Origin of the sequence: Desulfofarcimen acetoxidans DSM 771 (genome assembly GCF_000024205.1) — a bacterium.
GTDB classification, from domain to species: domain Bacteria; phylum Bacillota; class Desulfotomaculia; order Desulfotomaculales; family Desulfofarciminaceae; genus Desulfofarcimen; species Desulfofarcimen acetoxidans.
This window is the reverse complement of record NC_013216.1, coordinates 3,402,069-3,517,411: the sequence shown is the minus strand read 5'-3', so window position 1 is coordinate 3,517,411 and position 115,343 is coordinate 3,402,069. Positions and strand designations below refer to the sequence as shown.

At 43.5% G+C, this 115,343-nt stretch carries 110 protein-coding genes and 1 other annotated feature (2 of these 111 cut by a window edge); of the genes, 86 read left to right on the top strand and 24 right to left on the bottom strand.

Annotated features, from left to right (window positions below):
• The 11 genes from obgE to DTOX_RS16005 all read left to right on the top strand — a co-directional run.
• Positions 1-1,010, top strand: the 3' portion of a protein-coding gene (obgE, locus tag DTOX_RS16055; protein WP_042316005.1) for a GTPase ObgE. Its footprint begins 259 nt before the window's first position; the window shows 1,010 of its 1,269 coding nt (coding positions 260-1,269); its start codon lies beyond the left edge, outside the window; it ends in the stop codon at positions 1,008-1,010.
• Positions 1,011-1,089: 79 nt separating this feature from the next.
• Entirely contained in the window at positions 1,090-2,217 is a 1,128-nt protein-coding gene (gene proB, locus DTOX_RS16050; protein ID WP_042316002.1) for a glutamate 5-kinase, read from the top strand.
• Positions 2,218-2,357: 140 nt separating this feature from the next.
• A complete protein-coding gene (nadD, locus tag DTOX_RS16045; protein WP_015758731.1) occupies positions 2,358-2,960 on the top strand; it encodes a nicotinate-nucleotide adenylyltransferase in 603 nt (200 codons plus the stop codon).
• Positions 2,961-3,148: 188 nt separating this feature from the next.
• Complete coding sequence (locus DTOX_RS16040; RefSeq protein ID WP_015758730.1) at positions 3,149-3,397, top strand: RNA recognition motif domain-containing protein; 249 nt, start codon at positions 3,149-3,151, stop codon at positions 3,395-3,397.
• A 199-nt stretch (positions 3,398-3,596) separates the two neighbouring features.
• Positions 3,597-4,178 carry a bis(5'-nucleosyl)-tetraphosphatase (symmetrical) YqeK gene (gene yqeK / locus DTOX_RS16035; protein WP_015758729.1) on the top strand — a complete coding sequence of 194 codons (582 nt, stop codon included), beginning with the start codon at positions 3,597-3,599 and terminating at the stop codon, positions 4,176-4,178.
• 61 nt (positions 4,179-4,239) lie between these two features.
• Positions 4,240-4,587, top strand: a complete 348-nt coding sequence (rsfS, locus tag DTOX_RS16030) for a ribosome silencing factor (protein ID WP_015758728.1) — start codon at positions 4,240-4,242, stop codon at positions 4,585-4,587.
• 90 nt (positions 4,588-4,677) lie between these two features.
• Positions 4,678-4,879: a binding site (T-box leader), on the top strand.
• 129 nt (positions 4,880-5,008) lie between these two features.
• Entirely contained in the window at positions 5,009-7,495 is a 2,487-nt protein-coding gene (gene leuS / locus DTOX_RS16025; protein WP_015758727.1) for a leucine--tRNA ligase, read from the top strand.
• 46 nt (positions 7,496-7,541) lie between these two features.
• The gene (locus DTOX_RS16020; protein ID WP_157862989.1) at positions 7,542-8,288 is read left to right on the top strand and encodes a DUF421 domain-containing protein; all 747 of its coding nucleotides are present in this window, start codon (positions 7,542-7,544) and stop codon (positions 8,286-8,288) included.
• Positions 8,289-8,430: 142 nt separating this feature from the next.
• The gene (locus DTOX_RS16015) at positions 8,431-9,075 is read left to right on the top strand and encodes a ComEA family DNA-binding protein (protein WP_015758725.1); all 645 of its coding nucleotides are present in this window, start codon (positions 8,431-8,433) and stop codon (positions 9,073-9,075) included.
• 47 nt (positions 9,076-9,122) lie between these two features.
• Positions 9,123-11,492, top strand: a complete 2,370-nt coding sequence (locus DTOX_RS16010) for a DNA internalization-related competence protein ComEC/Rec2 (RefSeq protein WP_015758724.1) — start codon at positions 9,123-9,125, stop codon at positions 11,490-11,492.
• A 255-nt stretch (positions 11,493-11,747) separates the two neighbouring features.
• Positions 11,748-14,696, top strand: a complete 2,949-nt coding sequence (locus tag DTOX_RS16005; protein ID WP_015758723.1) for a tetratricopeptide repeat protein — start codon at positions 11,748-11,750, stop codon at positions 14,694-14,696.
• A gap of 773 nt (positions 14,697-15,469) precedes the next feature.
• Here the strand turns inward: DTOX_RS16005 and DTOX_RS16000 are convergent.
• The 9 genes from DTOX_RS16000 to DTOX_RS15960 form a co-directional block, all read right to left on the bottom strand.
• Positions 15,470-16,606 carry an ATP-binding protein gene (locus DTOX_RS16000; RefSeq protein WP_052292964.1) on the bottom strand — a complete coding sequence of 379 codons (1,137 nt, stop codon included), beginning with the start codon at positions 16,604-16,606 and terminating at the stop codon, positions 15,470-15,472.
• 113 nt (positions 16,607-16,719) lie between these two features.
• Positions 16,720-18,480 carry an IS1634 family transposase gene (locus tag DTOX_RS15995; protein WP_015756162.1) on the bottom strand — a complete coding sequence of 587 codons (1,761 nt, stop codon included), beginning with the start codon at positions 18,478-18,480 and terminating at the stop codon, positions 16,720-16,722.
• 93 nt (positions 18,481-18,573) lie between these two features.
• A complete protein-coding gene (locus tag DTOX_RS15990; protein WP_042315999.1) occupies positions 18,574-18,861 on the bottom strand; it encodes an AlbA family DNA-binding domain-containing protein in 288 nt (95 codons plus the stop codon).
• A gap of 13 nt (positions 18,862-18,874) precedes the next feature.
• Positions 18,875-19,717: a DNA adenine methylase gene (locus DTOX_RS15985; protein WP_015758722.1), complete on the bottom strand. Its 843-nt coding sequence runs from the start codon at positions 19,715-19,717 to the stop codon at positions 18,875-18,877.
• Between the two features lies 1 nt (position 19,718).
• Entirely contained in the window at positions 19,719-24,944 is a 5,226-nt protein-coding gene (locus DTOX_RS15980) for a DEAD/DEAH box helicase (RefSeq protein ID WP_015758721.1), read from the bottom strand.
• Positions 24,937-25,953 carry a hypothetical protein gene (locus DTOX_RS15975; RefSeq protein ID WP_015758720.1) on the bottom strand — a complete coding sequence of 339 codons (1,017 nt, stop codon included), beginning with the start codon at positions 25,951-25,953 and terminating at the stop codon, positions 24,937-24,939. Before DTOX_RS15975 ends, DTOX_RS15980 begins: the two co-directional genes overlap by 8 nt.
• Positions 25,953-27,539: a hypothetical protein gene (locus DTOX_RS15970; RefSeq protein WP_015758719.1), complete on the bottom strand. Its 1,587-nt coding sequence runs from the start codon at positions 27,537-27,539 to the stop codon at positions 25,953-25,955. The genes DTOX_RS15975 and DTOX_RS15970 overlap by 1 nt, the downstream gene beginning before the upstream one ends.
• Positions 27,536-28,978, bottom strand: a complete 1,443-nt coding sequence (locus DTOX_RS15965) for a hypothetical protein (protein ID WP_015758718.1) — start codon at positions 28,976-28,978, stop codon at positions 27,536-27,538. The genes DTOX_RS15970 and DTOX_RS15965 overlap by 4 nt, the downstream gene beginning before the upstream one ends.
• Positions 28,979-29,229: 251 nt before the next feature.
• The gene (locus tag DTOX_RS15960) at positions 29,230-29,448 is read right to left on the bottom strand and encodes a helix-turn-helix domain-containing protein (protein ID WP_015758717.1); all 219 of its coding nucleotides are present in this window, start codon (positions 29,446-29,448) and stop codon (positions 29,230-29,232) included.
• 384 nt (positions 29,449-29,832) lie between these two features.
• On the opposite strand from DTOX_RS15960, the gene DTOX_RS15955 reads away from it, so the two are divergent.
• Both DTOX_RS15955 and DTOX_RS15950 read left to right on the top strand, forming a co-directional pair.
• Complete coding sequence (locus DTOX_RS15955) at positions 29,833-30,579, top strand: metallophosphoesterase family protein (protein ID WP_015758716.1); 747 nt, start codon at positions 29,833-29,835, stop codon at positions 30,577-30,579.
• 754 nt (positions 30,580-31,333) lie between these two features.
• Complete coding sequence (locus DTOX_RS15950) at positions 31,334-31,684, top strand: reverse transcriptase family protein (RefSeq protein ID WP_174260366.1); 351 nt, start codon at positions 31,334-31,336, stop codon at positions 31,682-31,684.
• Here DTOX_RS15950 and DTOX_RS15945 read toward each other — a convergent pair.
• On the bottom strand, positions 31,662-33,344 hold the full coding sequence (locus DTOX_RS15945) for a recombinase family protein (protein WP_242652449.1): 1,683 nt from the start codon (positions 33,342-33,344) through the stop codon (positions 31,662-31,664). The genes DTOX_RS15950 and DTOX_RS15945 overlap by 23 nt on opposite strands.
• Before the next feature lie 135 nt (positions 33,345-33,479).
• On the opposite strand from DTOX_RS15945, the gene DTOX_RS15940 reads away from it, so the two are divergent.
• The 5 genes from DTOX_RS15940 to DTOX_RS15925 all read left to right on the top strand — a co-directional run bounded on the left by DTOX_RS15940 (position 33,480) and on the right by DTOX_RS15925 (position 36,561).
• Positions 33,480-33,926: a hypothetical protein gene (locus DTOX_RS15940; RefSeq protein ID WP_015758714.1), complete on the top strand. Its 447-nt coding sequence runs from the start codon at positions 33,480-33,482 to the stop codon at positions 33,924-33,926.
• Entirely contained in the window at positions 33,910-34,173 is a 264-nt protein-coding gene (locus DTOX_RS24510; RefSeq protein WP_015758713.1) for a ribbon-helix-helix domain-containing protein, read from the top strand. The genes DTOX_RS15940 and DTOX_RS24510 overlap by 17 nt, the downstream gene beginning before the upstream one ends.
• Positions 34,174-34,344: a hypothetical protein gene (locus DTOX_RS24505; RefSeq protein ID WP_015758712.1), complete on the top strand. Its 171-nt coding sequence runs from the start codon at positions 34,174-34,176 to the stop codon at positions 34,342-34,344.
• 23 nt (positions 34,345-34,367) lie between these two features.
• Positions 34,368-34,781, top strand: a complete 414-nt coding sequence (locus tag DTOX_RS15930; RefSeq protein WP_015758711.1) for a hypothetical protein — start codon at positions 34,368-34,370, stop codon at positions 34,779-34,781.
• Between the two features lie 115 nt (positions 34,782-34,896).
• Positions 34,897-36,561 (top strand): recombinase family protein, encoded by a 1,665-nt coding sequence (locus tag DTOX_RS15925; protein ID WP_015758710.1) that lies wholly within the window; start codon positions 34,897-34,899, stop codon positions 36,559-36,561.
• Between the two features lie 96 nt (positions 36,562-36,657).
• On the opposite strand, the gene DTOX_RS15920 is transcribed toward DTOX_RS15925, so the two are convergent.
• The 3 genes from DTOX_RS15920 to DTOX_RS15910 form a co-directional block, all read right to left on the bottom strand.
• The gene (locus DTOX_RS15920; protein WP_015758709.1) at positions 36,658-38,016 is read right to left on the bottom strand and encodes a PFL family protein; all 1,359 of its coding nucleotides are present in this window, start codon (positions 38,014-38,016) and stop codon (positions 36,658-36,660) included.
• Between the two features lie 10 nt (positions 38,017-38,026).
• Positions 38,027-38,326, bottom strand: a complete 300-nt coding sequence (locus tag DTOX_RS15915; protein ID WP_015758708.1) for an ACT domain-containing protein — start codon at positions 38,324-38,326, stop codon at positions 38,027-38,029.
• Positions 38,327-38,443: 117 nt separating this feature from the next.
• Complete coding sequence (locus tag DTOX_RS15910; RefSeq protein ID WP_015758707.1) at positions 38,444-38,680, bottom strand: putative Se/S carrier protein; 237 nt, start codon at positions 38,678-38,680, stop codon at positions 38,444-38,446.
• Positions 38,681-39,413: 733 nt separating this feature from the next.
• Between DTOX_RS15910 and DTOX_RS24940 the strand changes: the two genes are divergently transcribed.
• The 19 genes from DTOX_RS24940 (at position 39,414) to DTOX_RS21645 (ending at position 56,126) form a co-directional block, all read left to right on the top strand.
• The gene (locus tag DTOX_RS24940; protein ID WP_042315521.1) at positions 39,414-39,941 is read left to right on the top strand and encodes an IS630 family transposase; all 528 of its coding nucleotides are present in this window, start codon (positions 39,414-39,416) and stop codon (positions 39,939-39,941) included.
• Between the two features lie 19 nt (positions 39,942-39,960).
• Positions 39,961-40,464: an IS630 family transposase gene (locus DTOX_RS24935; protein ID WP_242652418.1), complete on the top strand. Its 504-nt coding sequence runs from the start codon at positions 39,961-39,963 to the stop codon at positions 40,462-40,464.
• Positions 40,465-40,517: 53 nt separating this feature from the next.
• The gene (locus DTOX_RS15895; RefSeq protein ID WP_015758706.1) at positions 40,518-41,189 is read left to right on the top strand and encodes a response regulator transcription factor; all 672 of its coding nucleotides are present in this window, start codon (positions 40,518-40,520) and stop codon (positions 41,187-41,189) included.
• A gap of 155 nt (positions 41,190-41,344) precedes the next feature.
• Entirely contained in the window at positions 41,345-41,803 is a 459-nt protein-coding gene (locus DTOX_RS15890) for a helix-turn-helix domain-containing protein (protein ID WP_015758705.1), read from the top strand.
• 46 nt (positions 41,804-41,849) lie between these two features.
• Positions 41,850-42,335, top strand: coding sequence for a hypothetical protein (locus tag DTOX_RS15885; RefSeq protein ID WP_015758704.1), 486 nt, complete (start codon positions 41,850-41,852; stop codon positions 42,333-42,335).
• A gap of 287 nt (positions 42,336-42,622) precedes the next feature.
• Positions 42,623-43,297, top strand: a complete 675-nt coding sequence (locus tag DTOX_RS23940; RefSeq protein ID WP_015758703.1) for a response regulator transcription factor — start codon at positions 42,623-42,625, stop codon at positions 43,295-43,297.
• A 45-nt stretch (positions 43,298-43,342) separates the two neighbouring features.
• Positions 43,343-44,293 (top strand): phosphoenolpyruvate carboxykinase (ATP), encoded by a 951-nt coding sequence (locus DTOX_RS15875; RefSeq protein WP_015758702.1) that lies wholly within the window; start codon positions 43,343-43,345, stop codon positions 44,291-44,293.
• 29 nt (positions 44,294-44,322) lie between these two features.
• Positions 44,323-44,619 (top strand): lasso peptide biosynthesis PqqD family chaperone, encoded by a 297-nt coding sequence (locus DTOX_RS15870; RefSeq protein WP_015758701.1) that lies wholly within the window; start codon positions 44,323-44,325, stop codon positions 44,617-44,619.
• 31 nt (positions 44,620-44,650) lie between these two features.
• Positions 44,651-45,052 (top strand): lasso peptide biosynthesis B2 protein, encoded by a 402-nt coding sequence (locus tag DTOX_RS15865; RefSeq protein ID WP_242652448.1) that lies wholly within the window; start codon positions 44,651-44,653, stop codon positions 45,050-45,052.
• Positions 45,053-45,074: 22 nt separating this feature from the next.
• Complete coding sequence (locus DTOX_RS23145) at positions 45,075-45,227, top strand: hypothetical protein (protein ID WP_015758699.1); 153 nt, start codon at positions 45,075-45,077, stop codon at positions 45,225-45,227.
• A gap of 82 nt (positions 45,228-45,309) precedes the next feature.
• On the top strand, positions 45,310-47,274 hold the full coding sequence (locus DTOX_RS15860; RefSeq protein ID WP_015758698.1) for an asparagine synthase-related protein: 1,965 nt from the start codon (positions 45,310-45,312) through the stop codon (positions 47,272-47,274).
• A 4-nt stretch (positions 47,275-47,278) separates the two neighbouring features.
• Positions 47,279-48,466, top strand: coding sequence for a nucleotidyltransferase domain-containing protein (locus DTOX_RS15855; RefSeq protein ID WP_042315982.1), 1,188 nt, complete (start codon positions 47,279-47,281; stop codon positions 48,464-48,466).
• 4 nt (positions 48,467-48,470) lie between these two features.
• Complete coding sequence (locus tag DTOX_RS15850; RefSeq protein ID WP_015758696.1) at positions 48,471-50,255, top strand: ABC transporter ATP-binding protein; 1,785 nt, start codon at positions 48,471-48,473, stop codon at positions 50,253-50,255.
• 290 nt (positions 50,256-50,545) lie between these two features.
• Complete coding sequence (locus tag DTOX_RS15845; protein WP_015758695.1) at positions 50,546-51,217, top strand: YveK family protein; 672 nt, start codon at positions 50,546-50,548, stop codon at positions 51,215-51,217.
• Between the two features lie 92 nt (positions 51,218-51,309).
• The gene (locus tag DTOX_RS15840) at positions 51,310-51,975 is read left to right on the top strand and encodes a CpsD/CapB family tyrosine-protein kinase (RefSeq protein ID WP_015758694.1); all 666 of its coding nucleotides are present in this window, start codon (positions 51,310-51,312) and stop codon (positions 51,973-51,975) included.
• A gap of 113 nt (positions 51,976-52,088) precedes the next feature.
• Positions 52,089-52,724, top strand: a complete 636-nt coding sequence (locus DTOX_RS15835; RefSeq protein WP_015758693.1) for an S-layer homology domain-containing protein — start codon at positions 52,089-52,091, stop codon at positions 52,722-52,724.
• A 322-nt stretch (positions 52,725-53,046) separates the two neighbouring features.
• Entirely contained in the window at positions 53,047-53,373 is a 327-nt protein-coding gene (locus DTOX_RS15830; protein ID WP_015758692.1) for an MTH1187 family thiamine-binding protein, read from the top strand.
• Entirely contained in the window at positions 53,373-54,509 is a 1,137-nt protein-coding gene (gene holA / locus DTOX_RS15825; protein WP_015758691.1) for a DNA polymerase III subunit delta, read from the top strand. The genes DTOX_RS15830 and holA overlap by 1 nt, the downstream gene beginning before the upstream one ends.
• A gap of 30 nt (positions 54,510-54,539) precedes the next feature.
• Complete coding sequence (locus DTOX_RS21645; protein WP_015758690.1) at positions 54,540-56,126, top strand: methyl-accepting chemotaxis protein; 1,587 nt, start codon at positions 54,540-54,542, stop codon at positions 56,124-56,126.
• A gap of 627 nt (positions 56,127-56,753) precedes the next feature.
• Here DTOX_RS21645 and DTOX_RS15810 read toward each other — a convergent pair.
• Positions 56,754-57,188 (bottom strand): HIRAN domain-containing protein, encoded by a 435-nt coding sequence (locus DTOX_RS15810; RefSeq protein ID WP_015758689.1) that lies wholly within the window; start codon positions 57,186-57,188, stop codon positions 56,754-56,756.
• Positions 57,189-57,332: 144 nt separating this feature from the next.
• Here DTOX_RS15810 and DTOX_RS15805 point away from each other — a divergent pair, with 144 nt between their 5' ends.
• Positions 57,333-57,545 carry a helix-turn-helix domain-containing protein gene (locus DTOX_RS15805; protein ID WP_015758688.1) on the top strand — a complete coding sequence of 71 codons (213 nt, stop codon included), beginning with the start codon at positions 57,333-57,335 and terminating at the stop codon, positions 57,543-57,545.
• 43 nt (positions 57,546-57,588) lie between these two features.
• Complete coding sequence (locus DTOX_RS15800) at positions 57,589-59,097, top strand: Fic family protein (RefSeq protein WP_015758687.1); 1,509 nt, start codon at positions 57,589-57,591, stop codon at positions 59,095-59,097.
• Between the two features lie 646 nt (positions 59,098-59,743).
• Here the strand turns inward: DTOX_RS15800 and rpsT are convergent.
• On the bottom strand, positions 59,744-60,010 hold the full coding sequence (gene rpsT / locus DTOX_RS15795; RefSeq protein ID WP_015758686.1) for a 30S ribosomal protein S20: 267 nt from the start codon (positions 60,008-60,010) through the stop codon (positions 59,744-59,746).
• A gap of 127 nt (positions 60,011-60,137) precedes the next feature.
• Here rpsT and DTOX_RS15790 point away from each other — a divergent pair, with 127 nt between their 5' ends.
• From DTOX_RS15790 to DTOX_RS24920, 17 genes are all read left to right on the top strand, one after another.
• On the top strand, positions 60,138-60,476 hold the full coding sequence (locus tag DTOX_RS15790; protein WP_015758685.1) for a phage holin family protein: 339 nt from the start codon (positions 60,138-60,140) through the stop codon (positions 60,474-60,476).
• Positions 60,477-60,788: 312 nt separating this feature from the next.
• On the top strand, positions 60,789-62,474 hold the full coding sequence (locus tag DTOX_RS15785) for a GspE/PulE family protein (RefSeq protein ID WP_015758684.1): 1,686 nt from the start codon (positions 60,789-60,791) through the stop codon (positions 62,472-62,474).
• Positions 62,474-63,556 carry a type IV pilus twitching motility protein PilT gene (locus tag DTOX_RS15780; RefSeq protein ID WP_015758683.1) on the top strand — a complete coding sequence of 361 codons (1,083 nt, stop codon included), beginning with the start codon at positions 62,474-62,476 and terminating at the stop codon, positions 63,554-63,556. The genes DTOX_RS15785 and DTOX_RS15780 overlap by 1 nt, the downstream gene beginning before the upstream one ends.
• Entirely contained in the window at positions 63,510-64,808 is a 1,299-nt protein-coding gene (locus tag DTOX_RS15775) for a type II secretion system F family protein (RefSeq protein WP_340139997.1), read from the top strand. The genes DTOX_RS15780 and DTOX_RS15775 overlap by 47 nt, the downstream gene beginning before the upstream one ends.
• Positions 64,809-64,813: 5 nt before the next feature.
• Positions 64,814-65,533, top strand: a complete 720-nt coding sequence (locus tag DTOX_RS15770) for a sigma-70 family RNA polymerase sigma factor (RefSeq protein WP_015758681.1) — start codon at positions 64,814-64,816, stop codon at positions 65,531-65,533.
• A 19-nt stretch (positions 65,534-65,552) separates the two neighbouring features.
• Positions 65,553-66,605: a type IV pilus biogenesis protein PilM gene (pilM, locus tag DTOX_RS15765; protein WP_015758680.1), complete on the top strand. Its 1,053-nt coding sequence runs from the start codon at positions 65,553-65,555 to the stop codon at positions 66,603-66,605.
• A 1-nt stretch (position 66,606) separates the two neighbouring features.
• Positions 66,607-67,329: a PilN domain-containing protein gene (locus DTOX_RS15760; protein ID WP_015758679.1), complete on the top strand. Its 723-nt coding sequence runs from the start codon at positions 66,607-66,609 to the stop codon at positions 67,327-67,329.
• Positions 67,319-67,852 carry a type IV pilus inner membrane component PilO gene (locus DTOX_RS15755; protein WP_015758678.1) on the top strand — a complete coding sequence of 178 codons (534 nt, stop codon included), beginning with the start codon at positions 67,319-67,321 and terminating at the stop codon, positions 67,850-67,852. Before DTOX_RS15760 ends, DTOX_RS15755 begins: the two co-directional genes overlap by 11 nt.
• Before the next feature lie 29 nt (positions 67,853-67,881).
• On the top strand, positions 67,882-68,472 hold the full coding sequence (locus tag DTOX_RS15750) for a hypothetical protein (protein ID WP_015758677.1): 591 nt from the start codon (positions 67,882-67,884) through the stop codon (positions 68,470-68,472).
• Positions 68,462-69,781, top strand: a complete 1,320-nt coding sequence (locus tag DTOX_RS15745) for a type IV pilus secretin PilQ (RefSeq protein ID WP_015758676.1) — start codon at positions 68,462-68,464, stop codon at positions 69,779-69,781. The genes DTOX_RS15750 and DTOX_RS15745 overlap by 11 nt, the downstream gene beginning before the upstream one ends.
• A 116-nt stretch (positions 69,782-69,897) precedes the next feature.
• Positions 69,898-70,287 carry a competence type IV pilus major pilin ComGC gene (locus DTOX_RS24930; protein WP_278184595.1) on the top strand — a complete coding sequence of 130 codons (390 nt, stop codon included), beginning with the start codon at positions 69,898-69,900 and terminating at the stop codon, positions 70,285-70,287.
• A gap of 1,179 nt (positions 70,288-71,466) precedes the next feature.
• Positions 71,467-73,008 carry a DUF7305 domain-containing protein gene (locus DTOX_RS15735; protein ID WP_015758674.1) on the top strand — a complete coding sequence of 514 codons (1,542 nt, stop codon included), beginning with the start codon at positions 71,467-71,469 and terminating at the stop codon, positions 73,006-73,008.
• Positions 73,009-73,046: 38 nt separating this feature from the next.
• Entirely contained in the window at positions 73,047-73,484 is a 438-nt protein-coding gene (locus DTOX_RS15730; protein WP_015758673.1) for a prepilin-type N-terminal cleavage/methylation domain-containing protein, read from the top strand.
• 1 nt (position 73,485) lies between these two features.
• Complete coding sequence (locus DTOX_RS15725; protein ID WP_015758672.1) at positions 73,486-75,099, top strand: InlB B-repeat-containing protein; 1,614 nt, start codon at positions 73,486-73,488, stop codon at positions 75,097-75,099.
• Positions 75,100-75,175: 76 nt separating this feature from the next.
• The gene (locus DTOX_RS15720; protein WP_015758671.1) at positions 75,176-76,246 is read left to right on the top strand and encodes a type IV pilus twitching motility protein PilT; all 1,071 of its coding nucleotides are present in this window, start codon (positions 75,176-75,178) and stop codon (positions 76,244-76,246) included.
• Between the two features lie 491 nt (positions 76,247-76,737).
• Positions 76,738-77,232: a type IV pilus twitching motility protein PilT gene (locus tag DTOX_RS24925; protein ID WP_278184560.1), complete on the top strand. Its 495-nt coding sequence runs from the start codon at positions 76,738-76,740 to the stop codon at positions 77,230-77,232.
• 29 nt (positions 77,233-77,261) lie between these two features.
• A complete protein-coding gene (locus DTOX_RS24920) occupies positions 77,262-77,753 on the top strand; it encodes a type IV pilus twitching motility protein PilT (RefSeq protein WP_278184559.1) in 492 nt (163 codons plus the stop codon).
• A 146-nt stretch (positions 77,754-77,899) separates the two neighbouring features.
• Here DTOX_RS24920 and DTOX_RS15710 read toward each other — a convergent pair whose 3' ends face one another.
• Positions 77,900-78,151: an AbrB/MazE/SpoVT family DNA-binding domain-containing protein gene (locus DTOX_RS15710; RefSeq protein ID WP_015758670.1), complete on the bottom strand. Its 252-nt coding sequence runs from the start codon at positions 78,149-78,151 to the stop codon at positions 77,900-77,902.
• Between DTOX_RS15710 and DTOX_RS25430 the strand changes: the two genes are divergently transcribed.
• Positions 78,072-78,320 carry a toxin-antitoxin system HicB family antitoxin gene (locus DTOX_RS25430; protein ID WP_157862987.1) on the top strand — a complete coding sequence of 83 codons (249 nt, stop codon included), beginning with the start codon at positions 78,072-78,074 and terminating at the stop codon, positions 78,318-78,320. The genes DTOX_RS15710 and DTOX_RS25430 overlap by 80 nt on opposite strands.
• A gap of 271 nt (positions 78,321-78,591) precedes the next feature.
• Here the strand turns inward: DTOX_RS25430 and DTOX_RS15705 are convergent, their stop codons facing one another.
• Together DTOX_RS15705 and DTOX_RS15700 are read right to left on the bottom strand one after the other, a co-directional pair.
• Positions 78,592-79,809, bottom strand: a complete 1,218-nt coding sequence (locus tag DTOX_RS15705; RefSeq protein WP_015758669.1) for a cation:proton antiporter — start codon at positions 79,807-79,809, stop codon at positions 78,592-78,594.
• Between the two features lie 2 nt (positions 79,810-79,811).
• A complete protein-coding gene (locus DTOX_RS15700; RefSeq protein WP_015758668.1) occupies positions 79,812-80,306 on the bottom strand; it encodes a cation:proton antiporter regulatory subunit in 495 nt (164 codons plus the stop codon).
• A gap of 414 nt (positions 80,307-80,720) precedes the next feature.
• Between DTOX_RS15700 and DTOX_RS25425 the strand changes: the two genes are divergently transcribed.
• On the top strand, positions 80,721-80,843 hold the full coding sequence (locus tag DTOX_RS25425; protein ID WP_157862985.1) for a helix-turn-helix domain-containing protein: 123 nt from the start codon (positions 80,721-80,723) through the stop codon (positions 80,841-80,843).
• A gap of 45 nt (positions 80,844-80,888) precedes the next feature.
• Here the strand turns inward: DTOX_RS25425 and DTOX_RS15695 are convergent, their stop codons facing one another.
• From DTOX_RS15695 to DTOX_RS15680, 4 genes are all read right to left on the bottom strand, one after another.
• A complete protein-coding gene (locus tag DTOX_RS15695) occupies positions 80,889-81,149 on the bottom strand; it encodes an aspartyl-phosphate phosphatase Spo0E family protein (RefSeq protein ID WP_015758667.1) in 261 nt (86 codons plus the stop codon).
• Positions 81,150-81,483: 334 nt separating this feature from the next.
• Positions 81,484-82,674: a VanW family protein gene (locus tag DTOX_RS15690; protein WP_157862983.1), complete on the bottom strand. Its 1,191-nt coding sequence runs from the start codon at positions 82,672-82,674 to the stop codon at positions 81,484-81,486.
• A gap of 169 nt (positions 82,675-82,843) precedes the next feature.
• Positions 82,844-83,596 (bottom strand): PRC-barrel domain-containing protein, encoded by a 753-nt coding sequence (locus DTOX_RS15685; protein WP_015758665.1) that lies wholly within the window; start codon positions 83,594-83,596, stop codon positions 82,844-82,846.
• A gap of 30 nt (positions 83,597-83,626) precedes the next feature.
• Positions 83,627-84,691, bottom strand: a complete 1,065-nt coding sequence (locus DTOX_RS15680; RefSeq protein WP_015758664.1) for a hypothetical protein — start codon at positions 84,689-84,691, stop codon at positions 83,627-83,629.
• Positions 84,692-85,017: 326 nt separating this feature from the next.
• On the opposite strand from DTOX_RS15680, the gene DTOX_RS15675 reads away from it, so the two are divergent.
• Positions 85,018-86,109, top strand: a complete 1,092-nt coding sequence (locus tag DTOX_RS15675) for an HD-GYP domain-containing protein (RefSeq protein ID WP_242652629.1) — start codon at positions 85,018-85,020, stop codon at positions 86,107-86,109.
• Positions 86,110-86,161: 52 nt separating this feature from the next.
• Here the strand turns inward: DTOX_RS15675 and DTOX_RS15670 are convergent, their stop codons facing one another.
• Positions 86,162-87,061 (bottom strand): copper amine oxidase N-terminal domain-containing protein, encoded by a 900-nt coding sequence (locus DTOX_RS15670; protein ID WP_015758662.1) that lies wholly within the window; start codon positions 87,059-87,061, stop codon positions 86,162-86,164.
• Positions 87,062-87,259: 198 nt separating this feature from the next.
• On the opposite strand from DTOX_RS15670, the gene spoIIP reads away from it, so the two are divergent.
• Complete coding sequence (spoIIP, locus tag DTOX_RS15665; protein WP_052292963.1) at positions 87,260-88,294, top strand: stage II sporulation protein P; 1,035 nt, start codon at positions 87,260-87,262, stop codon at positions 88,292-88,294.
• 123 nt (positions 88,295-88,417) lie between these two features.
• Here spoIIP and DTOX_RS21635 read toward each other — a convergent pair whose 3' ends face one another.
• Positions 88,418-88,876, bottom strand: a complete 459-nt coding sequence (locus tag DTOX_RS21635) for a hypothetical protein (protein ID WP_015758660.1) — start codon at positions 88,874-88,876, stop codon at positions 88,418-88,420.
• Between the two features lie 219 nt (positions 88,877-89,095).
• Between DTOX_RS21635 and DTOX_RS15655 the strand changes: the two genes are divergently transcribed.
• From DTOX_RS15655 to DTOX_RS15530, 26 genes are all read left to right on the top strand, one after another.
• The gene (locus tag DTOX_RS15655) at positions 89,096-89,608 is read left to right on the top strand and encodes a hypothetical protein (protein WP_015758659.1); all 513 of its coding nucleotides are present in this window, start codon (positions 89,096-89,098) and stop codon (positions 89,606-89,608) included.
• 50 nt (positions 89,609-89,658) lie between these two features.
• Positions 89,659-91,467, top strand: a complete 1,809-nt coding sequence (gene lepA, locus DTOX_RS15650) for a translation elongation factor 4 (RefSeq protein ID WP_015758658.1) — start codon at positions 89,659-89,661, stop codon at positions 91,465-91,467.
• 115 nt (positions 91,468-91,582) lie between these two features.
• Positions 91,583-92,881: a radical SAM family heme chaperone HemW gene (hemW, locus tag DTOX_RS15645; RefSeq protein ID WP_015758657.1), complete on the top strand. Its 1,299-nt coding sequence runs from the start codon at positions 91,583-91,585 to the stop codon at positions 92,879-92,881.
• 121 nt (positions 92,882-93,002) lie between these two features.
• Positions 93,003-94,040: a heat-inducible transcriptional repressor HrcA gene (gene hrcA, locus DTOX_RS15640; protein WP_015758656.1), complete on the top strand. Its 1,038-nt coding sequence runs from the start codon at positions 93,003-93,005 to the stop codon at positions 94,038-94,040.
• Between the two features lie 21 nt (positions 94,041-94,061).
• Complete coding sequence (locus tag DTOX_RS15635) at positions 94,062-95,639, top strand: TCP-1/cpn60 chaperonin family protein (protein WP_015758655.1); 1,578 nt, start codon at positions 94,062-94,064, stop codon at positions 95,637-95,639.
• A gap of 2 nt (positions 95,640-95,641) precedes the next feature.
• Positions 95,642-96,256, top strand: a complete 615-nt coding sequence (gene grpE, locus DTOX_RS15630) for a nucleotide exchange factor GrpE (RefSeq protein ID WP_015758654.1) — start codon at positions 95,642-95,644, stop codon at positions 96,254-96,256.
• A 38-nt stretch (positions 96,257-96,294) separates the two neighbouring features.
• On the top strand, positions 96,295-98,136 hold the full coding sequence (dnaK, locus tag DTOX_RS15625; protein WP_015758653.1) for a molecular chaperone DnaK: 1,842 nt from the start codon (positions 96,295-96,297) through the stop codon (positions 98,134-98,136).
• Positions 98,137-98,331: 195 nt separating this feature from the next.
• Positions 98,332-99,456, top strand: a complete 1,125-nt coding sequence (gene dnaJ, locus DTOX_RS15620; protein WP_015758652.1) for a molecular chaperone DnaJ — start codon at positions 98,332-98,334, stop codon at positions 99,454-99,456.
• Positions 99,457-99,481: 25 nt separating this feature from the next.
• On the top strand, positions 99,482-100,414 hold the full coding sequence (gene prmA, locus DTOX_RS15615; RefSeq protein WP_042315964.1) for a 50S ribosomal protein L11 methyltransferase: 933 nt from the start codon (positions 99,482-99,484) through the stop codon (positions 100,412-100,414).
• Between the two features lie 98 nt (positions 100,415-100,512).
• On the top strand, positions 100,513-101,286 hold the full coding sequence (locus DTOX_RS15610; RefSeq protein ID WP_015758650.1) for a 16S rRNA (uracil(1498)-N(3))-methyltransferase: 774 nt from the start codon (positions 100,513-100,515) through the stop codon (positions 101,284-101,286).
• Between the two features lie 434 nt (positions 101,287-101,720).
• Positions 101,721-103,028, top strand: coding sequence for a tRNA (N(6)-L-threonylcarbamoyladenosine(37)-C(2))-methylthiotransferase MtaB (mtaB, locus tag DTOX_RS15605; protein ID WP_015758649.1), 1,308 nt, complete (start codon positions 101,721-101,723; stop codon positions 103,026-103,028).
• Positions 103,029-103,238: 210 nt separating this feature from the next.
• Positions 103,239-103,583, top strand: a complete 345-nt coding sequence (locus DTOX_RS15600) for a histidine triad nucleotide-binding protein (protein WP_015758648.1) — start codon at positions 103,239-103,241, stop codon at positions 103,581-103,583.
• A gap of 107 nt (positions 103,584-103,690) precedes the next feature.
• Positions 103,691-103,888, top strand: a complete 198-nt coding sequence (rpsU, locus tag DTOX_RS15595) for a 30S ribosomal protein S21 (protein WP_015758647.1) — start codon at positions 103,691-103,693, stop codon at positions 103,886-103,888.
• Between the two features lie 713 nt (positions 103,889-104,601).
• Positions 104,602-105,300, top strand: coding sequence for a 30S ribosomal protein S2 (gene rpsB / locus DTOX_RS15590; RefSeq protein WP_042317343.1), 699 nt, complete (start codon positions 104,602-104,604; stop codon positions 105,298-105,300).
• 178 nt (positions 105,301-105,478) lie between these two features.
• Positions 105,479-106,129: a translation elongation factor Ts gene (gene tsf / locus DTOX_RS15585; RefSeq protein WP_015758645.1), complete on the top strand. Its 651-nt coding sequence runs from the start codon at positions 105,479-105,481 to the stop codon at positions 106,127-106,129.
• A gap of 87 nt (positions 106,130-106,216) precedes the next feature.
• Positions 106,217-106,945 (top strand): UMP kinase, encoded by a 729-nt coding sequence (pyrH, locus tag DTOX_RS15580; RefSeq protein WP_015758644.1) that lies wholly within the window; start codon positions 106,217-106,219, stop codon positions 106,943-106,945.
• Positions 106,938-107,495, top strand: a complete 558-nt coding sequence (gene frr, locus DTOX_RS15575) for a ribosome recycling factor (protein WP_015758643.1) — start codon at positions 106,938-106,940, stop codon at positions 107,493-107,495. The genes pyrH and frr overlap by 8 nt, the downstream gene beginning before the upstream one ends.
• Before the next feature lie 5 nt (positions 107,496-107,500).
• Complete coding sequence (locus DTOX_RS15570; protein ID WP_042315960.1) at positions 107,501-107,728, top strand: hypothetical protein; 228 nt, start codon at positions 107,501-107,503, stop codon at positions 107,726-107,728.
• Between the two features lie 2 nt (positions 107,729-107,730).
• Entirely contained in the window at positions 107,731-107,898 is a 168-nt protein-coding gene (locus DTOX_RS15565) for a DUF362 domain-containing protein (protein ID WP_015758642.1), read from the top strand.
• A gap of 105 nt (positions 107,899-108,003) precedes the next feature.
• On the top strand, positions 108,004-108,804 hold the full coding sequence (locus tag DTOX_RS15560; RefSeq protein ID WP_015758641.1) for an isoprenyl transferase: 801 nt from the start codon (positions 108,004-108,006) through the stop codon (positions 108,802-108,804).
• Positions 108,805-108,816: 12 nt separating this feature from the next.
• Entirely contained in the window at positions 108,817-109,605 is a 789-nt protein-coding gene (locus tag DTOX_RS15555) for a phosphatidate cytidylyltransferase (protein ID WP_015758640.1), read from the top strand.
• Between the two features lie 10 nt (positions 109,606-109,615).
• On the top strand, positions 109,616-110,704 hold the full coding sequence (ytvI, locus tag DTOX_RS15550; protein WP_015758639.1) for a sporulation integral membrane protein YtvI: 1,089 nt from the start codon (positions 109,616-109,618) through the stop codon (positions 110,702-110,704).
• A gap of 16 nt (positions 110,705-110,720) precedes the next feature.
• Positions 110,721-111,881 carry a 1-deoxy-D-xylulose-5-phosphate reductoisomerase gene (locus DTOX_RS15545; RefSeq protein ID WP_015758638.1) on the top strand — a complete coding sequence of 387 codons (1,161 nt, stop codon included), beginning with the start codon at positions 110,721-110,723 and terminating at the stop codon, positions 111,879-111,881.
• A 24-nt stretch (positions 111,882-111,905) separates the two neighbouring features.
• A complete protein-coding gene (gene rseP / locus DTOX_RS15540) occupies positions 111,906-112,931 on the top strand; it encodes an RIP metalloprotease RseP (protein WP_015758637.1) in 1,026 nt (341 codons plus the stop codon).
• Between the two features lie 15 nt (positions 112,932-112,946).
• Positions 112,947-114,008, top strand: a complete 1,062-nt coding sequence (ispG, locus tag DTOX_RS15535) for a flavodoxin-dependent (E)-4-hydroxy-3-methylbut-2-enyl-diphosphate synthase (RefSeq protein WP_015758636.1) — start codon at positions 112,947-112,949, stop codon at positions 114,006-114,008.
• A gap of 22 nt (positions 114,009-114,030) precedes the next feature.
• Positions 114,031-115,343, top strand: the 5' portion of a protein-coding gene (locus tag DTOX_RS15530) for a proline--tRNA ligase (RefSeq protein WP_015758635.1). It continues 406 nt past the right edge of the window; the window shows 1,313 of its 1,719 coding nt (coding positions 1-1,313); it begins with the start codon at positions 114,031-114,033; its stop codon lies off the right edge, out of view.

Here is a 115,343-nt window from a genome sequence, read left to right as displayed (position 1 = left end):
TACGTGTGCCTGTCGGTACGGTAATATATAACGCCGACACTATGGAGCTTGTGGCTGATGTTGTGGAACATGGCCAGAAAGTTGTGGTGGCCAGAGGCGGTCGTGGCGGACGAGGCAACGCCCGTTTTGCTACGCCCAATAACAAGGTCCCCACTGCTTATGAAAAGGGTGAGCCGGGCCAGGAGCGTTGGCTCAGGCTGGAATTGAAATTGCTGGCCGATGTCGGCCTGGCGGGTTTTCCCAATGCCGGAAAATCTACTGTCATATCGAGAGTTTCCGCAGCCAAGCCTAAAATTGCCGATTACCCTTTCACCACCCTGGTGCCCAATTTAGGGGTCGTACGGGTTAGAGAGGGAGAAAGTTTTGTCATGGCCGATATTCCCGGACTAATTGAGGGAGCCCATACAGGTTTAGGACTGGGACATGAATTTCTGCGACATCTTGAGCGCACTAGACTGATTATCCATGTTCTGGATATGTCGGGCTCCGAGGGCAGAGATCCCTTGGAGGACTTTAGGATTATTAACAGAGAATTGAGATTGTATAATGAAAAGCTTGCCCGTCGTCCCCAGCTGGTGGCAGCCAATAAAATGGATCTGCCTGATGCTGCAAAAAACCTCGATGCCTTTAAAGACGCCTTCAGCGGTAGTTATGAAATATTTCCTATTTCCGCAGTAACCGGAGAGGGCCTGGATCGATTAGTTTATCGGGTGGCGGAAATGCTCCCGGCCATTCCCAGAGAAGTGCTGCACCAAGCGGAAGAGGAAAAAACCTTCCGTTTTGAAAACAGGGACCGTTTTGAAATCATCCGGGAAGACGGCATGTTTGTGGTGACAGGCCAGGAAATTGAGCGGCATGTGGCTATGACTGACATGGAAAATGAAGACGCAGTGACCAGGCTGCAGCAGATTATGAGCCTGATGGGATTGGATAAGGCTCTGCGGCAGGCAGGGGCTAAAGAGGGAGATGAAGTTAAAATCGGAAATCTAGTCTTCGATTTTTCAGATTAAGCATTATAAATGCTGAGTACAAATTAGCTGTGAAATATGCTATACTGTTTTTCAGCAGGCTAAAAATGCGGGTGAGACAATGAAATTGAAGAACAGGGATTTTTCCCGTGTTAAGCGGTTAGTGGTCAAGGTTGGTTCCAGTTCACTGGCCCATGCTACCGGGAAATTAAATTTATATCAATTTGAGCAATTGGCTGTCCAGTTGGCTGATTTACATAATCAAGGCAAGGAAATTCTGCTGGTGACCTCCGGGGCAGTGGGGGCCGGCCTGGGCAAGCTGGGCTTGCGCCGGAGACCCAAGACCATGCCGGAGAAGCAAGCTGCTGCGGCGGTTGGCCAGGGCGTGCTGATGCAGATGTATGAGAAATTTTTTGCCGAATACGGGGTTACGGTAGGTCAGGTTTTGTTAAGCCGTGAAGATTTTTCTGATCGCCGTAGATTTCTCAATGCGCGTAATACCATGTATGCTTTGCTCGGTATGGGAGTTATCCCGATTATTAATGAAAATGATACCGTTTCCATAGAGGAAATAAGGCTGGGTGACAATGACACCCTGTCGGCTCTGGTTACCGGTCTGGTGGATGCGGAGCTGTTGGTGCTGCTTTCCGATATTGACGGTGTTTATACAGCGGATCCCAGAAAAGACCCTGCCGCCGTTATTATCAGTGAAATCGACGAAATCAATGAGCAGGTGGAGAGCCTGGCCGGCGGGGCCGGTTCGGGTTTGGGTACCGGAGGCATGACTACCAAGCTGCAGGCAGCCAAAATCGCTATGCGCTCCGGCGCGGCCATGGTCATAGCCAGGGCGGCCGAAAAGAATATAATTCGGCGCGTCGTGACCGGCGAACCTCTGGGTACCGTATTCTGTCCGGGCAACAAGCTGGACAATAAGAAACATTGGATTATGTACAGTTCAGCCGTGCAGGGTAAAATATCAATTGACGAGGGAGCGTCCCGCGCTCTGGTAAAAAACGGTAAAAGCCTTTTGCCTTCCGGTGTGGTCAAAGTGGAAGGTGTTTTCGAGATGGGCAATACGGTATGCATCAGCGGGCCTGACGGCAGGCAGATTGCCCGTGGCATTACCAATTATGCGGCTGAAGAATTAAAAAAAATAATGGGCAAAAAAACCTCAGAAATCGCCGTTGTGCTTGGCAGTAAGGACTATGATGAGGTAATACATAGGAATAACCTGGTGCTGGATTGTTAGAGAGCTGTTATTATATGCGGAGTCCGGTTTTGGTGCAGCATATGGAAAACCTGTATTGAATTATAAGTATGTGCAGGGCGATGATGCGGGAATTGCAAGTCAGAGACATTTTTTATACTGAAAGGAACGGTTGAAACAAATTGAAAGCACTGGGTATTATGGGTGGCACCTTTGACCCTATTCACTACGGACACCTGGTCGCAGCCGAAGGAGTGCGACACGAGTTCAAACTGGACAAGGTCATATTTGTCCCTTCCGGCAGGCCGCCGCACAAAGCTGACAACAGAATAACCGGTCCTACTCATCGCCTGGCCATGACCGAACTGGCTACCGCTTCAAACCCTTATTTTGAAGTATCCTCGCTGGAGGTAAACAGACCCGGTCTTTCTTACACTATCGATACGGTTTTAGACTTCCGTTCCATGTACGAACCGTCAGAGCTATATTTCATAACCGGCGGCGATGCTTTGCTGGAAATATTAACCTGGAAAGATGTGGACATGCTTTTTTCCCTGTGCAAATTTATCGGAGTTACACGTCCCGGTTATAGTTTTGATAATTTAGGTGAAAAAATACCGGGCCTTTCGGCAGACTACATAAACAAAATTCATATTATGGAGGTTCCGGCCCTGGCCATATCTTCTACCGATATACGCGGGCGGATCAGGAGCGGGCGCCCCATCAAGTATCTTTTGCCGGAAACAGTGGAGCATTACATCAGCAGCTGCCGTTTATACAGATAAGCTCTTCTGTTTTGCAAGCCGGTTTGGCGGCATGTTTTTTTGTTTCAAACTGCTTTTTATATAAATGGCCTCTGCCGGTAAATTGCTTTTGCAAATAAGTTGCCAAATATTGTACTTTTCTATTTGAATTTGACCACAACCAATTGCAAATAATAAGCACAAGTTTTACTGGAAAAGAGGTGATATATTTGGCCCGTACACTGTATATAGGCAATCTGCCCTGGTCTACAAAAGCAGAGGATTTAGAAGAAGCTTTTTCAAAATATGGTGACGTAATAAACGCTCGCGTAATAAGCGACCGGGAAACCGGGCGTTCCCGTGGTTTTGGCTTCGTAGAGGTCAATGATGAGGATGTGGAAAAGTTTATAGCGGCTATGAATGGAACAGATCTAGGCGGTAGAGTTATATCTGTCAATGAAGCCAAGGCGAGGGAATAAGCACGCAATTAAAGAGCCTCCGTATCCTTCGGGACCAGGAGGTTTTTTCTTGCAGCGCTCTTGTGGAATATAATGGATATGGGCGGGGGGTATAAATAGTCGTTGTGATGCGCTAAGCAGATGGCATACTTGGTTTGAGTCAGCAATATATTAAGACAATGCTTGTTTAGTTAATGGTGCATCTACCGGCTTATTTCATATGGAAAAGACAATCATTAAAAAGTTATCCGGCATGGTCAACGGGTTCCGGCTGCAGCACAGCCTGGCGGTAAGAGACATTGCCGTGGAAATGGCGCGCTGCTTTGGGGCAGACGGGCAAAAAGCTAATCTGGCTGCCCTGCTGCATGATTGTGCCAGGGATTTCAGCCCTGCCCGGCTGCTTTCAAAAGCCAGGGCAGCCGGCATAAATGTTACTGAAGTGGATGAAATGCTGCCGGAATTGCTGCATGCCCCGGTAGGCGCGCTGTTGGTTCAAGAGGAATTTGGCATAACTGACCCTGAAATAATTCAGGCAGTCAGCTGCCATACTGTAGGTGCGGTTAAAATGACTGTTTTGGATAAAATTATTTTTATAGCAGACTTGATTGAACCCAGCAGGAAAGGCGACTTAGATAAAGTCAGGCAACTGGCCTATACCGATCTGGAGGAAGCTTTGCTGGCCGCTTTTGATTTTACCCTGCAATTTATTATTAAAACCGGTTCAGTAATTGACTGCCGGACTGTTCAGGCAAGAAACGAAGTTTTAAGACAAAAAACACCTTTTTTGAAGAGGAAATTTTGAACTTTTGCAGAATATAAACAATATTATAAGGAAAGAATTGTAATAAAAAGGAGGCTTGATTTTGGTACTGAATCCACAGGAATTAACAGATCTGATCATCGACGCTTGTGAAGATAAGAAAGCCTATGGTGTTACTGTGCTGGACATTAGTGAAATATCAACAATCGCAGACTATTTTGTCATCTGCAGCGGCCGTTCTAAACCTCATGTTCAGGCTATTGTGGAAAATATCCAGGAAAAGCTGGGGGAGCGGCAAGCAGAAATAAAGCGAGTGGAAGGTTTTAAAGAAGCCACCTGGGTATTGATAGATTGCGGTGATGTAGTGGTGCATGTCTTTCAAGAGACTGAGCGTCAATTTTATAATTTGGAACGCCTGTGGGGTGATGCCAGGGTAGTAGGACTTCCTTAAATTAGACAGGTGTTGACAAATAAATAACCTTTGCCTATAATGTACTTTGAGTTAAGCTGTATAATTCTTGAAGTATAAAACTAACCATATATAATAACCAGGACAAGGAAAATTAAGCAGGTAAACTGTTCAGAGAGCCGCCGGTAGGTGCAAGGCGGTCAGCACAACTGCCCAACTCACCTTCGAGTTGCCCGGCATAAAAAATCGGGCCGGTTTTCGACCGTTATCAGAATTAAGTGGGTATATTTTACCAATTAGGGTGGTACCGCGGGAGATGCCTCTCGTCCCTTTTCGGGATGAGAGGTTTTTATATGCCTAAATAGCTTTGTGTATGATAATGTTTTGCTTCAAAGAATCATGAGCTGATGCTTTAACCTTCACAAATTACTTTAACAATGCTTGATTTTAAGGAGGATCGTTAATGAACGAGCGATACAACTTTGAGGAAATTGAGTCCAAGTGGCAGAAAATATGGGCCGGGAACGACCAGTATGCCACGGCTGACTTTTCGGAACGTCCCGAATATTATTGTCTGGAAATGTTCCCCTATCCATCGGGCAACTTGCATATGGGCCATGTGCGCAACTACTCCATTGGTGATGTGGTGGCCCGTTTTAAGTCCATGCGCGGCTTTGATGTCCTGCACCCTATGGGCTGGGATGCTTTCGGGCTGCCGGCGGAGAACGCGGCCATCAAGCACGGCAACATGCACCCGGCTGATTGGACCTTTGCCAATATTGACAACATGCGGACGCAGTTAAAGCAGCTGGGCCTCAGCTATGACTGGAACCGTGAGGTGGCTACCTGTCATCCCGGCTATTACAAGTGGACACAGTGGCTTTTCCTGCAATTATACCATCATAATCTGGCATATAAAAAATATGCCGCCGTTAACTGGTGTCCTTCCTGTGCTACCGTGCTGGCTAACGAACAGGTAAAAGAAGACGGCTGTGAGAGGTGCGGCACAACGGTAGAAAAGAAAAACCTGGACCAGTGGTTTTTCAAAATTACCGACTATGCCGAGCGGCTGCTGGCAGATCTGGACAAGCTGCCGGGCTGGCCGGAAAAAGTTAAAATCATGCAAAGAAACTGGATCGGCCGCAGCGAAGGGGCGGAGCTTACCTTTCAGGTGAAAGACAGCCAGGAAAGCATCACCGTCTATACCACCAGGCCCGATACGGTTTTCGGGGTCAGCTGCATGGTGCTGGCGCCTGAACACCCGCTGGTGGAAAAGCTCATCGCGGGGACAGAGCAGGAGCGGCAAGTCAAAGACTTTGTGGCAAAGATGCGCGCTTTGAGCGATGCGGACCGCACTTCCGACGAGGCGGAAAAAATCGGTGTCTTGACCGGGGCCTGCTGCATTAACCCCTTTAACGGTGATCAAGTGCCCATTATGGTAGCCAACTATGTTTTGCTGGAATACGGCACCGGCTGCGTTATGGGCGTACCGGCACACGACCAGAGAGACTTTGAGTTTGCCGCCAAGTACAAGCTGCCGGTAAAAGTAGTTATTCAGCCGGCGGGTGAGAGCCTGGATCCTGCCAAAATGCAGCGGGCCTATGTAGATGAAGGCTTTCTGGTGAATTCCGGGCAGTTTGACGGAATGGGCAGCTCCGACGCTATCCGGGCCATCACTGCTTTTGCTGAAGAAAAGGGCATAGGCAGCGGCAAGGTCAATTTCCGATTGCGTGACTGGCTGATTTCCCGCCAGCGCTACTGGGGAGTGCCTATCCCCATTATCTATTGTGAGCAGTGCGGCAATGTACCGGTACCGGAAAAGGATTTACCGGTAATGCTGCCTTATGACGTGCAGTTTAAGCCGGCCGGGCGTTCTCCCCTGGCAGACCGCGAGGAATTTGTCCACACAGTTTGCCCGTCCTGCGGCGGTCCGGCCCGGCGGGAAACCGACACTATGGATACCTTTGTCTGCTCTTCCTGGTATTTTTACCGTTATACCAGCCCCCGGGACGAAGCGCGGGCCTGGGATAAGGCCAAAGCAGATCGCTGGATGCCGGTGGATCAGTATATCGGAGGTGTGGAGCACGCCATACTTCATTTGCTCTATGCCAGGTTCTTTGCCAAGGTTTTTTATGACTTAAAGCTGATCAGTGCGGAGGAGCCTTTTGAAAACCTGCTCACTCAGGGCATGGTCTTAAAGGAAGGCGCAAAAATGTCCAAATCCAAGGGCAATGTAGTCAGTCCCGAGGAAATTATTAAGCGCTACGGTGCGGACACAGCCAGGCTGTTTATTCTGTTTGCCGCCCCGCCGGAAAGAGACCTGGAGTGGAGCGACCAGGGCGTGGAAGGCAGCTACCGTTTCTTAAACCGTGTCTGGCGTCTGGTCACGCCGCTGGCCGCGGATTTGCTCAAGGCCCCGGTCAAGCCGGAAGGTGAGGTAAGCGGCGTGCATAAAGAAATGCGCCGGTTGAGCCACTACACCATAAAAAAGGTGACAGAGGACATAGAAGAGCGCTTCAACTTCAACACCGCTGTCAGCGCCATTATGGAACTGGTTAACGGTCTCTATCATTACCGCGACAAGCTGGCGGAACCGGACCGCGATCCGGCCGTGATGAGAGAAGCCATAGAGGCCCTGCTGGTGCTGCTGTCTCCTTTTGCACCACATTTGGCCGAGGAACTATGGTCAGGCATCGGCCACAAAGACAGCGTACACGCACAGCCCTGGCCGGTTTACGAACCGGAAGCACTGGTGGAAGATGAAATTGAGATAGTGGTGCAAATAAACGGCAAGGTAAGAGACCGCCTCTCCGTGCCGGCCAACCTGAGTGCCGCGTCAATGCAGGAATATGTCCTGCAGCAGCCCAAAATTATCTCCTTAACAGCCGGCAAAGAGGTTAAAAAAATCATTCCTGTACCGGGCAAATTGGTGAATATAGTGGTGAAGTAAATCATAAAACAACCTGATGCCGTGCATGATAAAACCGGTGATACTTATGGAAATATTACATCATGTTTATCGCACGGTGCTGATCTACTTCATAGTGCTTATTGTCATTCGCCTGATGGGTAAGCGGGAAGTAGGTCAGCTAAGTCCCTTTGATTTTGTTGTAGCCATCATCATAGCCGAGCTGGCGGCTATACCTATGCAATCTACCGGCGTCCCTTTATGGCACGGTATAGTGCCGCTGGTAACCCTGGGCCTTTTGGAGGTCTTGATTTCCCTGGTCACCTTCAACAGCCCGGTTTTGAGAAAAATTTTAAACGGCGAGCCTCAGATAATTATCGAAAACGGTAAACTGTGCAAGGATGAAATGAGAAAAGCCAGGTACAGCCTGGACGACCTTCTCTCCCAGTTGAGGGATAAGGGGATTGCCAATATCAGTGACGTAGAGTTTGCCATGCTGGAAACCTGCGGCAAGTTAAGTGTCATTCCCAAATCACAGAAGAGGCCGGTTACACCGGGGGATCTGCAAATACCTACGGATTACGAGGGACTTCCTACCGTGATAGTTATGGACGGGGCCATTCAAAGACGGAACTTAAAGCGCATCAGTCTGGATGAAGAGTGGGCGGCGGAAAGGCTGCAAGAAGCGGGCATTAATCCCAGCAAAGTTTTTTTTGCCACACTGGGCACAGACGGCCGGTTAAATATTGTCAAAGATGAGGATGACATTGGCAATAATGTCACTGAAAAGAATGATAGCGAAGTACAAACGGTAAGCACACATACCGGAAATTAAACAAACAGGCAGTGAAAAAATAAGTGTAAAATATATAAAAAATAGCAGAAAAAAGCAGGATATTTGTCTCTATTTATAGAATAATTTTGACAAACGGAGCAACTTGATTTTTCTATCATGGTTTGGCAAGGGGTAGAGACAAGTGAAGCAGTTTGAGAAGAAGCACCAGTTGGCCCTGCTGGTTGTTATCAGCATCCTTCTCTTTGGGGGCGGCTACAAATATGCCCAGTTGAAAAACAGCAGCCCGGCAGCCGGAGAAGTTCTGCAAAAGCAATCCGGAGACCAGGCAGCTAAAAATCAAGAAGTTGTAGTTCATGTCACAGGTGCCGTAACCAATCCCGGCCTCTATCATTTTTCCGCCGGAGCCAGGGTGAATGACGCGGTTCAGCGAGCAAAACCACTGGCCGAAGCAGATTTAAATGCCATCAACCTGGCCGAGTTGCTGGTAGACAGCAAACCGGTTAAAGTTCCTTTCCAGGCGGTTCCGGGCCAAGCAGCAGGCAATGAGACAGGTGCGGCCCAGGCTGACCGCTCAGCTGCCGGGGTAAAAGAAACTTCCGGAACGGTTCAGTCCGTTGGGTCTGCTCAGTCAGCCAGGGTCAATATTAATACAGCCGGAGAGGCCGAGCTTGACAGCCTTCCCGGTATCGGGCCAACCATGGCCGGGAGAATTATAGAGTATCGTCAGGCCAGTGGCTCCTTTCAAACAGTTGAGGACTTGAAAAATGTGTCAGGCATAGGAGAAAAGAAATTCGCGGCCTTAAAAGATCTGATTACCGTTAATTAATGAGAAAATAGATATTATGAACTTATTTTAACTGCAGGTACGAAACGATGGACAAGCCGTTGGTTTTAATCACATTAATCTATATAACAGGCATCTTAGCAGGCGTTATGATACAGGCGCCTGCTTATTTGCTGTTAGGAGCAGCCTCCCTCTTATTTATACTTGGCCTGGCCGGCTATTTAATGAACTGGCGGCATAACGGCAAGCTAATTTTACTGGTCTTCTTCTGCCTGGGCTTTTATTTTTGCCGTCTTTCCGTAGAGAGTATAGATACTCCCTTGAATAATTTTGCCGGGCACTATGTTGTGCTGACAGGAACAGTCGTGCAGGAAGCCGACCGGCGTGAGGACAGGGTAAACTATGTCCTCAAGTCGCATAGTGCCAGGCTGGGCAGCCGGGAAAATCATTCAGCCGCGCTGGTCCTGGTAACTGTCTGGCAGCCCGGATACCTTTACGGCTACGGTGATGTTTTAACAGTCAAAGGAAAGCTCGGCTTGCCGGAGCAGCCGGGCAATCCGGGTGCCTTTAATTACAGAGAATATCTGGCCAGGCAGGGGATTGGCCTGGTGATGACAGTCAATGGCGAGCAAAACGTGGCTTACTCGGGCACAGGGGAGAGCAGCCGTTTAGTGGCTTTTGCCCTGTCTGTCAAGAAAAAGCTGCTTTTGGTTGTGGACAAGACCTTTTCAGCCGAACAGGCCGCACTGGTGAAAGGCATCTTGTTTGGCAGCTGCGGGCAGATCAACGCGGAAGTTACGGAAGCCTTTCAACAGACAGGGTTAATTCATATTTTAAGTGTTTCCGGCCTGCATGTGGGTTTTGTATTGCTGGCGGTGTTGGCCCTGGCCTCGGCCTTTAAGCTGCCTTTACGGTACAACCTGCCCGTCGCTTCTTTTATTCTCATCTTTTATGCCGTACTGACCGGTATGAGTCCCCCGGTTATAAGAGCTGTGGTTATGGCTTTGCTTCTCCTTTCTGCCCGTTACCTGGGGCGGCAGAGAGACTGGGCGGTTGCCCTTTGCCTGGCGGCACTGCTTAATCTGCTCTATAAGCCGTTAAATCTTTTCAATCCCGGATTTCAGCTTTCTTTTTTGGCTACCTGGGGTATCTTCTATCTGGTTCCGGCCATAGTTGCCTTTTTGCAGCAAAAATTGGGAATAAGTAAAAGGATGGCAGCGGTGCTGGCTGTTCCTCTGGCCGCTGAAGCGGTTACCCTGCCGCCGGTGGCATTGCATTTTAACCTTATAGCACTGGTTGCACCCCTGGCTAATGTTGTTTGTGTTCCTCTTGTGGGTGCAATCACTTTGTTTTCAGCCCTGGGTACAACAGCCGGGTTGCTGTCTCTAAGCCTGACTCAATTTATCAATATTACTACAGCTTGTCTCCTGGATATCTTTCTCTGGCTGGTGAAACTTTTTCAGCACCTTCCCGGTGCCTTTGTACATACAGCCGCCCCGCCGGTTTGGGCAATTATTCTCTGGTACCTGCTGGTTATATTGTCAGTTAATAAAGAATGGCGGGGCTGGTTGGGCCGTAGATTGCCTGATCGTATGCTAAGGCCGGCCGGTGTACTTCTCTTTGTTGCCACCATGCTTAGTTTTTCTTCCGGCCTTCATCCCGCAAATCTTGACGGCCGGTTGGCAGTGCATTTTATTGATGTGGGACAGGGAGACAGCATATTGCTGCAGACGCCGGCCGGAAAAAATATTCTGGTGGACTGCGGTGGGCATAAAGGAGAACTGGCAAGCGGCACAGGTGTGGGTGATAAAGTAGTGCTGCCCTACCTGCGCCGCCTGGGGGTGCAGAAACTGGATTTGCTTGTATTAACCCACTATCACGAAGATCATATGGGAGGAGCGGCAGCCGTGATCAGGAACCTGCCGGTGGCTTTGCTGCTGGTCCCCCCGCAGGACAAGCCACCGGGTGCGGAGTTCAGCGGGCTGACAGAACAGATTAAGGGGGCCGGGATCGACATGAGAACGGCTGTTGCCGGTGACTGTCTGAATTTAGACCCAGGGCTGGAGATTGATGTTTTGAGCCCTCCCCGTGATATGAACGGCGAGAACAATGATTCCCTGGTGCTGCGTGTTTCTTTTGGCCGGGAGGATTTTTTACTGACCGGGGATATTGAAAAGGAAGCCCAGGACTTCCTGCTGCAGCAAAGATATAATCTGGCCTGCGAAGTATTAAAGGTGCCGCATCACGGCAGCAAGTACTTTTTGCCGGAGTTTCTGGAGAAGGTGAAACCTTTGGCTGCAGTTATTACCGTGGGAAAGAATAATTTCGGTCACCCGTCCTTGGAAACCCTGAAACTTTTACAGGAGGTGGGAGCGGCTGTTTATCGCACGGATAGAGACGGCGCGGTAATTTTCAGGACTGATGGAAACAGTATAAGAGTTGAGACAGGCAGGAAGTGAGCCAAAGTAATCATATTAATTGAATATCAAGCATCATATCATTTTTTTATACCAAAGTCCGGGATTATAAAATTTCAGCTTTTTTAGCAGGGAAAAATGCCGCTCGGGGAGAAGTAAATCAATGTTTTGCCGGGCCGGAAAGTATTAAATACAGCAAATCTTAACCAATAGATAAAGATAGACGGTTGATAAGCAAAACATATTTTCTTATTAAAAAAAGTGCCGGTTAGACTTTATTTTATAGGGGCGGGGCAAATGGCAGGAATCGTTCGGGAGGCAGCAGTTGCAGTTATAGTTGTAATTGCTGTATTAGCTGCAATCATTTACTGCGGCAGGATGAGGCAGAAAAAATGCTATACAGTAATTTGGAAAAAACCGGGGGCGGTGGCGCCGGAAAAGGTAATGTGCTGCTATGCCTTGCCTGAGTACGGTTACAACGAATACTATCAGGAAAGAGAGTCTGATGAAAAAATTAAAGAAATGCTGGCAACCGGGGAGCATGTTTTAATTACCGGCATAACCCTCTCGGGCAAATCCAGGTCTATATATCAGGCACTGGCTGCACTGGGGAGAGGCTATGATGTTCTTATCCCCCGCCTGGTGGATTGGCCCGGTGTCAGAGTACCCTGGCATTTTTGTTTCTGGAGAAAAAAGATTGTTGTATTTGATGATATAAATGAATTTTTGAAAAAACAGAATTTTATCTGTCTTTTTCGCGAACTGTTGAAGAGGAAGGCCATTATTCTGGCCTCCTGCCGCTCCGGTACAGATTATGATGGGTTCTATGAGAAAATTAACAGAGAGTTGGCTGTTTTTGCCGGGCATGTGCATATAGCCGATATATCCTGGGAAGCCGCGGAAAGACTTGCCGCCATGACTCGCAGGGAAGTCCCGCATGGTTTTGACGGGAGCGCCGGGGCCATCTTTCTGCGCGTTCATGAAACAGGCGCGCTCTGTAAAAGCTGCGGCGAACAGGAGAAGAATATCATGGCGTCCCTGCGCTGTCTTTATCTTGCCGGTGTTTATAAAAAGCGGGAAATATTTTCGACGGACAGGGTTAAGCAGGTCTGCTGCAAGAAATATGAGGTTGACTGCACTGCTTATGATTGGGATAAATATTTGAGCAGCCTGCAAAAGAAAGGTTTTCTGAGAGTTTTAAAAAACCGGCAGCTTTGGGCTGTCAAAACTTATTTAGAGCATTCAGTGGGGGATGCCGCGGCAAATCTTGACGGCCCGGTGGCCCGTGACCAGTTTTTAATTGATAATTTTTATGATCTCATGGATATTTTTAACGAGGATTTTATTGCCTTGTTCAGTCTGGGCAAGCAGGCTTATTACAGAGGCATGTCCAGCCAGCGCGAAGTCCAATATATGATGATTGCGGTGGCTGCTTTTGAGCAGGCTCTCCGGCTGGAGGCGGCCGGCGCAGAAGATTATGCCGCTCTGCAGTTCAATCTGGCCTCCGCTTACAGTTCTATAGCCGGGAAAGATGAAGATGAAGAGGAGAAAGCCGAGGCCTGCCGGCAGGCTGTCAAAGCTTATGAGGAAGCCTTGAGTGTCAAAATAAACTGCCTTTGCCTTTTTGATTTTGCCCGGATCAATTACGAACTGGGCAACTGCTACAGCATTCTGGCGGTCAGGGACAATAAATCCCATAACTCTAAAAAGGCTGTACAGGCTTACCGGGCTGCCTTGAAGGTCTATACCGCAAAGCGTTTTCCTGAGGAATTTGCCCGCACGCAAAACAAACTGGGTTTGGCTTTCAGTCTTTGGGCTGAGGTGGAGGATAAAGCCGGAAATTGTGATAGGGCCATAGAATCCTTTAAAAAAGCACTGGAGATGCAAGCTGCTCAACCTGAGACAGAGCGGGCTTCCGCACAGAATAATCTCGGTGCCGCTTATACTATGCTGGCTGAGTCCAGAGACAGGCGGGACAACTGCTTGCGGGCTATTCAGGCGCACGAGCAGGCTTTTAAGGTTTTCGTAAAAGACGAGTACCCAATGGAGTATGCCTGCACACTGGCCGCAATAGGAAGAGCATATTACACGCTGTCCTGGGCGGAGAATAAAACGGAGAATTGCTTAAAGGCTGTCAAGGCCTATGAAGAAGCTATTGAATACAGAACGGCCGCCCTTTTTCCGGTGCAATATGCCTCTATTTTGAACAATATCGGAAAGGCCCACTGTGCATTGGCCGAAGCAGAGGAAAATGGGGAAAAACAGATAAAGTACTTGAAAAAAGCCATCGGTGTTTATTGCGATTCATTAAATTACCGTACTTTCAGGAACTATCCGGTGGAGTACGCTGTTACGCAGAATAATACCGGCAGTGCTTACAGGCTGTTGGCCGCCCTGGAACAAAGAAAAGAGAACTCCCTGCTGGCAATTGCCGCACATGAAGAAGCCCTGAAAGTTTTTTCTCCGGGCAACCTGCCCATACAATATGCAGGTACGCTGGTAAAGCTGGGAAAAGCCCATGTCTCTCTGGCTGTGGAGGCGGATAAGGCCAGGCATTGCACGCGGGCCATAAATTATTGCCGGGAGGCGCTGGATTATTATGACCGGCAGATGTATTCCGTTGAACATGCTTTAACCTGCTTTAGTATGGGGGATGCTTATCTATTGTTATCTGAGGCGGAAGACGAAGAAGAAAATTTAAAGAGAGCCGTTCAGGCATATGAGCAGGCTTTCAAAAAAAGCAAGCGCCTGGATTTGCCTCTGGATTACGGGGATGCTCTGCACAAGCTGGCTGACACCTTCAGCAAGCTGGCCGAGTTGGCAAATAAAGAGGATAATTTAAAGAAAACTTGCCAGGTTTATGAGGAGGCTTTGAAGTATTTCCCTATTGAAAGTTCCGCCGGGCAGTTTGCGGCTATACAGATTAAGCTCGGGCATAATTATAATTTGTTGGCTGAATTGGCTGACCGGGAGCAGAACAGCAGAAACGCTGTCAAAGCTTTTAGGGAGGCGCTCAGGGTGTATAAGCGTGACATTTATCCGGTGCAGTATGCTTCTACCTGTAATAAGCTGGGCAATGCTTATACTGTGCTGGGACGGCTGGAGAACAGTGCTGCGAACTACAATAATGCTGCTGTTTCCTACCGGAATGCGATGACGGTTTTTACTAAGGAGGCCTTTCCGGAGGTTTACCAGGTGGTGGAGAGGAATCTTTACCGGGTGCTGCATATGGCGGATAACTCTTAGCCTGTATTAAGCCGTGCTTATTCATGTTGGCAACTTACTGTACAGCAACCGGGTGGTTAAGCTTCTTAAGTTCCTTAAGCTCCTTAAGCTCTGTGTTAACAGGTTTAATTGCGTCGTTGCAAATAAGACGGGTGCGCTATGATTATCCCCTCTTCGTTTAGGGCTGCGCGCAGGACGGCTCTAAGACCTGCTTTGGACCGGACTAAGAGCCCCTCGATGTGCGCGTTTGGTTTCTCTGTTTTGCGGATGGTTTGTTCGCGGGTTGTTGGTAGCTTTTAGCGTCTGTTAGTGTGCACTGCCGGGGCTCTAAGTCCGGTTACCCAAAGCAGGTCTAAGAGCCGTTAGCCTGCGCTCCGCCATGCACTACGCTGGGATAATCATAGCACACCCTACTCTGGTCGGTTGTCAGGAGGGGGCTTGTGTTTTGGCTGGCCTGTTATGATTAAGCTATATCTTGGTAGACTTAAAAAAATAAGGCGGGTAAAGGCACGGTTTAATAGGGAAACTTGTTGAACCATACCCCAAACCGATACGGAAATGAAAGAGATAGGCGTTGTCCCGCAAGGGATAATGCCTATCTCTTTCATTCTTATTAGCTATAAATCACTTTCAAAGGTATGCTATATGTGCAGATACACTACATGGCAAAAGCTCCATATCGGAAAATATGCTATTATAATAGATACCTCACCTTGTCAACACCGATAAAAGAGAACGCTAATTCTGCGAAATGAATACAGAGTTCACTTTCAGACAGGGGCATTTCCGATTTTCTATTTTACAATCTCCCAATAGCCAGATCTGTCAGACCCGACGCGCCGAATGACATCTGTATCACGAAGCCGTTTTAATTCACGGGCAACTGTACGTACTGACAAGCTTGTCTCGTCAGCCAACCGCTTCTGTGTGATTTTCGGGTTGGCGAGAATGGTGTTTAAGATTTTCTCGGTATTTTTTTCTACGCCATTTTCTATGCCACTATCAGTGCCAGTTGGCATAGATACTTTGCCGAAATTCAAATTTTTTAAAGTTACGACAAACGACTGTTCCGTGGAACGGAACAAAGGCACGACATCTTCAGGGTACTGATCAATTATTTTACGCAAACCGCTTCCGCGACGCTCCATTAGTTTTAGACGGCTGAAAAGGTCGCAGATGATAGGGTTTCTGCGGATTGACGGAATATCGTCAATGTTCAAGTCTTGAATTCGTTTGCCGTCAGGCATCCCGCCGGGCGAAACTATCTCAAGGCGGTCGTCGTACATATCGACGTGGATTTCGCTACCCTGAATCATATAGTTACGGTGGACAAGTGCGTTAACCAGAGCCTCGTGAACAGCCTCAGACGGATAGTCGGGCATTTCAATTCTGCCGGTGCCGGTCTTTTTCCATTTGACGGACGAGTTGTGACGTACGAATTTCAGAGCGTCCGAAAGCAGGGAAATAACATTACTCTGAAATTCATCATTGTCGAGAGCATCAACATAAAGCCCGCCCTTTTTCAGTCCGTTCCAACGGGTGCAGAATACCCTCGACTGGTAAATCGGACATTGGTCGGCAAAAAGCGCACCGACATAAGTCAGCGTATCGTCGCCCATCAACATTCCGAAAGAGAGGTAGTCCCTCGGCTTATCAATGGCAAATCCCGTCTTTTGCTTGTACGTAGCCTCAAACAACGTATAACTGTAATCTGAAAACTGATACTTCGTTTCAACGGCGTCAAAGGTCTGGTGAAGGCCTTTCAGGAGCAATTCATTAAGAACAGCGGCAGGCGCTTGTGCGGATTCGTTTCCGATGCGATAATAGGCAATCTTTGTGCCATCACCAGTGTAGTAATATGGCGTGTTTGCCCCGCCAGAAATCTGTACACGGAGAATTTGCTTGCCGTCGAAACAAAGCGGTTCAAGCACTATATTTTTGATGGCAGGCTCGATTCTTACCTTTATACCTTAGTTTGGCGTAAGATTTTTCCAAATGCAGTCGTAGCAAGGGCTAAGGTACTCTTAAAAAAATGCGTTCGCTACTACAGCCAATTTTCGGCCTTTTGTAAAATGTTTTTAACATGCTTTACGTCCACAATTGATTCACATCCAAGCGCTTTTAATATTTGTTGTTGCTTTTCGGAGACCTTTGTGATATTTAAGTGTGTCTTTGCCTCCGATTTATCAAAGACCCAGCGATTAGCCTTGCACTCAGCTAATAAGGCTAAAACCGTCTCAGTTGAATTGGAAATTCCGTGCTCCTTAAGTTGGAGCTCAATATCATTTCTCAGAAAATAGGCTAGCATGCAAACAGCAACATGGGCCCTTACTCTTTTCTCCCTGGTTAAATAAATTGGACGTAATTCAAGATGTGATTTTATCTCCCTAAAGGCTTCTTCAATTTTATTTTTCCGTCGATACCACTGTACTATTTCCTGAGCAGATATACGCTCTTGGGTAATATTGGAGATAAAACATGTGATTCCATACAAACGTTGTTCTTTCTGCAAAGCAGTGTTGTCAATAGTATCTGAAAGCTGAAATGATTCAACAGTACGAGATTTACCAGTTTTAGTTGTAACGGTACGAGAACAGGGCGTAATCTGAACGGACAAATATTTATGAACATGAAACCGTTTCGAGATTTTGCTGATTTCTCGCTCAAGAGTGTCACGATTTCTTGATTTTTTGGCTTGTTTCAAATCCCCATTTTTTTTGATTAGCCACCTATTAATTTGTTCTACCTTATTTCTTTGTATTTGGTGCTCATCAAGAAAACGTGCCACGTCAAAAGTTATAATGTATCGCCGATTATCATCTTCAAATTCTCGGTAATACAATATGTCATCATCTATTGGTTGAAATTCCTGCATCGCCAAGACTTGTTCCCAGTCCTCCGGCATAGGAGGGGTTGGCAATGCTGTTTCGAAAAATGATAATACGTTAATCTCGTCCCTGTCCATTGCCGAAACATAATCCCAATTTGTTTTCTCTAATGTTTTAAGGTTATCAGCAGATACCATACCTCGGTCAAAAACCATGGTGCAGTGTTGTATGGGAAAACAAGTCTTGACGTTTTGGATTAAGTCGCAAACTGTGGAAACATCCTGAGTATTACCCTCCAGCAACTTCCAATAAAAAGGGTAACCATCCGGGGTAATCATCAAAGCAATAACAATTTGTTCGCAATCGGGACGGTGATCCCGCGAGTAGCCAAACTTAGTAAGTACGCAGCGACTTCCTGTTACATATGTAGAGGTAATATCATAAAAAAACACATCCAGGCTATTTGGTCGCTTTTCTTGAATTTTACGAAACATATATGACTGTAGCTCGGTTTCTCGCTGGCATAGTCGGTCTAGTTCTCGAAAGATATCAAATGCATTCATTGACAATGGATCTGTATCTATATAGGCAGGCAGTACTGTTTTGGTCATCCACTCCTGCACATTGCATTTCGCAACCGGGTCAATACAACGGTTAATTACCATACCTGTAACCCAGCGGTCATCCTGAAAGAACTCGTGAAACTGCCATTGTTGCCAGATATGAACCAGAACAGCTACATCTAAATATGCTCCATGCTTTGTGACAACAATATCATCAGATTTGGCCACAACAAGATCTTGGTTAGAGTGGGCATTAAGCGTTAAGCGTAACCGATCGGCTGCTTCATCATCAAGAGGGCCAATTGCAAAAATTAAGCGGTGTTTAACTTTACCGTTGTCTCTAAATGATTCGACTATACTATAATGGGAGTATTTTTTCCCTTTGACTGTCTTAACGGATTTCTTGAGAAACATCGTAGCCTCCAATTTGTTCGCGACTACTATAATTCTATCAGAAATCCAGTATATATCAAGGTTTTATTGGTGTATTCATAAAAATATTCGCTACTACATTTTTATTATTAGTGCCGTGTAAGCCTTGATATAGCTGGGGTTGGAAAATATTTGCGCCAAAGTCCGGTTTATAAGTTCGCTGACTTGTTCTGCGGCTTTCTGGGCGTTATCCAATCCGATTGCAACACCGTTGTCGGACACACCGAAGTATATACTACCTCCCACGCCATTGGCGAATGCGCTTACGGTCTTCAGCCATCCGCGTGGCTTATTAGCCTCAACAGCAGACTTGAATTCATATTCGGTTGCTTCTGCAATGAGAAGCTTATTTAGTGTTGTCATAATTGATATCCTCCTACCACTTGAATCTATCAATCGGTAGATTCGTTATCACTATCTCTTTGCCTTGTAGACTACCGCCGACGTTGTGAGTAATCCCGTATTCCTCCATATGGAAACGGCGGTACAAATCCCTCACTAAAAGACAGTCGTCATAGGTGATTATCCACGGGAACTCTGCATCCAAGTGCTTAACAATCACTCGTTGAAGATTAAGATGGTCTCCTTCGGTAAAGAAATTCGTGTAAAGTTGGCTACCCTTTATCACATAGGGAGGGTCGATATTCAGAAACATCCGGGCTTTCATTTTCATCAGGTTCATTTTGATTAAATATCCGGCGTCCTTGTTGTACAACTTAATTTTACTCTTAAGTTTGGCGATAGTTTCTATTTTGCTACTGATATCCGCCTTGTTGAAACGGCAATCAACTTTATACGTCCCTGTTTGTGCTAACCCTCCAATGGGTCCGCCCTTTATGACCCCTGAGAAGTTGACACGATTCAGAAACAGTGTTGCAAAACCATCGCTCAACGTATCCGCATCTGTGTCTCGGTAGTTTAGCTTTTGTCTCTCGCGCTCTTCAATCGTTATTGGTGTGTCCGAAATCAACCTAAGCAAGTTGTCTGTGTCATTAAGCACGGAGTACCAAAAGTGATAGATATGAGAATCATAATCATTAAGGATAGCCGCTTTCACTACGCCTTCACATAGCAAACTAATGCCTATACCAAAACCTCCGGCAAAAGGCTCGACATATGTTCTGCCCTCATAGCCGTTGGCAACGATTAGGTTTCTAACTTTTTCATAAATTTTTGATTTACCGCCCGGATAACGAAGCGGTGAAAGCGATTTAGCCATATTATCCCTCACTCACCAGATTTCTATATGTCATAAATGCATTAGGTAGCCAATCCGTTAGATCGTATGGATTGAGGTACATTTTGCTTCGTGTACTGTCGGGTTTCTTCCGCATAGCAGGGATAACTTCAAATGCGAGTGGCGGTACTCCGCCGTCCTCGGTTATCAGTTTCAGCAATGGTTGAAAATATTCATTTTGTTCGCTAACTTCGTAGTCATCGGGCAACTGTCCAAATTGTGCGTAATCAAGTAATTGCAAGCCAAGATGTCGGTCGAACAATTGATGATTTCGCTGATTCCAATAATTATCCAAGCAGTTCTTACAGGAACGTGAACATTCGCACCCAGTCAGTATAATGCGCGCCCGTTCAAGTACCTCGTCCAAAATCGAGCCAATAAGCGATGAATACCCAGCACCACTTGTCAGATTATCATAGAAAAACATTTCCATGTGCGAGTTACCGTCTCCCTTGATTCTCGGACGCCACCCCCCGCTGATTTCGTTATAGTCAATATCCAAAACGAGTGAGACGGCCTTTTTAACTGCCTCGTGCAAAGTAGTTACAGCCGCACGAAGGATGCTTTTCTCTTCAGCACTGCGGTTTCCCACCAACTTTGTTGAATCGTAAGATATATCGAGCATAAACATATCCGTAAGAAACTCATATCCGAGATAAATGCCGTGGGCAACGGTTCCTTCATGTCGGCAGAGTGGGTGGTTATCGTGATAAGGCTGAGAAAACGAATACGTCGCGCCTTCCTTTGCGTCAGTTACCTCCGCTCCTCCGCATTTTTTGCAAATATTGAATCCGTTTTTACTCTTCCCCATATTAACGGTCAGCACTTTGCGGTCGGGCAAATTGGCGAAACGGATTTTACTCTGCCCAAAGCTGTCCATCCTCGTATCCTCAGGGACATAAGAATAGTACGGGGCTTCGGCATAGGTGTATTGCTCGTCCTCATCCTCGAACTTTACTTCATCGCCCTTTACAGGGGAGAACCCCCAAGGACGCAGCATTTTGTTTTTCACAATCTCCGAGCCACAGTACGGGCATTGAGATAGGCTTGCATCTTCCTGAAGCCCAAACCAATTACACTCGGAGCAGATAAAGATGTCTTTGTAGTAGTCAGTGTTCTTGAAGTAAAACTCTGCATGATTGGTTTCAAACCCACGGGGACGAGGGTTTGCGTAAATCCCACCGCTCTTAAATATTTTCTTATCGATGGTCACGAAGCGGCCGGGGGCATATTCGCTAAGAGCCACGGCTATGTCACGTTCGGGTGCATACTGAATATCCCTTGGCGAATTTTTGCCGCGCTCGGATTCCTTTTCAACGAAGAACCTTACAACATTCTTTGGGAACGAGTAAGACGGAATAAAGCCTTCGCGGTAAAAAATATCAAACGCAGGCGTTTCTTTATCATTATTTATATACTCGTCACGCTTGCCCTCTGCTAAAACAAGCCCGCATATTTCTTGGAAATGCTCTATTGTTTTAGCCGTTGACAGCCCTGAGTTTTTAGAAAATTGCTCTGCAAACTCAATAAAGTTTTCACCATATAATTCGCAGAATTTAATAATCCCTGTATCAACAATCCCATCAAATTGGGTTCTCATAGCTTCCGTGGACATAAACCCGTTTAGTGTCAGCATATTTACATGGCGTTGTTTAATTTTTGGATTGCTGCGGTCTATCCACGGCTTACGCGGTGCTCCGGAAATCATTTCATCAGGGTGCTGGAAGTAGTGGCTGTCGTGCGTACCTCCAGAGGCGTAAGTCACGATAGTTGATATCCCTGCATTCTTACGTCCAGCACGTCCTGCTCGTTGCTGATAGTTCTCCCTCATGGGCGGGATATTACGAAGCCCGATCGCAGTCAAAGAGCCGATATCAATACCAACTTCCATCGTTGTTGTGCAACTGAGAACATCAATCGCATCTTCGCCGTGTTCTCCAGCGTTTATGTCTTGGAAGCGCATTTCATATTTTTCCGTGCGACTCCATGTGTCGCTACGAATCTCTTTGTGTGAAAGCTGTGCCGTATGCTCTTCGGTATCAATCGTGTGAATGCTTTCTATCTTTTTAAGTGCATTTAGAACAGGTATGCGCCAGAAGTCAAAGCGTGACAATTCCTCCTCGCCAATGGAAACTAAATCGGACGAATCAAAGCAAGCGCCACAATAGTCACCAATTTTAAACGGAGACAACTTTCCGCATTTCACGCACCGATACCATACAAAATCCTCGCTTGCCAGCTCGATTTTAACCGCACTCAATTTAATATAGTAGCGATTGGCAGATGAAGAGGCAAAGAATAGGTCGCGCACTTTGTCTAATATTTTCCTGGTTGTTATGGCATCGTGGCACAATACTTCCTGAATTCGCTGAAGCAGTCCTTTATCCAATGCTGTTAAAAAGTCGAAGCTCAGTCCAAAATTAGAGCTCTTGCTCCGCCCGGGTAGCCCTTTTCGCACATCGTCTTGAATGGTTTCTCCCAAGGCTGCGCTGTCATCCATCACTTCCCAGAACATCAGAACCAGCAATTGGTAAAGCTTAGCTTTATCGATACTGATATCATCGTCTTCTAAGTATTCCATACAAAGATCCAGAACTGTAGATAATGGTGCTAAAAAACCTATTCCAATATCCTTGAATGAACGAGGACTTTCAGTAAAGAAAGTTAAAAGTTGTTCATAGTAATTGTCTGGTAATGCACCGTAATCACCAAGCAAGGAGGAATAGTTAATTGTTCGTCCACGTTTTTCTGCGTTTGCTTTAGATTTGGCAAATTTTCGCTTATCACCATCGAATTTGTCTTTGCTTGTTCCGCTAAAGAAAGTAAGGTTATTCTGATTGCACGCATCCAGAAACGCAGGGTACAAATCAGCCAAGGAGTGTTCTTTACCATCCACCTCTAACAATAGTGAAGCGAGCATTACAGCCTGCCGAAACGCATCTGCGTCAGAAGATTTTGAAAGGTCTAATGCGAGTTTTGCCGCATTTTGGCGCGAATCGGAGAACAGTAATACCTTTTTACCTTGGTTAATAAGGCCTGACTTTGGTGGTTGAAGCTCGAATTGAGACTTAGTCAGGTTGTAAAACGGTATATTCCCTTTGGTTGACAAGTCGACGGGTTTTTTTAACGGCATCGGCTTTTTACATTTTGGGCATACACCAAAGTTAAAAGGCATTCCTTTCGCATCTGTCTTTTTACCTTTTTCACTTTTATTGTAGTAGACAACATCAAGCAAAGTTTCCTCATCCTGCAGGGTCAGATACAGTTTACCTGTGAATGGGTCAAGGGAGCCAATCTTATCATTCTTCCCGCACTGATATTGTTTTGGGACGACGTAAAGCAATGTTTCTTGCAAAGAATTAACATCCCCATCCAAACCCTTTTTCGGGAAGACGTACCAGTATGGCTGACCCTCGTTTTTTTGAACAAATGCTCGAATATATAACGCTCCACATTTTATGTGATTGAAGAGTTCGTATATCTTGCCTCCGCACTCGCACTTATCCTTCGGAATAGAGATGATTTTCCCAAGCGGCAATTTTTCACTTTCTGATTGTTTCGCACGGGTGCATTTAGGGTTCGAGCAGGTATAAAGCCCCTGCAAGCCACGAAGAAACATATGAAGCCTGACAGGGAACAGAATATTACCGCCTTTCGCGGCCAGTGAAACCAATACTAACAAGGCATCAAGCGCCTTTTCGGAAGTAGCTACATTCCCAAAGATAACTTCTTTTATTTCGCTATATGATTTCGCACCATCACGGCAGAGTCTATTCAGCTTTACGAAAGCCTCATACTTCGGAAGATTGTCGTATAGCCACTCTTGTGCGCTATCCTGGCTAATGTCAGACGGCAAGGTCGTCTTAAATACGGAAGATGCAAAAGCGGCAATCCGCTTAGTGATTGCTTCTCCTTGGACTTGGTCGGAATCTATCGAGGCTAATGCTTCTATATCCGTTCTTATTTCCTGTTCGTCAGGAATCTCCTCTTTTGAGCCAAAGAGGAACTCACAAGAAGAAGCAACTTTTCCAGTTAGTCCGGTATAAAAACCGTTAATTGCAGTCTGCTCGTTCTGGGGCATACTCGCAGTTGTCAGGATGAACTGAACCTTTTCTGAGGAAATTCCTAGACGGTAGAACAGCCTTTCTAGCAGGAGCGCAATTTCCCCTCCGGCAGAGCCACGGTACATATGCGCCTCATCAAGAACAATAAGCAGTTTGTTCTCATCCGAGGTCTCAAGCCACTCCTTTGTTTTATCCCAAATGTTAGCTTCACGCTGACGCATAAGCATATACTCTAACATTGAGTAGTTGGTAATAAGAATGTCAGGCGGACAATTCTGCATCTCAAAGCGCGTAATGAACTCGGCATCATATGGTGACGGTCTGTGGATGTTCTTTTCAAGATTCTCAATAAAGACACGAAGTCCGTCTTCCCCAAACCGCGCAGGATATTTGCTGATGCTTTTAAGTCCTTTGATATTATTCGTTTGCCTTCTTTGAGTGTAGGCATCGGCAGTTTCGTCAATTAGGTAGTTCTCTCGGAAAGTTATCGCCAGTTCTTGGCTACTTGCTTTTTTTGCATCACCAGAGTACGGAGTTCTGCCTGTGTACATACCGAAATGAGGTATCCGTGATGCGTGGGTATCGCGCGTAAATATATATTTGAAGTCCGGGCTACCGATAATTTTTCTGAAACGAGCCAGTTGGTCTGAAACCAGTGAATTCATTGGGTAAATGATAAGTGTGCGAACCGCTTCGTTCTTAAAGATCGCAGGATGATTCTTTGCTTCATCGAAACACTTTGCAATAATCGGCCAAAGGAAGCACTCAGTCTTACCAGAGCCAGTACCGGTCGAAACAAACAGGTCTCGTCCAGCAAGGAAATATTCCAGTGCCTTTACCTGATGCTCAAACGGGTCGGAGAAAATGCCGAGGCCTTTGGCTACCAATTTGAACAACGACTCTTTTACTCCTTGCTTGATTCGGGAAGAGTTTTGAATTCCGTCCTGTATTTTCTTGTAAGAAGCAGCGGTTTCAATATACGGCTCGCGGGCGATGTTCGTGTACTCAGAACACAACTCGCCGAGAAGATCGTCGACATAAAGCAATAGAGTTTCGCTGTTTGCCAAGTAGTCGGACTTGATGTAGTTCTTCAGCCTATCCCGAATAGCCTGATAATACTCCTGTACCCCGTTAGGATTATGCATTTGGTTGCCCTCCCTTAATTTCTATCCCAATGTCTGCAAGCGCATCAGTTACGCTTGCAAGCAAGTCGTTTCTTATAATAAAGTTCACTTTGTCAAATGCATTGCGTTCCGGCCACGACAAAAGTAACAGCAGGTAGTATTCGCGATTCGGCAAGTGCCCTGCTATGTGAATTTTAGAATACAACTCATCAAGTTTCGTGATGGTTGCCTTCAGAGGATTGTCGTAATGGAATTTAAGAGCAAAGTACAGTCTCCTGTATTCATACGATGTAAAAACATCGCTTTGCTGTTCAACCGGTTCATCGGCGAACTGTATATCGTCATTTACTTTCATTATCCGATAGAACGGACCTGTTTCGGTTTTCCTCGCCACAGTACAATCTGTTTCAGGTTTTTTACCCCATGACATAGACGGTACATTATTCGACTTGGGATTGAAAAATTCCAACTCGGATAAATCAATGTCCCTTTGGTAAAAATCAATTGGGTCAAACCGCGAGTTGAAGTACGCCTCGCCCGGCAGAGAATCTCTTACGAGAAAATCCTTCAAAACAACCAAGTAGTCTGTAGGGTTCGTAAACACCCCAAGTCCGTTAACTTCGCAATGTTCACAGGGTAGCCCAAAGAATAAAAACTTATCGCCTACCCGAATAGTTCTGCCATAGTTTGCGATTCGGTTGTGGTTGTCACTATTGGTCAATAAGTATCCTGTTTCCTCATAAGCCCTTCGGACGCTGACCAAAAAAGATATCTGCTGATTACTGGAGTCAATGAATCTATCGGTTATGTACGGAAACAGTTCGGTGAACCGTGATAAAAGGTTATTAAGCACAATGGTTTGGTTGTGCTTCGTAGTACCAACGGCTCCTCCTGTCGTATTCATCGCCGTGCTTAGACACCATTGCCCCAACGCTGAATAGCAGAGGCGATAAACGAAAGATTCATCTGACTCATTGTGATAACGGGGAATATTCATATCGTTTGCCATCGTTTTCAGCAGATCATTCATCACGCGAACCACCTCCTGAACAAATTCTTATAAAGACATCTGCCGCTATCACCCGCATATTTAACCAATCGCTCGGAGACATTAAAGGGAGCAATTTTAAGAACATCCGTACAGTATGGCAAGACATCAAACGCCAACAGACGGCAAAAGCTTAACTCGTCAGCAACGAGGGAACTCTTATATGCGGACAAAGCACCCTGCACCCCAAATTCCTCAAGCATTTCTTTTAAGGCGACAGTCCAACGAACATCTGGTACAATTGAAGTAACTACTTTTTCTACTTCATCCACAACAGATGGGTCTTCTGTCAGTTCTGTGTCGCCTGTAAAAGCCTCAACGCGATTTAGGTTTAGATAGTGGCAATACCGCATTAACTCGTCTGGAACGAAGCAGAGTGTGTGATCATAAGCAATAGTCAAGAAAATTATCTTATCTCTGTGCCTATCACAAATGGTTATGAGCGTAGTTTCATTGTAGTTCCCAATGAAGTTGTCTAAGCAGACTATACGCTTGTCCTGCGACAAAAAACCGTCTATTAATTTTTCTGTGACATCATCGTCGAATGCTAAAGTTGTAACTACAGAAGTCTTTACAAGCGTGTTTGAAACGCATTTCATTAAGGACAATCCGGTGCTTCTGCTGATAATAATCGGTTTTCCTTGAAACAATATCTCGCTCAGGTAGTCTTTGAGCAACGGATAATAGTCCGAATTTGCTGGCACACCGATGTTTTCAAAATTGTATCCCAAATAATCCCTAAACTCATCGAGGTCTTTAGGACATTTAGGTTTTTGAGCGGTATCTTGCCGATATTTCTCCGTTTCCTGTTGCTTGGCGATTTCTACTCTGATTTTTTTCTCAAGCTGCTGTTGTTCCTTTCTTGCAACAGACAATGCAGCCTTCAGTTGTTGTATGTAATCCTCCCGTTCTTGCGCTTTTTGCTTCAGACTTCCAATTGTTTGTTCGTGCGAGGCGATAACTCCTTTGCTTTTTTCAAGGTCTGCATTAGTGCGTTTAAGTGTCTTAATTTCGTCTAAGCGCTCACTCAGCTTTTGGCTCATTTTGCTTTGTTCGGTCTGAACACGCTCAAGTTCCGCTTCCAAACGACTGACTTCGGTTGTTTTTGTGTCTAGTTTGGATTTAGTGCGTTCGCATTCTGTGTTGGCATCTTTAATAAACCTGATGCTTGCGCTGAGCATAGAAAGAAATTCCCCCGTATACTCCTCACCCGTCAACTTGAAGTATAACCCAATATTGTCCACAAAGAAACAATGAGGCAAAGTTTGAAGTAATGCAGATTCCTTACTTTCGCCTTCTTCGGTCTTTTCATTAATAGCCGCGCCAATCTCATCAAGCCACCGGCTGATGTGCTTCTCAATAAATGATGAGATAAAGTGCTGGTTGCGGTTTCGGAACAAAATACCGCTAACCTGCTCTTGACTTTTTAGGCTTGTAGCTCGAAATCCCGGCATAACTTTCGCAAAATCTTTTGGATAATACTTGAAATATCCCACAGAGTCTTGGAGAGGGATAACTGAACAAATATAGCGGATTTCGTCCTCGGTCATCGTGGGAAGGTAGTTCATATCCGCCCCTCCTCAATGAAGTATTTTGCCGCAGAGTTAATTAGTCCTGTCTTCTCGCAGGTTTCGATGTAATGAAAAGCGGTCTGGCTAAGGTAAAGCGACTTGAAATCATCCCAGTTGAGCGTTTCGGTCCTTTTATAATGTATAAGAGCATCTCGGAGCAATGATTCTCCAGACATCGTAATTTGTTCTAACGGAGCAACTATCCCATCCAAATACCCATTCGTATAATGTCTAACTTCGCTATCAGGAGTCATCTGGACAGTTACACCCTTGTTCAACGGCAAAACTCCAGAACGATTGAACATAAAGGACGCATCGTCAGTAACACGGTAGTTCTTTTCAGCCCTTCGAGCCACAGGTAAGTTGATGTATGCATCTGTTTCTTGCTCACATGTTTCAAGCATCAGTTCTGCGTTCTTCTTATAAACTTTGATTCTGGGATTAACGGCAACCTTTGAAACCCCATCAGTAATCCTCGTAATGTCCTCTGAATGGACATTGATATTGCCATGTGCCTGCAGCTCGAATGTTGAATAAAGATACGCCGCATCTGCATTAATTAGTGATATATCCTCTGAAAGGATTGCTGGCGGCCAAAGCAATGTCAGCGTTTCAGCGGCTTCCAACTGATAACCCCAAGAGGATAATAATGAGTCAATTTGTGCTGTTTTTGCAGTTATGGTCAGAACCTTTCCTATAAATTTTCTCCCCATCGTCTCAAATTCGAAAGTGTTTTCGACCTTTATTTCGCTTGGCAAACAAACATCTACTGGCGACCAATGCGGGCTCTGACTTTGAAAAACTATGAAGTAAGGGATATTCGTATAAAGAACGGAACTGCGAACTAATTTGGCTCGATAGCCACCATCACCCACTTGCATTTTAAAGAAAGTCGCTGCGTTGTTTGCGACGTTGTTGAACACCTCATATTTTCTCTTGATGCCATTTAGCGTGTTTGACAAAAAATAGTTGCAAGAGAATTTATCGAGAGGAATCAGTCTCTGAGTATCAATGGAAAAGTTTCTCCCATTTATTCGCAATATGTAGAACGGCTGCGCTTGAGATGCAACTCTCAACTCGAAAATGGTAGAAAGCTGTTCATAGGCAGATATCTCATCTTCGCTAAACCTCAAGCCAAGATAAAACATCTTTGTATTACTGTCGAAGTAAAATTCAGCTCTTTCATTTTTGCTCTTCCTCGAACGGGCGTCCGTGCTAAATGCCCCGTATTGACCAAGATAATATTCGCACTCAACATCACTATTTCCACTCCGATGCCGGAAATGTGGAACCATACTGGTGCTATCCACTGCGGACAGGCGAACTTCTTCTCCGCAATGTGCGCACTCATAACGATACGGTTCAAAGCTACCAGCTTTGGCAGCTAAGCCTGCAGACACTTCTGATAACAGAAATGTATCGTATGCTTTTCGCATTTCACAACGCTCCTTTCAGTAGAATGATGTTTCTATGTCAATATCGCTTAGGTAGATTCGCTCTTTTCGTCTTACGCATCAGCCGCCGTCCCGGATCGCAACCACTCATCAACCTCGGGAATCTTGAATCGCCACTGCCGTCCGAGTTTGTGTGCAGGTATACCTTTTTTTGGGCGCTTTGATATACTGCAGGATGGTTCACGACTGACGTTGAGATATTTCTCAAGCCTGAGTTATTATCCTTACAGTGCTCATGATTTTTTCTGTCCGTCAGGAATGATTTCCATGATATCGCCAATATCGCACTGCAGAGCTGCGCATATTTTCATAAGTACGGTCGTTGTTACAGGCTCATCATGCCCAAGCTTTGTAATAAGGCTGGAACTGATACCTGCGGCAGCCTGTAACTCTTTCTTTTTCATTTTTTTGTCGATAAGCAGCTTCCAGAGCTTGTTATAACTTACAGCCACGCCATTCACCTCATCACTATATTCATGACACACTTTTTATAATTGTATCACAAATGACGCTTTAAAAACATCTCTAACCACATAAATAAATGAAATATCACTTTTTTGTGGTATTTCTGATAGCTATCTCTGAAAGGATCTCTGAAAGGCTGTGGTAATGTCTTTGCTGAAAGGAGATGGTCAAATGAAAAAGCAAATTGCTATCGGAATAGGCATTATCGCCTATGTCGCGAATGTATGCCGCCGTGTGGACTCGAAATTCCGAGGATGAGGTAATACCCGTCACACAGAAAAAACCACCGTTTTCACTATAAGGGTTCATATTGATTTATGGTATAATCAAAAATGGAAAACAATCCTTTGAAGTCAAAGCGAGGTGACAGGATGATCTTTGCAACCGGAGATACACATGGTGATTTCACACGCTTCAGTATGGATATTTTCCCGGAGCAGAAGGAAATGACAAAAGATGATTTTGTCATTGTCTGCGGAGACTTCGGCATCTGGGACAATTCCAAACGCGAGCGCTACTGGCTGAAGTGGCTGGATGAAAAACAGTTCACCACGCTGTTTGTGGACGGCAATCATGAAAACTATGATCTGCTTGCAAGCTACCCGGTTTCCGACTGGCACGGAGGAAAAGTACAGCGTATCGGAGATTCTGTCATTCATCTGATACGGGGACAGGCCTATGAGATTTGCGGTAAACACTTTTTTACCATGGGCGGAGCATCCTCCCATGACATAAAGGACGGAATACTGGAGCCGGATGCACCGGACTTTATAAAGCAGAGAAAAAAGTTGAATGCACAGGGCGCCATATACCGTGTCAATCATGTTTCATGGTGGAAAGAAGAACTCCCCTGCGACGCGGAATATGAGACAGCAGTCAACAACTTGGAGCGCTGCCACTGGAAGACAGATTACATCATTACACACTGCTGCCCGACCAGTATTGCCAATATCCTTGGTAATGGAGAATACCAGCCGGATCGCCTGACCGACTTCTTTGAAACCATTAAAAACCGCTGTGATTATGGCTACTGGATTTTCGGGCACTATCATGAAAACAGGGTCATAGAGAAAAAATTCGTTTTGCTGTATGAGCAAATTGTACTGATTGAAGAATGAGTGTGTGATAACACAGATTTTAAAAGAGTCCGTGTTTTTGCTGAGAAAGTGCTGCCTCTTTCATAAATTTCACTATCTAACGTCACATGTCAAAGCATCCCTCATCCATGAATCGGGGAAAATCGGAATCATGCTTCAAAGCCGAAAAAACCTCTATGGCTGTACGCCCCTGTGGACGATTTTAAGGCCGCAGGTATAAAGAATGACGGCAACGGACATGGTTTTAATAAGCGCTTCAGGAGCAAACCATAGATTCGGTGCGGCCGGGCAAGGTCGTGTATTTTAACGGGTGGAAATCCCGTCTGGTAAGACTCTAGCCAAGTCACCAGTAGCGAGTCTTGGACTCGATGGAGTAATTCATAGAGTTAAGCGTAGACAGGTAGGTAGTAGGCCTGAATGTGATTGAGCCCCGTAATGGGCAAACGGGAAGGTTGACGGTTTCGAAACTCCGGAAAACTATATCTTGGTACGCGATATGGCGAGTGTATTGAGACTTCCTCGGGGTCTAAGAGCCAGGCATGCTATACAATGATAACACGGAAACCCGGGAGACCCTATGTGTTCTTCTGCTTAGGAGTATGACCTACAAGCGATATAAAGTGAGGAAGTCAAATGGCGCGTAGGGAGTCGGATCACTGCATATTGTACCGATGACACAGGGTAATGCCTATCGAGGGAAGGCAGTGACATGATATTGGCTTTGACAAGGACACACTTGTCACACACAGAGGTGAAAAAAAAGGTGATAACAAAATTGGCAAAGATAGCTGACGTTGCTAAAGCTAAGCCAAAAGAACAATTCACGTCTTTGGCGCATCTTATTAATGAGGAATTGCTGGAGATTTGCCATCATGAGATGGATCCAAACAAGGCATCTGGTATTGACCGAGTTATGAAGGAGAAATATGGAGAGAGTTTATCAAATAAACTTCAAGACTTGGTAGTACAAATGAAGCAACATTCGTATCATCCACAGCCAGTAAAGCGAGTCTATATACCTAAAACTGGAACAAAGGATCTGAGGCCTCTAGGGATACCCATGGTTTATTCATACTGCACTCCTCCTCAAACACGTTTTGGAATTAAAGAATTCGTTTGGATTTGAATACCCACTCAGACAACAACTTTTCGGTATCCTCGTCAACTAAAATATTCCATGGCCAGCCAGGTGCAAATTTTGTACCTCTAAGCAGGCCTTTGTCTAACAGATAATATAGCACGTGCTTACTGACGCCGAAACGTTCAGCAACTTCCTTTACAGTAAAGCCATCACCTTTACCAGGTCCCGGAATTTGATAACGATAACGAAGCCATTTAATTGATGGAGTAGTGAATAATCTATTTTCAGGTGTACGATAACCATTATTATTAAGATATTGGGCAATCTGCGCATCAGTGAGTTTTTGTGCCAAACCATTGATTAATTCAACCGTAGCCTCTTTATGTTTACGCCGGATGGTTATCGGCAAAGGTTTGGTAATATTGATGGACTCACAATAATTACTGCGCCAGCGAATCCCTACAGTTATATTACTTTCACGTGGTTGACTTATCACAGTAATGTCTTCGATTAAAATACGGACAATTCTTTTTTTCTCTTTAATATGGGTTGTCTGAGACATCCATAAAGAGGGCAGATTTTGAGCCAAAGCAAGTATTTCTTCCCTATCATTAGCAGTCGGACGCCAAATTCGATTAGAACGATGACGATCATAATCCTCTTGAAGGCTTTTAAAATCAGCTAACTTTTCATTCCATTTAGATTCTAAACTTCGTACCACCAGGCGGTTCTCCGGTTCAGCAAGATTATACTGTCGCTCAGCACGATCAACCTCATACTGAGCCCGCTCCAGAGACAAATGCCAACTCTTTTCAACATCATCTTCCTCCAGTAAAGCCTCATCCAAGGCAAAAAGAGCAAGTTCCAACCGAGCCGGTTGCAAAGCCTCCATAATTTTAGCCTCAACAGCTTGATCCAATAACTCAGAACGGATAATAGAACAAGTTACCGCACGACCGTTTTCCCAATGACGACGGCATTCATATTTGGGTTCAATACCGCCGTTGCCGGTATACCGTACCGTCATGCGCCTGCCACATGTGCCACAAAAAACCAGACCTTGCAATAAAGCCAATCCTTCACGTGCCGGGCCACTTACTTCAGCATTGGTTCGGTTTTTTGCCAACCTGTCTAAATTCTCCTCATACTGTGCCCAAGTGATATATCCCGGGTGGTGATCAAAAATTTTTACCTCCCATTGCTCCTGAGGCAAGCGAACAACATGGGAAGACAACATACCGTCAGCATCCAGCTTTTTACGATATTTGTAACGGCCAAATACATAAGTTCCGGTATAAGAAGGATTGTATAGAATACCTAAAACCCTGCCATGATTCAACTCACCCCAGACAAGTTTACCTGCCCAGGCACCTCCGTAAGCCCTCTTAGGAAAACGAAGACCGTTTTGAGCAAAAGACTTAACCACTCCGTAAGCGCTTCCGGTTGATTGAAAGAGTGAAAACACAGTTTGTACGGCAGTTCTTACCTCTTCGTCCGGATCCATAACAATATCCCCGTTCTTATCGTGACAATAGCCAACTGGCAGAGGAAAGCGCAATTCTCCTTTATGAGCTTTATTTTTCTTGCCTCCCAGCAAACGGTCGCGTAAAAAATGAAGTTCCGCCTCACTCATAGTTCCTTTAAAGCCAGCGCCACTTACATCGCCCCGCAATGCGGGTCGCGACAAGGGGTTACGGGATTTCATAGAAGGTGCACCTGAGCCCCCTATATTACCGGCTGAGGCGACGTACAAAACGTCCATCAGCCGAAAAACCGCCGATATTCAGCCACTATGACGGAAGTCCCATATGGAATTTTTAGAGAAAACGGAGGTAATTACATGAAAGAGAACAAGAAAGAAAAAGTCCCAATCTGGATGTATCCCGACATGGTAAAGCGGGCAGACGCCGCCTATCCGCTGCATGATATCTCAAGCCGGAGCGAGTTTGTCTGCAAGGCAGTGGAGTTCTATCTTGGCTTTTTGCAGTCGGAATCGAGCCAGGAATACGTTAACAAGACGACGCTATCGTTCCTTGAGAATCAGATGGGTAAGCTCGAAGCCCGCATCTGCCGTCAGCTTTTCCGGATGTGCGTGGAGTATTCCCTGATGGCAAATGTCACCCCCGGTCAGGTAAAAGGCATGACCGATGAGCTGATGGAAAAGCTCAGAAAAAAATGTGTTGCTGACGTAAAGAGTACCATCGGTAACATCCGCTACGACAGGATATATGCTTTCCATCAAGGTATTCTCTGGAGGGAGGAAGCGCTTCATGAGCCGGGAGATTGAAAAAATCACAGTGTCGCTGCGGACCGAAACGCTCCGAATGGCGGACGAAAATCATGAGCGATTCGGGTTTGAAAACCGCTCAGACTTCATAAACGCGGCAATCCATGAGTACGTCAGCCGCGATATGCTGCGAGAGTTCGGCAGCGAGATTGCTGAGGTGTATTCAAAAATACAGCACAGCGAAATACGAAATCTGGAGGAACACCTCGCCAAGTTGTCATATAAAATCGCAGTTGAGATGGCGTAGATGAATCTGTTTCTGACGTCGATTATGGAGGTTCCGTACCTCAATACGCAGAAGCTTCGGGGCAAAGCCGTAAGCATGGTAAACAACAGCAGAGGCTATGTTCCTCTAAGAGAGGCAATTAAAAACAGAACGGAGATTCGTTATATGGGGGACAGGGATGATGAGGATTAAACAATTTACAGGAGGTGTTAACCATGAAACCACAGCAGGAATGTTTTTACGCATATTTGTTTTCTGAGACGATTATTCTCGTTCCCAAGGGGCATCCGTATACGCCGGAATTCGACTTGGTCACAAAGGAACTAGGCGGAGAAAAGGTGCGGGTATGGCGCCGAAAGGTTGAGGACGAGTACAAGCACTACTTACAAACCGGCATTGGCGGCAGCTATGAAACAGCCGGAATCATCGATACCGCGCTTGAAGATAAGCTGATTCCGCTGTTTGAGGATACAGAATTAATCGAGTGGTCAGACAGCATCTGCCTTGAACGGCATATGGAGATAGCCGGAAAGAAGTTCGCCATCAAGTCAGTTTTCCCCAAAACCGCCGCCTCATTACCAACGGACAAGCTCCTCACCTTGACCGATAAGGAGCAGGAAAACAGATGAATTTCTTTCTGGAATTCAGTAGACTTCTGGCAAACTCTTCGGTATGCTTGGAATTGCGGAGCAATCCGCAACCCCAGCATTCCGTATCGGTTTGCCAAATGAAAAGGAGGTAATTATGATACAGGCTAACCTAAAATATACAATACTCTATGGCAGACTTAGTCAGGAGGACGAGCGTGACGGCGAGTCCAACAGCATACAGAACCAGAGGCTGATGCTGGAGAAGTATGCCACCGACAACGGATTTGAGAATATTCTCTTCCTCTCTGACGATGGCTACAGTGGCACAAACTTTAACAGGCCTGCATGGAAAGAACTGATGAATCTGGTGGAAAACAACGAAGTGGCGACGATAATCGTCAAGGGCATGTCCCGGCTCGGCAGAGATTATTTACTGGTCGGACAGTACACCGAGATGATATTTCCAAGCTGCGGAGTCCGCTTCATCGCCGTCAGCAACAACGTGGACAGCCTTTACGGTGACAACGACTTCACTCCATTCGTGAACCTTTTTAACGATTTCTACGCTAAAGATACCAGCCGGAAAATCCGATCGGTCGTTAAATCGAAAGCAGAACGAGGTGAGCGTGTGGCAACCAGAGCGCCTTACGGCTACAAGAAAGACGAAAATAATCCCAAAAGTAAAATTGTTCCCGATGAGGATGTTACACCCATTGTTCAACGGATTTTCAGCCTCTGTGTCGAAGGGAAAGGTCCTACACAGATTGCCAATCAGCTTAACAAAGAGCAGGTGTACTCGCCCGGTTACTATTACTACATCAAGACCGGCATCATTCTGACCAATGTGGATGTAACCAGACCATACGCATGGAGCAGCGCATGCATTGCCGACATTCTGGAAAATGAGGTCTATCTCGGACATACCATCAATCTGCAGTACACAACGCTGTCCTACAAAAATAAGAAGCGTATTGAGCGCCCCAAGTCAGAGCATCTGCGCTTTGAAAACACGCATGAGCCGCTGATTACGAAAGAAATCTGGGATATCGTTCAGGACATCCGTGAGCACAAGAAGCGCAGGACAAACATGGAAGAACAGGATATGTTCTCTGGTCTGGTAAGGTGCATCGACTGCGGAGAGGTCATGACACTGCATCGGGCGCACACCATAGCCGCTGTAAAAAACAATTTCATGTGCTCCACCTACCGGAAACGCGGTAAGGAAAAATGCAGCTCTCACTACCTTCGGGAAATCCATCTGGCAGCAATCGTGCTGGATGACTTACTGAGAGTAACCCACTTCGCACGGCAGCAGGAGGCGTTATTTATCCAGTACATCAACAGAAAAAACAATGCCGAAACCCGACGTGAGATTGAACGGCTCCAAAGAGAACTGGTATTAATGCGCCGGAGGCACACAGAGCTCAGCACCTTGTTCAAACGGTTATATGAGGACAATGTACTTGGTAAGGTGACCAACGAGCAGTTCAGAATGCTGTCCGGAGATTACAACGCAGAACAAAAAAGCCTGAAGGAAAGCATCCCTCAGACTGCGGAACGGATTGAAGAACTGCAGACCTCCATCTCCAACGTCACCCGATTTATCGATAAGGTGAAACGGTACACCGAGATAAATGAGCTAAGCGGTGAACTGCTTAATGTATTCATCGAGAAGATTGAGGTCGGTGAGAGAGCAGAACGATACTCCAGGACGGCGGAGCAGGAAATTGTTATCCACTACCGCGACATCGGCGTCGTCGGCGCTTTCGCAGAAGAAGCCGAGAAAATAGCCGAACAGCAGCAAAGGCAGACAGCTTGATCTGCTGTCTGCCTCACCCAATACCCACGGTTCATAAAATGTCCCTATGGATATGCGCCTAATCCCACCTTATTTTTTTTAGTTTTAGATATCAGTTTAATTTCTCAGACTCTGTATGGGTGCCGGTATGCGGCCGCCGCGGCGTACGAAGAGGGAGGAGGAGAAGGGGTTGACCGGCATGACCGGGGCCCGGCCCAGTAAGCCTCCGAATTCCACGTAGTCGCCGACCTTTTTGCCGGGGGCGGGGATGATTCTTACGGCGGTGGTTTTCTGGTTGGAGATGCCTATGGCTGCTTCATCGGCGATAATGCCGGCGATGGTTTCGGCTGTGGTGTCTCCGGGTACGGCTATCATATCCAGACCTACTGAGCAAACGCAGGTCATGGCTTCCAGTTTGTCCAGGCTGAGTGCTTTGTCTTCTACGGCCCGGATCATGCCTGCATCTTCACTGACCGGGATGAAAGCGCCGGACATGCCTCCTACGTAGGAGGACGCCATGGCTCCGCCTTTTTTCACTGCATCATTGAGCAGGGCCAGTGCCGCTGTGGTGCCGTGAGTGCCGCATCTTTCCAGGCCCATTGCTTCCAGTATTTCCGCTACGCTGTCTCCTACTGCCGGGGTGGGGGCCAGGGAGAGATCCACGATGCCAAAGGGCACGTTTAGTATTTTGGCGGCCCTGCGCCCTACCAGTTCACCCATCCGGGTGATTTTAAAAGAGGTCTTTTTGATTATTTCGGCCAACTCGCCAAAATTAACGTTGCCGGCTTTTTCCACGGCGTATTTGACTACACCGGGGCCGCTGACTCCTACGTTGATGACCGCTTCCGGTTCGCCGACTCCGTGGAAGGAACCGGCCATGAAGGGGTTGTCCTCAGGTACGTTGGCAAACACGACCAGCTTGGCACAGCCCAGGCCGTCTTTGTCGGCGGTTTTCTCTGCGGTTTGTTTGATGATCTGGCCCATCTGGCAGACGGCGTCCATGTTGATGCCTGACTTGGTAGTAGCCAGGTTGACGGAGGAACAAACTCTTTCTGTTACGGACAGAGCTTCCGGTATGGACTCCAGGAGTATTTTATCGCCTTTGGTAAATCCTTTGTGCACCAGGGCTGAGAAGCCCCCGATAAAATTAACTCCTACTGTGCCGGCAGCTTTTTCCATGACTTCGGCAAAGCCTACATAATCTTCCGCTGTGCTGCTCTCTGCCACCATGGAGATGGGGGTAACGGAGATTCTTTTGTTTACGATGGGTATACCGTAGTTGTTTTCAATGTCTTCGCCTGCTTTGACCAGGTTGGCAGCCAGGCGGGTGATTTTATCGTAAATTTTTTGTTGGGCGGCTTTAGGGTTGGGGTCAGCGCAATCCCTCAGGCTGATGCCCATGGTGATGGTGCGTATGTCCAAATGTTCTTCCTGCACCATTAGAATGGTTTCCATAACTTCCTGTATTGTTAGCATTATTATCCCCCTATATGCGATGCATAAAACGGAAGGCGTCTTCGTGCATGGCGTCAATACGCATTCCCAGTTCTTCACCCAATGCGGCAAGTTTTGCTTTCAATGTGTTTAGGTTGATTTTGCTCTGCTTCATGTCCGCTACCATGATCATGGTGAAGAATTCTCTTAGTGTTGTTTGGCTGATATCAAGTATGTTGATATTGTTTTCAGCCAGTATGCCGGATACGCCGGCGATAATTCCTACACGATCCGCTCCCAGCACGGTTACTATGACACGCTGGTTCTCATCGGTTTTAGCCGGATTTGTCACGCTGGTTCTCTCCTTTTATTTGAATAACTTAAAGTTTTCGCCGTTAAGTTGCAACTTCCTGCTTCAATATAGTTGTGCCTATTATTTTGTAATATTATGAATTGTTTTACAACATGTCTACCGGTTTTTCGGCAGCAGGTAGATACCGTCTGTCTGTACCTCGTAGTCTTCAAGCAATTGCTTGAAGATTTTTTCTTCTGACGGGTTAAAACGAACGGAAATACCGCAGGAGGTTGTGATGCTGCGCGGTGTGGGTACTATGGTAAAGACTGCGCCGTGTTTTTGCAGCAGCTTCTCGGTTCTTATAGCTTCGTGGGTTGAAGGAAAAACTATGTAGCCGTATTGTTCCGGCATAGGGAAAAACCAGCTCCTTCAGTCAAAATGATATTACTTAAGCCAAGAGTTATTTTATCATAATAATTAGTAAATGAAATTATATTTCGACAATATATAAAAAATAATTAGAAAATATAACAGAAAAATTTAAATTAATTTAATTATGAAAGGAAATTGTCTGAATGTTTATCTATACATAATTTTATTATTATTGTATAATAATACCTAAAATCGCGCATTTTTTATACCTACAGGAAGAAATATTATAAATACCGAAAAAGTAATTTTTTGCATTTTTCGTTTCATTAAACACAGCAGTTTATGACATATTATACCATAGAAGAAATATATTAGACAAGTAATCAACAAATGAATTGTTAATTTAATTATAATGTATTCCCCGAATATATTAATACATTTATCGTGGTGCAAGAATTTTTTAGGTCATTACTTCTGACTATTGGGAGTAAGTTGATTTATGAGAAGGAAGAACAAAAGATTTAGTTTAACTGAAAAGCAAGAGAAGATTTTTCAAAAATAGCTAATGGATAGAAAAGTGAAGCGCGGATGGTTTTTCACTCAAATAATATACTATTACTGGCAGCAGATTTTTTAATATGCAAGCAAAATGTTCTGTAGTATAAGTAAATATATTTAGATTGTATTTATATAGAAACGATTAATAAAGTAATGGTAATTTTTACTCCTATCCTGTAAAATAGAATCAAGTGTGGGGAGGGGTATTATTACCATGAGGAAATTGCATTTAAACAATCCACAAAATTTAACCATTGAGGATTTGAATAAGATAAAAAGAGAAACACCATATAAACTAAGATGCAGAGTTCAAGCTGTCATTCTTGTCATGAAAGGGAGACAAGCAAAGCAGATTGCCGAATATCTTGATATAAGTGAACAAACCATAAGAAAATACGTTGCTTACTTTAATGAAGGTGGAGTTGAAAAACTGCTTCATGTATCAAAAAAACCGGGAAGACCGCCAAGGCTAACCAATGAACAAAAAGAAGAGGTCAAAGAGGTACTGAAAAAATCACCATCAGAGGTTGGTTTTAGTACCCATACTACTTGGAATTGTAAAACCCTCGCTGCTTACATTCATGATACATACGGCATTAAATATACATCAGATGGTGTTTGGCGCATGCTTCTTAAGATGGATTTTCGTTATAATCGTCCCACTTATGTATTAGCCAAAGCTGATCCGGAAAAGCAAAAAGCTTTTCAAGATGAGCTGGAAGAGTTAAAAAAATCTCACTGAATGTGAAATACTCCTATATGTGGATGCATCTCACATTAGGGACTATCAAGGTTTACAACGAGCATGGTTCCCAAAAGGTGAGCAAAAAAAGATTAAGACCTATGGACACCATGCAAAAGTTACATTATACGGTGCTTTAAACTACTATACGGGTAAAGTTTTTTGTGTAAATTATGACAAAATCAATGCAGAAAAATTCAAAGATTTTCTTAAAAAATTGGTATCACATTTTTTAAAAGATGACATTTCTAAAATTTACATTGTTCTTGATAATGCAAGAGTTCATCATGCAAAATTACTTAAAGACTTTTTAGACGAGCATAAGGATCATCTGTTTTTGAAATTTCTTCCACCCTACTCACCCAATCTGAATTGCATAGAAGAGTTATGGAAATGGTTAAAAAATACAGCTATTTATAATCGCTTTCATAAAAATGCTTCAGAAATTCAAAAATCTGTTGACTCGTTTTTAGAGGAAATCAAATGCTGTTCGGAAGATGTGAAAAAGAGACTTTGCGTTTAATTTATAACGATATTTATTATTTCGGTTCTATATAGTTCAGGGGGAATATTGCCTTGGATATAATCAGAATTTTAATAGTAGCTGAAGATATTTCGTCAAGACGCGGTTTAGTATCTATTTTTTCTTTGGAAAGCATGTTTGATATGTTAGGTGGTTATTCCATTGATGAAGCGATAAATAAATTAGTCTTGTTACAACCTGATGTAGTACTAATTAACATAGTAGGTGATATATCAATATATATGTTGTTGATAAAAAAGATTAAAAGCGAGTGTCCATATAGTTTGGTATTATCAATAATAGATAATAAAAAGTCGGAAGAAATCGCAAAAGTATTGAATCAAGGTTTAGATGGTTATATACCTAAGGGAGTTTTGAGTGGATATTTGGTTAAAATAGTAGAGCTCTCCTGTTATACGGGTCTTTTTTGTCTCCCCGGATTTGTAAAAAATATGGTTTCATTTAACAGTTCTAAAAAAAATAATATACATAAAATGAAAAATAGTGTAGTAGAGAGTTGTGAAAACCTATCCAAGCGAGAAATGGAAATACTGAAACTGATGTCTCAAAATCATTCAAACACTGAAATAGCCGGTATGTTGTACATAAGTCTACCTACAGTGAAGACTCACGTCAGCAATATACTGCGTAAGTTAGGCCAGCAAAATAGAGCTCAAGCTATATTATATTCTATAGCAACTGGCCTAATAAATAATTCTTTATAATTATAACATAGTGAAGTGTTTAATTATGAAGTTGTAATAACAAATTCATCCTTTTGGTTGATTGTTGGAAAATAAAAAATAATATATATTTCTAACAAATAAAGCCTCTATTATAGGGGCTTTTGTTTTTTAATTATTTATAAGGAGAAAATATTATGATAAAAATGAGACTTATAGTTATTAAAAATAATATTGTTACACGTGAAGGAATATCATTAATTTTAGATTCTATTGAAAATATTGAAATTGTGGGATGTGAAGGTGCCGATGTACTAGAGGAAGCCGTCAAATTACAGCCGGACTTTCTTATTTATGAAATATTTTCAATTAATCATATTGAAGAGTTTGAATACGACATATTAATTAAACTAAAAAAATTATGTAGTTGGACAAAAATAATAATAGTTTCAGAACAACCAATTAATCAAGAAATACAAAAAGAGTTTTTATACATTTGTGATGGTTACCTTCAACATCCGATATTACCAAGGTTTTTATTGAAAGCGTTACAGTTAATTTGTTACTCAGGACATTTCTTCTTTCTTGGTTCTTTAAAGAATATAGTGAAGGAAATACAAGAAGATAAAAAAGATATATTTCTGCTAAAATCCTAAACTGTTTCAAAATGAAAAATATTAAAATTGGTGGTGCTGTTAAATATTGAAAGATAAAATAATTAAAAATGCAGTGATGAGAGACGTTTTCGTTAAGTATCAAAAGGAGATTAATAATTTTGATAATAACAATTATTTTGAAAAACAATTTATTTACGATACTAATAAAAAGAGTACATATGAATTTTTAGCGCATAATGAGCAAAAATCAATCTCATCGGAAGTATTTAATGCATTCATAATAATTATAAATTCATTTTTGCTAGAAGAAGCAAAGTATATTTGTGATATATTAGAAAACGGTAATAATCTTGATTTTTATGATCCTGAAAAAACTGCTCTGAAAATACTAGAGACCATATATATGTTGTCAAGAGAAAATAAGTGTTATATGGAGGAACTTAGGGTTGCAGTGATATTAAGTTTTGTTAATGCTACTAACTTTTTAGGTTGCAAACTGCCAAATACTCTTTATAAAAGTCTTGAAATAGTTTTGCATAATATTAATAAAAAACTAAATGAGTTGTATTGAGGAATACAAGATTTTTTATAATACCAGGGAGATAGTCATACCCTGGTATTATAAATTATATGCAAGCTATTGGTTAAGTATGTATTTTATATTACGAGAGGATTAAAATTGTTAAATATAGATTAGTCATTTTATTTTATAACTAATATCAGGTATGAGTTTTCACTAATATTAATCATACCTGTGGATAATACATGCTTTATGGCCTTTATGGTATTATATCAAAAGATTATATTGTCTTCTAAACTTAGTATTAGAATTATATGTGTGGGAAGGTGTATAGATAAATGGGTAATATTCGTATAGCTATAATGAGTGAAAATCCTTATTCTAGAAATTGCCTGTCAGCTATTTTTTCTTCGGAAAGCGCTTTTAACGTGCTGGGTAGTTTTCCATTAGCGGAGATAAATGATAAAGCCAGTTTTTTTCAACCAGATGTTATATTATTTGATGTATTTGATGATGAAAAAAAATACATCGAAGAGATTAAGCAGTTAAAAAATAATTGTGCTTTTACATTAGTATTTGCCTTACTGGAAAAAAAGCATTGTGAGAGTATATATGAAGAGATGCTTAAATACGTGGATAGTTGTATACAAAAAGGAATTACAAGGGGTTGTTTAGTAAAAGCTGTTGAATTGGCCTGTATTGCCGGATTGTTTTACATACCTGCTTCCTTAAAAAAAATGATTTCATTTATTGAAACTGATGAAGAATTAACAAATAACTATGTTATGAAAGGTAATCTTGCCAATGGTAATACCTTAACTCGCAGGGAAATGGAAATATTGCAGTTAATAGCTATAAGCCTTTCTAACCGAGAGATTGCCAAAAGGCTATTTATCAGTGAACCAACAGTAAAAACCCATGTTAGTAATATTTTACGTAAACTTGGACAACAAAATAGATCCCAGGCCATAGTTTACTCTTATAAAAACGGTTTAATAACTAACTGCATCTAAATAAGCAGAATCCATTTATTGTGGCGCATCAGGAGGGTATATGGTATGTTACTGAATAACTGCAATAGTGATAAATTCTTTTATACAGCTTTTGGCCTTTACATAATGTCAGATTTTTTATTGCCAGAGCTTTTACCTGCTTCTATTTGTACACCTGATATTTGTATTAGTTATGGTAAAGTTCCTATCAATATTTTAAACCCTGTTGAGAAAACTGACACCTATCAAGTTGCAAAAAACCAATTTCTTTTTCAAGTTCAGGGTATAGGCCGTTATTACGTTACAAATGGAAACCGTATCGTTGTTAATCCTGCTAAGCGGACTGAAGAGCATATTGTACGCCTCTTTCTATTAGGCACTTCTTTTGGAGCTTTGCTTCTGCAGAGAGGAATTTTGCCTATACATGGTAGTGCTGTAGTTATCAATGGATGCGGTGTAATTTTTACAGGGGCATCAGGTGCAGGTAAATCTACACTATTAGCTGCCTTCAGACAACGTGGTTATTCTTTTTTAACAGATGACGTGGCGGCGGTGACACTAAAATCCGATGGTGCTGCATTGGTGCAATCCGCCTACCCACAGCAGAAACTGTGGCGGGACAGTGCAGAAGAAATAGGGCTTGATACTGCACAACTGGCACCGGTTTATAATGGGATTGAGAAGAAAAAATATAGTATTCCTGTACATAATGGCTTCATCCAATCGCCTGTTTCACTGGTTGCTGTATACGAACTTAGAGCGGAAAGTTGCCGTGATGTGACACTTAAGCCACTTTGGGGTATGGATAAACTGGCAGTGTTATTGAAACACACTTACCGTTGCTGGCTAATTAAAGGGCTAGGGTTAATGGAGGTTTATTTTAAACTATGTATAGCTGTAGCAAGACAGGTAAGTGTTTCCCGTCTGACCAGACCTGAAGGGCTGTTTTCTCTGGAGGAACAGGTACGTTTAATAAATCAGGACATAGCTGATTGCTCGCTTGCAGCGCATTTATAATACTAAAAACAGAAAGAGGTTTGTGAGATATGGGGTTGCAAATCGGACTGGGTAGTACTATAGCTAAGGCTAAAGGATTGGTAGTCGCAGGTATGAACGGGGAAAAATATATGCTAAATATTGAAAAAGGAGAGATATATGGACTAAATAGTATCGGCAGCAGTATATGGCTTTTGCTGGAGCAGCCCAATACAGTGCAAGAGTTAGTGACAGCGCTGATAAAAGAATACGATGTGGATGAAGGAAATTGTCAGCGTGATGTATTGTCTTTTGTAAGTAGACTCTATAATAAAGGACTTGTTGATATTGCTCAAACGGTTAAATAAATTCTTGGCTTTGCCATATAAGGAACAGTTTTTGTTTATAGAAGCTTTTTTACTGACAGGTGTTGTGCGATTGTTTATCTTGCTGTTGCCTTTTAGATGGTTTTCTCCTGTTCTCGGGAAACATATGGGAGAATCGCCAGTTGAGGAAGATGTTATTATGCTCGAAGCAGCCAGAAGAGTTGGTTGGTTAGTTGAAACGGTGAGTTTCTTTACTCCTTGGGAAAGCAAGTGTCTGGTTCAGGCGGTAGTAGGTAAAATAATACTTCGACAGCAAGGCATAGCTAATACGCTTTACCTCGGAGTACGTAGGGATGAAGGAAATAGTTTAGTGGCTCATGCCTGGTTAAGATGTGGTGAGACGATAGTAACCGGTGGATATGGTAGGGAACGGTTTGTTGTAGTAGGTAAATTTGCTGATTATATAAAAATTTAGATGACTCAAAGGGGGTTTTATAATGGAAAAATTGATACAAAGTAAAAAACAGCCATGGTCTGAGCCTCAAGTTACCGAGATTAATGTTAAAAACACGGAAGATCATATAGTGTATAAAGTTAATGGCGGTAGTGATTGTATGTATGACACCGAACATACTGATCATGTCTCATAAATTGAGGGAAATACCAACTAAAATGCTAATTATTTGTATTATTAGTTGTGTTATTTATAATTAAAAATGGCGGTAAAAAGCTATGAGCGCTATATGCGGCATTTACTATTATGATGACAGACGGATTTCACCTGAAACTGGAGCGGCAATGATGCGTAAATTAGGTATTAATCATGCAGACGCTGTAGGTACCTGGCAAGATGGACAGGTATTTTTGGGATGCCATATACAGTGTATCACTCTCGAGTCGCACCGGGAAATATTACCATATCATGATGGACTGAGTGGTTTAACTATTACTGCGGATGCTATCATTGATAACCGAACCGACTTATTTGATAAGTTAGGTATCAACTATTCCCACCGGGAGGGTATGCCGGACAGTACGTTAATTTTACTGGCCTATCGGAAATGGGGGGTGGATTGTCCGAAATACCTTTTAGGCGATTTTGCTTTTGCCATATGGGACGAAAACCGGCGGGAATTGTTCTGTGTTGTGGACCCTACCGGGACAAGGGCATTTTATTATTATCAGTCGGCGGAGCTATTTGTTTTTTCCACACTACTTAAGCCGCTGTTTGTTTTGCCTGAGGTTACAAGAGAGCGTAATGAGATCTGGATTGCCGATTTTCTGGCTGACCCATCAGTAAAACATCAACTGGATCCAGAACTGACTTTATATAAGAACGTTTTTCTCTTGCCTGCCGGGCATACGCTTAGGATATGGCCTGACGGGGTAATGAAGCGGACTTACTGGGAGGCTGAACGGCAGCCTGAACTAAAATTGAAGTCAGATGGTGAATATGAAGAGGCTTTCCGGCAAGTTCTCGGAGAAGCGGTTCAATGTCGTTTACGCTGTGCTCGTCCTGTAGGGGTGATGATGAGCGGGGGGCTGGATTCTACCTCGGTGGCTTGTATGGCTGCCCGGAAGCTTAACGAAACCGGACATCGAATTCAGGCATTTACTTCGGTTCCAATAAAAGATTACCGCGACTGGCTGCCTGCTTCATGGCTGGCTGACGAAACACCTTATATTGAAGCTATAAAAGAACATTTCGAAAATATTGATGCAAATTACTGTCGTTTTGATGATAAACATTCATTAAGTGATACGAAACAGGCATTTGCAATGTTGGAACAACCCTATAAAATTTTAGAGAATTTATTTTGGATTGACGGTATCTTAGCTGCCGCAAAAGAACGAAATATAGGTGTAGTTTTACATGGTTCTGCCGGTAACGTTACTATTTCTTGGGGCTACATTCAACCCTATTTACAATCCCTGTTTCGGGCAGGGCAGTGGTGCTGTTTATTCCGTGAAAGTTGGGCCTATGCCAGATGCCAGCGGAATCCGCTAAGGGCTTTGTTAGGATTGTATAAAGCACTGATGCCTTATAAAATACAAAAAAAATATGATCAGCTTAAAAACCGCTCTCAATTTATTAATTGGCAATATTTATTATCACCTATTAACCGGGATTTTGCTTACCGTACCGCTGTACAAGAGCGGTTAGAACGGATTGAGAAGGTTAAGTTAAATATAAACAAATCGGACTCATACGAATTGCGCAGAAAATTTTTAAGTCCGGAAGTTTTTAGTCACATGGGTGTTATCTCCACTAAACTGTCGTTAAAATATGGAGTAGCCTGGCGTGATCCAACTATGGACAAGCGAGTTATCGAGTTCTGTCTCAGTGTGCCGGATAACCAGTTTGCACGGGGGGATAAAAGCCGGTTTTTATTGCGTCGTGCGATGGAGGGAATTTTACCCGACAAAGTTAGGCTGAACAGAACAGTAAGAGGAAAACAGAGCGCCGACTTGACTCAGCGTCTGCAACCTTGTTGGCCTCAGCTGATCGCTGAGATAAAAAAAATTGGGGACCGGGAATCTGAACGTATATATCTGGATATTTTAAAAATTCGTGAAGAACTAACTAAATTTACTACCTTAAGTGATGAGTCACCGGATAACACCAGCTTGCGTATGCTTCTCCGAAGTTTAATTTTTAGCCGGTTTCTAAAATATGAAGAAAGTACGATGGGGTGATACTATGTTAGACAATCCTTTTAAGAAAATTCCCCATGAGCTTTCATTGATGCTTGCAAGTATCAGTAGTGATACAACCAAAACTGAAATGCTATTGAATAAACCAACTGACTGGCAATTCTTTGCCCATCTGGCAGTTCACCATCGTGTATACCCCATAGTCTATAAAACACTCAGCCAATTAAATAACCCGGTTGTACCTGGAAATGTTCTCTGTCTTTTGAGGCAGAAATGCCGGGAGAATACTATTAAGGCACTGAGCATGACCGGGGAAACGGTTAGAATTGTAAAGTGTTTAGAAAATCACGGCATACCTTGTCTTGTATTAAAGGGCGTGCCCCTGGCTTTGCGTTTGTATGGTGACATATATCTTAGACCGTCTAAGGATATCGATATACTGGTCCATCCAGATCTATTGGAAAAAGCTCAAGCAATATTAGAGAATGAAGGCTACTACAGAATAGATACGAAGAATTTGACAACCCGTCAGCTTGAGATATATTCAAAAGCTTCACCCAACTCTTTTCATTTTAGTTACTGGCACAGCAGTAAGGAGATTAATTTGGAGCTTCACATAAAGCCTATTGATCGCGGATATGTACTATCTCTGCCGATTGAGGGCAACGTTAATAGAATTGGGATAGCTGGTAACCCTTTGCCAGTGCTTTTAGACGAGGAGTGGTTATTGTATCTAATACTGCATGGGGCTAAGCATGCCTGGTTTCGTTTACGTTGGCTTAATGATATTGTAAAGTTTTTGCAGCAAGAAAAGATTGATTGGAATAATATTATGGATTTGGTGAGAAAAACAAATATGCAGACTACATTTCACCAGTCGTTAATAATGGCTAACCTCCTTATGGATCTGCCTGTGCCGCCCATTTTATTAACAACTGTAGCTAAGGATCGATATGCATGGAAGATGGCCTGTAATGCGATGAACTTGTGTCTGATAGCAGTTGATAATGAAATTAGTAAAACTAATAGTTATACCAACAGGCAACTTCTTTACGATTTTCAAATTCATAATAGTTGGAAAAGCAGGTATAAATTTTTAATGCGGTTAATTGGGCCTAATATAAGAGATATCAAGCTTATAGCTTTACCTGATAAACTGTATGTATTGTACTATATCATACGCCCTTTTACATTTTTAAGTCGTCGTTTGCAAAAGTTGAGAACAAGGAATTAGCACTATGGATATGCTTTTGTTATATATCAAGGATTTATATAATTTATCGAGAATTAGGTTTGTTGTAAATGTGCTGCTAATGATTGCGCTGGGGATGCTGGAAGGTATAGGAGTATTAATGATTATACCGTTATTAGTTGTGTCCGGCATCATTCCCGGTATAGAAGCAACCAGTGGAATGACTTCTGTGATAAGAGGTATTTGTCAAAACATGTGTGTGACATTAAGCCTTCCGGTTGTATTGTTGTTGTATCTAAGTGTTATTTGGGTGCAAAGCTGGCTGAAGCGTTATCAATCCTTAGTTAATTTTGATCTCCAGCAATCATTTGGAGTATTATTATCTGCCAGGCTGTATCGTGCTGTGGTTTATGCTGATTGGCAGCTTATAATATCCAGGACAAAATCGGATATTACCAATATAATAATTTCAGAACTAATGCGTGTTTATGTTGGGCTAAACTATTTTTTACAGATAACAACTACGGTTCTAACCACTTTAATACAGGTTGTTATTTGTGTTTTGATAGCCCCAGTTCTAACTTGTTTTGTGCTGGCCGGTGCTATAGTTTTATTTATATTCTTTCAGAACTTCGTTAAAGAATCCCGAAAGATGGGTCAAAATATATCTGACTTAAACAGAAATTTATTATTTGACCTTACAGAAAACCTAAACGGCTTAAAAGAAATTAAAAGCCATGGTATTGAGTTGGTCCAAATAAATAACTTTATCAAGATTCGTGATATGATGAAGCAAAACCTTAGTGAATTTAGTCAAATTCAGACTCGGACTGATATGTTGTACAAAGTTGGTTCAGCGGTATTTATTAGTTTATTCCTGTTCAGTGCCATTGAGATATTTAAGCTCAACCCACAGGAGTTTATTGTGATTTCAGTAATTTCTGCCCGCCTCTGGCCCAGACTTTCTTCCTTTCAGATGGGACTGCAGAATATCAACAATACACTTCCTGCTTTTCGAGCCGCAAGGGAATTGGAAAATCAATGTCTTGCCGCCGGGGAAAGGCTACCAGAAAATGAGGCATCAAAGAAGATCGATTTGTATCACGGGGTGCAATTTCGTAATGTTTCCTTTTACTATGATTCCTCCTCTATAAACTACTCTTTAAATGAGTTAAATCTTTTTCTTCCTGCTGGTAGGACTATTGCTTTCGTTGGTGTTTCAGGTGCAGGTAAAAGTACTGTGGTGGATTTGTTGATAGGATTACTGAAACCGAAAGAGGGAAATATTTTAATTGACGGTAAGCCATTGCTGGAGAATTTGCTCCAATGGAGAAATTCTATTGGATATGTACCCCAGGATGCTTTTTTATTTAATACCAGTATTAGGGACAATATGTTGTGTTTTTGTCCGGATGCTTCCGAGAATGAAATTTGGAATGCTTTACGGTTAGCCTCTGTCGATTTCTTTGTCAACGGTTTGCAGGATGGCCTTGATACTTTAGTAGGAGACAGAGGTATTCGACTGTCTGGTGGTGAGCGGCAGCGTATTGTTTTGGCGAGAGCTCTATTACGAAAGCCGACAGTTTTAATCTTAGATGAAGCCACCAGTTCTCTGGATTTAGAAAATGAAAAACGTATTCAAGAAGCTATTGATGGTTTACAGGGTAAGATGACTATTGTGGTTATCGCTCATCGTATTTCCACTATTAAAAATGTTGACCGGATATTTGTATTGGAGCAGGGGCGAGTCATAGAACAAGGAAATTATAGATTATTGATGGAAAACAAGGAGAGCCGTTTTTATTCTTTGGCGTGTACAAATCAAATTTAATTGTTATCAAAATGTATGATAGCTCACCTAATGCACATGAAGGTGGGTTAATTTATTTAGTTATCAGCAAATTCGTCATACATTTTGATTAAAAGACTAATCATATGGTGCGAATTTCATACTATAGTATCATTCCTATGCAGGATGATGTTAAAAATTATATATGTTATTATTCAACTACTAAAATGATATTGGGGGGTCTAATATTATATGAAGTTGATTTTATGAAATAGCATCTGAAAAATTAAGTTTGTACAGTCATAAACGGCAAGCTAACAGGAGGTTTTTGTGTGGAACTAGAAATAAAGGATATTATTAGGATATTGAAAAAGGGGAAACTATTATTGTTAATACTGCCCTTTATCGCGGTGCTTACCAGCGGTATTATAAGTTATTATTTCTTAACGCCGGTATATAGTGCGACAGCGACAATATTGGTTAACAACAAAAGTCAAAGGATTATGGGTGGACTCGATTATCAAGACATTATGCTGTCTACTGAATTGGCAAAGACATATAGTAAGATTGCTGTTAGCAGAACTGTGGCTGAAAAAGTACTCCAAGTTGAAAAACTAGATATAACCCCGGATCAATTTATTGGCAAAGTTAGTGTTCAGCCTGTTAAGGAGAGCCAGTTAATAAATATAACTGTTGTAGATCCAAATCCCAATACAGCCGCTCATTTGGCTAATATTACTAGTAGGGTTTTTGTGGAAATAATTGTTGATATCATGGAACTTAATACTAATGGTGCAAAAGTAATAGATATAGCAATACCATCAAATTCGCCCATTAAGCCAAATGAAAAACTTAATATATTAATTGCAGGTTTATTAAGCTTGATGATTGCGATTGGTATTCTCTTATTGCGTGAGTTTATAGATCAAACCGTCAAATCAAATGAAGACATAGAAAGATACTTTGGTTTGCCGGTTTATGGTAATATACCGAAAATCAAATAATTTAGCAAAAGAAGAGTTTTATCTAAATCTATCTATCCTTAAGTATTAGCTGCTTTATGCGAATAATATTGTTGAATGAAAGGAGTTATTTCATGTTTAGCAATAAACTGATAACAATCAATAATCCTAAATCACCAATAGCTGAAGCTTACCGAATATTGCGTACAAATATTCATTTTTCTGTGTTAAATAAGCCTCTTAAGACTCTATTAATAACAAGTGCCGGGTGCGGTGAAGGAAAAACTCTTACTGTAGCTAATCTTGGCGTAGCCTTTGCTCAAGCTGGAGAAAAAGCTGTATTATTAGATTGTGATTTTCGAAAGCCCGGTCTGCATACGGTATTTGGTCAATCCAATAACAAGGGATTAGTAGATATCATTTTAGGGAGACTCCCATTGGATCTTGGATTGAAAAATGTGGGAATAGATGGATTAAAGCTAATCACCACTGGATCTGTTCCTCCTAATCCGGTTGAACTGATAAGTTCTAATAGAACAAAGGAATTTATTTCTGATTTGGCTGAAATGTTCGATATAGTATTGATTGATACACCACCGGTGGCTCCATTAACTGATGCTGCTTTAATGGCATCTAATATGGATGGGGTCCTTTTGGTAGTGGCTCAGAGTAAGTCTAAAATTGCGATGGTTCAAAAGTCTAAGGAATTACTTCTTAATGTAAATGCCCGAATTATTGCAACTGTTTTGAACATGACTGATGATCCGGGGGAAGATTACCGTTACTATAATTATGGCTAAGAGAACTGCAATATGTCAAAGGATTATAATAAAATAGCTGATTGTGGCTAGTGTACAGTGTGGGAAAGTGTTGCTGCTTTGATATATCGGTTAATGTCTGAGGAGTGTTGATAATGAAAAAAATGCTTCAACTATATTTTTCTATAGCTTGTATTGGTATAATAATTGGTATTGTAATTGCAACGCACGGCTCTATGGTTGCTATTGGCAAGAATAAGACAAAAACTAACGAACATAACTATGATTACTATGGACACTGGGCTGAGAAATATATTGAGGAAGCAATGGTAATGGGTGTTGTTAATGGATATCCGGACGGTAGTTTCAAGCCTGATGAACCAGTTACTCGAGCGGTTTTTGCGGTTATGCTTAGTAAGATCATTAATAACATTGAAAAAAAAGAAAATCAGGTTCCATTAAATAAATTCAATGATTATGACGATATTCCCGTATGGGCAAGGATCGGGCTTCAAAAAGCGATAGACTATAATTTTTTATATGCTTATCCAGATAATACTATACGTCCTATGGAACTGTTAAATCAAAGCGATATTTATAAAATAATCCCTAAGGAAAAGATTCCTAAAGAGATATTTAAGAATAGCACTGATGCTGTCGTAACGAGAGCCGAGGCTTGTGTAATTATTTCTACCTTCAGGTTTTCGAAATTATATACTAAGATACCAGTTGCCACTTCTGTCAGTAAAGAAGACGCATCAGACAGAATAGTATATATTCGGGTACCTTAGATACCCATTAATTTCTCCACCATGTGTGGTGTTTTTTTATGCCGATGGGGTAGTTCTGGGAAGTATGAGAATTTGCAAGCCATTTTGTTATGACAATTATAGTATGCGTATGGTCTCCGCCTGTAAAGGCCCCTGCCTGAAACCTCTTATCATAAGGATAGATTTTCTTAGAGGCTTATCCCAAAATATTAATATTAGGGTATAAATCAATACATATATTTTGCTTTTTAGAGTTTAGTATCTCAACGTTAACTTGTCCTGTTTCTGTTATTGCCTATTTATCCTGCTGTATATATAATAAAAGAAAATTTGTTAGGGGTGAATGAAATTGGCTGTTGTAGAAGTTAGTATTGTACCTCTGGGAACCGGTTCTCCCGGTGTAAGCGCTTATGTAGCCAGGTGTCTGGAAGTGCTGTGTGGGGAAAAGGAGGTAGTTTATCAGCTGACCCCTATGGGCACTATTATCGAAGGAGAACTGGACGCGGTTTTGTCCGTAGTGCGCCGTATGCATGAAGAGCCGTTTAATTCAGGTGTGGAGCGAGTGGTAACCAGTATCCGTATTGATGACAGGCGTGATCAAGCCCTGACCATGCAGGGAAAAATGGCTTCAGTGAAAAACAAACTTGACTTGATCGACAGCAGCAAATAATGGAGTATTTTAAAAAGCTTTTGCATGGCTTGAAGAATGGGGAAATAAAGCCGGTATATCTTTTGTACGGGCAAGAAGTTTATCTGCTTAACGAGGCAATAAAAAATTTTAAAAAAATTGTGTTAAATGAGGAGACCGGTGATTTCAATTTTGACCTGATAAACGGTGAAGAAACAACTCCCGAAGATATAGTCAGCCTGGCGCAAAATTTGCCCTTTATGGCTGAAAAGCGCCTGGTGGTGGTTAAGGACTTTCCTGCTTTTAACGCGCCTAAAAATAAGGCGCCTGAGCAGGAAGCAGCAGGTGAAGAGGAGCAAGCCGCCGGGGAGAAGGAGAATATTTCTGTTGACGGTAAGGGAAAGCGGGCTAAATCAAAATCGACTGCAGACGATGCGTCAAGGTATAAAGCTTTATTGCAATACATAGAAAAACCGTCTTCCGACACCTGTTTGCTGTTTACCTTTTCCGGCAGTGTGGATAAACGTAAAAAACTGGTGCAGGCTATCAATAAGACAGGAGAAGTTATTGACTTTGTTCTGCTGAAAAAGCAGGACTTGCGCAAATGGCTGCTGCAGCAGGCTAAGAAAGCAGGTAAAACATTTCAACCGGAAGCTCTGGAGCTATTTCTGACCGGTGTTAAAAATGATCTTTATCGTATCTCTGCTGAGGTTAAAAAGCTGTTCAACTACACTGACGACAGGGCGATCATAACCAAGGAAGACATAGAGCAAGTAGTGATTTCCCAGATAGATTTAAGTATTTTTGCCGTTGCCGATGCTATCGGTGAAAAGCGCTGTTCGGATGCTCTGCGGGGAATCAGAGATCTGCTTCTTTATCGTGAACCGCCGCAAAAAATACTGGTTATGATTTACAGACAGTTTCGCCTGTTATTTCAGTATAAAGCTTTGCAGGAGGAGGGTGACTCCCAGTCAGAAATACAGGCTAAAATGAAACTCCATCCCTATGTTGCGGGAAAAATTGCTAGACAGGCCAAGAACTTCAGTATTGAAGAGTTATACAAGGCCATGTATGACCTGTCAGAAATTGACGCAGCCACGAAAAGCGGGCAGGCAGAGTTCTGCCCGGCTATAGAAATGATGTTAATCAAAGTGTGCAGTGAGAAGTTGCCGCTTTAAAAAATAATCGGATGAAGGAGATGGTTATTTGTGTTAAACAAAATACTGGCAAATATAAAGATCACCACAAAGATTTACCTGTCTTTTGGATTGGCTTTATTAATATTATGCTCCTTCGCTATTATATCTATAGCAGAATTTAATAAGATTTCCAATGATGCAATTGGTTTGCAAAAAAATGAACTGCCCAGGTACTATAATTCCATGAAGCTTGCTACTATGCTAAATGAGCAAGTCATGAATATAAGGGCTTACATGCTTTACCGGGATGAGAAATTTGCCAGCCAGTTTCAGGACATTAGCAAACAATCTTCTGTTCTGGAGAAAGAGGTTTATGAGCTCAGCCGTCAGCAAAAAAATAAAGATATCTTATCCGCTATAATGTCACACCAGGACAGGTATACAGCAATATGTACAGAGCAGATTATACCCCTGGTCAGAGCCGGTAATATAGAAGGGGCAGTACAGGCCGGCAATACTGTAATAAATGATTACCAGGAGATACAGAGACTGCTGGCGGAATATACCGCCGGTAAAGACGGAGATATTAATAAGGTGGTGGATGATACTCTGGCTGACAGCAGGCAGGCCAGAAATCTCATACTGGTTTTACTGGTTATAGCTTCTGTTTTGTCTGTAATTATCGGATATCTCCTGATTATTTCCATCACTAAGCCGATAAAAGAAGTTATTGAGGAAATGTATAAAATGGGTGAAGAGCATGATTTAAGAGAAAGATATCTTGTGGAAGGTGTTCAGGATGAAATAGGCAGCTTAAGAAGAACCTTTAATCATATGCTTGTGAATAGAAGAAGGATGATCACAGAGATAAAGGATTCTTCCACCACCCTGGCTGCTCAAAGCGAGCAGTTGTCTGCCAGCTCGGAGCAGGTGACTTCTGCCGTTCAGGAAGTCGTTGCTACCATTAATCAGTTAGCTATGACAACAGACAGTCAGAGTGTCAACACCAGTCAGGTTAACCAACTGGCTTTAGGAATGTCGGAAATGGCCAAACAGGGCAGCCAGGCGGTGGAAAATACGCTGCAGAAAATGAATCTGATAAACGGCAAGGTTGTGGAAAGCACAACAGTTATCAGCGACTTGGATAAGCGTTCTCATGAGATAGGGCAGATATTAGAGGTGATAACCAATATTGCCGACCAGACCAACCTGCTGGCCTTAAATGCTGCCATTGAAGCAGCCAGGGCCGGTGAAGCAGGCAGAGGTTTTGCCGTGGTGGCTGAGGAAGTGCGCAAGCTGGCGGAACAATCGGCAGGCGCCACAAAGGATATAGCCAGTATAGTCAAAGAAATAAAAGGTCAAACCAGGCTGGCCGTTGATTCCATGGATCAGGTCACGGGTGTGGTGGAGGACGGGGTAAAAGTGTCAGCTGAAACCAGTAGCATATTGTCCAAAATAATTGGAGAAATTGAACGTGTCACGGTAATGGTAGGAGAAATATCCCAGGCTGCGGAGAATAATTCGGATATGACACAGAATCTGGCTTCAGCCAGCCAGGAAACAAATGCTAATATTGAGCAGGTATCCGCCTCGGCGCAGCACTTAACTGAAATGGCTGAAAGATTAAGAGAGATGACGGCTGTATACAAATTGTAGAATATAAAATGCAACAGTATGCATTTTATATTTTTTAAGCAGAAAGTTAAGCTTGCAACCAATTTTTATAATCCCAAGGCAGTGTAAATAAAGGTCTAATAGGTATGGTGTCCCCCAGTAAAAAGAGGGGGACATTCTTAATTTTCAAGTAACTACATAACGAGGAATCGTTTAACCGGTTCATTTATAAGGCTTTTAGCAAATATTAAGTCGTTGAAGGACTTGTTATGTGTTACCGGGAATCCGGGTTATATGACTTGTAGTCAGTGCCTTTTTGCATGAGTTTGCCGGTATTTCTATTATCGTAGAGAGTGCTTATATTAATACTTTTATTGGCGAACCGTTTAAGTCTTGATATTACTGAGTTTTTCAAACCGCTTTTCGCCGGCAAAATTGCATTTGCAAAATATAAAACCACCCTCTGGAGTGTATACGCGAGTTTGGTATAGTTAGCGTAAGATTGATATGGCCTGTCCTGCCTGGGTTATAGGGGGTTTTTCCCAAACTTTAGGAACAGGCATTTACATAACCAACTTTCATGACTTATAATTGCAATAGTCTTTTAAAAGACTGGGGTATGGGGAGGGTTAACCGGGAACTGGGGAGCATTTGGTTAACCCTCTTTAATTACGCTACCAGTGCAAAACTTATATTTGCTCCAAAATTTCTAAACCGGTTCTTTCCGGTCCCGCCAGTGATGCTTTCCAGTCTGGCAGTAACCTTCACGCCCTTGTCCGGCAGCGGAGCTATAACCTGAGCATGCTCCTTTTTCAGATAACCCAACTGATAACTGCCTTTACCTATCACTTCAACAACAATTGCTACTGCATTAAGATCTGCCTCGTTGTTTAAATCCCCCACCAGGTTTATTGTGATTTCATCCGGACTGTAGTTTCTTAACCGGGCCAGTGCCTTTTGCCGGTTGCCGAAGGTTACGCCTCTTACCTTTGTGTAGAATTTGCCCTGTTTAACCATTTGCCAGTCTGTTTTTAATGCTTGGCTGCGGCTCATGCCCTGGGTGTAGTGTAAGCGGTTTGCTATGGTCATTACAGTTGTTTTCATGTTATCGCCCTCATAGACATTATATTCAAGATATTGTAGATATTATGCAATATCACATATATGGCGTCAATAGATTGTTGTAATATTTCTTTGACTTGTTGTAGAAATTATTTTATACTATATAGGAATAGGGGGGATACTATCGTGGCTTTTTCATTTAACCCGCTCTGGAAATTGCTTATTGATAAAGGAATGACAAGGGAAGAATTACGTAGTAATTTGGGTTTATCACCATCAACAATGGCAAAGATGAGTAAAGGGGAATATGTATCATTAGAGGTGTTACATAGAATGTGCAGTTATTTTAACTGCCAACCGGGAGATTTGTTTGAATATGTGCAGGATGAAGGGAACTAATAACCAATATACACTTTTTAACCGATATTTAGGGGGCAATAAAATGGAGGAAAGCATAGTAACAGTTTGGAGACCAATTAACTTTAATGAAAAATGGCTTAAATGCTCTATCTCTAAACTATTAAATATTTTGCCATCATGGGAAGGTAAACGAGAACAATTAAAAAAAGATACTCAAGAATATCAAAAATTTCTTAACCGCCTTAAAAGACAACACGCTATAGAAACTGGAATAATTGAAAGGTTGTATGATTTAAAAGAAGGTATAACTGAGACTTTCATCAAGGAAGGATTTAAAGAAATATATCTTCAACATGGAGATACAAATATACCACAAAGAAAGTTAATGGATTATTTACATGATAATTTTGAAGCAATAGATTTTGTATTTGATGTAGTAAAAAACAATAGAATGATCACTAAAAGCTTCATATTAGAATTACATCAATTAATAACAACACACCAAGATTATATTGAGGCAATTGACACCTTAGGTAATATCATTTCAGTAAAATTATTAAAGGGTGTATTTAAAAAACATGATAATAATCCAAGGAGAAGTGACGGTTCAGTCTATTTGTATTGTCCTCCTATTCAGGTAGAGTCCGAGATTGACAAACTTTTAAGTATTTATAATGAAATGGAAAATAAAAACAATACACATCCAGTTATCCTAGCTGCTTGGTTCCATCATTCTTTTGTACAAATACATCCATTTCAAGATGGGAACGGAAGAATGGCTCGACTCTTGGCTAGTTTAATATTAATTAAGCATAATTTATTTCCTTTAATAGTAAATCGCAAAGAAAAAAAGATATATATCGAAAGTCTCGAATTAGCAGATACAGGTGAGTACCAGCCATTAGTTGATTTATTCTGCGATATTCAAATCAGAAATATACAGTTTTCCTTAAACTGGAAAACCAGTTATGAAAATTCATCTTATAATGAAATAGTTAAACATTTTTCTCAAAAAATATTAGATTGGAAACTTCAATCTAGAGAAAATAGGCAATCATTAATTGATAAAAACCGTAATAATATTTTTGTTTATACTGAAAATGTACTCAATAGCATTTCGTTAGATCTTCAAAGACAAGTGAATAAATTAATAAATATATCCTTGCAAAAAAGTTATCCAGGGGATTATAAAGATTACTATTTTACGCATCAAATTATTGAATATGCTAAACAACATGACTATTATTTTAATAGATCCTTCCCAAGAGGATGGTTTAAAATATTATTTATTCTTTCTGAAAGTAGAAGTTATCAATTAGTTATTACTATTCATCATTATGGTTATGATGATTCTACCATAGCTATTGGAGCAATCTTAGAATTTATTGAATCGAAACCAAGTAAGAAGGGAAATAAGGGATCTGTAAGAAAAAGCAGTAACAATAAAATTATTACTGCTCTACCACTTGAGATTAAACCGTTAACTATTTCGGCTGAAATTGAGATTGCAGATTTAGAAGCAAACATAAAATTATTTCTAGAGGATACTATTACAATAACATTAGCTCGTGTAGCTAATGAGGTTTATTAAGTTTTACTTGATGGAAAGTATTCATTCAAAGGTGGGATAAGGTAAGACATTGCCGCATCTTGCCCGGATGACAAGGAAAAGATGCTGGGATTACGATTGGGTTATAGAGTTCGATATTCGAAAACTGTTTGACAACATTGACCACGAATTATTTTGGCAACTTTTGTCCCAGCATGATGAAAAATGAACTTTCGAGTTTAAATCTCACACTAGTCAGGTGGGCAATGAGAACGCGCAAGAGTTTAAAACGCAAGCCAGCAAGGGCACTTGACTGGCTGGGTACTTGTGCTAAGACAAGACCTAATTTATTTGTTCACTGGGAAATGGGCATCAGGCCTACGGTATGATAACAAGAGCCGGATGAGGGGAGACTCTCACGTCCGGTTCCGTGAGCAGGTGGGAGTGAGACTCCCCTGCTTGACTCGACCCTCTTTGTATGAGTTTGCCACCAATCTGCCACCATTTCGCTGGCAAAAGTGTATTTGCAAAATATAAAACCACCCTCTGGGTGGTTGTTAAATTTACTCTAGGAAATTATGCTTATTACGGATCTGTGGATAAGTTAGAGTCGGTACTTCATAGTTTCCAATGAGCACGATGCCTTTGGCTGCAAGAAAGTCGCTTAAAGCGCGACCTTCTTGCCGGATTAACCGGCCATGCGATTAAACTGCTTGGTCAGACGTGATTTCTTGCGAGCGGCCTTATTTTTATGTAGAACACCCTTGCTGGCTGCTTTATCGAGCAAAACAAGCGCTCTCCTTAAAACAGTCTGAACCTCTTCCGGAGTGGATTTGGCCAGGGCATCTTCAAATCTTCTGATAGCAGTCTTAATCTGAGATTTTACGATGTTATTGCGTAAAGTACGCGCACGAATAGTCTTTACTCTTTTTGCTGCCGATTTGATGTTTGGCATATTCTTCACCTCCCAATAGGCAATATTTTACCACGTAAAAAAGGAAATTGCAAGCATCCTGTTTGTATATCATTTATAATTTTGGTCAAAGATATTAACGCACATTAAAAAGTTAGGAGGTGATTATATGCAGTGGGCTGGAGTCATTATAAGATTTGTTGTTTCTGCACTTGTATTAATGATAGTTAGCTGGCTCTCTCCCGGTTTTGTAGTCAAAGGAGGTATCGTCGGCGCTTTGATTGCTGCTGCTGTAATAGCAGTGTTAGGTTATGTAGCTGAAACTTTATTGGGTGATAAAGTTTCTCCCCAGAGCAGGGGATTGGTTGGTTTTGTTACCGCGGTTGTAATAATTTATTTAGCCCAATTCATTATTCCGTCACTTTTAAGCGTAACTCTACTGGGTGCAATAATTTCAGCGTTTATAATAGGTTTAATAGATGCCTTTGTTCCTACAATGCTGCGATAGCCAAAAGCTAAAAACCCTGTCAATATTGACAGGGTTTTGTATGTGCTGCTTCCTGCTCTACCTATTATTTTTACAGAATAATCTTCTTTATAAATTTATTCTCGTTTAAAAGTATATCTATATTTAAAAATAAAATAATTTTCCCAATAAAATTATCGATTTATAAAATATGGAATATGATATATCATAATAATTTCATATTTTATATCCTAAAAGCTCTTTTATAAATGAAATTACTCTCTTTCTATGATCCTTTTAATATGATAAAATGAATTTGTGTTTCTTAACAGTAATAATACCGAGGTGCCGTAATTGAAGTCAAAACACATGCATAATTTCCTGGGTACGATTCTGGTTCAGAAAGGAATTATTACTCAGGAACAACTGGAAGACGCGTTAAAAAACCAAAGCGAAATGAAGGGTAAGAAAGGTCTGATTGGCAAAACTTTGGTGCGATTGGGTTACTGCACGGAGGATGATATTGCCAGGGTAATAGCCGAGCGCAGCGGTATACCATATATTTCTTTGGAAACATACCAGATAGATCCGGCGGCGGTAACTGTTTTGTCAATAGATAATATTAACCGTTACAAAGCTTTGCCTGTGTCCTTTGCTGACGATAAACTGGTGGTGGCTATGAACCACCCCAATGACATTATGAGTATTGATGACCTGCGCATGTTAACCGGCTATGATATTAAACCTGTAATGACTTCCGACACTGAACTGGAGGCAACCATAGAGAAGTACAGCCGGGAAAGCCTGGATGTTGAGCAAGAAGATGATGATGTTGATGCCTACAACGATCTGGCAAATGAATCAGTGGATGATGCGGATAGGCCTGCTATTCAGCTTGCCAATATGATCTTATCCCAGGCTCTGAGTGCCAGAGCAAGTGATATACATATAGAGCCTTACGAGAAAAACTCCCGGGTGCGTTTTCGCATAGACGGTGTGCTGCACGACATCATGCAGGTGCCCCGTAAGATGCATGCCACATTGACTTCACGGATTAAAGTGATGGCTAATATGGATATTGCCGACCGGCGTGTTCCTCAGGATGGGCGGATATCTCTGAAAATTGAAGGACGGTCAGTGGATTTACGGGTGGCCACCCTGCCTACCGCTTATGGGGAACGTTTGACACTGCGTCTTCTGGAGCGCTCGGGGACGATGATAACTCTGGAACAGCTTGGTATAAGAGAGAGCGTGCTGGAAAAATATTTGGCCACGGTTAAATATCCCTATGGCTTGATTCTGGTAACAGGACCCACCGGCAGCGGCAAAACCACTTCCCTGTATGCCAGTTTAGCTACTATAGATACGACAGCAAAAAATGTCATTACAGTAGAGGATCCTGTGGAGTATCGTATTGAAGGGGTAAGTCAAATACCGATTAACACCAAAGTCGGACTTACTTTTGAGACGGGACTACGCTCCATTTTACGCAACGACCCGGACATTATCATGGTGGGTGAAATCCGGGATAAGCAAACGGCCCGTATAGCTACCGAATCGGCCTTGACAGGTCACCTTGTTCTCTCCACACTGCATACAAACGATGCTCCCGGTGCAATCAGCAGATTGATTGAAATGGGAATAGAGCCTTTCTTAATAGTATCCTCGCTGACCTGTGTACTGGCACAGCGGCTGGCAAGGGTTTTGTGTTCCCATTGCAAGGAATCTTATAAATTATCCCGCAAGGAATTAATGAATATAGAAGATTTTCCTTTGTCAGAGCAGGAAGAAGAGATCTCTCTTTACAGGCCGCGAGGCTGTATACGCTGCAGCAATACCGGTTACCGGGGGCGTGTGGGTATTTTTGAAGTGCTTTTTGCAACGGAAAAAATCCAGCAGCTGACCCTGGAAAAAAGATCGACCAGGGAAATAAGAGAGGTGGCTCTGTCCGAAGGAATGACTTCACTGCGCCGGGACGGTTTGCAAAAGGTGAAGCAGGGAATAACTTCCCTGGAAGAAGTAATGAGGGTGGTTATATAATGGATGAGCAAAAAGCGGTTGATGTGAATGAGATATTAAAAAAAATGGTGCAAATGGACGGTTCAGACCTGCACCTGACAGCCGGTATGCCTCCGGTGGTGCGGGTCTACGGTGAGCTTTTGCGTATGGATTATCCCAAGCTGATGCCAAGGGATATAGAGGATCTGGTTTATCCGGTTTTGCTGCCCGGTCAAAGGGAACAGCTGGAAAAAGAATGGGAATTGGATTTCTCTTATTCGGTGCCGGGTGTCAGCCGTTTTCGGGGAAATATTATGTGGCAGAGAGGTTCCCTGGCGGTTAATTTCCGGGCGGTAGCCATAAATATTCCTGATATGAAGGACCTGAACCTGCCTCCGGCAGTCAGGGGTTTATCCCAGCTGCCCAGAGGACTGGTGCTGGTTACCGGGCCTACGGGAAGCGGCAAGTCAACAACCCTGGCTTCCATTATTAAACTGATTAACGAAGAGCAGTCCTTAAATATTGTTACTATCGAAAATCCCATAGAATTTTTGCACAGCCACAAAAAATCTATTATCAAGCAGAGAGAAGTGGGGACAGACACTTTTTCCTTTGCCAGTGCTCTGAGGCATGTACTGCGGCATGATCCGGATGTGATACTGGTGGGAGAGATGAGAGATATGGAGAGTATATCCATTGCCCTTACCGCCGCCGAGACAGGGCACCTGGTATATTCCACCCTGCATACGCAGACGGCCCCTTTGGCCCTGCACCGTATTATTGATGTTTTTCCCGACAGCGCCCGCAATCAGATTCGTCAGCAGCTGGCCGATTCTCTGCAGGCTGTTTTGGCCCAGCAGTTAATCCACCGGGCCGACGGCAAGGGAAGGGTGGTTGCGGTAGAGTTATTGCTGAGCACGCCGGCTGTGAGAAACCTGATCAGAGAGGGCAAAGAGCACCAGCTTTATACGGTTATGCAGACTTCACGCAACACAGGCATGCAGACCATGGATCAGGCTCTGGCTGAACTTTTCTTAAGCGGAAAAATTACGCGGGATATGGCCCTGGAGCACTGTGTTGACCGGGTTGAGCTGGAGCGTGTGCTGCGGCGGGGCCAGTATTGAGCGTGTATTTGTAGATAACCCTGCAAGGGAGAGAATCAAAATGCCTTTATACGCATACCAGGCTCTGGATAAGACGGGTAGCGAGCTGACCGGCAAAATGGAGGGTGAGCACGATTTTGCAGTGGTATCCCGCCTGAAAAAAATGGGTTATGTCGTGCTTGAGGTTAAAGAGATAAAGGAATCTTTTTTGAGAAATGCTCTGCAAAAGAGAGGCAAGGTTAAAATCGGCCAGTTAAGTTTTTTCAGCAGGCAGCTGTCAGCCATGCTCACGGCCGGTATTCCGCTGACCCGGGGTTTGTACACACTGAGCGAGCAGTCGGAGAATCCCGTGCTGGCGCGGGCAGCCGGGGAAATGGCTCACGCCGTGGAGGGCGGCATGAGTTTTTCCGCCGCCATGAGCGCGCATCAGGATATATTTTCTAAAATGTATGTGGATATGATTAAGGCCGGTGAAGTCGGCGGTATGATGGAAGAGATGCTGAACAGGTTGTCAATGCAGCTGGAAAGAGAAAAAATTTTGCGTGACAATATAAAGTCAGCCACTTTTTATCCGATCATAATTATAATGTTTGCCGGTTTGGTTATTTTGTGCATGATGTTTTTTATCGTACCTATATTTGAGGGTTTTATCCCGCAGGGAGTAGCACCTCCCTTGCCTACCAGGATTATTTTTGGTTTCAGTCACTCCCTGCGCAGTTACAGCCTGTTGTATATGCTGGGAATAATAGTTCTTTTTATCGGTATACGCGCCTACGTCAGGAGTGAAGCGGGTAAGGATTTCTTTGACCGTTTTAAGTATCGTCTGCCTGTTTTCGGGGATTTGTTTAAAAAAGTTACTGTGGCACGGTTTTCCCGCACTTTATCTACTTTGATGTCCGGGGGTGTCTCGGTGATGCAGGCCCTGGAGGCAGCCGGGCCGGCTTCCGGCAGCAAAAGGGTGGTGGAAATTGTCAAAGAGGTGGAAGAGGGGATACAGCAGGGTCAGAGCATGGCTATCCCTATAGGCAAAAGCGGTTTTTTCCCACCCATGCTGACCAATATGATAGCTGTGGGAGAGGAAACGGGGGAATTGACTAATCTATTGACCAGGGTAGCTGATTTTTATGAGGAAGAAGTCTCTACTATAACCAAAGGCCTCACATCTATGCTGGAACCGGTTGTTCTAATTGTAGTTGGCGGGATTATCGGTGCCATTGTAATAGCTCTTTACCTGCCAATTTTTTCTGCTGTTTCATCTTCTATTGGGAGGTAAAACCTGTGGGTGATTTCGTACCGGGGCAGCCGGGCGGTGCAGTTGATTTAAATCAAGCTTTTCAAGAATACCTGGTTGTAAAAGATGAAGAGCGCTTGCGGCAGGTGATGATGTCCGGCAGCAGGCTGGTGCGCCATTTTGCCAAGCTCTATGCTTCCGGCCGCCAGACAGAAGATCTTATGCAGTCAGGTTATGAGGGCTTGCTGAAGGCTCTTGGCCGTTTTGATTCTAGCCGGGGGGTTCTTTTCAGCACCTATGCCGCCCACTGCATCATGGGTGAAATAAGGCATCATATCCGCAAAGAAGCTTCTTACGCTTGTCCCGCTGCTGTGGCCGAACTGCAGGCTCGTATTAACCGTTTTGTTGATGATTACATGAAGGAAAACGGGCAAATTCCCTCCCTCAGTCAAATTGCAGAGTTTGTCAATGTTTGTGAGGAGGGTGTGGTTCAGGCCATGCGGGCCGGTTTTGTTTCCCTGGACGAAATCGAGTTGCATAAAATTCAAAGTCTCAAATATGAAAGCTTTTGTCTGCCTATTGAGGATCGTATTGTTCTGGAGCAGGCATTGTATAAACTGACAGAACTGCAGCAAAGAGTCATTCATCTTTTATTTTACAAAGACATGACCCAGACCGAGGCGGCTAGCCAGTTAGGCATCAGCCAGCGCAGCGTGTCGAGAATTTTACGCAAGAGTTTAAATCTTTTGTCCAGGATTTTATCTTAAGCGGGAGTTGACTTTAGGCATGGGATTTTTTTTGAAATCAACGGATGCTGTAGGACTGGAATTTGATACGGGGGTTATACGTTTTGTCAAATTAAAAGGTTCCGCACCGCCGTTTACTCTGGTGGGGGCCGGGCAGATTGAGATACCTGACAATGCCGTTGCAGAGGGTATTGTTGAGGATGTGCCCGCTGTCGCCGGTGCTCTGGAGGAGCTATGGAATAAATCACAGGTGGGCAGCCGGGAAGTAACTTTAGGCATATTTAACCAGGGTGTGTTGTTTAGAAGGGCTGTATTTCCCAAACTTGAGCAAAAGAAGCTGGCTCAAGTGGTACGCTACCAGTCGGATGACTATTTTCCCGTACCTGTTTCCGAACTGGTATTGGATTTTGCGGTGGTGGGCGAGTTAGAAGGAGAGAACGGGCCTGCCCTGGATGTGCTGCTGGTAGCCGTGCAGCGTGAAATATTGGAAAAAAGCCTGCATGTACTAACGGCTGCCGGGTTGCGGCCGTTAGTCATTGACGCGTCTCCCCTGGCCCTGGCAAGAACTGTTCCCCGAACCCGGCTTGCCGGCACCGTGCTGGTCATAGATATTGCCAATGGGTTAACTACCCTGTTTCTGGTTTCGGGCGGTGTGCCCATGTTAGCCAGGTCACTGCCGCATTCATTGCAGTTTTTTGCCAGAGAGCTGGATTTGCCTCTGGGCTCAGTTCTGGAAAATATTCAGCAGGCGGCCGCCGCCGCAGAAGAAGAAGCCCGGAGCTATCCCGCCGGTATGCCGGGTGTTTTCAGTGAGTGGGTATTTGTTCTGGCCAATGAGATTCGCTCACTGATTAATTATTATCTGGTTCAGAACACCTCCGCCGTAATTGATCATATAGCCTTGAGCGGGAGAGGGGCGCGCATGGACGGCCTGGCGGAGTTTTTGCAAGAAGAACTGGATTTACCGGTGGAGACAATTAAACCTCTGGAAAATATAAAGATAGCCGCGTTTAGAAATAAGAATCTGGGCCCCGACGGTTTGGATTTTTCCGTAAGTATCGGTTTGGCCTTGCGCGGACTTCAGGCATCGTAGTATGGATATCAGAATTAATTTGTTGCCTCCTGAGCTGTTGGGCCAGCAGCGGAAAAAGCAAAAGCGGCGGGAACAGGTTTTTATCGGGGGCATTGTGCTGGGAGTGTTCTTGCTGGTTTACGCGGTACTGTTTATCTTTACCTGGCAGATTGAATCTGAGGCCGCAGCGCTGAAAAAAAACCGCATGGCACTGGAAGCGCAGGTTAATGCCAATGAAAGCTACGCGGTTTTGCAGGACAAGGTGGCTCAGGCGGATAAGCTTATAGGAACTGCTCTGGGAACGAACGCGGATTGGACAAAAATCATGACGGAGATAAACAATTGTATGCCTGCCGGCATCCGGCTAACGGGTTTTTCAGTCATCAATAATAACACTTCAGTGGCTGCAGGCAACAATCCGGTTGCCCAGTTGGGACAATCTGTTCAGGGTCAAAAACCGGTGACCTCTGTCACCGCAACAACACCTAATTCTTCCGCACCTGTTGCCCCAAATGCTTCAACTGCCGTGGGCGGGCTTGACCTGCAAGGCCTGTCTCCCGATCACTCTACTGTGGGAGAATGGCTGGAGGGGATGAATAAACTGTCTTATCTTAGTGATGTCCGCTGCCAGTTTTCCTCTGAAGAAGATCAGGAAGGGCAGAAAATGGTGCGTTTTGAAATCAAGGCTGCGTTAAATCCAGCCGGTTCCCAAACCGGAAAGGCAGGCGGAGTTAATGGAAATTAAGGATCGGCTGCCAGAACTTCCCGTGCTGATCGTTGGGATTGTTGTTTTTGTTTTTTTAGTCTTTTTATTATATTTGCAAATCGGGGTGCTGCGATCCGCCTGGCAGGATGTTTCTGCCGAACAGTCATCTCTGGCCCATGTTCAGTCTGTTCTGCAGGATCGACTGGCAGCCAAGCAGCAGTATGAAGGGCTGCGGGAACTGCTCAACCGCTTTGACAGGCTGGTGCCGGCTCAGCCTGAGGAAAATGTCCTGCTCGCTGACTTGGAGAGAGCGGCTGATGAAGCCGGTGCTGATTTTAACCAGATTAATTTTGACAACAGGGTCAACAAGAGCGGTTATGTGGAAATGCCTTTGAAGTTAACTTTTACCGGCAGATATCAGGAATTGCTTAACCTGGTAGACCGCCTGGAAAACGGTCCCCGGGTTATGCGCATAGACGAAATCAAGCTGACTAAAGACGGGCAAGAGTTACTCGGGTTAAAGGCTGATCTTACAGCCAGTGCTTTTTATTCCCCACGTTAGAAACCTCACTAAAAGGGATGATGCATACTGTGAAGTTTTTGAAAAAAGAAATAGATAAAGAAATTTTGCTCAAGTATGTGACAGAAAATAAGAAGAAGCTGCTGACCGGTGTGGGGATTGTTGTTGTCCTTATCTTTGCCCTGATTTTCGTAAAAGTTAAGTTTTACGGTGAGCCGTCTCAGAACACGCCAGTTACCGGTATTAACCCTAAAGATGTTTCTCTGGATAAAATGTACAACTACCTGCCGGCATCTAAAAGAACAATAAAAGAACAGTCCCAGGGTGAAGATCCTTTTAGCGGCGGTATGACACTGCAGGGTATCATTTCCGGCGGAGAGGGCGGTGACCTGGCCATTATTCAGTCAGGGGGAGCTGTCTACATTGTATCTAAAGGTATGAGTGTGGCGGATGTATGGCAGGTGCGGGAGATAAATAAAAGTACGGTAACCCTGTCAGGCGGGGGTAAGACAATTCGCCTAAAATTTGGCAGCAGAGTTATGGTGCCTCAAGAAAGCTCCGCACAGAAAACAACAGGTGAGAATGCAAGCCAGGCCGGCTCCGGTACGAGTGATAAGCAGAACACAAATTCAGCTGAAGAGGGTGGCAGCAATGTTAAGTAAATTTATTTATGCCGATCCTGTAAAGCCGGTTATAACCGTGCTGGTTGTAATTGTGTTCTTGATTGCCGGTTTTATAACTTCTGATTTGTATTCCGCTTTCTGGCTTCCGGTTGCTCTGGCCGCGGAAGCCAACCAATCAGCCGACGACGGAACAGATGAAGCTTTAATGGGATCAATCGGGCCGCAAATATCGATTGATGTAAAAAGTGCCGACTTAAGGGATGTCCTGTCCGCGCTGGCCATCAAAATGGATATAAATATTGTAATGATGGATTCCAAAGCCCAGCCGGTGACCTTTCAGGCAAAGAACATTCCCTGCGGCAAGGCACTGGATCTCATTATCAGGAGCAAGGGACTTAGCTATGTGAAGGAAGGAAATATTGTCATTGTCGGTACACAGGACATGCTGCCCAAGGATGTGTTTGAGCAAACTATCCTGACCAGGTTCGAAACTTATTATATCGCAGCGGCAAAACTGAAGGGCTTAATCGAACAACTAAGTATTCCTGATGTAAAGGTACTGACCGTCGACACAAACCCCCATGCCATTTGGGTGCAGGGAACAGCCAAGTCCCTGCAAAAGGTGCGGGAACTTGTCTACGCTGTGGATATAGAGGAAAACGCGGAGAATACGGAAAAGCCCGAGGCCCTTAATTACCGGGAGATAAAAACTGAGAATATCTCCTCCGGCAGAGCCTTGGAAATACTTAACGCCGGTCTTCCTGACGATATGAAAATTAAGCGCTATGTGAAGCTGCAAAACATTCTGGTGGTTTTTGACCAAAATCTTTTCAAACGCTGGGATCTTGTGGAGAATTTAATTAAGGACTTTGACTTCAAAGGTGCGGAGAGCCAAAATGTATATGTTCACCAGCTAAGCAATGTTGTTGTCGGTGATGCGGCACAGTGGTTGCAGCAGTTTGACTTTGCCGGTGAGATTAAGGTTGTAGCGCCAAATAATTATGATAGATTTAACCAGCAGATTACAGTTATTTGTCCCCCCGCTCTTGTCAAACAGGTGCGGGATGCTTTGGTGCAGCTTGACCAGCCGAAGAAGTCGGTGAAGGTGCCGGTGTTAACTTATAAGGGAGAGCATGGGAATACTGTATTGAATGCCAAAAAATCCTTGTTGAGTGAATTGACAGGTATTTCTCAGTATAAAATGCATGTTTCGAAGAATATAGGTACTACTGATAATCCGGAATATGTGCTCTGGGTGGAGGAAGCGCCTAATAAAATAAAGCAAATAAGAGATATGCTGGATGAGATTAAGAAGAATGAGGAGAGTGAGAGTAGCGGTACTGAATAAGTAGTGAAAAATATTTGATTGAAATATGAAGTTCAGGATGGGATTGTCTAAATCTAATTGATTGATGGTATAACAATAGTAAAATAAGAAGAAGGGAGGCGAATATATTGTTTAATGTGATAAGTGGTAGATTTAAGAACAGAAAAGGCTTCACTCTGGTTGAATTGATGGTGGTTGTAGTAATTATAGGTATTTTGGCAGCGATTGCGGTACCTGTGTACACTTCAACTACTACTACTGCAAAACAAAAGGCTAATGCTGCAAATATTAGAATAATTGAAGGTGCTATTCAAGCATATATGGCTGATAATGTTGTCTCTGGGACCTTTAGTGAGGTTGTAATGAGTAACGCAGGAGCTATTACTGGTGTTACACTAAGAACTCCTGCTGAAGGTGAGACAGTACCTACCAATTTGGTTCCAAATTATCTAAAAGAAATACCTATACAACCAGATGGCTCTGGGAAATATATAAAAGCCGCAAATGGCAATGTAGTAGCTGAGTAAAATAAGGAAAATTAGTGTAGGTACTAAACTTATTAACTATCCACGATTTGCCGTTACAAACCGCCCATGAAAATTGGGTGGTTTTTTCTCTTGTCCAGGAAATTATGAAATTTTGAACATATTATGCTATGTTATTGGTGATCTGGTAACATATGTTTTTTTGTCAAAATAACAAATAAAATTTAAGATAATAAAGTAAGATGGGAAAAATTAAGTAAATGCTCTTTAAAATATGGAAAGGGAAAACCGTTTTTTCATAATTTATATCCATTCCTTTTGCTTCGCTCAAGGTACAAAACGTCATGAAAGAATTTCTTTCAGACTTTAACCAGAGTCTGGCCATAATAAAAATGTTCCGGTTAACAAAACCTGGATAATTAGTTTTAATAATGAATTAAATTCGGTGAATATTAATGAAGAAATATAACAGTGTATCTAGATCCACCCTTGTGGAGAAACATCTGGCTGTGGGTGAGGGCAGGTGCAGTGTAGTTGTCAAGTTTCAGTTCTCCATTGCGAGTGTTCTTAAATGCAGACGTATATCCTTAAAGTTGTTAAAAATGTTGCATCACACATTGGCAGGCTTTAAATAAGGATGTTAGAATACGGTTTACCATTGTCAATCATTAAGTGGACATGGTGGGGCATAACGAAGAGCCGGAGTTATGTAAATGATATGGATATTCTTTGCCTAATCTGGGCAGATTTTTTATGTTTTAAAAAAAATCGAACAAATGGTTTATACTACAATGGTAGATTGAGATCAACAAGTTCATTCATTTACTATTTAATATTCCTAATATCCTGATTTGCTAACATAATTCTGAATCAACAACAGCAATAACAGAATGAAGTTATTTTCTTTTAATACTAAAGTATTAATGATATAATTTAGTAAATTAAGTATTTAGACTGAATACTAATATCCATACTAATTCCAAATGAATAATATATTTAAAAAAATATATTATTCATTAATACTATAGATGTTGTTACTGATTTTTATGGTTCATTAGTTCATATATATCGTTATTTTTTACTTGACTTAATATTTTGTTAGCAAAATATTAAGAATCCTATGCGTATTAATAGAGTCATATACAAAGATGTAGAACAAACATAGACTTGATCCTAAAGTACATCATTATACTCATGAGTTTGAAAATAGGGGGTGAGTTCATGTATATTAAGAATGATAAGGGGTATGTTTTGGTTAGTGTACTTATGCTTACGATTATATTAGTAATACTAAGCACTTCTTTTTATTATTCAATGTCTACAGAAGGGAACTTGGGAGTAAACTATGACAATAATGTTCAGGCATATTATTATGCCAGGTCAGGTGTGGAAGTGGCATTAAATTGGCTTAATCCAGACACCTTTAATGAAACAACCTATCTTTACGGGAGTTTAGAGGGACTTCAGGTTGCTAGTACTGAGCCAACTGATAATTATCCCATTAAAGTATCTGTATCTAAAACAGGAACGTCCCAAATTGAGATTAATTCCAATGGCACGTATCAAGGTTTAACAAAAAATGTTGATTTAATAATTGGGCTTAGTGGAACACAAAATATTGTTATACCAACCTTTGATATGGCTTTGTTTGCTGCTTTAGGGCAAGGATCTATGGATGAGCCTGCTATAAAGCTTACAGGTAGTTCAAAAATTTATGGTCTAACAGGTACAAATGCTATTGGAGAAAGCTCCGTACAGTTTGATTATGAGGACACGGGAATTATTGACGGTAAACTTTATATTGGCTCCGGAGGCGTTGTTGATAATGTTATAAGTACGAAGACAAAAACGGAAAATAGTAACTCCCCAAATCCAGATCCTAATTTAAAACCCTGGGATCAGGTGGAGGCACCGTGGGAAAACGTACCTGATGGAATAGAGGCACTTCCGCAAAACAAATCTTTTCCGGAGCCGCAGTTTCCACCATTTCCTATTGACTTATCAACCAGCATATTTAGAACAATAACAGATAGCAAAGGTCTTTGCGAAGAAGGTATAGGGGTTATCCCGCAACTAGGTGGCGATCATGCAGTAACTATAAATCTAGGAGCAGATGGCTATTATCAAGATACCATATCGATTTCTGATGGTACTTCATTGACAATAGACTTAGGTGGGGGAGGAACTAAGGTTCTCCGTGTTAGGAATTTGTCTATTCAACAGGGATTTGTCAGTTTAATAAATACAGGAGTAGATGGAAAATTAGTTTTATATGTGGAAAATTCTTTTTCACTTCTTCATGGCAGTACCATCAATAATGGTGGTGATATTAGTAGGGTAATGATGTATTATAAAGGTGCTGCCGAACCCAGTTTTGGTGGTGATGTTCGTTACGTCGGGAGTTTTTTTGCCGAGACAGCTAATATTACTATTTCAGGAAGTAGTGGGATTATAGGTCATCTTATAACCGGTGGAAGTTCAGTAATAGTTTCTGGTGATGCTTCTGCTTATACACGTGTGCTTTATGCTCCCCATGCACATTTATACGTTGACGGTAGTGGAAAAGTTAAAGGTTCTATTATAGTAAATAGGTTATCTGGTATTGGAAATGCACTCATTTATTACGAACAGCCCAACATGGGAACATTTCCTGTTGAAATATTTCAAGGCGGAGATAGCGGAGGAGGAACAAGTGGAGGAGGAACAAGTGGAGGAGGAACAAGTGGAGGAGGAACAAGTATAACATCCTATAGATGGCAATGATAAAAATACACATTAGCAGGAGTTAGAAGGTGCACAAAATGCATGAAAAATTAAAAAAACAATTCGGTTTTACTTTGGTTGAAATATTGGTATCTATGGCAATTATATCAATTGTATCAGCAGCATTTATTGCGTTGTTTAGCTCAAGCTTTGTAAATACTTTTTCTACAGGAAATCGAAATGCCGCAATGTCATTGGCTTCAGATAAAATGGAGGCACTACTTGCTTTAGGGCCAACAAATATAGAAACTATAAGAGCAAAATTATTAGATAATGATGAAATGAGTGTTCAAGAAAAAAGTACTGAAGCAGATTTATATGCTGAGGCAAATAGTAATTTAATGAGATTTCGTATTGAACCTGTTAACTTATTAACTGCTGGTACTAACAACGGATATAGAGTAACAATTGTTGTTTATTATAAAGGCGGAGAGCGTTATGTTACTCTCACTTCTTTTATAAGAGGGAGAAGCTAACATGGTTAAATTATCCTTAAATGATAAAGGTTTTACTCTTGTAGAACTATTAATTGCACTTGCACTAATAAGTCTTGTAATAGTATTGTCATATACATTATATTTTTATAGTTTTAACAGCTTTAATATAGGGACTTCACAAGCTAATTTGCAACAAAATGCTCGCTTAGTCGATGAGGAATTGGAGAAGTGGCTTCGTAATGCTGGAGAATTAGAAATATCTAGTGAGAATAAAACAGGATATGATGGAACTCTCAAATTAGAAAACAATACTTTTTTAAGTAATGATAAAGCTATTACTGATAATAGTATTTCTGATGTTCAGTTTAAAATAAATAAAGAATCAGGAAAACCTATATTATTGTATAAAATTTTGTGTAAGAATGGTGCACAGGAGTATGAATTTAATAACCAAATATTACTCAACAATGTTTTAATTTCTGTTTTTGATAGTAGTTACAATAACTATCGTAGCTTAAAAGATTTTGCTTTGTATTATAAAAAAGACATGATCCAACCTGCAACTTCAGTTCAGTATGCTTTAACAATAGATATAGAAGGGCAAGGTAGTACTAATCCATCTTCAGGAGACCATTATTATTATGATGATACCGAGATTTTATTAGAAGTTACACCTGCTTCTGGCTGGGAGTTTGTAAAATGGGTCATTAACGATGCAGATGTTACCAATCCTAAACCTACGATAAACATGAACAAAAATATCACAGCTAAGGTTTATTTTGCGGAAATAACCCAGCCACCAGTTACTAAGCAGTATTCATTGGTGGTGTCTTCAGAAGGTCAAGGAATTATAGAACCGTCTAATGGAAATCATGCCTATGATGATGGTACACTAGTTTCCTTGAGTGCTACACCTGTTTCTGGTTGGGAATTTGTAAAATGGGTAATAGATGGGGTGGATTATACAAACCCTAATCATACGGTAACCATGGATGCAAATAAAACCGCAAAGGCGTATTTTACAATAAAATTGAATTTCCCCTGGGTTGATATTAACGGTGATGGCTTTTACAATCAGGGATCTGGAGATCTAAAACTTACAGTCGATCAATTACGAAAGGGTTCTTATAAAACTAATGGAAAACTATTTATTCCAGCAGATGTGGGAAAAATAGAAATGAATAATTGGTCAAATAGATTCTTGGATTGGGAGGCGGATAAAGGAATATATGTTGGAGTAGATATTGAAAATACTCAAAATTTCAGTGCTAGCATGGTTAGTAACGAAGGGGATATTACTTTTGCTCAAGGAGTCAATGTAACAATAAAAACTAGTAGTTTAACGATAAAATCAGCAACAGGTAATATAAATGCTACAAACGCGAAAATCCAAACTATTAATGGAGGAAGTTTTCTTAAACTGGAAGCAAAAGGTTTAATTGATGTTTCAGGAAATAATACCTTAATTCAGTCCCAAGGAAGTTGTTTAACAATAACATCAACAGGAAACAGCGTTAATGTCAGGAATGCAAAAATAGCAACTACTAACGGAGGTAGTCTTTTAAAAATCCAAGCATATGATAAGATCTACATTGAGGGAGCTAATATAATACACAATGGAAGTTATCAATTGATAGGTGAGGCTGTGAATTGATTTCTAAGTCTATGTACGTAAAAATATTCCTTTTGATAAAACCTGGGTAATCTAATTTCGAAAGCTGGTAACAAAGATGGATATCCTTCAACTCCTTCAGTATGCTGTTAAGCAGGAGGCATCCGATTTGCATGTAACCGCAAATTCTGCCCCAGTGCTAAGATTGCACGGAAATTTGACCGTGCTTGATTTACCGCCGCTTTTACCGGAAAAAACATTGGAAATGGCCCGTCAGTTGCTGGATCAAAACAAACTTGAGCTACTAGAGAAAAACGGTGAAGTAGACTCCTCATATAATTATTCCGGTGTAGGTAATTTTCGAATAAATGTATATTACCAGAGAGGCGCGGTGAGTATTGCTGTCAGGGTTTTAGATACAAAGATTCCGACTATAGATGCTCTCGGTCTTCCTGATATCGTAAAAACCTTGGCTCGCCGATCAGGCGGGCTGATTCTAATCACAGGCCCGACAGGCAGCGGTAAGTCGACTACCATGGCCGCCATGGTTGATTTAATTAATAAGGAAAAAAGCTGTCATATCCTGACCTTGGAGGACCCTATTGAATACCTGCATATTAATAAAAAAAGTATCATTGAGCAGAGAGAAATAGGCAAGGACAGCAGGACCTTTCCCAGCGCTTTGCGGGCAGCGCTCAGGCAGGATCCTGATGTTATTCTGGTAGGAGAAATGAGGGATTTGGAAACTATATCTATTGCCGTCACCGCGGCAGAAACCGGTCATCTGATTCTGGCCACTTTGCACACTATGAATGCGCCCCAAACTGTCAGCCGGATTATTGATGCTTTTGATTCGGTTCAGCAGAAGCAAATTCGTATGCAGCTGTCCAATTCTTTAGTAGGCATCATCTCTCAGAGACTTTTGCCTCGCATTGACGGAAGGGGACGGCTGGCAGCCATGGAAATACTGGTGGCCACACCGGCGGTGCGCAACCTGATCAGAGAAAACAAGCTTCATCAGATTTTTTCTTACTTGCAGGCGGGTTCCAAATTTGGCATGCAGACAATGGATAGCCACCTGCAAAGTTTGTATAATAATAAACTGGTCAATTCCCGAATAGTTTTAGAAAATGCGGCGGACCGGGAGGCTATGCTGCGTTATTTGGGTATATCTGAGGATACCTTCTAAAGACTAACATCTATAATGTGAACAATTCTTAGCCTCTGCTTTTGCTGCTGAATTTTAAACCAATCCTCTTGCCCAAAATCTAAGCGATATTACTACTTCCGGCGGTGACCTGGTTTCTATTGGCAGTGCTGCTGCTATTGATACCACAACCACAGAAATCATTGCGGTTCATAAAAAGAAGGGATGTTAAATACATCCCCTCAAAAAGATATCAGCCACCCAGATTGACTCATTTCAGTTTTAATTTACAGTGAATTTAAAAGTGTGGATAATTTTGTACAGGCTTTTATCCATTTGTAATAAGATAACTTATCGTTATGCTCGCAAAAATATGGAAAGAGAAAACTGTTCTTTCCATATTTTTACCTGTGTCTGTCCCCAGTAAAAATATTCCTTTCGATAAAATCTGGGTAATCTAACTTCGAAAGTTGGTAAAAAAAATGGATATCCTTCAACTCCTTCAACATTCTTCTAAGCAAGAGGCATCCGATTTGCACATAACCGCAAATTCTGCCCCTGTTCTTAGATTGCACGGAAATTTGACCATGCTTGATTTACCGCCGCTTTCCCCGGAAAAAACCATGGAAATGGCCCGTCAGTTGCTGGATCAAAACAAACTGGAGCTGCTAGAGAAAAACGGTGAAGTAGACTCCTCATATAATTATTCCGGTGTAGGTAATTTCCGAATAAATGTATATTACCAGAGAGGCGCGGTGAGTATTGCTGTCAGGGTTTTAGATACAAAGATTCCGACTATAGATGCTCTCGGTCTTCCTGATATCGTAAAAACCTTGGCTCGCCGATCAGGCGGGCTGATTCTAATCACAGGCCCGACAGGCAGCGGTAAGTCGACTACCATGGCCGCCATGGTTGATTTAATTAATAAGGAAAAAAGCTGTCATATCCTGACCTTGGAGGACCCTATTGAATACCTGCATATTAATAAAAAAATAATAAAAAAAGTATCATTGAGCAGAGAGAAATAGGCAAGGACAGCAGGACCTTTCTCAGCGCTTTGCGGGCAGCGCTCAGGCAGGATCCTGATGTTATTCTGGTGGGAGAAATGAGGGATTTGGAAACTATCTCTATTGCAGTCACCGCGGCAGAGACCGGTCATCTGATCCTGGCCACTTTGCACACCATGAATGCGCCCCAAACTGTCAGCCGGATTATTGATGCTTTTGATTCGGTTCAGCAGAAGCAAATCCGTATGCAGCTGTCCAATTCTTTAGTAGGCATCATCTCTCAGAGACTGCTGCCTCGCATTGACGGCAGGGGATGGCTGGCAGCCATGGAAATACTGGTGGCCACACCGGCGGTACGCAACCTGATCAGAGAAAACAAGCTCCATCAGATTTTTTCTTATTTGCAGGCGGGTTCCAAATTTGGCATGCAGACAATGGATAGCCACCTGCAAACCAGGCATTTGAAACATAAGCTTTATCTGGTCAAGGGGGGCCCAATTAGCCTTCCTATATGGTTTAACTGCACATTCAGAAAAAACTAGGACAGAAGTAATGATTTGATTTATTCCTTTATCAGCCACTGCATCAATTATTGGCACTACTTTAGTACCAAGCGACTCCATAGCAAACACAGAGATAAACACATTTGTATCAAAAGCTATTTTCCTATAATGCCCAAGAAAATTTTCTATTCCTCCCATGATTCAGTACGCTCTTTCTCTAGGTATTCAAGTGACTTATCTCCCCAAACTCCCTTGCAACAGCCAAAGGCTGCTTGAGACCAATTATCCGGTTTCTTCATAAGGGAAATGCGGTTATTGCGATCACTGGAAATAATTAAAATATCCCCCGGGCCGATTTTGGCACTGTTACGAATTTTAGCCGGTATCACCACTTGGCTTTTCGTACCTACTTTAACTTCTTCGCTCACACCGAACATATTAAGAAACCTCTTTCTTGGTTATGAATATAATGGTCGTATTACTCTGAGAATTCCTAAAAGCCTGTATAGGATGGTTGTTGAAACGGTTAAAAAGGAAGGTGTTAGTGCAAACCAGTTCGTATCGCACTTAATTAGTATGGGGATTGGTAGAAAAATTTCAGTTTAGGTGAGTTAAAAATAGGCTTAGTTTATTCATCGTCCGGGCTTCTATTATTATTTTTTAGTAACCTGCTTAAAAAGTCGGTTTTAACGTGAGACTGGTTAGATCAACTGGCACAAAAACCTTCAACCGTATTAGTTTTAGCTATTCCGGGGAAAACCTGGGCGGCACACCGGATTCTAATACTGCTCACGTTAATATGATGAATTTGCCGGGTTATAGTGAAAACATATTGAGAGCTGAGTTTAACAATGTGATTCTATGTAAATGGTGTTTTTTAGAAATTACTTTTCTTTTCTCTAAGAGCTGGCCATCCGAAAACTTTGGCTAACTTAGTGTATATCCATTTAGATTCCTTTGTTAATAATGGGCCTAAAATGGCAAGTATAAGAACATAGAGTGCGGCAAAGGGCTGTAAAATCGGTAACAATCCACCGGCCTTTGCAAGGTTGGCAAGTATGATTGAAAACTCACCTCTTGATGTAATGGTTAATCCTATATTTGTAGAGCCACGATGTGAATAACCGGCCTTTCTGCCAACTATTAATCCACTAATAAAGTTGCCAATTATTGTTACTATAGCTGCCGCCAGAGATGGCCATATAGCACCGCTTAGTGAAAGAGGATCTATGCTCAAACCAAAACTGAAGAAAAAGAGGGCACCAAAAAAATCTCGAAAAGGAACCACAATATGCTCTATACGCTCAAAATGATCTGTTTCCGCCAGAACTAATCCCACCAGCAAAGCTCCTATGGCCTCTGCAACATGAATAGTTTCAGAAATACCAGCAACCAGAGTAAGCAATGCAAATACGATAAGCATAAAAATTTCGTTTGAAGGTACGTTTAGTAATTTATTAATTTGGGGGGCTAGTTTACGTCCTATTAATATAAAGCCTAGCATAAATCCCAGAGCTATGCTTGCAGATATCAAGACACCTTTGGGTGAGGTCGAACCGGTTAGAACCAGACCGGAAACGACGGAGAGATAAACTGCTACAAATACATCCTGGTATAACATTAGTCCCAGTATCATCTCTGTTTCAGCCCTAACAGTCCTTTTTAAATCAACCAAGAGCTTGGCAACAATAGCACTTGAAGAAATTGAAATTATACCGGCAACTACTAAGATTTCACGAATTGACCAACCCCACAAAAAAGGAAGAGCCATTCCCAGAGAAAAATTAATAAGCATATAGATTGTTCCGCCAAAAAATATAGATTTGCCTGCTTTTAATAAGCGGCCAACGGAAAACTCAAGACCAAGATAGAACAGTAAAAAAAGAACACCCAAACGTCCCATGAATTGTATTAACGGTGCACTTTCAACAAAACGAAAGTCAAGTATGCCGATGACTGGTGCGTGAGGGCCAACAGCCATTCCGGCTAAAATAAGCAATGGTACTATGGAGAATCGCAATCGCGCTGCCATGAGTCCTGCAACAGCTACAATACATAGAGCAAGACCAATTTCAAACAGGATATTGCTATGCATAATTAAAGACTCCCGTGCAAAATTAGTTCTTTACATGCTTTTACTTGTCGCCTAAGACCGATCACAACCAGAACCGCTCCTTCAGGAATGGCATTTTCGGGACCGGGGTTAATAATCTTTTGGTCTTTTTTTATTATTGCAATAACCATAGCTCCTGTTTTTTTGCGAACATGCAGTTCCCCAATTGTTTTACCAATGGACTTAGAACCATGTTCAACTTTATACCACTCAAATACCATATCATCAAATGCCACATCTACTGATTCTAATGCCTTTGGTATATAGGCCATTCCACCAAGTATACCACCCACACGACGTGCTTCGGTGTCATCCAATGTAACCATCGAGATGCTTTCTTCGGGATCGTCGTTATCGAAATGATGAATTTCGCGTCGACCATCGTCGTGAACAACGATTACTAACTTGTCACCACTGCGACTATTAATTTGAAATTTTCTACCAATACCCGGAAGATCAGTTTCTTTTATCAAAGACATAAAAACAGCCCCTTATTACTAATTTATATTTATTTTATCATTATTGTTGGTCTTCTTAAACCATTATTAGTAATAAATTAAATTAAATTAAATTTTTATATTATAAACAGTAAAGTTTTGTACAGTATTATAAAAAACCATACTTTTGTGATCAGAGTCGTGTAGTTTATATATCTTATTTGTAAATCATTACCATTTTAAAAGGAAATGTTGCAAACAGATATTCCATACATAAACCATTTCACACTCTAAAACTTGCTACCTATTACCTAAGTAAAACCCTCACGGGAGAGTTTATCTAAAAATAATATTAAAATATAGAAAATAAAGTATATCTCAAGGCGTATTGGAGAATATTTACATCTAAACTCGTACGGATTTAGATGCTATGCGTTGGGCTATTCTGCCTCTCATATGAACAAGACGGGGAAGGCGTATCTATCGCAGGAGAAGATAGCCAATACCCTAAGTATGACCAGAAAAACAGTAAATAACCATATTGCATCATTACTGAAGTATAAATGGCAAGATAAATAACGATAAAATACCCGTTACTTAAACAAAAGTTGTTTGCTAGTTTTTTTAGGCTAATTTATTTAATTTAGTGGAAGATTGATCGCAATAAATATAAGAGACTTCGTTCTCTTTATGGGGAACATAGTTAATCTCTTGACAATAATTTTCTTGGGAAGTTGTTTTATCTTCTTTTAGCTTGAAATATTGATTCATTAGAATATCAAGCTCTTGACTTACTTTTAGTAACTTCTCAGGATTATTGCGACCTACATTATTGAGTTTTCTTCTGGTTTTTTCGATTTTTATAATTATTTTGGCTAGGTTCATAATAATGTATCCTTTATAATTTATTTACACACAAGAAACAGTTTTTCTACATTGAATCGCCATTTCCTCTAGTAATATATGGAAAATGGCTGTTTTTAATAACTTTTTAGTGATGGGCAAGCGATTTTAGGCAAAGAAAAGCAACTTTTAGATGCATCCGTAATGGGATACAGTTAGAGGACATTCGTGTTATGCTGGAACTAGCGGGGGCCACAGCGGCGGTGTGCAACCTGATCAGAGAAAACAAGCTTCATCAGATTTTTTTATTGAGAAAAAAAGGAGTATTTAAAATACCCCTTTTTATTTTGGTTAAATTGTATTTTTGAATAATAAATTATTTGAACTTAAGAGGTTCTTTTCTAAACAGGTTCGCTATTGTAGAACGCATGGGACTAATGGCTAACAACTCCGGTTCCGGTTCAATTTCAATGGCAGCGGTTAATATCCTGTCAATTTCCCGCTCATTTTTCAAAATAACCTCATATATTTTCATTGCGTAGCCGTTGCTGCCAGGATTGCGAATTATCACCAGACCGGGGGGAAGTGTGGGATCCAGCACATATTGTTTGGGCGGACTTGTCACATATCTTTCTTTTTCTGTTTTTATTTGTCTGACCGGGGTAGACCCTTTGTGCCCCATAATGCATATCTTCAATTCTCCCTGGTGAATCTGACTGGCTATTAAAATGTTTTTTGAAGTGTTATTGGCAAATTTAAAATCATTATTTTCATCTGCAATGACAGACTCCATGTTCTCAGGTATGTATGGGACCGGTACGGGATTAATTCTTTTTTCAACTACTGTTAATCCTGCCCGGCAAACCGCATTATACAGGGTGCCGGCAACCTGACAGATGCCTGCCTCATGGCTGGCTATTAAATCAACGTCATAAGTATTTTCTAGTGTTTTACGATATCCTGCCTCCGAAGTACGCTTACCCAAAGTTTTATTTAAGGAAAAGACCTCTCCCGGTCTTATAATAACGTTATTAATTGACTCACTGGCTAATTCAATATTCCTGGTTCGGTCAGTTTCATTAACATCAAAGTCGCTTACAAATAGGGAAAGCCGCGAATTTATTCCATCGTAATCGGGTGTTTTCCTGGTAGGCTCAGTAATCTGAAAAGATAATGCCAAATAAGTATTACCGTAAGGACTGCTGATAAATTTTTGTATCGAAGCCTCTTTATCTAATTTTCTACCATAAGTATCCTGAAATACTGTGGCAGTTTTTTCATCAAAAGATATATAAGCATTTTGAACGGCTTCGTAATACTGAGAGGCTGCTTTGTCCAGTATTTCATTCAGAATTTTATCGTTATATGTTTTTGTGAGCACAAAGTCATGGGTTTTGGTGTTGCTAAACATTAGTTTTATAATTTGTCGTGAAGAGAGTTTCTGACTGTATTTTATAGCTTCTCTTACAGTAGCTTCGTAATCAGTTGTATATTGAATCTCACCGTATTTAATGAGACCAACTTGCAATATCATTTTTGGGGAGGGATATGGCAGATCCTGTTTCAATTTTTCTACTGCTTGACTATATGTTAGGCTTCCGATATTGACGCCTTGTACAGTAATGCCCGGTAAAACCACCTTGCTGTAATAAAACTTTAGTGCAAAGCTGGACAGACTGATACATACTATTAATTGAAAAACCGTAATAAGGATAACCTTGGAGGTTAGCCTGGTTTTATTCACGGTTGTTCAGGGTTAGCTCAACAAATTTATCAGCTTCAACAGCCTTGTCCAGGATTTCTTTGGTTATTTTTTGATCTTGTTCGGCTATAATCTCACCATCATCGGATAGTATATTTGCAGTAACGGTGCGGCCAATCAAATATTGTTTTTGCTTCTCCTCAAATAAATTCAGAGGATCTTTGTTGCCAGACAAAGCTTCATCCATGTCTTCAGCAGAATCAGCTTTATTAGTTTCGCTCTCAGTCTCTTCAATATTTTCGACCACAGCAGCCTCGAAGTCTTCTTCAACTACCAGCATGCCTTTACCGAAAGTAATTACAAGACTGGCCGGGAAAAGGCCCGGTTTTTTCTTATTATTGCCCGGTATCCAGCTACAGGCAACAATTTTACCTGTTTCTTCATCAATGCTTATTTCATCAATGGAACCGCTGATACGCCCCTTTTGGGTGATAACTTTGGAACCGACTACCTCAACAGACTTATTCAATAAATCTATGGCTGCCGGTACAGAGGTGACATTTGTGAGGTTAGACCCGGTTTCAGTGGTTAGAGCGTCCTGGCCGATAGAGACAACATCCTTAAAGGAGATTAAACGACGCTCCATATACCACTGCTTCGGTTCAATAATCAAATAATCAACGGAGCCACTGTTTGGATTAATTAGTAGATTCTCAATCTTTCCCAGGGTTGTGACTTCTGTGATACTTAAAACAGGCAAGCCAACAATTTGATTCTTTAGTTTCACCTAAATTCCCCTTCCATTTTAAAAATTACATTATAAAAGTGAATTAGCATAGGCCTTGCTGCGTATTTTATCAGGAACTTGTTCGTAGGAGATATACCCAAGATTATTTGTTTCTAAAAGGCTTAGTAAGCTTAAAATGAATTTTAATTTTTGCTCCAGAATAGCTTTACCAGGGTGATTTTGAAGTTTAGGGTGTTCAATCAATATGGATATGATATCTGATGCCGGCTTATATAATCCTAAGTTTTGATAAACCGTGCTCAACTCGGCTACGGCAAGATAAAATTGATCCGGACTGGAATCGGAGTTTATAACCTTGTGAAAATTTCGTATGGCTTCAGGATAAAATTTAAGTTTGACCAGGCGCATCCCTTCAATAAGCAAATCGGTAGTGTCTGAAATTTCATCTTTAGATTCAACAGTGCCATCATCATGAGATTCTGCTTGTCCAGGGTTAATGATGTTTCCTATAGAAAGCTTTATTTCCCGGTAGAGATCATCAAGAATATAATTATCAAATAAATCAATAAATTTTTCTTCTATTTTATCCCATAGGTCATTGGTATGTTCATGGTTAAGACTGCCCGGCAATTCTTCAGTTAAGCTGTTTTTTACTGAATTTACAAGTAGTTCATTTATCCGGTTATCTTCTTGCGTAGTTTCTGGCTCTAATATTTCTACAATTTTATCATTGTAATCAATTGATGAGTTTTCGATTTCAAAAGCAACTGTTAACTCCGCCGGGGTATTCTCCTCAACCAGAGGTTTAATTATGCTTGGTTCTAGTTCTTTATTTGTGTCTGTTATATCTGCTGATTGGGATATTTTATGCTGGGTTGAAGCTTCAGTGCAATTATGCTCCCGAAAAAAATAATCGGTTCTTTTTACTATCAACACTGCCATAAAAGCCAGGAAGTAAATAAATATAACTGCAACCTGCCAGAGGAAGAACTTATTTATTAATAAAGGATATAATGCCCCTAAAATAATCGTGACAGCTATAGATAGCCCGGTAATGTTTCGAGAAAAGAATTTATTACAGGTAAAATAAAGCAATGTTGCAACAACAGCCAGGGTAAGCCAATAAACCCACATCAAAGCCCTCCTTAATGATATATCGTAAGCTGAAGATGTTTTAATTTTCTAAATGTATGATAACACAGAATACGACATATTGCCACCTTATCCCTATAAATGGCGGTAATTATTCAGTTAACCTGCTATAAATATCAAAATTCGGATTAAAGAACATTGGCTGGATTTCCGCTTGATTCATCTCAAATCATAGAAAGGTGATTGGCTTTTTTCATAGCCGTAAATTATTTGTAGCTTGGGAAGGATATTTTAGTGACATATCGAAAAGAAATATGTAATAGTTTCAAAATTTAACAACTAGGAAAGAGTGATTCAATTTGCGCAGGGTGCCAATATATGCGCTACAACCGGGACAAAAGGTAGGAAAACCGGTTATTAACGGTAGTGGACAGGTGCTTTTAAATAGAGGTGTAATCTTAACACGAAATTATATTGATAAACTTTATCGTTTAGGCATTGTATCACTTTATATTGATGACGGTTTGTTACCTGATATTGAAGTGAATGATATCATTTCTGATAAAACCCGGATTGACACTATAAAGCATGTTAAGGACATAATGACAACCCATAATGAAGGCCAATCAAAACGTTGTGGTGCTTCCATTTTAGCGAGCAAGAAAACGTTATCTCTGGTATATGATATTATTGATCAATTATTGGATAATAATAATTTAATTGTGAATTTGATTGATATCAGAACTATGGATGATTACACTTATGCACATTCTGTCAATGTATGTGTTCTGTCAGTATTGACTGGTATAAGTATGGGCATGGTCCGCAGTCAATTGGTTCAACTGGCTATTGGTGCGCTTTTCCATGATATTGGTAAAATGCTTGTTCCCCTTTCTATATTAAACAAACCGGCAAAATTAACACCTCAGGAGTTTGAAGAAATAAAGCTGCACCCTGGTAACGGTTTCAATATTCTTAGTAATGACACTAACATCAGCAGAAATTCGGCTTTGATTGCCCAACAGCATCACGAGCGTTATAACGGTGAAGGTTATCCCGGAGGATTAGAGGGAGAGGCGATACATTTATTTTCGCAAATTGTCGGGATGGTTGATATGTATGATGCTCTCACGGCTGATAGAATTTACCGGAAAGGTGTTCCGCCTCAAGAGGTTTATGAGATGATCCTGGGTTCGGGTGATTGCCTGTTTAAGCAGGAAATTATCAATCAATTTCTCAAAAACATAGCTGCCTACCCGGCGGGAACTGTTGTTAAGCTGAGTACGGGTGAAATTGCTATTGTAATTGAAACGTTACCGGGATACACGCAGTATCCTAAAGTAAGGATTCTTTTTACAGATAATTTGGAACCGGTAGATGAACAGATAGAAATCTCACTCTTAGAGCATCGTAATATAACTATACTGCCCTCGTTTAGAAAGTTCGCTGATAAATATTAAAACTGATTCTAAAGGCATGTTTATTTGCATCTTTTTCTGCTGTACTATTTTTTTACTGAGTTTTAAAATAAGTTTTTTTATCATAACCGGAACCGGGATCCGCATCCCAGATTAACATAAAATTGTCTTCTGTTCTGGGTACATACCAGGTAACACTCCTGCTAATCTCCTTATCCCTTGTAAGATAGCTGTTCAGCACTATATAAGGGGTTTCATTGGGATGATAGTTAAATAAGAAAACTTCTTTGTCACTGGGATAATAAATTGTTTTGGAGGAGCCCATAAGCTTAAACTTTGCGTAATCCAGCAGAGGGCGCGCCTCGGCACTGGCTTTGTTTTTGATTTTTAAAGTTATGAGTACATAATTATTATCATTGTCCGGTTTTTTGTGTATGTTATCATTTAACCTCGGACTGGTTTTTCTAATTATGTTCCAGGCCGTATCACCATAAATAAAACCTGTTACAGTAATTTCGAAACCCTCCGGAGTGCGGAATGTTTGGTTAGCCGGCACCGGGCTATATTTTGAGCCCAGAGGGAAGTCAATATGCACTGCGCTGTTTTCACTGTCCCAGTTAACGGTCAGGCCGAAGGTTTCCGCTATAAATCTTAAGGGTGCCATTAAGCGATTATCAACAATTGCTATGGGTACGCCAGGCGAGACAGGTTGGCCGTTTTTTAATACAGTTCCGTCTGTATACATTTCCAGCTTCAGATCATCTCTGGTGATCTCAGCCACCCCGATTGATTCATTCCAGTCTACACCGGCATCGCATAACCCGGCTACGAATCTTACCGGCACCAGGGTGCTGCCGCCATAGATGACAGGCGATGTGTCAGGAATCAGTTCTTGTCCGTTGACAATTATTTTTATCTCGCCGGCCCTGGCATTTGAACAGAAAAAACATATGGAAAGAATCACAAAAACTGATATTAGATTAATCTTTCGCATTCTTTTCTCCTTCGGCTTAAATTATCCTTTGACGTAAAATATCTTTTATATAGGTTAGTATTCTACGTTATTGGGATAATTCCTTTACGTTTTCTATAGTGCTTATATTTTCCCATTCCTTAATTCACATTAAAGACCGGAAAAATTTTCTCATACTGTTTTAGATCCCGACATATATTATGGCATATAATGGGAGGGGTGATTTTTATTTATCCGTCTTCTTTAGGCTGCCGGAGCCGCCGCCGTTTTAAAAATGGGAAAGGTTCCAGGCTGATTGCATATATGCTGCTTTTTATGATGCTTAGTGCCGGGTTTGGTTTTACAGTCCGGTTTTGCTGCCCGTATATGCTAGGCGGTATGAATAGGTTTTCGGTCTGGTTGACACGCAACCCGCTTAGCCTGATGAGTATAGCAATGCCGGTGCTTTCCGGTGTTGGTCAGGTGAGTGTGGACGAGTCCGGAAAAAAGAATGTTTTTGCTGTTTATCTGCCGGGAGTGGATTTGCGCGGCCCCCAGTATATTATGAGCCTGGGCTTGCCTTTGCTGAGTAAAGTGCAGGCGCCTGAAAATGAACCTGATGTTACTTTGCCCGTTGTTGCCGATGAGGAGAAAACTGTTCAATTGAGCAAGGACTGTCTGGTGGCAATTTACAACACTCATACAGGTGAGACCTATGCACTGACTGACGGGGTGGACCGCCTGGAAGGTCAAAGGGGAGGTGTAACAAAAGCAGCGGTTACTTTAAAAAAGGTGCTGGAGGAAAAGTACGGCATAAGAACGGCTATCTCGGATCGTATCAATGATGAGGTGTACAATAATGCTTACCTGGAATCAGAAAAGGTAGCCCGTGATTTGATCGCACGCAACCCTAAATTGCAGCTTGTGCTGGATATTCACCGTGATTCGGCGAAAAGCCGGGAACAGACTATGGTAGAGATAAAAGGTGAAAAGGCGGCAAGAGTGATGATCGTGGTGGGTTCCGACGCCAGGTCTCCTTTTCCGGGTTGGGAGGAAAATCGTGATTTTGCCCAAAGGGTGGCAGACAGGATGAATGAGCTTTATCCGGGCCTGTCTCTGGGTGTCAGAGTTAAGGAAGGCCGCTACAACCAGCACCTGCACTCAAATTCCATACTGCTGGAAATCGGCAGTGTTGACAATACTACGGATGAAGCCCTTTATTCGGCCGGACTCGTGGCGGATGTGCTGGCCGGTATGATAAATAAAAATGATTAGTGAGGATAAAAGCGTGGACAAATTTGTCCACGCTTTTATCGGTTCTGTAATAAGATAAGTTACACTTATTATTTTATGTCTCAGTTGATATATAACATAGCTAATATGCAAAACTCATTAACTTTATTGATTCTTTGTCAGTTCTTTTTCAACCATTTGCAAGAAGTGCTGTGCATCATTGCTGGTAAAAAGCGTATAGATTAAATCATCCAGTATTTCAGGGGAAAGTTTTAGAAGATTATCCCTTAAGCCTTGAGGTTCGGTACCAAACTTTTTTTTGAAGGAATTTACAAGCATTTCAGCCCTACCTTCAGCCCTACCTTCATCTCTACCTTTTATCCAGCCTTGTGTATGATAGTAAGTGGTATATTCCATATACTTCTCCACCTCCAACTGATTCATCTCCTTATACAATATATTATGAAACTCCAGTCTTTCATCCTCATTCAGAGGTATATATGTATCTGAGAAAATGGTTATTAATGCTGATTTAGCTTGATCCAATTGCATACGAGCAATCATTCTGGCTATAGCTGCTTTAACTTTTATAGCTTCTTTTTTTCTATAATTCATCCTGGTCATTAAGGCTGCTGCTGCCGGGTTGTTGCTATTTATATAATTGCGCCAATTTTTGTTTTAACTATATGTTAGAATTCGACCTGAATTAACTTATTCCTACCTTTGCAGATAAATTTTAGAATGATATGGTGATTATTATTAGTGAAAGTAGTTTTTAAATTAAATGTATAATTTTTCTCAAGTTGAGCAGTATAGAAGTAAAAAATCTTGGGGGCCTTATGCATGGGTAGAAGAATGGCTGTCAAAGCCAGCCTGCTGCTCTTTTTCGGGGGATTATTTTGGGGTGTGCAGCTGGTCTTGTTTCATCTAAATGATATGCTGCCTGCAGGGCAGAATGTGCATGCCCTTTATGCAGAGAAGCTGGGTGAGGGGCATTACCGTATAAAGATACTGGGCGAAGGGGTGTATATAAAGCTTCCGGATAAAGAAGAGGTTAACGGGCTGGCCGGAGAGTGCCTGCGACAGGTTTCGCTGCTTAACGGTTATACCGGTAAGATTACTGGTCTGAAGCCAGGTGAAGAATATCATGCCTTTGTGGCTGAGCTAAAAGAGAAGAGCTTAAGTATAATGGAGATGATGCAAAAATTATTGTACAAGTATCAGCAATTGGTTTGTCAGGTTACCTGGAGGGTGGATGTTGTCTGCACAACATTTTTAAAAAGATATCAGGAATTTGTTTCGTCACGTGTGCCGATTTCTAATTATATCCCTTCTATTGAGGACATCATAAGATAATGATATAATATAAAGGGTTTTTATGGTCGTTCTGGATAGGAGGAAAATTCATGCAGTATAGTCGCGACCGGATAAGAAATTTTTGTATTATTGCTCATATTGATCACGGTAAGTCAACTCTGGCCGACAGGCTTTTGGAATATACCGGAACACTGACAGAGCGGGAGATGGATGAGCAGGTTCTCGATCAAATGGACTTGGAGCGAGAGCGGGGTATAACTATTAAGCTCCAGGCTGTGCGCCTTAGCTATAAGGCTAAAGACGGGCAACAGTATCTGCTCAATTTAATTGATACGCCGGGACATGTTGATTTCAGCTATGAAGTATCCCGCAGCCTGGCTGCCTGCGAGGGGGCTTTGCTGGTGGTGGATGCGGCACAGGGTATAGAGGCCCAGACGTTGGCCAATGTCTACCTGGCTCTGGAGCATGATCTGGAGATTATTCCTGTAATCAACAAGGTGGATTTGCCCAGTGCAGAGCCTGAAAGGGTTAAAAAGGAAATTGAAGAAGTGATCGGTTTGGATACCGGTGACGCTGTATATGCTTCGGCCAAAACCGGTTTGGGTGTGGAGGAGATTCTGGAGCAGATTGTGGAGAAAATCCCCCCGCCCAAAGGGGAAACCGACGCTCCGCTCAGCGCGCTTATTTTTGATTCCCACTATGACCCTTATAAGGGTGTTATCGCTTATGTGCGTGTAGTGAACGGTATAATTAAGAAAGGCATGAATATCCGCTTGATGTCTACCTGCAAGGAAATGGAGGTTAATGAGGTGGGCATGTTTCAGCCTGCCATGACTGATACAGGTGTGCTTAATGCGGGTGAGGTAGGTTATTTCGCTGCCAGCATTAAAAATGTCAAGGATATACAGGTAGGTGACACGGTTACCGGCACGGAGAGGCCCGCCGCCCAGCCGCTGCCCGGTTACCGCAAAGCTGTCTCCATGGTCTTTTGCGGTCTTTACCCGGTGGAAACGGTCAATTATGAAGATTTAAGAGATGCTCTGGAGAAGCTCAAGCTAAACGATGCCGCCCTGGTTTATGAGCCGGAAACCTCAGCGGCGCTGGGCTTTGGTTTTCGCTGCGGCTTTTTAGGCCTGCTGCATATGGAAATCGTACAGGAAAGATTGGAGCGGGAATACAATCTGCTGTTGATTACCACCGCGCCCAATGTAGTTTACCAGGTGACCACTACCTCCGGGGATGTGTTCCGGGTGGAGAACCCCCACAACCTGCCCCCGCAGGATTTACTGGTTAAAATTGAGGAACCTTTTATCAAAGCCACTATCATGGTGCCTAAGGATTTTGTCGGCGGGGTTATGGAACTATGCCAGGAAAAGCGCGGCGAGTTTAAAAATATGGAATACCTTAGCCCCGAACGGGTAATGTTGATTTACGAAATGCCCTTAAGTGAAATTATCTTTGACTATTATGACCAGTTGAAATCCCGCACCAAGGGCTATGCCTCGCTGGATTACGACCTGGCCGGCTACAAAGAGACTGACCTGGTTAAGCTGGATATACTGATCGGCGGGGAAGTAATGGATGCCCTGTCCATGATTGTGCACAAGGATAAAGCCTATTATCGGGGCAGAGCTCTGGTGGAGCGTCTGCGTAAACTGATCCCTCGCCAGATGTTTGAAATACCGGTTCAAGCCAGTATAGGCAATAAAGTAATTGCCCGTGAAAATATTAAGGCCATGCGCAAGGATGTGCTGGCCAAGTGCTATGGCGGCGATATAACCAGAAAGCGCAAACTGTTGGAAAAGCAAAAAGAAGGCAAAAAGCGTATGAAGCAGGTTGGTAATGTGGAAATTCCGCAGGAAGCCTTTATGGCTGTGCTGAGTATCAATGATAAGTAAAACCTTATAGTAAGCACAGCTCAAGTTAGGTGATGACAGGCAAGAGTGATCTGGAAGGTAAGATTGATTTTGTTTGTGCTGAAAATATCCGGTTCGGCAAGAGGAACAACAAATTATGAAATATCATACGGAAAACATTTTAATGACAAGTATAACAAAAACAACAAGCGCGGCGAATAAAACAGCACCGCTTGCGCAATATAATGAAGAAATTGGAATGGGACTGTATATACATGTCCCATTTTGCATAAGGAAATGCCTTTACTGTGATTTTATTTCCTATCCCTATGAAAATGCCGCCGCAGAAATCTACTCGGCAGCCCTGCAAAGAGAAATAAACTTGTATGCGGAGCTTTTCCGGAGCAGTTCCCAGACGGAAAACCGTAAGAAATTTTTTGATGCTCTAGGAAATTATGCTTATGATGAATTTGCTGCTCCTGTGTTTACCTCTGTTTTTCTGGGAGGCGGAACACCTACCTGTTTGCCTGCTTCACTGTTAAGCGTAATATTAAAAACGCTCAGACATTCCCTGCCCCTGGCTCCCGGTGCCGAATTCACGGCAGAAGCCAACCCCGGAACCGTAAATGGAGAAAACCTGGCGCTTTTTAGGGAATTCGGGGTTAACCGCTTGAGCCTGGGTGTACAGGCATGTCAACCGCAGTTGTTAAAGACGTTGGGCCGTATCCACACTTTTCAGGAGGCTCTGCAGGCTGTAAAGCTGGCCCGCCGCCAGGGTTTTGACAATATCAACCTGGACTTGATTTTCGGCATTCCCGGTCAGACAATGCAGGGCTGGCAGACCTGCTTGGAACAAATAATTGACCTGAATCCGCAGCACCTTTCGCTATATGGACTTCAGTTGGAAGAGGGAACTCCCCTGGAGAAATCGGTAACTCTTGGCCATATCGAACCCTGCACAGAGGAAGCCGAGCTGGCCATGTACCGGTATGCCGGAACCTTTCTTAAAGAAGCAGGCTTTGAGCAATACGAAATATCCAACTTTGCCCGTTCGAACAAATACTGCCGCCATAACATATTATACTGGCAGCACGGTGAGTACTTGGGCATAGGGCCGGGAGCCCATTCCTACTTAAATAAGATCCGCTGCAGCAACAGCGGTGATCTGAAAACCTACGCCGAAAAACTGGCAGCCGGCCAACTTCCATTGGAGAGCAGTGAAGTGATCAGTCTGGAAACAGAAATATCCGAAACAATTTTCCTGGCACTCAGAATGTTAAATGGTCTGGACCTGGAAGCCTTTGCCCGCTGCTTTGCTGTCAGAGTGGAAGACTTGTACAGCCGCCAGATCCGAAAACTAACCGGCCTTGGCTTAATAGAAACAGTAAACGGTTTCCTGCGGCTGACAGAGGAGGGACTCCCCTTGGCCAATATAGTTTTCAGAGAGTTTGTCTAAGAGAATAAACTAAATGAAACTAACTTATTCTAAACTCTTGACAAATAATTTTACAAGTGCTATTTTTTATATTAAGGTTGGCACTCAGCAGCATAGAGTGCTAACAAAGGGGGTGAACCGGATGAAGATGGATGAGAGAAAGCAACGGATCCTCATGGCCATTATAAGAGATTATATATTGACTGCCGAACCGGTGGGTTCCCGAACCATAGCCCGCAAGTACAAATTAGGTGTAAGCCCTGCTACCATACGCAACGAAATGACTGATTTGGAGGATATGGGCCTGATTGAACAGCCTCATACCTCATCCGGCCGAATACCTTCTGATCTTGGTTACAGGTATTATGTAGATTACCTGATGGAGAACGAGAAAATGAGTGAGGAAGCAGAGCAGCTTGTTCTGGACGAGTACGATAAGAAGGTCAAAGATGTCGGCCAGGTTATACAGCGCACCGGACAGCTTTTGACTCAATTAACCAATTACACATCCCTGGTATTGATACCCAGTGTAAGCGTCAGCTCCTTTAAGTATATACAACTGGTCTTAATGAGTCCCACCCAGGCTATGGTGCTGGTGGTGTTGGATACAGGTACAGTTAACCACCGCATGATTGAAGTGGCGGAAAATATCAAACAAAGTGATCTGGATATTATTTCAAAGGTTTTAAATGCCAAATTACAGGGCAAAAATATGGAGAGTATCAAACTTAGCCTGATCAGAGATATCTATATGGAACTGTCCGTACATAAGCAGGTTCTGAACCTGGCTATGGAACTGATGGAACAGAGTTTGACAGTGGAAAAAAAGGATAAAATTTACCTCGGCGGGGTATTTAATATCTTAGATCAACCTGAATTTCAAAATATTGATAAGGTCAAAACGCTTTTGAGCCTTTTGGAACAAGAGCAGCTTTTATGTGATTTGATGTCTGATGTGTCTAATGAAGGAGTGACAGTTCGCATCGGTGGGGAAATCAATAAGGATGAAATTAAAGGCTGCAGTATGGTTACTTCAGGTTACCAGATGGGCGGTAAGATGATGGGACGTATCGGCATCATAGGTCCTACCAGGATGGAATATGCCAGGACAGTCAGCGTGGTGGAGTTTTTAACCAGAAGCTTATCCGATGCTCTGGAGAGAATGCTGCGCGGAGGTTAATTAACACAGGGGGGAACAGCTTTGAGTCTCAAACAGCAGGCCAGTGCCGGAGCGGAAGTTGATGAAAAACTGTCGGCCTTAATTACCAATGCCGATGCTATCAGGGCGGTAGCTTCGTCAGTGGAGAGCACGCTGGGCCCCAGGGGTCTGGATACTATGCTGGTCGACAAATTCGGTAATGTAGTGATTACCAATGACGGTGTTACTATTCTGACCATGATGGAAGTCAACCATCCGGCGGCCCGCATGCTGATCAATATAGCCAGGGCCCAGCAGGAGGAAGTGGGAGACGGTACCACGACTGCCGCCGTGCTGGCCGGTGCTTTGGTGGGCAAAGGTGTTGAGCAGGTAGTCAAGGGTGTTCCGGCAGCCAGAGTCATTGAGGGATTGCGTGCCGGCATCAAGCGGGCTCTCAGTTTCATGCAGGGGCAAACCAGGGCGGTGGAGAGCCTCACTGACCCGGTTTTGCGTCAGGTTGCCTTGGTAGCCGGGCGTGAGCATGAGGATATTGCCGAACTTGTAGTGGAGGCAGCCGGTTTGATCGGCCGGGAAAAACTGCTCAAGCAATCCTTTAAACTGTCAGAGGCCGTGGTGGCTGAAGAAGGTGCTTTGAACCAGGTTTTTATGGGCGTAATTATTAATAAGGAAGCTATGAACCGGCAGATGCCCAGAGTTTTAAGTTCTGTTCGGGTATTGGTGCTGGATGACGCGCTGGAAGCGGAATCTATCGAAGAGGAAGCGCTGACCACAGAGGCGGGTTTTCGGCACTACCTGGAACTGCAGGCTGAATTTCAGAACAATTTGCAAAAGATTATCTCTTTAGGTGTGGGGCTGGTGCTTACAGACAGGGGAGTAGCTGATATAGCTGAGGAAATGTTGACTGATACCGGGGTTATGGTGGTGCAGCGGGTGGCTCACAGTGAGCTGCGCAAGGTGGCCGAGCACACGGGAGCGGTTATGATTAAAAGAACCGGCCTGAAAAAAGACCCGCAGCAGCTGGTCAAACTTCTGGGAGAAGCCGAGCGGGTACAGGAGGATGAGCTGCTGGAGCAGGTCTGGATCTTGGAAGGCAAGGGCAAGCCGCTGGCCACCGTGCTGGTTGGCGCGGCTACCGCTGAAGTGGTGGGCGAGCGGGAGCGTATTGCTAAAGATGCCGCTTCTGCCGTGCAGGCAGCCGTTAAGGGGGGTATTCTTCCCGGGGGAGGCTCGCTGGAACTGGCCGCCGCCCGCATGGTGGAGAAAATGCGAGGCGAGGTCAGCGGCATGGCTGTTTATGGCATTGATTGCGTAGTAGAGGCACTGCAGCGCCCGCTGGCCCAGATTGTGGCCAATGCCGGCTTTAACCCCTTGGAAAAGCTGGGGGATGTTATGGCTGCCCAGTCTGCCGGCGGCAGCACTTCACTGGCCGTTCATTGCGACAGCGGGCAGGTGGTTGATATGCTTGCTTTAGGAGTGGTAGATCCGGCGCCTGTTAAAACTTATGCTTTAAAAGCCGCGGGGGAAATTGCCGAGGCTATTTTGAGGATAGATACCATTATTAAAATGAAAGAGTATAAAAGTCCAGATTTAAACAGTGTTTCAGATATGACGGTGAGGTGAGCATGGTGACTAAAGACAAGGAAGCAAGGGAAGAGGAGCAGGTTGTGGAAACCCTGGCGGAAGGAAATGAAGAGGAGCAGGAATCTGTGGAGCCGGAAGTGGAAGTGCTCGAGCCGGATGAACAAGCTTCGGCAGATCCCAAGGTTTTGCAGGATAGGCTGCGGGAGCAGACTGTAAGGGCACAGGATTATTACGATAAACTGCTCAGAATGCAGGCTGATTTCGAGAATTTCCGCCGCCGCAGCAAGCAGGAAAAAGAAGATTTGGCCAGGTATGTGACAGAGCATCTGCTGCTTAACCTACTGCAGGTAGTGGACAATTTTGAACGGGCGCTCTGTATTCAGGTCAAGGAAGGCAATCAAGAAGCCTTTCAGGAGTCTTTTATGGAGGGCATGAAAATGGTTTACAGGCAGTTTAACGAAGTTCTGGGGAAAGAAGGCCTTTGTCCCATTAAAGCGGTCGGAGAGCAGTTTGACCCGAACAAGCACGAAGCAGTAATGCAGGAAGAGACGTCTGAGTTTCCCGATAATACAGTTGCAGCGGAACTGCGGCGAGGCTATATGCTCAAGGATAAGGTAATCAGACCGGCGATGGTTAAGGTGGCTAAGTCAGTCTAATTATTAAATATAGAGAATGTTTATAGGAGGTTTTCATCATGTCTAAAGTTATAGGTATAGATTTAGGAACCACTAACTCCTGCGTGGCTGTTATGGAAGGCGGCGAAGCTGTAGTTATAGCCAACGCGGAAGGCGCCCGCACTACCCCGTCGGTAGTCGGTTTTTCCAAAACAGATGAGCGTCTGGTAGGACAGGTGGCCAAGCGCCAGGCAGTAACCAATCCTGACCGTACGGTGACTTCTATTAAGCGCCATATGGGTTCCGATTACAAGGTTAAGATTGACGATAAAAACTATACCCCGCAGGAAATTTCAGCTATGATTCTGCAGAAATTAAAGGCTGACGCGGAAGCATATCTGGGCGGTACGGTAACCCAGGCGGTTATTACCGTACCCGCTTATTTTACTGATGCCCAGCGCCAGGCTACCAAGGATGCCGGAAAAATCGCCGGTTTGGATGTGCTGCGCATTATCAACGAGCCGACCGCGGCTTCACTGGCTTACGGTTTGGATAAAGAAGAAGATCAGACTATTCTAGTTTATGACCTGGGTGGCGGTACCTTTGACGTGTCCATCCTGGAACTGGGTGACGGTGTTTTTGAAGTTAAGGCTACCAGCGGCAACAACCGTCTGGGCGGTGATGATTTTGACCAGAGAGTCATTGATTATATGGCGGAAGAATTTAAAAAGCAGAATGGCATTGACCTGCGCAAAGACCGCATGGCCCTGCAGCGTTTAAAGGAAGCCGCCGAAAAAGGCAAAACCGAGCTGTCCGGCGTGATGTCCACCAATATCAACCTGCCTTTTATTACCGCCGGTGCGGAAGGCCCCATGCACCTGGATATGAATTTGACCAGAGCCAAATTTGACGAGCTGACCGCTGATTTAGTGGAAAAAACCATGGGCCCGACCAGGCAGGCTATGCAGGATGCCGGTATGGAGCCTAAGAATATTGATAAAGTGCTGCTGGTGGGCGGTTCTACCAGAATTCCCGCCGTGCAGGATGCTATCCGCAAGTACCTGGGCAAAGAGCCGCACAAGGGTATCAACCCGGACGAGTGTGTGGCTCTGGGCGCGGCTATTCAAGCAGGTGTCATGTCCGGTGAAGTCAAAGATGTGGTGCTGCTGGATGTAACACCGCTTTCCCTGGGTATTGAAACCCTGGGCAGCGTGTTCACCAGGTTGATCGAGCGCAACACGACTATTCCTACTTCCAAGAGCCAGATTTTTTCTACCGCAGCCGATGGCCAGACCACAGTGGATATTCACGTGCTGCAGGGTGAGCGCTCCATGGCGGCTCAGAACAGGACACTGGGACGCTTTCAGTTGACCGGTATTCCTCCGGCGCCGCGCGGAGTGCCTCAGATTGAGGTTAAATTTGATATAGACGCCAACGGCATAGTCAGTGTTTCAGCCAAGGATGTAGGCACCGGAAAAGAACAGAGCATGGTTATTACCGCTTCCAGCGGCCTGTCCGATTCGGAAATCGAAAAAATGGTTCAGGAATCCGAAAAACATGCTGAAGAGGATAAGAAGTTTAAAGAGAAGGTAGAAGTGAGAAACCAGGCCGACAGCGTGGTTTATCAGTCGGAAAAACTGGTTAAAGAGAATAAAGATAAGCTGGATCCGGCCAAGGTTGCGGAACTGGAGCAGAAAACCAACGAGCTCAAAGAAATGCTGGGCAATGACAGCGCTGATCTGGAAGTTCTCAAGACCAAAATCGAGGAATTAACCAAGCCTCTCTACGAGCTGACCTCTGCCATGTACCAGCAGGAAGCCGCGCAGCAGGGCGGCGGCTGTGGCTCCGGGGGTTGCGGAGGTGCCGCTCCGGATGATACAGTTGACGCAGAGTTTGAAGTAAAAGATGAGGATAAGAAGTAACAAGAAAGTCGCTTTAAACGATTTTCAAGCAGCCATAGGTACTTATACTCGTTGGGAGTTATGCAGCAGAGCAGGGGAACCGTGAGGTTTCCCCTGTACTGCGTTAAAATATTATTTTTATTACACTTTCCAGGGTCATTTAATGTATAATGTTTAAGGTATATAAAAGAGAGTAGCAAGCAAGGTGGTGTACTCATGGCAAAGCGAGATTATTACGAGGCTTTGGGCGTGTCAAAAGACGCTTCGGTTGAGGAGATAAAAAAGGCCTTTCGCAAGCTGGCCCGTAAATATCACCCGGATGTTAACACCGGTGACGCTAATGCCGAGGCTAAGTTTAAGGAGATAGCCGAGGCTTATGATGTTTTGCAGGATCCCCAGAAGAAAGCTGCATATGACCATTACGGCCACGCCGCTTTTGAGCAGCAGGGCGGTTTTGGCGGTGGCGGTTTTGATTTCAGTGATTTTGGCGGTCTGGGCGATATATTCGATATGTTTTTTGGTGGCGGCGGCGGTGGACGCAGGCGCGGCCCGGAGAGAGGCGCCGACTTACGTCTGGAGATTGAAATATCCTTTACCGAGGCTGCCTTTGGTGTGGAAAGAGATATTAAGATTCCTCGCACGGAAAACTGTACTACCTGTGGCGGCAGCGGGGCAGCTCCGGGGACTTCCTCGAAAACCTGCGACGGCTGCGGTGGCAGCGGTCAGGTGCAATATGCTCAAAATACTGCCTTTGGCCGGATAGTCCAGACCCGTACCTGCGAAAAATGCCGCGGACGGGGTAAAATTATCGATAAGCCCTGCCCGACCTGTCATGGTTCCACACAGGTGCGGAGGACTAAAAATATTCATGTCAAGGTTCCGGCCGGAGTAGATACCGGCTCCCGCCTGCGTCTTTCCGGTGAGGGTGAGGCGGGAACACTTGGCGGCCCGCACGGTGATCTGTACGTATTTATCAGGGTAGCGTCCCATGAAATTTTCCGGCGTGAGAATTATGACATTATCAGCGAAGTTCCCATCACCTTTGTTCAGGCTTCCCTGGGCGATGAGCTGGATGTGGATACACTGGATGGCAAACATAAGCTGAAAGTTCCGGAGGGTACGCAAAACGGGACGGTTATCCGCTTGCGGGGCAAAGGTGTCAAGCAACTGAACGGTCATGGCAGGGGCGATCACCATGTGGTAATCAAGGTGGTTACCCCCACCAAACTAAACGACAAGCAAAAAGAACTGCTGCGGGAATTTGCCCGGCTGGGTGGAAAAAATGTCTCCAGCACGGATAAGGGTTTTTTTGAAAAAGTAAAAGACGTGATTATGGGTTAAACTTAATGAAAGGGGCCCCGAGCCGGTGAATTGGATGGAAGTGGCAGTAAGGGTTCTGCCGGAAGGTGTTGAACCGGTAGGCAGTATTTTCGATGATTTGGGAACAGGCGGCACAGTTATAGAAGACCCGGCTCTTTCGGACAGCTACAGAGACGCGCCCGCTGACACGCAGGCGCTCGATTTTTCCACAGAGCCACAGGCCTGGCCGCAAGTTAAGGCCTACCTGCCCGTTGACGATCGCCTGGAAGAGCGCCTGCAGAGACTGCGGCAGGCACTGGCAGATCTGCCGCTCCGGGAAAAGCCTGAGCTGAGCACCCGTGAGCTGCCGGAAACCGACTGGGCAACCGCCTGGCAGGCCTACTACAAGCCGGTCGAGGTGGGCCGGAAGCTGGTAGTCAAGCCAAGCTGGGAAGACTACCAAGGATCCGGCGAGAGGTTGATTATAGAGCTTGATCCCGGCATGGCCTTTGGCAGCGGCACGCACGCCACCACCGTGATGTGCATGGAACTGCTGGAGGAATACCTGCGGCCGGGCGACAGAGTTATAGATGTGGGTACCGGTTCCGGCATACTGGCCGTAACTGCGGCCAAATTGGGTGCCGGTTCGGTAAGAGCCGTGGACAACGATCCGGTGGCCGTTCGTGTAGCCCTGGAAAATGCCGAGTTAAACGGCGTAACGGATAAAGTGGAGGTTCTCGAAAGTGATCTGCTGGCCATGCTGGCTCAAGGCGCCGCTCCGGCGGACCTGCTGGCGGCCAACATCATTGCTGACGTAATCATCAAGCTGGCGGCGGATGCAGCCCGTTTTCTGGTTCCCGGCGGAAGATTCATTGCCTCCGGAATTATCAAAGACAGAGACAAGGATGTCAGAACAGCAATCAATAAGGCAGGCTTTACCGTCCGGGAAATCAAACGGGACGGTGAGTGGGTGGCAGTGTTGAGTGTAAGAGAGGCTTGAAAATCAGAGAGATTTTTTCTAAGAGAGCAGTCAAAGCACGACGGCATGCTCTACGATGTAAAAAGCAGTGAGATTCTCTTTTAAAGGGAGGATGTCCAATGACCAGGGTGTATGTACCGCCTACCCGCATAAAGGGTAGGCAGGCTTGCATTACGGGGACGGAAATGGAGCACGTCAACCGCGTTTTGCGCCTGGCAGCCGGAGATGAAGTGACCATAATCGACGGTGAGGGCGGTGTATTTTCAGCCCGTATTACCGGGAAAAATAAAGAAAAAGTCTTCTGCGAAATAACCGCTGAGGGCCTGCCCGATAACGAGCCCCCGGTCAAAATAACCCTGGTTCAGGGACTGCCCAAGTCCGACAAAATGGACTTAATCGTACAGAAAGGCACCGAGCTGGGCCTGTCCACACTCATACCCCTGCAGTGTGAGCGGGCGATAGTCCGCCTGGACGAAAAAAAAGCCGCTCAGCGCCAGGAACGCTGGCAGAGAATTGCCATGGAAGCGGCCAAACAGTGCAAAAGGGGCAAGCACCCGTCGGTAGAGAGAGCCATGAGCTGGCAAGAAGTCTTGGAGTCCCTGCCCGAGAAAGCGCTGTGCCTGCTGCCCTGGGAAGAGGAAACAGCCAGAGGCCTGAAAAGCCTGCGCGATAATCTGGAAGCTAAAGTCCCCCCTTTCGAAATCTATATCTTCATAGGCCCCGAGGGTGGCTTCACCAGGTCGGAAGCAGCACAGGCGCGGCAGTACGGAGTAATCCCCGTCTCCCTGGGTCCCCGCATACTGCGCACAGAAACCGCCGGCATAGCTGTCTTAAGCATAATCATGTACGAGTTCGGCGATTTAGGCGGAACCCCGGCTGACTATAAAAGTTAGGAGAATGTTTTAAAAATAGATTTTTTATCTCGCAAATTGAACTTTGTAAGTACAAATAAAATTTTGAATAAACCCGACTATCAGGGGGCGCTATGTTTATCCCGTTGGAGTGACTGGCGAAGCGCAGGCTAACGGCTCTTAGAAATCCTTTGGGTATCCGAACTTAGAGCCCCGGCAGTGCATACAATAAGTCACTAAAAGGTAAAAATCTCTGGTGTAAGACCATGCAGCAAAGATTTGAGAACCCATGCGCACATCGAGGGGCTCTTAGTTCGGTCCAAAGGATTTCTTAGAGACGTCCTGCGCGCAGCCCTGAACGGAGAGGGGATAAACATAGCGAACCCGTTCTAATAGCCGAAGCAAATCGAAAGCCAGGCTTTTGAATAGAGAGAGTAATGAGACCCATCGCAGCTTAACCTAAGGTAGTGTTTATAATGAAGAGTAAAACAGTAGCGGTAGCCACTCTGGGCTGCAAAGTAAACCAGTATGAAGCAGCAGCCATAGTCTCCCTGTTTCGCAGCAAAGGCTACAGCGAGGTCGATTTCACTGAACCCGCCGGTGTTTATGTTATTAACACCTGTACCGTAACCCACCTGAGCGACCGCAAATCCCGCCAGTTAATTAGACGGGCCGTGAGAACCAATCCCGAAGCGGTGATAGCGGTAACAGGCTGCTATGCCCAGACTTCTCCCGGTGAGCTGATGTCTCTGCCGGAAGTGGATTTGGTGGTAGGTACCTCTGACCGTGATAAAATAGTAGATCTGGTGGAAGCCAGCAGCAAAGCTGAAAAGATCAATGCCGTTGCGGACATAGAAAAAGCCTGTTTTTATGAAGAACTGCCGGCGCCGGCAGGGCAGGGCCGTGTACGGGCATATTTAAAAATTCAGGAGGGCTGCCGCAATTTTTGCAGCTATTGCATTATTCCCTATGCCCGCGGCCCCTTGCGCAGCCGGCAGCCGGAGGCCGTTTTAAATGAAGCGGAATCACTGTTGGCCGCCGGCTTTAAGGAAATCGTGCTGACAGGCATTCAAACCGGTGCCTACGGGGTGGATCTGCCTGCCAAGACCAGCCTGGCGGCTATCGTGGAAAAGCTGCTGCGGATCTCAGGGTTAAGCAGGCTGCGCCTGAGTTCCATAGAGCCTAACGATTTGTCCCCTGAGTTAATTGAGCTTATTCTTCATTCGAAAATATTTTGCCCCCACCTGCATATACCCCTGCAGAGCGGTTCGGACAGGGTTTTAAAGCTGATGAGGCGCCGCTATACGACTGAGGGCTATGCAAAAATATTAAATAACCTGCGCGAGAAAATGCCGAACCTGGCAGTGACCACCGATATTATGGCCGGTTTTCCCGGTGAGACTGAGGAGGATTTTGAGCAGGCCCTGGGTTTTATCAAAGACATGGCCTTTTCCGGCATGCACGTGTTTAAATATTCTCCCCGCCGGGGTACTCCGGCCGCCGGCTTTCCCCAACAGGTGGATGCGCGGGTTAAAGAACAGCGCAGCCGAAGGCTGATAGCTTTAGGGGAGCAGTTGACAGAGAATTACGCGTCTAAATTTGCAGGCCTGACTCTGCCTGTTCTGGCAGAGCAGCCTTTTTCCGGCCGGGGCGGCTGCTGGGAGGGTTTAACCCCTAATTACCTGAGGGTGGTTTTTGCCTGCCTGGAGAACTTAAGCGGCGAGATAATAGATATAAAAATTGAAAAAACGGGCATACAATATCAGACAGGTATAATTATTTAGGTGCCAGGAAGGATTTAGCCAGGTCTTGTTGAATAGAATAATTAATGGTATTTATCTTTGCAGGTCAAGAAAGTCGCTTTAGGCGATTTTCGAGCAGCCAGAGGCACTCGTGCTCAATGGAAATTATGCAGTGCTAACCTTAACTTATCCACAAGTCATTTATAGGCATGATTTCCCAGAGTATAAAATAACCGGGGGGAGGTGGGAAATATGCAGGACTGCGTTTTTTGTAAGATAGTCAAAAAGGAAATTCCGGCTGAAATTATTTATGAGGATAATGACATTATGGTTTTTGTAGATGTTAAGCCGGTTGCTCCTATCCACCTCTTGTTTATTCCTAAGAAACACATTCCGACTGTCATGGATTTGCAGGAAGAGGATGCCGTGCTGGTTGGAAAAATTCAGCTTGTGGCTGCTAAACTGGCCAGGGATTATAACCTTGAGGACAGGGGTTATCGATTAGTCACAAACTGTAAACGTGATGCAGGTCAACTGGTTTATCATATTCATTATCATTTTCTTGCCGGTAGACCCTTCCAATGGCCTCCAGGGTAGTTGACTGATTTCTCCCCTTGTTGTATAATCTAAGTTACGTTTAGAAAATACAGCATATAAGTGGCTGGTTTTGTCTTATGGTTTTGGCGGAGGGAGGGGAAAGATCAATGGCAGAAATCAAGGTGGGTAAAAATGAAACACTGGATAGTGCCCTCCGGCGCTTTAAAAGAACTTGTCAGAAGGCAGGCGTGTTGGCAGAGGCTAGAAAGCACGAGCACTATGAAAAACCCAGTGTCAAGCGTAAAAAGAAATCCGAAGCAGCTAGAAAACTGGCGGCCAGGGCAAGGAAGCGCAAGTTTAACTAAATACCAAACACATTGCAGGTCGTAATGCTGCTCAGGCAGATTTGGAAATATTATAAGCAAAAATAGTATAACATAAAAAAACACCCTAACCTTTCAGGTTAGGGTGTTTTTATGTGCTGGCAAACATCACGAAAGCGGCAAAATCAGCAATAATTTAAGCAAATTCTCAGATTTATCTCAGGGTTTTCTCAGCCACTTCTGATATAATGAATTTATTTCATTTTCAACTTCATATTTATGGAATGCGGTAAGTATACTCTGTAAACGGATTAAACAACGCTTAAAATGCAGTTAAATATTAATATAGCTAAAAGAGTATACGCCGGCGGCAGATTATCGGCTGCTAAGGATATATAAAAACGGTTTTGGCATACAAAATGTAGCCGGTGCTACTGAAGAGCAAACGGCTACTATGGAAGAAGTGTCCGCGTCTTCGGAAGGCCTTTCGCAAATGGCTGCCAGATTGGATTCTCTGGTTGGTAAGTTCAAAGTTTAATTTAGAATTGGCCCTCTGTCTAAGTTTGTTATTTTTGCTCCTGACAGGATAATTTGAGGTTAATTTTCTTGCATCCGGTCTCGGTTTATGCTAAAATTATCACTGGTGTGAAATACACACGTTGTCTGATATTGGGCAGGGTTGGCCTTATTTAAGGTTCTGTCTGTAGATGAAGATGACGGAGGATGATAAAACCGTTCAGGGGGGAGGTGTAATAGTGGGAGTTATATCAATGAAGCAGCTTTTGGAATCAGGTGTGCATTTCGGACACCAAACCCGGCGTTGGAACCCCAAGATGGCCCCTTATATTTTTACTGACCGCAACGGGATCTATATTATAGATTTACAGAAGACCGTGAAAATGGTTGATGTTGCATATAATTTTATCAAAGACCTGGCTCTTAGCGGGGAAACACTTTTATTTGTGGGAACCAAAAAGCAGGCTCAGGAATCAGTAAAAGAAGAAGCAGAAAAATGCGGGATGTTTTACGTTAACCAGCGTTGGTTAGGCGGCATGCTGACAAATTTCCAAACCATCCGTAAGCGTATTGACCGTTTGCACGAGCTGGACAGAATGGAAGCCGACGGTACTTTTAGCTTATTGCCTAAAAAAGAAGTGGCTGAACTGATGCATGAAAAAGAGAGGCTGCAGAAGTTTTTAGGCGGTATTAAGGAAATGAAGCGTTTGCCTGCGGCACTGTTTGTCGTAGATCCGCGTAAAGAACGCATTGCCGTAGCCGAGGCCCGCAAGCTGGGCATTCCTATTGTAGCAATTGTTGATACAAACTGTGATCCGGATGAAATCGACTATATTATTCCTGGTAATGATGATGCCATTCGGGCAGTTCGTCTTTTAACCAGTAAAATGGCGGAAGCTGTTTTAGAAGGTAAGCAAGGAGAACAAATTTCCGAGTAGATAGACATGGGTGGGGGCTTATTTTCTGAAATGGGTTGCCCCACCTTTTTATATCTGTCGCCATAGAATATTTCAGAAATAAAACTGATTGCTTTTTAGTTTGTTTGTTGTATGGTTGTTTTGGTTATAATAACATAAAGGCTTCTAGAAAAACATGGATTTTTGAGGAGGGCTGACCATGGCAATTTCTGCCGGGATGGTTAAGGAATTACGTGAAAAAACAGGCGCTGGTATGATGGATTGTAAAAAAGCGCTTACGGAATCAGACGGGGATATGGAAAAAGCGATCGTTTACCTGCGTGAAAAAGGTTTGGCTGCTGCAGCTAAGAAATCCGGCCGTATTACTGCTGAAGGTGTGGTGGAGTCTTATATTCACGGTGGCGGTCGTATCGGCGTGCTGGTAGAAATAAATTGTGAGACTGATTTTGTGGCTAAAACTGATGAGTTTAAGGAGTTTGCCAAAGACATTGCTATGCAGATTGCTGCTGCGCGTCCTGAATATGTGGCTTCGGAAGAGATTTCACCCGAGGTAATTGAGAAGGAAAAGGAAATCCTGAGAAACCAGGCACTGAATGAGGGCAAGCCGGAAAAGATCGTTGACAAAATGGTGGAAGGCCGCGTGCAAAAATTCTTTAAGGATGTTTGCTTGTTAGAACAGGCTTTTATTAAAAATCCTGATATGACAGTAAAGCAGCTGCTAAATGAGAAAATATCTAAAATAGGTGAGAACATCAGCATTCGCCGTTTTACCAGATATGAACTGGGCGAAGGGATTCAGAAAAAAGAAGATGATTTCGCCGCTGAGGTAGCAAAGTTTAGTCAGAAATAGTTTTTGTAAAAAATAATTAAACTTAAAAGGAATTTGTTGACTGCTTGTAGAATAAAAGCTTTAAAAGACTGGAGGTAACTGCCCTTTATGACAGTTCCCAAGTATAAGCGGGTTATTTTAAAACTTAGCGGTGAGGCTTTGGCAGGGTCAAAGGGATATGGTATAGATCCAGTAGTTGTTAGTTCTATTGCCGTTCAGATAAAAGATATAATTGATTTGCGTGTGGAATTAGCGGTTGTGGTGGGTGGCGGCAATATCTGGCGTGGTGTTGCCGGCAGTACCAAGGGTATGGACCGGGCAACTGCCGATTACATGGGAATGCTGGCTACTGTTATGAATTCTCTGGCTCTGCAGGACGCTCTGGAAAAAGAAGGGGTTGATTCCAGGGTGCAGACTGCTATTGAAATGAGGGAAGTGGCTGAACCTTACATAAGACGCCGTGCTATCAGGCATCTGGAAAAAGGCCGGGTGGTTATTTTTGCCGCCGGTACCGGTAATCCTTATTTCTCAACAGATACAACCGCAGCACTAAGAGCGGCGGAAATTGAGGCTGATGTTATTTTAATGGCCAAACGTGTTGACGGGGTATATGATTCAGATCCGCTGAAAAACCCTGAGGCTAAAAAGTTTTTGGAACTAAACTATATTGATATGTTGAATTTGGGCCTGGGTGTGATGGATTCAACCGCTGCGTCTTTGTGTATGGATAATTGTATTCCCCTGATTGTTTTTGATTTGACTCAGGTAGGCAATATAAAACGGGCTGTTTCAGGTGAAAAAGTTGGTACTTATATTGGGGGGGATTTGAATGTATAAGGAAATTCTTGAAGATGCTGAAGACAGTATGAAGAAAACTGTTGAGGTAGTCAAGAAAGATTTTGCTTCCTTGAGAGCGGGCAGGGCTACACCCGGTTTGCTTGACAAAATAAATGTAGATTACTATGGAACCCCAACCCCTGTTAATCAATTGGCCAATGTTTCTGTTCCGGAAGCGAGGCTCTTGGTTATCCAACCCTGGGATAAAAGTGTTATACCTGCTCTGGAAAAGGCCATTTTAAAGTCGGATCTGGGGATTACCCCTAACAGTGACGGTGTTGTTATTCGCTTGGCTGTTCCGCAGCTGACGGAAGAAAGAAGAAAAGATCTGGTTAAGGTGGTTAAGAAGAAGGCTGAAGAAGGCAGAGTGGCTGTGCGCAATATCAGGCGCGATGCCAATGACCTGTTGAAAAGTGAGCAAAAAGACGGTAATATCACTGAAGATGACTCGCGCAGAGCACAGGATGAGGTTCAGAAACTTACCGATAAGTATATAAAGGATATTGACCAACTTATGGCGAATAAAGAAAAAGAAATTATGCAAGTTTAGCTGCTATGACAGTTGGCCAGGCAAATGAAAATATTTTGGATTATATCGGTTGGGAACTTGATAAGGCTTTAGAGAAAATCAAGGAAAATGGTTGGCAAATCGAAGTGAGTATTTCCTACCCGGTGAAAGGCAAGCCTGCCGGACCGGCGAGGATTATTCGTCTAAACAGGATTACTGAAAAAAAAGCAGCAATTATCGCAGCTCATCAAGTTTTAGGGGAGGGAGGTGACTGAGTTTGTCATATAGAATCACCGAAGCGTGTGAGGCTTGTGGTACTTGTAAGGATGCTTGTCCCAACGATGCAATAATTGAAGGCGATATATATAAAATAGATGCTGAAAAATGTGCTGAATGTGGTGCCTGTGTTGAAGAATGTCCTACCGGAGCCATTGTTGAAGAGTAAAGTATAAACCCCCTCGATCCCGGAGGGGGTTTAGTAGTATTATATACTCTAGGAAATTATGCTTCTAATGGATTTTTGATCAGGTTTTTGCGGAGGTGCAGGGTTATGCTGAATAATTTTTTAAAACTATGGCGAGGTAAGGGATCCGGGTTACCTGTGACTGCCGATGAAGAAGCTTTGATTGCGTCTATTGACCCTGCCCGTTTGCCAAAACATATAGCTATTATTATGGATGGTAATGGACGCTGGGCTAAGAAAAGAGGGTTGCCCAGGGCGCTGGGGCATCGTGCCGGTGTGGACGCATTGCGGAATATTGTTAAGCTGTGTCGCCAGTTGGAGATTGAGTATCTTACCTGTTATGCTTTTTCTACGGAAAATTGGAAACGGCCCCCTAAGGAAGTAACCGCTTTAATGAACTTGCTGGTGGAATTTTTGCAGAAAGAGATTGATGAGCTTTGCGCCAATTATGTCCGGGTTAGCAGTATAGGGCGGACTGAAGAGCTGCCGCCTGCCGCTCAAAAGGCTTTGCAGATGGCTGTAAATAAGAGCAGTAATAATAATGGATTGATTTTGAATTTGGCCCTTAATTACGGAGGAAGAGCCGAGCTGGTGGAAGCAGTTCGGCAGCTGGCCCGTGAGGTTAAGCAGGGGCTGGTTGATCCGGAGGCAATTGATGAAAATACGATAGGTCGTTACCTTTATACATCGGAACTGCCTGATCCTGATTTGTTGATTCGTACATCCGGTGACTTCAGAATAAGTAATTTCCTTTTGTGGCAGCTCGCTTATACTGAGTTTTGGTTGACTCCGGTTTTATGGCCGGATTTCAAACCTCTGCATTTGCTTAATGCAATTGTGGATTACCAGAACCGCGAAAGAAGATTTGGCGGGATTAAGGATTTTTAGGCAGGTGAAGATGTGCTCTGGAAGAGGATTTTAAGCGGTCTGGTCGGCATACCTTTTATGCTGCTGGTTGTTTGGTACGGCCAGGTTCCGCTTTTGGTATTAACCGCTTTTATTATGTTTTGCGGTTATTATGAAATTAATGATATTTTGCCGGGCAACCGTAAGGCTGCGCGTTTTGGATTAATGCTTTTGGGTGGATTAATGCTTCTGGCTGATGCTTTTTTTTATCACGGAAGTATTACGGGTTTGGTTTTGGTAGGTGTTTTGCTGCTTAATTTGCTGGCTGTGGTTTTATTGTACCCTGATTTTTCACCGTCGGATGGTGCGGCGAGTTTATACGGCACGTTTTATGTGGGCTTGATTACCTATTTATATCTTTTAAGAGTTTTGCCGGACGGTGTGGCCTGGTTGATTTTTGCTTTGTTGAATACTTGGGCCGCTGATACAGGCGCTTATTTTATCGGCAAGACCTGGGGCAGGCGTAAGCTGGCACCTAATTTGAGCCCGAAAAAAACTATGGAGGGTGCCGTGGGAGGAATTGTTTCCTGTTTGCTGGTGAGTACTGTTTTTCATTTTTATTTTTCCGAGCCCGCGCTGGTTAAACTTTTGGTATTAAGCGTATTGGTGGCTTTAGCCGGTTTGCTTGGTGATTTGATCGAGTCGGTAATGAAGAGACAGGCCGGTCTTAAGGATTCAGGGAAGCTGATTCCCGGACACGGCGGAGTTCTGGATCGCTTTGACAGCTTTCTGTTGATTGCACCGCTGGTATATTACTATGTAAACCTGACTATACTAGGTTGAGGTGAATACGGTGCCCAGGTATGTTAAGTTGATTATGCTTGCCGCATTGGTTGCGCTGGCCCTGTGGATTATTTTTTTAGCCGGGGAAAAGGTGCTGCCTGGTTCGGTTTTAATTATAAAATACATATTAACTATGTTATTGCCTTTTATTCTGGCGGTGATTGTCAGTGTTTTGCTGGAACCTCTGGTAAGTTTTTTTCAGCTAAGAATGAGATTTTCGCGAGGCATGGCAGTGACTTCCGCCATGGTTATAATTATCGGGGGAGCCGGTACCTTGCTGGTTTTGCTCGTCTTGCAATTGGTTGCTGAATTAATTGAGCTGTCTGCTTCTTTGGATTTGTACATGAGAAACGGCAGAATGATCATGGAGAGTTTGGTTGACAGGGGTATTAATATCTATGGCAACTTGCCTCCCACTGCGGTTAATTACTTGCAGACTTCGGTTGCTTCACTGGCTGATAATCTGAAGCTTTTTGCCTCCAAGCTGATTAACGCGTTTTTGCACATGGTTTACGGAATACCTGGCATAATATTGGTGGGAATAGTAAGTTTGCTGGCTGCTTTTTTTATCAGCAAAGACAGGGACACTATTTTCAGGTTGTGGAGACGGTGTGTTCCGGCTCCCTGGGGCGAGCGGTCTATTGATGTCAGCAGAGAGGTTTCTCGGGCTTTTATGGCCTATATCCGTTCTCAGCTTATACTGGTTACCATTACTATGGTACAATGTATAGCAGGACTTTATATAATAGGGATAGACTATGCTCTAACAATTGGATTAACGGTGGGTTTTTTTGATTTAATTCCGGTACTGGGTCCTGGCTCAGTCTTTATACCCTGGATTGCCTGGTCTTTATTTACGGGGGATTACGGCCTGGGAATTAAGCTCAGTATTTTGTTTGCTCTGATTTTGCTGGTACGCCAGCTGTTGGAGGCTAAAATAGTTTCTGCCAATTTGGGTCTGCACCCTTTGGCCACCCTGCTGGCTATTTATGTAGGCTTAAAAGTTTTCGGCGTGCTGGGCTTGATTTTGGGCCCCATGGCGCTGATTGCGCTTCAGGCTGGATATAAGGCGGGACGGGATGTTCGCAAATTTAATTGATTATAAGAGGTAAGTGATGAATAAAAAAATTGCTGTTTTGGGAAGTACCGGTTCTATTGGCAGGCAAACTTTGCAAATAGCGGAAAGCTGTCCCGGTCAGCTTGAGGTGGTTGGTCTGGCGGCAGGTAGAAACTGGCCGCTTCTGGTTGAGCAGGTGAAAAAATTTCGGCCGGCAGTTGTAGCTGTGGCGGGAGAAACAGAAGCGGTTCAATTGAGAGCCGGTCTGGGCGCTGAATATAAGGTGGAGATTTATACAGGTGCAGAGGGTTTGGAGGTTATCGCCTCGTTATCTGAGGTTGATACTGTGGTCACCGCGGTAACAGGTACTGTTGGGCTGTCCCCGACTGTTGCAGCCATTAAGGCCGGCAAGCATATAGCTTTGGCCAATAAAGAGACACTGGTGGCGGCCGGGGAGTTGGTCATGCAGTTGGCTGATAGCCACGGGATAAGTATTTTGCCGGTGGACAGTGAACATTCGGCTATCTGGCAGTGTTTGAACGGTGAAAAGCGAGCTGCTTTGCAAAAGATAATTTTAACTGCCTCGGGCGGCCCTTTTCGGGAAAAGAGCTTCGGAGAGCTGGCGGCAGTCACGGTAGAAATGGCTTTAGCCCATCCTAACTGGTCTATGGGTAAGAAAATTACTGTTGATTCGGCGACTTTGATGAATAAAGGGCTGGAGGTGATAGAGGCCCACTGGCTGTATGATGTTGCCTATGAGTCTATTCAGGTGGTTATTCACCCTCAGAGTATTATACACTCTATGGTTGAATTTGTTGACGGCTCGGTTATAGCCCAGTTGGGTTTGCCTGATATGAGGTTGCCTATTCAGTATGCTTTATCCTATCCTGACAGGTGGGAGTCTAAATTGCCGCGCCTGGACTTCAAGAATCAGTTTGGGTTGACCTTTGAGCAGCCTGATTTTGAGCGTTTTCCCTGTTTGGGCCTGGCTTTTGCCGCAGGCCGGGCCGGCGGCACTATGCCGGCCGTGCTCAATGCAGCCAATGAGACTGCGGTTGCCGCATTTTTGGAGAAACGCTTATCCTATCAAGGCATTGCTTCCCTGGTAGATGAAGTTATGAATTTACACCGGGTAATCAAACATCCTGATCTTGAAACTGTATTGCAGGTAGATATCTGGGCGCGTCGTCAGGCAGCACGACTGATTGGAAAACTTTAGTTATTACCTTTGTGAGGTGATGAAATGTCCACATTTTTTGCGTCCGTATTTGTCTTTGCTATGTTGATATTTTTTCATGAGCTGGGGCACTTTGCTGTAGCAAAATTAGCAGGTATTAAGGTTCATGAATTCAGTGTGGGCTTCGGCCCCAAGCTTTTTGGCAAACTACACGGTGAAACTACTTATAACCTGAGACTTTTGCCGCTGGGAGGTTTTGTCCGTATGGCCGGCATGGATCCTGCGGATGAAGCGGATTATGCTGATGAGAGGGCTTTTAACAAGAAATCCATCCTCCAGCGTATGGCGGTAATCTTTGCCGGGCCGCTGATGAATTTTTTTCTGGCAGCTCTGCTTTTGGCCTTTATATTTATGGCTCAGGGTTATCCCGCCGGTACCACCACCGGTGTGGATAAGGTGCTGCCCGGTTATCCGGCGGAAAAGATTGGCCTGGTATCGGGCGATAAAATTGTGGCTATTGATGGCCGCAGCATGGATAGCTGGGAGCAGGTGGCTGAATATATTAACCAGCGCCCGGATAAGCAAATTGTTATTACGGTAGAAAGAGATGCGGCCAAGCGCAGCTTTGATATAGTTCCGGTTAAAGATGAAAGCGGTCATGGCAAGATCGGCATTTATCCCGCACAGGAAATGAAGAAGATGGGTTTTTTTACCGCTCTCTATTCCGGTGCTGAGTATACAGTTAAGGCAACCTGGTTTATAATTAGTTTTATTGGCAAGATGTTTGTGCATGAAGCTCCTGTTGATTTAGGCGGGCCGGTCAGGGTTGTTTGGGAAATCGGTCAGGCGGCTAATACTGGCTTTTACCACCTGCTGCAGCTTGCTGCTTTCCTGAGTATTAACCTGGGTCTTTTTAACTTGTTTCCTATTCCTGCCTTAGACGGCAGCAGGGTGGTTTTCTTGTTCTGGGAAGCGCTGCGCGGCAAACCGGTGGATCCCTCCAGGGAGAGCTTTATTCACCTGGTTGGTTTTGTCCTGCTGCTGGTTTTGATGGTGGTCATTACTTATAATGATTTGTTGAATTTATTGTAACGGAAGGGAATAAAGATGAGGCGAAGGAAAACCAGGGTTATCCGGGTTGGTCAGGTGGCAGTCGGCGGTGACGCGCCGGTCAGTGTGCAGTCCATGACCAACACGGATACCAGAGACGCTGCGGCAACTGCCAGGCAGATCAGGGAGCTGGCTCTGGCCGGGTGTGAAATTGTGCGGGTGGCAGTGCCGGATGAGCAGGCGGCGGTCGCTTTAAAGGAAATCAAGAACGGTATTAACGTGCCCTTGATTGCGGATATTCATTTTGATTATAAGCTGGCCCTGCAGGCTATCCGGGCAGGTGTAGACGGACTGCGCATCAATCCGGGCAATATTGGCAGCAGGTCTAAAGTGGCCGAGGTGGTCAGGGCTGCCGGGGACGCTCAGGTTCCTATCAGAATCGGGGTCAATGCCGGTTCATTGGAAAAAGAGCTGTTGGATAAGTATGGAAATATAACAGCTCAGGCTATGGTGGAAAGCGCTCTCGGTCATATCGGCATTTTAGAAGATTTAAATTTCAGTGATATAAAGATCTCTTTAAAGGCCTCAGACATTCCTTTAATGCTGGAGGCCTATCGCCTTTTGGCCGACCGGGTGGACTATCCTTTTCATATAGGTGTAACCGAGGCGGGTACTTTGCGCTCCGGTATTGTCAAGTCAGCTGTGGGCATCGGGGCACTGCTGGCTGAAGGTATCGGTGATACGCTCAGGGTTTCACTGACAGGGGACCCACTGCACGAGGTAAAGACTGGCTATGAGATTCTAAAGGCTTTGGGCCTGCGCCAGAGAGGCATTGAATTTATTTCCTGTCCCACCTGCGGGCGGACTCAGATTGATTTAATTCGTATTGCCAATGAGGTGGAGGACAGGCTGCAGTTTGTAGATAAGCCGCTCAAGGTGGCGGTGATGGGCTGTTCGGTCAACGGTCCCGGTGAGGCGCGGGAGGCCGATATTGGGATTGCCGGTGGCAGGGGGGCCGGGTTATTGTTTAAAAAAGGCCGGACTGTGCGAAAGATTGAGGAAGCGGATTTGGTGGAAGAGCTTATTAAAGAAGTAGAAAATATGTTGGAAAATTATTAAAGCTTTGTTAGGGGAGAAAATTATGAGAGCATCTCAACTGCTTATCCCGACTTTGCGGGAGACGCCGGCGGAAGCGGAAGTAATCAGCCATAAGCTGCTTTTGCGGGCCGGTTATATCAGGAGATCGGCGGCAGGTGTCTATACTTACCTGCCGCTGGCGCAAAGAGTATTGAGTAAAATAAAAAGGATTGTGCGAGAGGAAATGGACAGGCAGGGCGGGCAGGAGATACTGATGCCTATTATGCAGCCGGCCGAGTTATGGCAGGAATCGGGCCGCTGGGATGTCTACGGGCCGGAATTGTTTCGCTTGAAGGATAGGCATGGCCGGGACTTTGCCCTGGGACCTACCCATGAGGAAATTATCACTGCTCTGGTGAAAAGTGAGCTGTCCTCTTACAAGCAACTGCCTTTATTGCTTTACCAAATACAGAACAAATACCGGGATGAGCGCCGTCCCCGTTTTGGATTGCTTAGGGGCCGGGAATTTATTATGAAGGATCTGTATTCTTTTGATGCTGATGAGGCGGGCCTGGATATAACTTACCGCAAGATGTATGATGCCTATGTACGTATTTTTCAGCGCTGTGGTCTCAGATTCCGGCCGGTGGAAGCCGATTCCGGGGCTATCGGCGGCAGCGATACGCATGAGTTCATGGTTTTGGCCGAGTCGGGAGAGGCTCTGGTAGTTTTTTGCCAGAACGAAAACTGCAGTTACGCAGCCAATGTGGAAAAGGCCCAGTCCTCAGAACTGCCAAAACCCGTTGCTGAGCTGCTGCCCCTGGAAGAAGCGCATACACCCGGGCAAAAAACTATTGCCCAGATTTCGAAATATCTTGGCCTGCCGGAATCCGGCCTGATTAAAACTCTCTTTTACGAAACTGAAAGTGAGGTAGTTGCGGCGCTGGTGCGCGGTGACCATGATGTAAATGAGATTAAATTGCAGCGGGTAATAGATTGCGCCAGGCTGGAACTGGCCTCGGAAGCTATTGTGACTAAACTAACCGGGGCGCCGTTGGGTTTTGCCGGTCCTATTGGTCTGAAAAATGTGCTGGTGATTGCCGATTATGAAGTATCGGTTATGGTTAATGCCGTAACAGGTGCCAATAAGGCTGACTACCATTATAAGAATGTATGTCCGGGCAGGGATTTTAAAGCCGGCAAAATCGCTGATATTCGTTTTGTCAAAGCCGGGGAGCCTTGTCCCGTCTGCGGCGGTGTGCTGGCTGAGGCGAAAGGTATTGAAGTGGGACAAGTATTTAAATTGGGCGATAAATACAGCAAGTCCCTGGAGGCTACTTTCCAGGACGAAAACGGCAAAACGCGCCACTATGTTAT

What these genes read in the sequence shown, in the direction of transcription:
- proB (WP_042316002.1), top strand. Translation starts at nt 1,090, where the DNA reads ATGAAATTGAAGAACAGGGATTTTTCCCGTGTTAAGCGGTTAGTGGTC.
- yqeK (WP_015758729.1), top strand. Translation starts at nt 3,597, where the DNA reads ATGGAAAAGACAATCATTAAAAAGTTATCCGGCATGGTCAACGGGTTC.
- leuS (WP_015758727.1), top strand. Translation starts at nt 5,009, where the DNA reads ATGAACGAGCGATACAACTTTGAGGAAATTGAGTCCAAGTGGCAGAAA.
- DTOX_RS16020 (WP_157862989.1), top strand. Translation starts at nt 7,542, where the DNA reads ATGGAAATATTACATCATGTTTATCGCACGGTGCTGATCTACTTCATA.
- DTOX_RS16010 (WP_015758724.1), top strand. Translation starts at nt 9,123, where the DNA reads ATGGACAAGCCGTTGGTTTTAATCACATTAATCTATATAACAGGCATC.
- DTOX_RS16005 (WP_015758723.1), top strand. Translation starts at nt 11,748, where the DNA reads ATGGCAGGAATCGTTCGGGAGGCAGCAGTTGCAGTTATAGTTGTAATT.
- DTOX_RS15995 (WP_015756162.1), bottom strand. Translation starts at nt 18,480, where the DNA reads ATGTTTCTCAAGAAATCCGTTAAGACAGTCAAAGGGAAAAAATACTCC.
- DTOX_RS15990 (WP_042315999.1), bottom strand. Translation starts at nt 18,861, where the DNA reads ATGACAACACTAAATAAGCTTCTCATTGCAGAAGCAACCGAATATGAA.
- DTOX_RS15985 (WP_015758722.1), bottom strand. Translation starts at nt 19,717, where the DNA reads ATGGCTAAATCGCTTTCACCGCTTCGTTATCCGGGCGGTAAATCAAAA.
- DTOX_RS15980 (WP_015758721.1), bottom strand. Translation starts at nt 24,944, where the DNA reads ATGCATAATCCTAACGGGGTACAGGAGTATTATCAGGCTATTCGGGAT.
- DTOX_RS15975 (WP_015758720.1), bottom strand. Translation starts at nt 25,953, where the DNA reads ATGAATGATCTGCTGAAAACGATGGCAAACGATATGAATATTCCCCGT.
- DTOX_RS15970 (WP_015758719.1), bottom strand. Translation starts at nt 27,539, where the DNA reads ATGAACTACCTTCCCACGATGACCGAGGACGAAATCCGCTATATTTGT.
- DTOX_RS15965 (WP_015758718.1), bottom strand. Translation starts at nt 28,978, where the DNA reads ATGCGAAAAGCATACGATACATTTCTGTTATCAGAAGTGTCTGCAGGC.
- DTOX_RS15955 (WP_015758716.1), top strand. Translation starts at nt 29,833, where the DNA reads ATGATCTTTGCAACCGGAGATACACATGGTGATTTCACACGCTTCAGT.
- DTOX_RS15945 (WP_242652449.1), bottom strand. Translation starts at nt 33,344, where the DNA reads ATGAAATCCCGTAACCCCTTGTCGCGACCCGCATTGCGGGGCGATGTA.
- DTOX_RS15940 (WP_015758714.1), top strand. Translation starts at nt 33,480, where the DNA reads ATGAAAGAGAACAAGAAAGAAAAAGTCCCAATCTGGATGTATCCCGAC.
- DTOX_RS24510 (WP_015758713.1), top strand. Translation starts at nt 33,910, where the DNA reads ATGAGCCGGGAGATTGAAAAAATCACAGTGTCGCTGCGGACCGAAACG.
- DTOX_RS24505 (WP_015758712.1), top strand. Translation starts at nt 34,174, where the DNA reads ATGAATCTGTTTCTGACGTCGATTATGGAGGTTCCGTACCTCAATACG.
- DTOX_RS15930 (WP_015758711.1), top strand. Translation starts at nt 34,368, where the DNA reads ATGAAACCACAGCAGGAATGTTTTTACGCATATTTGTTTTCTGAGACG.
- DTOX_RS15925 (WP_015758710.1), top strand. Translation starts at nt 34,897, where the DNA reads ATGATACAGGCTAACCTAAAATATACAATACTCTATGGCAGACTTAGT.
- DTOX_RS15920 (WP_015758709.1), bottom strand. Translation starts at nt 38,016, where the DNA reads ATGCTAACAATACAGGAAGTTATGGAAACCATTCTAATGGTGCAGGAA.
- DTOX_RS15910 (WP_015758707.1), bottom strand. Translation starts at nt 38,680, where the DNA reads ATGCCGGAACAATACGGCTACATAGTTTTTCCTTCAACCCACGAAGCT.
- DTOX_RS24940 (WP_042315521.1), top strand. Translation starts at nt 39,414, where the DNA reads ATGAGGAAATTGCATTTAAACAATCCACAAAATTTAACCATTGAGGAT.
- DTOX_RS15890 (WP_015758705.1), top strand. Translation starts at nt 41,345, where the DNA reads ATGATAAAAATGAGACTTATAGTTATTAAAAATAATATTGTTACACGT.
- DTOX_RS23940 (WP_015758703.1), top strand. Translation starts at nt 42,623, where the DNA reads ATGGGTAATATTCGTATAGCTATAATGAGTGAAAATCCTTATTCTAGA.
- DTOX_RS15875 (WP_015758702.1), top strand. Translation starts at nt 43,343, where the DNA reads ATGTTACTGAATAACTGCAATAGTGATAAATTCTTTTATACAGCTTTT.
- DTOX_RS15870 (WP_015758701.1), top strand. Translation starts at nt 44,323, where the DNA reads ATGGGGTTGCAAATCGGACTGGGTAGTACTATAGCTAAGGCTAAAGGA.
- DTOX_RS23145 (WP_015758699.1), top strand. Translation starts at nt 45,075, where the DNA reads ATGGAAAAATTGATACAAAGTAAAAAACAGCCATGGTCTGAGCCTCAA.
- DTOX_RS15860 (WP_015758698.1), top strand. Translation starts at nt 45,310, where the DNA reads ATGAGCGCTATATGCGGCATTTACTATTATGATGACAGACGGATTTCA.
- DTOX_RS15855 (WP_042315982.1), top strand. Translation starts at nt 47,279, where the DNA reads ATGTTAGACAATCCTTTTAAGAAAATTCCCCATGAGCTTTCATTGATG.
- DTOX_RS15850 (WP_015758696.1), top strand. Translation starts at nt 48,471, where the DNA reads ATGGATATGCTTTTGTTATATATCAAGGATTTATATAATTTATCGAGA.
- DTOX_RS15840 (WP_015758694.1), top strand. Translation starts at nt 51,310, where the DNA reads ATGTTTAGCAATAAACTGATAACAATCAATAATCCTAAATCACCAATA.
- DTOX_RS15835 (WP_015758693.1), top strand. Translation starts at nt 52,089, where the DNA reads ATGAAAAAAATGCTTCAACTATATTTTTCTATAGCTTGTATTGGTATA.
- DTOX_RS15830 (WP_015758692.1), top strand. Translation starts at nt 53,047, where the DNA reads ATGAAATTGGCTGTTGTAGAAGTTAGTATTGTACCTCTGGGAACCGGT.
- holA (WP_015758691.1), top strand. Translation starts at nt 53,373, where the DNA reads ATGGAGTATTTTAAAAAGCTTTTGCATGGCTTGAAGAATGGGGAAATA.
- DTOX_RS15810 (WP_015758689.1), bottom strand. Translation starts at nt 57,188, where the DNA reads ATGAAAACAACTGTAATGACCATAGCAAACCGCTTACACTACACCCAG.
- DTOX_RS15800 (WP_015758687.1), top strand. Translation starts at nt 57,589, where the DNA reads ATGGAGGAAAGCATAGTAACAGTTTGGAGACCAATTAACTTTAATGAA.
- rpsT (WP_015758686.1), bottom strand. Translation starts at nt 60,010, where the DNA reads ATGCCAAACATCAAATCGGCAGCAAAAAGAGTAAAGACTATTCGTGCG.
- DTOX_RS15790 (WP_015758685.1), top strand. Translation starts at nt 60,138, where the DNA reads ATGCAGTGGGCTGGAGTCATTATAAGATTTGTTGTTTCTGCACTTGTA.
- DTOX_RS15780 (WP_015758683.1), top strand. Translation starts at nt 62,474, where the DNA reads ATGGATGAGCAAAAAGCGGTTGATGTGAATGAGATATTAAAAAAAATG.
- pilM (WP_015758680.1), top strand. Translation starts at nt 65,553, where the DNA reads ATGGGATTTTTTTTGAAATCAACGGATGCTGTAGGACTGGAATTTGAT.
- DTOX_RS15760 (WP_015758679.1), top strand. Translation starts at nt 66,607, where the DNA reads ATGGATATCAGAATTAATTTGTTGCCTCCTGAGCTGTTGGGCCAGCAG.
- DTOX_RS15755 (WP_015758678.1), top strand. Translation starts at nt 67,319, where the DNA reads ATGGAAATTAAGGATCGGCTGCCAGAACTTCCCGTGCTGATCGTTGGG.
- DTOX_RS15745 (WP_015758676.1), top strand. Translation starts at nt 68,462, where the DNA reads ATGTTAAGTAAATTTATTTATGCCGATCCTGTAAAGCCGGTTATAACC.
- DTOX_RS15735 (WP_015758674.1), top strand. Translation starts at nt 71,467, where the DNA reads ATGTATATTAAGAATGATAAGGGGTATGTTTTGGTTAGTGTACTTATG.
- DTOX_RS15730 (WP_015758673.1), top strand. Translation starts at nt 73,047, where the DNA reads ATGCATGAAAAATTAAAAAAACAATTCGGTTTTACTTTGGTTGAAATA.
- DTOX_RS15725 (WP_015758672.1), top strand. Translation starts at nt 73,486, where the DNA reads ATGGTTAAATTATCCTTAAATGATAAAGGTTTTACTCTTGTAGAACTA.
- DTOX_RS15720 (WP_015758671.1), top strand. Translation starts at nt 75,176, where the DNA reads ATGGATATCCTTCAACTCCTTCAGTATGCTGTTAAGCAGGAGGCATCC.
- DTOX_RS15710 (WP_015758670.1), bottom strand. Translation starts at nt 78,151, where the DNA reads ATGTTCGGTGTGAGCGAAGAAGTTAAAGTAGGTACGAAAAGCCAAGTG.
- DTOX_RS15705 (WP_015758669.1), bottom strand. Translation starts at nt 79,809, where the DNA reads ATGCATAGCAATATCCTGTTTGAAATTGGTCTTGCTCTATGTATTGTA.
- DTOX_RS15700 (WP_015758668.1), bottom strand. Translation starts at nt 80,306, where the DNA reads ATGTCTTTGATAAAAGAAACTGATCTTCCGGGTATTGGTAGAAAATTT.
- DTOX_RS25425 (WP_157862985.1), top strand. Translation starts at nt 80,721, where the DNA reads ATGAACAAGACGGGGAAGGCGTATCTATCGCAGGAGAAGATAGCCAAT.
- DTOX_RS15695 (WP_015758667.1), bottom strand. Translation starts at nt 81,149, where the DNA reads ATGAACCTAGCCAAAATAATTATAAAAATCGAAAAAACCAGAAGAAAA.
- DTOX_RS15680 (WP_015758664.1), bottom strand. Translation starts at nt 84,691, where the DNA reads ATGTGGGTTTATTGGCTTACCCTGGCTGTTGTTGCAACATTGCTTTAT.
- DTOX_RS15670 (WP_015758662.1), bottom strand. Translation starts at nt 87,061, where the DNA reads ATGCGAAAGATTAATCTAATATCAGTTTTTGTGATTCTTTCCATATGT.
- DTOX_RS21635 (WP_015758660.1), bottom strand. Translation starts at nt 88,876, where the DNA reads ATGACCAGGATGAATTATAGAAAAAAAGAAGCTATAAAAGTTAAAGCA.
- DTOX_RS15655 (WP_015758659.1), top strand. Translation starts at nt 89,096, where the DNA reads ATGGGTAGAAGAATGGCTGTCAAAGCCAGCCTGCTGCTCTTTTTCGGG.
- lepA (WP_015758658.1), top strand. Translation starts at nt 89,659, where the DNA reads ATGCAGTATAGTCGCGACCGGATAAGAAATTTTTGTATTATTGCTCAT.
- hemW (WP_015758657.1), top strand. Translation starts at nt 91,583, where the DNA reads ATGAAATATCATACGGAAAACATTTTAATGACAAGTATAACAAAAACA.
- hrcA (WP_015758656.1), top strand. Translation starts at nt 93,003, where the DNA reads ATGAAGATGGATGAGAGAAAGCAACGGATCCTCATGGCCATTATAAGA.
- grpE (WP_015758654.1), top strand. Translation starts at nt 95,642, where the DNA reads ATGGTGACTAAAGACAAGGAAGCAAGGGAAGAGGAGCAGGTTGTGGAA.
- dnaK (WP_015758653.1), top strand. Translation starts at nt 96,295, where the DNA reads ATGTCTAAAGTTATAGGTATAGATTTAGGAACCACTAACTCCTGCGTG.
- dnaJ (WP_015758652.1), top strand. Translation starts at nt 98,332, where the DNA reads ATGGCAAAGCGAGATTATTACGAGGCTTTGGGCGTGTCAAAAGACGCT.
- DTOX_RS15610 (WP_015758650.1), top strand. Translation starts at nt 100,513, where the DNA reads ATGACCAGGGTGTATGTACCGCCTACCCGCATAAAGGGTAGGCAGGCT.
- mtaB (WP_015758649.1), top strand. Translation starts at nt 101,721, where the DNA reads ATGAAGAGTAAAACAGTAGCGGTAGCCACTCTGGGCTGCAAAGTAAAC.
- DTOX_RS15600 (WP_015758648.1), top strand. Translation starts at nt 103,239, where the DNA reads ATGCAGGACTGCGTTTTTTGTAAGATAGTCAAAAAGGAAATTCCGGCT.
- rpsU (WP_015758647.1), top strand. Translation starts at nt 103,691, where the DNA reads ATGGCAGAAATCAAGGTGGGTAAAAATGAAACACTGGATAGTGCCCTC.
- tsf (WP_015758645.1), top strand. Translation starts at nt 105,479, where the DNA reads ATGGCAATTTCTGCCGGGATGGTTAAGGAATTACGTGAAAAAACAGGC.
- pyrH (WP_015758644.1), top strand. Translation starts at nt 106,217, where the DNA reads ATGACAGTTCCCAAGTATAAGCGGGTTATTTTAAAACTTAGCGGTGAG.
- frr (WP_015758643.1), top strand. Translation starts at nt 106,938, where the DNA reads ATGTATAAGGAAATTCTTGAAGATGCTGAAGACAGTATGAAGAAAACT.
- DTOX_RS15570 (WP_042315960.1), top strand. Translation starts at nt 107,501, where the DNA reads ATGACAGTTGGCCAGGCAAATGAAAATATTTTGGATTATATCGGTTGG.
- DTOX_RS15560 (WP_015758641.1), top strand. Translation starts at nt 108,004, where the DNA reads ATGCTGAATAATTTTTTAAAACTATGGCGAGGTAAGGGATCCGGGTTA.
- DTOX_RS15545 (WP_015758638.1), top strand. Translation starts at nt 110,721, where the DNA reads ATGAATAAAAAAATTGCTGTTTTGGGAAGTACCGGTTCTATTGGCAGG.
- rseP (WP_015758637.1), top strand. Translation starts at nt 111,906, where the DNA reads ATGTCCACATTTTTTGCGTCCGTATTTGTCTTTGCTATGTTGATATTT.
- ispG (WP_015758636.1), top strand. Translation starts at nt 112,947, where the DNA reads ATGAGGCGAAGGAAAACCAGGGTTATCCGGGTTGGTCAGGTGGCAGTC.